71 protein-coding genes and 1 pseudogene (1 of these 72 cut by a window edge) are annotated in these 82,506 nt (G+C 62.4%); 39 read left to right on the top strand and 33 right to left on the bottom strand.

The window, feature by feature from the left end:
- Positions 1–141 precede the first annotated feature (141 nt).
- Positions 142–1,638, top strand: a complete 1,497-nt coding sequence (locus Q8X51_RS09725; RefSeq protein ID WP_407693709.1) for a YifB family Mg chelatase-like AAA ATPase — start codon at positions 142–144, stop codon at positions 1,636–1,638.
- Positions 1,639–1,698: 60 nt separating this feature from the next.
- Here Q8X51_RS09725 and Q8X51_RS09720 read toward each other — a convergent pair whose 3' ends face one another.
- Both Q8X51_RS09720 and Q8X51_RS09715 read right to left on the bottom strand, forming a co-directional pair.
- Positions 1,699–3,675, bottom strand: coding sequence for a methyl-accepting chemotaxis protein (locus tag Q8X51_RS09720; RefSeq protein WP_407693710.1), 1,977 nt, complete (start codon positions 3,673–3,675; stop codon positions 1,699–1,701).
- A 177-nt stretch (positions 3,676–3,852) separates the two neighbouring features.
- Positions 3,853–4,773, bottom strand: coding sequence for a LysR substrate-binding domain-containing protein (locus tag Q8X51_RS09715; protein ID WP_065926692.1), 921 nt, complete (start codon positions 4,771–4,773; stop codon positions 3,853–3,855).
- 152 nt (positions 4,774–4,925) lie between these two features.
- Between Q8X51_RS09715 and Q8X51_RS09710 the strand changes: the two genes are divergently transcribed.
- On the top strand, positions 4,926–6,338 hold the full coding sequence (locus Q8X51_RS09710) for a NorM family multidrug efflux MATE transporter (protein ID WP_065926693.1): 1,413 nt from the start codon (positions 4,926–4,928) through the stop codon (positions 6,336–6,338).
- Here the strand turns inward: Q8X51_RS09710 and Q8X51_RS09705 are convergent.
- Positions 6,335–8,008 (bottom strand): putative bifunctional diguanylate cyclase/phosphodiesterase, encoded by a 1,674-nt coding sequence (locus Q8X51_RS09705; RefSeq protein WP_065926694.1) that lies wholly within the window; start codon positions 8,006–8,008, stop codon positions 6,335–6,337. The two genes, Q8X51_RS09710 and Q8X51_RS09705, sit on opposite strands and share 4 nt — an antisense overlap.
- A gap of 255 nt (positions 8,009–8,263) precedes the next feature.
- Between Q8X51_RS09705 and rep the strand changes: the two genes are divergently transcribed.
- Positions 8,264–10,273 carry a DNA helicase Rep gene (gene rep, locus Q8X51_RS09700; RefSeq protein ID WP_027608306.1) on the top strand — a complete coding sequence of 670 codons (2,010 nt, stop codon included), beginning with the start codon at positions 8,264–8,266 and terminating at the stop codon, positions 10,271–10,273.
- 58 nt (positions 10,274–10,331) lie between these two features.
- Positions 10,332–10,904: a xanthine phosphoribosyltransferase gene (locus Q8X51_RS09695; RefSeq protein ID WP_065938001.1), complete on the top strand. Its 573-nt coding sequence runs from the start codon at positions 10,332–10,334 to the stop codon at positions 10,902–10,904.
- A 131-nt stretch (positions 10,905–11,035) separates the two neighbouring features.
- On the opposite strand, the gene Q8X51_RS09690 is transcribed toward Q8X51_RS09695, so the two are convergent.
- The 6 genes from Q8X51_RS09690 to dadA all read right to left on the bottom strand — a co-directional run bounded on the left by Q8X51_RS09690 (position 11,036) and on the right by dadA (position 17,132).
- A complete protein-coding gene (locus Q8X51_RS09690) occupies positions 11,036–12,958 on the bottom strand; it encodes an acetyl-CoA hydrolase/transferase C-terminal domain-containing protein (protein ID WP_315871132.1) in 1,923 nt (640 codons plus the stop codon).
- Between the two features lie 136 nt (positions 12,959–13,094).
- A complete protein-coding gene (locus Q8X51_RS09685) occupies positions 13,095–13,505 on the bottom strand; it encodes a c-type cytochrome (protein ID WP_043293857.1) in 411 nt (136 codons plus the stop codon).
- A gap of 182 nt (positions 13,506–13,687) precedes the next feature.
- Positions 13,688–14,236, bottom strand: a complete 549-nt coding sequence (locus Q8X51_RS09680) for a cupin domain-containing protein (protein ID WP_003176893.1) — start codon at positions 14,234–14,236, stop codon at positions 13,688–13,690.
- A 116-nt stretch (positions 14,237–14,352) separates the two neighbouring features.
- Positions 14,353–15,426 carry an alanine racemase gene (alr, locus tag Q8X51_RS09675; RefSeq protein WP_065926701.1) on the bottom strand — a complete coding sequence of 358 codons (1,074 nt, stop codon included), beginning with the start codon at positions 15,424–15,426 and terminating at the stop codon, positions 14,353–14,355.
- Between the two features lie 79 nt (positions 15,427–15,505).
- Positions 15,506–15,859, bottom strand: a complete 354-nt coding sequence (locus Q8X51_RS09670) for a RidA family protein (RefSeq protein ID WP_065926702.1) — start codon at positions 15,857–15,859, stop codon at positions 15,506–15,508.
- Complete coding sequence (gene dadA, locus Q8X51_RS09665; protein WP_065926703.1) at positions 15,831–17,132, bottom strand: D-amino acid dehydrogenase; 1,302 nt, start codon at positions 17,130–17,132, stop codon at positions 15,831–15,833. Before dadA ends, Q8X51_RS09670 begins: the two co-directional genes overlap by 29 nt.
- A 156-nt stretch (positions 17,133–17,288) precedes the next feature.
- Here dadA and Q8X51_RS09660 point away from each other — a divergent pair, with 156 nt between their 5' ends.
- A complete protein-coding gene (locus tag Q8X51_RS09660; RefSeq protein ID WP_003176896.1) occupies positions 17,289–17,777 on the top strand; it encodes an Lrp/AsnC ligand binding domain-containing protein in 489 nt (162 codons plus the stop codon).
- Here Q8X51_RS09660 and Q8X51_RS09655 read toward each other — a convergent pair.
- Positions 17,774–18,127, bottom strand: a complete 354-nt coding sequence (locus Q8X51_RS09655) for a YkgJ family cysteine cluster protein (protein WP_065926704.1) — start codon at positions 18,125–18,127, stop codon at positions 17,774–17,776. The genes Q8X51_RS09660 and Q8X51_RS09655 overlap by 4 nt on opposite strands.
- Before the next feature lie 115 nt (positions 18,128–18,242).
- Between Q8X51_RS09655 and Q8X51_RS09650 the strand changes: the two genes are divergently transcribed.
- On the top strand, positions 18,243–19,535 hold the full coding sequence (locus tag Q8X51_RS09650) for an NAD(P)/FAD-dependent oxidoreductase (RefSeq protein ID WP_407693711.1): 1,293 nt from the start codon (positions 18,243–18,245) through the stop codon (positions 19,533–19,535).
- On the opposite strand, the gene Q8X51_RS09645 is transcribed toward Q8X51_RS09650, so the two are convergent.
- Entirely contained in the window at positions 19,536–19,760 is a 225-nt protein-coding gene (locus tag Q8X51_RS09645) for a DUF1127 domain-containing protein (RefSeq protein ID WP_065926706.1), read from the bottom strand. It abuts the gene before it with no gap.
- A gap of 166 nt (positions 19,761–19,926) precedes the next feature.
- Between Q8X51_RS09645 and Q8X51_RS09640 the strand changes: the two genes are divergently transcribed.
- Both Q8X51_RS09640 and Q8X51_RS09635 read left to right on the top strand, forming a co-directional pair.
- Entirely contained in the window at positions 19,927–21,351 is a 1,425-nt protein-coding gene (locus tag Q8X51_RS09640; RefSeq protein ID WP_407693712.1) for an aminotransferase-like domain-containing protein, read from the top strand.
- Between the two features lie 62 nt (positions 21,352–21,413).
- Positions 21,414–22,979 (top strand): phospholipase D family protein, encoded by a 1,566-nt coding sequence (locus tag Q8X51_RS09635; protein WP_065926708.1) that lies wholly within the window; start codon positions 21,414–21,416, stop codon positions 22,977–22,979.
- A 12-nt stretch (positions 22,980–22,991) separates the two neighbouring features.
- Here Q8X51_RS09635 and Q8X51_RS09630 read toward each other — a convergent pair whose 3' ends face one another.
- The gene (locus Q8X51_RS09630; protein WP_323146133.1) at positions 22,992–24,134 is read right to left on the bottom strand and encodes an MFS transporter; all 1,143 of its coding nucleotides are present in this window, start codon (positions 24,132–24,134) and stop codon (positions 22,992–22,994) included.
- A 148-nt stretch (positions 24,135–24,282) separates the two neighbouring features.
- Positions 24,283–25,776: an aldehyde dehydrogenase gene (locus Q8X51_RS09625; protein ID WP_027608295.1), complete on the bottom strand. Its 1,494-nt coding sequence runs from the start codon at positions 25,774–25,776 to the stop codon at positions 24,283–24,285.
- 230 nt (positions 25,777–26,006) lie between these two features.
- Here Q8X51_RS09625 and Q8X51_RS09620 point away from each other — a divergent pair, with 230 nt between their 5' ends.
- Positions 26,007–26,369 (top strand): cupin domain-containing protein, encoded by a 363-nt coding sequence (locus tag Q8X51_RS09620; protein WP_027608294.1) that lies wholly within the window; start codon positions 26,007–26,009, stop codon positions 26,367–26,369.
- Positions 26,370–26,440: 71 nt separating this feature from the next.
- Here the strand turns inward: Q8X51_RS09620 and rpmG are convergent, their stop codons facing one another.
- Positions 26,441–26,596, bottom strand: a complete 156-nt coding sequence (gene rpmG, locus Q8X51_RS09615; RefSeq protein ID WP_003176906.1) for a 50S ribosomal protein L33 — start codon at positions 26,594–26,596, stop codon at positions 26,441–26,443.
- Positions 26,597–26,607: 11 nt separating this feature from the next.
- Positions 26,608–26,841, bottom strand: a complete 234-nt coding sequence (gene rpmB / locus Q8X51_RS09610; RefSeq protein ID WP_003176907.1) for a 50S ribosomal protein L28 — start codon at positions 26,839–26,841, stop codon at positions 26,608–26,610.
- A gap of 458 nt (positions 26,842–27,299) precedes the next feature.
- On the opposite strand from rpmB, the gene Q8X51_RS09605 reads away from it, so the two are divergent.
- Entirely contained in the window at positions 27,300–28,892 is a 1,593-nt protein-coding gene (locus Q8X51_RS09605; protein WP_065926710.1) for an ABC transporter substrate-binding protein, read from the top strand.
- 28 nt (positions 28,893–28,920) lie between these two features.
- On the opposite strand, the gene radC is transcribed toward Q8X51_RS09605, so the two are convergent.
- Positions 28,921–29,595, bottom strand: a complete 675-nt coding sequence (gene radC / locus Q8X51_RS09600) for a RadC family protein (protein WP_407693713.1) — start codon at positions 29,593–29,595, stop codon at positions 28,921–28,923.
- Positions 29,596–29,738: 143 nt separating this feature from the next.
- Here radC and coaBC point away from each other — a divergent pair, with 143 nt between their 5' ends.
- From coaBC to Q8X51_RS09570, 6 genes and pseudogenes are all read left to right on the top strand, one after another.
- Positions 29,739–30,947, top strand: coding sequence for a bifunctional phosphopantothenoylcysteine decarboxylase/phosphopantothenate--cysteine ligase CoaBC (coaBC, locus tag Q8X51_RS09595; RefSeq protein ID WP_027608291.1), 1,209 nt, complete (start codon positions 29,739–29,741; stop codon positions 30,945–30,947).
- 5 nt (positions 30,948–30,952) lie between these two features.
- Complete coding sequence (gene dut, locus Q8X51_RS09590) at positions 30,953–31,408, top strand: dUTP diphosphatase (protein ID WP_065926712.1); 456 nt, start codon at positions 30,953–30,955, stop codon at positions 31,406–31,408.
- A 241-nt stretch (positions 31,409–31,649) separates the two neighbouring features.
- A pseudogene (locus Q8X51_RS09585) lies at positions 31,650–33,071 on the top strand (phosphomannomutase/phosphoglucomutase); the annotation flags it as partial.
- Positions 33,072–33,089: 18 nt separating this feature from the next.
- Positions 33,090–33,995: an acetylglutamate kinase gene (gene argB / locus Q8X51_RS09580; protein WP_015886532.1), complete on the top strand. Its 906-nt coding sequence runs from the start codon at positions 33,090–33,092 to the stop codon at positions 33,993–33,995.
- 268 nt (positions 33,996–34,263) lie between these two features.
- The gene (locus Q8X51_RS09575) at positions 34,264–35,322 is read left to right on the top strand and encodes a type IV toxin-antitoxin system AbiEi family antitoxin (protein ID WP_407693714.1); all 1,059 of its coding nucleotides are present in this window, start codon (positions 34,264–34,266) and stop codon (positions 35,320–35,322) included.
- Positions 35,310–36,179, top strand: a complete 870-nt coding sequence (locus tag Q8X51_RS09570) for a hypothetical protein (protein WP_407693715.1) — start codon at positions 35,310–35,312, stop codon at positions 36,177–36,179. Before Q8X51_RS09575 ends, Q8X51_RS09570 begins: the two co-directional genes overlap by 13 nt.
- A gap of 72 nt (positions 36,180–36,251) precedes the next feature.
- Here the strand turns inward: Q8X51_RS09570 and pyrE are convergent, their stop codons facing one another.
- Entirely contained in the window at positions 36,252–36,899 is a 648-nt protein-coding gene (gene pyrE, locus Q8X51_RS09565; protein ID WP_027608288.1) for an orotate phosphoribosyltransferase, read from the bottom strand.
- 82 nt (positions 36,900–36,981) lie between these two features.
- Between pyrE and Q8X51_RS09560 the strand changes: the two genes are divergently transcribed.
- Positions 36,982–37,761, top strand: coding sequence for an exodeoxyribonuclease III (locus Q8X51_RS09560; protein WP_003195493.1), 780 nt, complete (start codon positions 36,982–36,984; stop codon positions 37,759–37,761).
- A gap of 58 nt (positions 37,762–37,819) precedes the next feature.
- Here Q8X51_RS09560 and Q8X51_RS09555 read toward each other — a convergent pair whose 3' ends face one another.
- The gene (locus Q8X51_RS09555; protein ID WP_027608287.1) at positions 37,820–38,188 is read right to left on the bottom strand and encodes a DUF4870 domain-containing protein; all 369 of its coding nucleotides are present in this window, start codon (positions 38,186–38,188) and stop codon (positions 37,820–37,822) included.
- A 22-nt stretch (positions 38,189–38,210) separates the two neighbouring features.
- Positions 38,211–38,933 (bottom strand): ribonuclease PH, encoded by a 723-nt coding sequence (rph, locus tag Q8X51_RS09550; RefSeq protein WP_027608286.1) that lies wholly within the window; start codon positions 38,931–38,933, stop codon positions 38,211–38,213.
- A 204-nt stretch (positions 38,934–39,137) separates the two neighbouring features.
- Between rph and Q8X51_RS09545 the strand changes: the two genes are divergently transcribed.
- From Q8X51_RS09545 to Q8X51_RS09520, 6 genes are all read left to right on the top strand, one after another.
- Positions 39,138–40,001 carry a YicC/YloC family endoribonuclease gene (locus Q8X51_RS09545; protein ID WP_065926714.1) on the top strand — a complete coding sequence of 288 codons (864 nt, stop codon included), beginning with the start codon at positions 39,138–39,140 and terminating at the stop codon, positions 39,999–40,001.
- A 10-nt stretch (positions 40,002–40,011) separates the two neighbouring features.
- Positions 40,012–40,632: a guanylate kinase gene (gene gmk, locus Q8X51_RS09540; RefSeq protein WP_027608284.1), complete on the top strand. Its 621-nt coding sequence runs from the start codon at positions 40,012–40,014 to the stop codon at positions 40,630–40,632.
- 167 nt (positions 40,633–40,799) lie between these two features.
- Positions 40,800–41,063, top strand: a complete 264-nt coding sequence (rpoZ, locus tag Q8X51_RS09535; protein WP_017735757.1) for a DNA-directed RNA polymerase subunit omega — start codon at positions 40,800–40,802, stop codon at positions 41,061–41,063.
- Positions 41,064–41,123: 60 nt separating this feature from the next.
- The gene (spoT, locus tag Q8X51_RS09530) at positions 41,124–43,229 is read left to right on the top strand and encodes a bifunctional GTP diphosphokinase/guanosine-3',5'-bis pyrophosphate 3'-pyrophosphohydrolase (RefSeq protein WP_005792489.1); all 2,106 of its coding nucleotides are present in this window, start codon (positions 41,124–41,126) and stop codon (positions 43,227–43,229) included.
- A gap of 24 nt (positions 43,230–43,253) precedes the next feature.
- The gene (locus tag Q8X51_RS09525; RefSeq protein WP_003176922.1) at positions 43,254–43,634 is read left to right on the top strand and encodes a RidA family protein; all 381 of its coding nucleotides are present in this window, start codon (positions 43,254–43,256) and stop codon (positions 43,632–43,634) included.
- 56 nt (positions 43,635–43,690) lie between these two features.
- Entirely contained in the window at positions 43,691–44,434 is a 744-nt protein-coding gene (locus tag Q8X51_RS09520) for a hypothetical protein (protein ID WP_065926715.1), read from the top strand.
- A 64-nt stretch (positions 44,435–44,498) separates the two neighbouring features.
- Here the strand turns inward: Q8X51_RS09520 and Q8X51_RS09515 are convergent, their stop codons facing one another.
- On the bottom strand, positions 44,499–45,350 hold the full coding sequence (locus tag Q8X51_RS09515) for an SDR family oxidoreductase (RefSeq protein WP_065926716.1): 852 nt from the start codon (positions 45,348–45,350) through the stop codon (positions 44,499–44,501).
- 189 nt (positions 45,351–45,539) lie between these two features.
- Between Q8X51_RS09515 and exbB the strand changes: the two genes are divergently transcribed.
- The 6 genes from exbB (at position 45,540) to Q8X51_RS09485 (ending at position 52,314) form a co-directional block, all read left to right on the top strand.
- A complete protein-coding gene (gene exbB, locus Q8X51_RS09510) occupies positions 45,540–46,511 on the top strand; it encodes a tonB-system energizer ExbB (protein ID WP_065926717.1) in 972 nt (323 codons plus the stop codon).
- 6 nt (positions 46,512–46,517) lie between these two features.
- Positions 46,518–46,943, top strand: coding sequence for a TonB system transport protein ExbD (gene exbD, locus Q8X51_RS09505; protein WP_407693716.1), 426 nt, complete (start codon positions 46,518–46,520; stop codon positions 46,941–46,943).
- Positions 46,940–47,689, top strand: a complete 750-nt coding sequence (locus tag Q8X51_RS09500; protein ID WP_027608280.1) for a TonB family protein — start codon at positions 46,940–46,942, stop codon at positions 47,687–47,689. Before exbD ends, Q8X51_RS09500 begins: the two co-directional genes overlap by 4 nt.
- Before the next feature lie 142 nt (positions 47,690–47,831).
- Positions 47,832–48,752 (top strand): hydrogen peroxide-inducible genes activator, encoded by a 921-nt coding sequence (locus Q8X51_RS09495; protein ID WP_015886540.1) that lies wholly within the window; start codon positions 47,832–47,834, stop codon positions 48,750–48,752.
- 8 nt (positions 48,753–48,760) lie between these two features.
- On the top strand, positions 48,761–50,836 hold the full coding sequence (gene recG, locus Q8X51_RS09490; RefSeq protein WP_065926719.1) for an ATP-dependent DNA helicase RecG: 2,076 nt from the start codon (positions 48,761–48,763) through the stop codon (positions 50,834–50,836).
- 77 nt (positions 50,837–50,913) lie between these two features.
- On the top strand, positions 50,914–52,314 hold the full coding sequence (locus Q8X51_RS09485; RefSeq protein ID WP_330215383.1) for an aminoacyl-tRNA deacylase and HDOD domain-containing protein: 1,401 nt from the start codon (positions 50,914–50,916) through the stop codon (positions 52,312–52,314).
- 49 nt (positions 52,315–52,363) lie between these two features.
- On the opposite strand, the gene Q8X51_RS09480 is transcribed toward Q8X51_RS09485, so the two are convergent.
- The 13 genes from Q8X51_RS09480 to tagH all read right to left on the bottom strand — a co-directional run bounded on the left by Q8X51_RS09480 (position 52,364) and on the right by tagH (position 69,893).
- Entirely contained in the window at positions 52,364–52,744 is a 381-nt protein-coding gene (locus tag Q8X51_RS09480) for a helicase (RefSeq protein ID WP_065948786.1), read from the bottom strand.
- A 124-nt stretch (positions 52,745–52,868) separates the two neighbouring features.
- Positions 52,869–53,795: a type VI secretion system-associated lipoprotein TagQ gene (gene tagQ, locus Q8X51_RS09475; RefSeq protein WP_027608277.1), complete on the bottom strand. Its 927-nt coding sequence runs from the start codon at positions 53,793–53,795 to the stop codon at positions 52,869–52,871.
- A gap of 84 nt (positions 53,796–53,879) precedes the next feature.
- Entirely contained in the window at positions 53,880–55,589 is a 1,710-nt protein-coding gene (locus Q8X51_RS09470; RefSeq protein WP_407693717.1) for a formylglycine-generating enzyme family protein, read from the bottom strand.
- Complete coding sequence (locus Q8X51_RS09465) at positions 55,582–56,766, bottom strand: FtsX-like permease family protein (protein ID WP_065926722.1); 1,185 nt, start codon at positions 56,764–56,766, stop codon at positions 55,582–55,584. The genes Q8X51_RS09470 and Q8X51_RS09465 overlap by 8 nt, the downstream gene beginning before the upstream one ends.
- Positions 56,766–57,470: an ABC transporter ATP-binding protein gene (locus tag Q8X51_RS09460; protein ID WP_074847988.1), complete on the bottom strand. Its 705-nt coding sequence runs from the start codon at positions 57,468–57,470 to the stop codon at positions 56,766–56,768. The genes Q8X51_RS09465 and Q8X51_RS09460 overlap by 1 nt, the downstream gene beginning before the upstream one ends.
- On the bottom strand, positions 57,470–60,478 hold the full coding sequence (locus Q8X51_RS09455) for a serine/threonine-protein kinase (protein ID WP_407693718.1): 3,009 nt from the start codon (positions 60,476–60,478) through the stop codon (positions 57,470–57,472). Before Q8X51_RS09455 ends, Q8X51_RS09460 begins: the two co-directional genes overlap by 1 nt.
- Entirely contained in the window at positions 60,475–61,194 is a 720-nt protein-coding gene (locus tag Q8X51_RS09450) for a PP2C family protein-serine/threonine phosphatase (RefSeq protein WP_065926725.1), read from the bottom strand. The genes Q8X51_RS09455 and Q8X51_RS09450 overlap by 4 nt, the downstream gene beginning before the upstream one ends.
- A complete protein-coding gene (tagF, locus tag Q8X51_RS09445) occupies positions 61,195–61,848 on the bottom strand; it encodes a type VI secretion system-associated protein TagF (RefSeq protein ID WP_065926726.1) in 654 nt (217 codons plus the stop codon).
- Entirely contained in the window at positions 61,845–65,345 is a 3,501-nt protein-coding gene (gene tssM / locus Q8X51_RS09440) for a type VI secretion system membrane subunit TssM (protein WP_407693719.1), read from the bottom strand. Before tssM ends, tagF begins: the two co-directional genes overlap by 4 nt.
- On the bottom strand, positions 65,342–66,631 hold the full coding sequence (locus Q8X51_RS09435) for a DotU family type VI secretion system protein (protein WP_027608269.1): 1,290 nt from the start codon (positions 66,629–66,631) through the stop codon (positions 65,342–65,344). The genes tssM and Q8X51_RS09435 overlap by 4 nt, the downstream gene beginning before the upstream one ends.
- A gap of 6 nt (positions 66,632–66,637) precedes the next feature.
- The gene (tssK, locus tag Q8X51_RS09430; RefSeq protein WP_065926728.1) at positions 66,638–67,972 is read right to left on the bottom strand and encodes a type VI secretion system baseplate subunit TssK; all 1,335 of its coding nucleotides are present in this window, start codon (positions 67,970–67,972) and stop codon (positions 66,638–66,640) included.
- A gap of 19 nt (positions 67,973–67,991) precedes the next feature.
- A complete protein-coding gene (gene tssJ, locus Q8X51_RS09425) occupies positions 67,992–68,501 on the bottom strand; it encodes a type VI secretion system lipoprotein TssJ (protein ID WP_065926729.1) in 510 nt (169 codons plus the stop codon).
- A 57-nt stretch (positions 68,502–68,558) separates the two neighbouring features.
- Positions 68,559–69,893 carry a type VI secretion system-associated FHA domain protein TagH gene (gene tagH, locus Q8X51_RS09420; protein ID WP_065926730.1) on the bottom strand — a complete coding sequence of 445 codons (1,335 nt, stop codon included), beginning with the start codon at positions 69,891–69,893 and terminating at the stop codon, positions 68,559–68,561.
- Positions 69,894–70,286: 393 nt separating this feature from the next.
- On the opposite strand from tagH, the gene tssA reads away from it, so the two are divergent.
- The 10 genes from tssA to Q8X51_RS09370 form a co-directional block, all read left to right on the top strand.
- The gene (gene tssA, locus Q8X51_RS09415; RefSeq protein WP_065926731.1) at positions 70,287–71,306 is read left to right on the top strand and encodes a type VI secretion system protein TssA; all 1,020 of its coding nucleotides are present in this window, start codon (positions 70,287–70,289) and stop codon (positions 71,304–71,306) included.
- Between the two features lie 54 nt (positions 71,307–71,360).
- Complete coding sequence (gene tssB, locus Q8X51_RS09410) at positions 71,361–71,867, top strand: type VI secretion system contractile sheath small subunit (RefSeq protein WP_065926732.1); 507 nt, start codon at positions 71,361–71,363, stop codon at positions 71,865–71,867.
- A 2-nt stretch (positions 71,868–71,869) separates the two neighbouring features.
- A complete protein-coding gene (tssC, locus tag Q8X51_RS09405) occupies positions 71,870–73,366 on the top strand; it encodes a type VI secretion system contractile sheath large subunit (RefSeq protein ID WP_065926733.1) in 1,497 nt (498 codons plus the stop codon).
- 175 nt (positions 73,367–73,541) lie between these two features.
- The gene (locus tag Q8X51_RS09400; protein WP_015886558.1) at positions 73,542–74,030 is read left to right on the top strand and encodes an Hcp family type VI secretion system effector; all 489 of its coding nucleotides are present in this window, start codon (positions 73,542–73,544) and stop codon (positions 74,028–74,030) included.
- Positions 74,031–74,237: 207 nt separating this feature from the next.
- Positions 74,238–74,753 carry a type VI secretion system baseplate subunit TssE gene (gene tssE / locus Q8X51_RS09395; protein ID WP_027608263.1) on the top strand — a complete coding sequence of 172 codons (516 nt, stop codon included), beginning with the start codon at positions 74,238–74,240 and terminating at the stop codon, positions 74,751–74,753.
- Positions 74,750–76,609, top strand: coding sequence for a type VI secretion system baseplate subunit TssF (tssF, locus tag Q8X51_RS09390; protein ID WP_027608262.1), 1,860 nt, complete (start codon positions 74,750–74,752; stop codon positions 76,607–76,609). Before tssE ends, tssF begins: the two co-directional genes overlap by 4 nt.
- A complete protein-coding gene (gene tssG, locus Q8X51_RS09385; RefSeq protein ID WP_065926735.1) occupies positions 76,573–77,616 on the top strand; it encodes a type VI secretion system baseplate subunit TssG in 1,044 nt (347 codons plus the stop codon). Before tssF ends, tssG begins: the two co-directional genes overlap by 37 nt.
- Positions 77,609–80,272: a type VI secretion system ATPase TssH gene (gene tssH, locus Q8X51_RS09380; protein WP_074847996.1), complete on the top strand. Its 2,664-nt coding sequence runs from the start codon at positions 77,609–77,611 to the stop codon at positions 80,270–80,272. The genes tssG and tssH overlap by 8 nt, the downstream gene beginning before the upstream one ends.
- Positions 80,273–80,369: 97 nt before the next feature.
- Positions 80,370–82,310: a type VI secretion system Vgr family protein gene (locus tag Q8X51_RS09375; RefSeq protein ID WP_065926737.1), complete on the top strand. Its 1,941-nt coding sequence runs from the start codon at positions 80,370–80,372 to the stop codon at positions 82,308–82,310.
- Positions 82,311–82,325: 15 nt separating this feature from the next.
- Positions 82,326–82,506 carry the 5' portion of a DcrB-related protein gene (locus tag Q8X51_RS09370; RefSeq protein WP_065946491.1) on the top strand. It continues 254 nt past the right edge of the window, so only the first 181 of its 435 coding nucleotides appear in the window; the start codon lies at positions 82,326–82,328; its stop codon lies beyond the right edge, outside the window.

Raw genomic sequence — 82,506 nt, 5'->3', positions numbered from 1 at the left:
CTATCGGGAGCAAGCCCCCTCCCACATTCGCTCTACCTTTTGCTCTGGATACGTTCTGTAAAACCTCCCCGCCTCGCTCTTCCCTACCTCGTCTACCCTTGAAAAACCGCAGGAAGCGGCCGCCCATTTCAAGGAACGAGCATGTCCCTCGCCATCGTCCACAGCCGCGCCCAGATCGGCGTCGAAGCCCCTGCCGTCACCGTTGAAGTGCATATGGCCAATGGCTTGCCGTCCCTCACACTGGTGGGTTTGCCCGAAACCGCCGTCAAGGAAAGCAAAGACCGCGTGCGCAGCGCCATCCTCAACTCGGCCCTGCAATACCCCGCGCGCCGCATCACCCTCAACCTCGCGCCCGCCGACCTGCCCAAGGACGGCGGGCGTTTTGACCTGGCGATTGCCCTGGGGATCCTCGCCGCCAGCGTGCAGGTGCCAGCGTTGATGCTCGATGACATTGAATGCCTGGGTGAGTTGGCGTTGTCCGGTGAAGTGCGTGCGGTGAAAGGCGTGCTACCGGCGGCTTTGGCGGCGCGCAAGGCCGGGCGCACCGTGATAGTGCCTCGGGCGAATGCCGAGGAGGCGTGCCTGGCGTCGGGGTTGAAGGTGATTGCGGTAGACCACTTGTTGCAAGTGGTGGCGCACCTCAATGGGCACGTGCCGATTGAGCCCTACAAGTCCGATGGCCTGCTGTACTTGAACAAGCCTTATCCGGACCTGAGTGAAGTTCAGGGCCAGCTCGCGGCCAAGCGAGCGTTGCTGATCGCTGCAGCGGGGGCGCATAACCTCTTGTTTAGCGGGCCGCCCGGCACCGGCAAGACCTTGCTCGCCAGCCGCCTGCCAGGTTTATTACCGCCGTTGAGCGAACAGGAGGCGCTGGAGGTTGCCGCGATTCAATCGGTTGTAAGCCTGGCGCCGCTGAGCCATTGGCCCCATCGACCGTTTCGTCAACCGCATCACTCGGCATCCGGCCCGGCACTGGTGGGCGGCGGCTCGAAACCACAGCCGGGAGAAATCACCCTGGCTCATCATGGGGTGTTGTTCCTGGATGAGTTGCCGGAATTTGATCGCAAGGTGTTGGAAGTGCTGCGTGAACCGCTGGAGTCGGGGCATATCGTGATTTCCCGCGCTCGCGACCGAGTGAGTTTCCCGGCACGCTTTCAACTGGTGGCGGCGATGAACCCCTGCCCTTGCGGCTATATGGGCGAACCCAGCGGGCGCTGTCGTTGTACGCCGGAGCAGATTCAGCGGTATCGCAACAAGCTCTCGGGGCCGCTGCTGGACCGGATTGACTTGCACCTGACCGTGGCGAGGGAAACGACGGCACTGAACCCGATCCAACAGGCGGGCGAGGATACCGCCCATGCCTCAGCGCGGGTCGCCCAGGCTCGCGAGCATCAGCAAAAGCGCCAGGGCTGTGCGAATGCCTTTCTTGATCTGCCGGGGCTGCGCGAGCACTGCAAGCTCACGAAGGTGGATGAAAACTGGCTGGAAACGGCCTGTGAACGACTGACCCTATCGCTGCGCGCGGCCCATCGACTGCTCAAGGTGGCGCGCACCCTGGCGGATCTGGATCAGGTAGAGACCATCACCCGCGACCACCTGAAAGAGGCCCTGCAATACCGCCCGGCGGCGATCACTTAAGCTTGGCGCAGCGCCAAATGTGGAAGGGGGCAAGCCTCCCACATCTTGGAAAACGGTGGCTCAGCGAAAGCGATCCACCTCATGGCGCAGGCTCGCCGCCAACGTCTCCAGTTCCTTGGCAGTAATCGCCAGGTTCGACACCACCTCACGCTGCTCGCTGTTAGCCAGCGCGATGCTCTGCAAGTTGCTGCTGAGCAAGGTCGCGGTGCTGCTCTGCTCTTGGGTGGCGGTGGTGATCGCGGCGAATTGCTGGCCGGCCGAGCGGCTCTGCTCATCAATACGCGCCAGGGCCGAGGCTACGTCGGCGTTGCGCGACAAGCCTTCCTGCATCAGCGTGTTGCCGTGTTCCATAGTGCTGATGGCGTTACCGGTTTCCCGCTGGATGCTCTGGATCATCCCGGAAATTTCATCGGTGGCTTCGCGGGTGCGCGATGCCAGGTTGCGTACTTCATCAGCCACCACGGCAAACCCACGGCCCTGTTCACCAGCGCGTGCAGCCTCGATGGCCGCGTTGAGCGCCAACAGGTTGGTCTGTTCGGCGATGGACGTGATCACACCGACGATGCCGCCGATTTCCTGGGAGCGCTGGCCGAGGGTGTTGATCACCGTGGCCGTGCTGTTCAGGGCGGTGGCAATGTGTTCCAGGGACGACGACGCCTCCTGCATCGAGGTGCGGCCAATGCGGGTCTGCTGGGCGTTTTCCTGGGCCAGGCGTTCGGTATTGCCCATGTTGTCGGCGATATTTAACGACGTCGCGCTGAACTCCTCTACCGCGCCGGCCATGCTGGTGATCTCGCCGGACTGCTGCTCCATGCCCTCATAGGCACCGCCGGACAAACCGGACAACGCCTGGGCGCGGCTGTTGACCTCTTCGGCAGCGTTACGGATATGGGAGACCATCGTCGACAGCGCTTCACCCATCTGATTGAAGCTGCGCGCCAGTTGGCCGATTTCGTCATGGCTGGATACGTTGAGGCGTGCGCTCAAGTCGCCCGCACCCAAGGCTTCGGCCTGGTGTACCAAGTCACTCAGCGGTTGCAGCTTGCTGCGCAGCAGCCAGACCGTGGCGCCCACCGCCAGCAACATCGCCAGCACGCTGCCGATCACCAGGCGAATCCCCACGGCCCAGGTCACCGCGCGGATTTCAGCTTTCGGCATGCTCGCGACCACGGCCCACGGGCCGCCTTCGAACGGTACCGAAACGCTATAGAAATCTTCGTTCTTGTCGCTCCAGAAGCGACCTTTGCCCGGGGTCTTGGCCAGGTCCAGCATCACCGGCACCGATTGATCCAACGCCTGCACACCGGCGGGTGCCACTAGCCAGTGCTTTTGCTCATCCAGCAGTGCAAGGGAGCCGGTCTGGCCAATTCGGAAGCGCTTGAGGTTTTCGAATTGGGCATTCTGCGCATCGGTGTAGTCAAAACCGATGAACAGCACGGCGATAACCTTACCGCCGCTGTCACGCACCGGGCTGTACTGGGTCATGTAGGAACGATCGAACAACACCGCCCTGCCGATGTAGGTCTGCCCACCCACAACGCGCTGGTAGGCCGGGCCCTGACGGTCGAGGACGGTGCCGATGGCGCGGTTGCCATCCTGCTTGGTCAGGGACGTGCTGATACGGATGAAGTCGTCGCCACTGCGCACAAATACGGTGGCCACGCCGCCAGACATTTGCTTGAACTCGTCCACCTCATCAAAGTTGTTGTTCAACACCTCGTTGCCCAGGTACAGGCTGGGCGTCTGAACACCGGCCACGCTCACGGGTTGGTCCACATGCACGCTCAACCCGGCACCGAAACGTTTTTCAAACAGCCCGCTCAAACGCTGGGTGCTCTCGCGCAACGTGCTGTGGAAGGTATTGAGTTGGTCGGCAAGCAAGCGCGCCTCGCTGGCCAGGTGCTCCTCGCGGGTATCGAGGTTGGCGGAATCGAGGGAACGCAAGGCGAAAACAGTACTGCCGCTGATGACGACAGCCAAAATCACGGCTAACGCGAGACCTAACTGGGAGGCAATCCGGGCGCGAGGTTGAGACATGACAGCTCCTGGCCGAGGCCAGGATCATCCTGATCTCATAGCGCTGCTCGGCAAATTATCTGGTGGGAAACGTTGGTGCACGATGGTTCCAACACACCTACTTCGGCGGCGTTTTGCAATACTTGAGCGAATCGCAGGGGTATCACGCAAACGGTTGCGTCGCTGAGTCAAAACCCCTCAATTGAGCCGTTCGACGTCGGGTAAAACCATGGCCTGCACCTCGCTCTGGAGGAAATCCGCCAGACGCCGCAAGCGCTCACCCCCTGGACGGGTTTTCGGCCACACCAAATAGTAATTTTCCCCACTCGCTACCGCAGTCGGCCACGGCAAGCTCAAGCGTCCCTGCGCCACATCCTCGGCCACCATCAGCAGGTCGCCCATCGACACGCCATAACCGCGGGCGGCGGCGATCATGCCCAGCTCCAAGGTATCGAACACCTGCCCGCCTTTGAGCGACACCTGGGACGATAGCCCCATGCGCTCCAGCCAATTGCGCCAGTCTCGGCGGTCGGGTGTGGGGTGCAGTAACTCGGCGCCGGCCAGGCGGGTCACGTCCCAAGGACCGTCGTTCAACAGGTTCGGTGCACCCACCGGTATCAACAGCTCGGGGAACAGATAGCTGGCTTCCCAATCCGCTGGAAAATGCCCGTAGCTCAATAACACCGCGCAATCGAACGGCTCCTGGTTGAAGTCCACCTCGTCCACGCTCATCCAGGCGCTGGTCAGTTGCACCTCATTGCCCGGCTGCAGCGCCCGGAAGCGGCTGAGTCGCGCCAGCAGCCAGCGCATGGTCAATGTGGAGGGGGCCTTCATGCGCAGGATGTCATCTTCGGCATTCAAGGTATGGCAGGCGCGCTCCAGCGCCGCGAACCCTTCGCGCACACCGGGCAACAACAGACGCGCCGCTTCAGTGAGCTGCAAGGTGCGGCCATTGCGCTGGAACAGCCGGCAGGCGAAATGCTCTTCAAGCGTGCGGATATGTCGGCTCACCGCACTTTGGGTGATCGACAACTCCTCGGCCGCGCGGGTGAAAGAGCTGTGTCGGGAGGCCGCTTCAAACGCGCGCAAGGCATAAAGAGGAGGAAGACGACGAGACATGAGGAAAGCTCCGACAGCGCAATACTGAAACCCTACCAGAATCAATCAAGCATGAGTTTTAATCATGCAAACGATCGCATTTATCCCTTTGTGCAATGGGCTGAGAGCGCCGAGAATCAGCACTTCCCCAACCCTCTGACTTTTTGAGCGTGATGATCATGCAGCATCCGGCACGTACCGAACTCTGGGCCATTCTGCGGCTGTCAGGGCCGTTGATTGCCTCGCAGTTGGCGCACATGCTGATGGTGTTGACCGACACCCTGATGATGGCGCGCCTGAGCCCCGAAGCCCTGGCCGGTGGCGGCCTGGGTGCCGCAAGCTATTCGTTCGTCGCGATTTTCTGTATCGGCGTGATTGCCGCCGTGGGCACCTTGGTTGCGATCCGCCACGGCGCGGGCGATATCGAAGGTGCCACCCGCCTGACCCAGGCCGGGCTGTGGCTGGCCTGGCTGATGGCCCTGGCGGCGGCCCTGCTGCTGTGGAACCTCAAGCCGGTGCTGCTGATGTTCGGCCAGACCGAGACCAACGTACATTCGGCCGGGCAATTTCTGACCATGCTGCCGTTTGCCCTGCCCGGCTACCTGAGCTTCATGGCCCTGCGCGGCTTTACCAGCGCCATCGGCAAAGCCACTCCGGTGATGGTGATCAGCCTCGGCGGTACGGTGGTCAACTACCTGCTCAACCACGCACTGATCGAAGGCATGTTCGGCCTGCCCAAGCTCGGCTTGATGGGCATCGGCCTGGTCACGGCGATTGTCGCCAACAGCATGGCGCTGGCGTTGATGTGGTACATCCGCAGCAACCGGGCCTATGCCGCCTACCCGCTGAGTACAGGGCTGCTGCACCTCAACACCCAATATCTGCGCGAGTTGTGGCGCCTGGGCCTGCCGATCGGCGGCACCTATGCGGTGGAGGTCGGGCTGTTTGCCTTTGCAGCCCTGTGCATGGGCACCATGGGCAGCACGCAGTTGGCAGCGCACCAGATCGCCCTGCAAATCGTATCGGTGGCCTTTATGGTGCCGGCGGGGATGTCCTACGCGGTGACCATGCGCATCGGCCAGCATTATGGCGCCGGACAGTTGGTGCACGCACGCATGGCCGGGCGTGTCGGCATAGGCTTTGGCGCGGCGATAATGCTGGGATTCGCGGCGGTGCTGTGGCTGTTTTCCGAGCCGCTCATAGGACTGCTGATCGACCACGACAACCCGGCGTTCCACGACGTGATCGTCCTGGCCGTGAGCCTGCTGGCCGTCGCCGCGTGGTTCGAGCTGTTCGACGGCGTGCAAACCATCGCCATGGGTTGCATTCGCGGGCTCAAGGACGCCAAGACCACGTTCCTGATCGGTGCGGGCTGCTACTGGTTGATTGGCGCACCCTCGGCCTGGCTGATGGCTTTCACGTTGGGCTGGGGGCCAACCGGCGTGTGGTGGGGCCTGGCACTGGGACTGGCCTGCGCCGCGATAAGCCTGACCTGGGCGTTTGAAGCGAAGATGAAGCGGATGATTCGCCGGGAAGGCCCGGCGCCCGAAGCCGACACCGGCTTCCAGGCGGTACAGGCCGACTAGAGACCCTCGCTCACGCGGGTGTGCTTGCCGTCGCCGAAGGTCAGGTATTCCACCAGCTCCGGCAACGGCAGCGGCTTGCTGATCAGGTAACCCTGGGCCTGGTCGCAGCCGAACAGCCGCAATAGCGCCAGTTGCTCGGGGGTTTCCACACCTTCGGCCACCACTTCCAGATTGAGGTTGTGCGCCAGGTTGATCATCGCGTGCACCAGTTTGCGGTTCTCTTCGCGCTCCTCCATGCCGCCGACAAAGCTTTTGTCGATCTTCAACAAGGCAATCGGCAGGCTGTTGAGGTGCACAAACGACGAGAAACCGGTACCGAAGTCATCCAGGGAAAACCGCACACCCAGGCGACCAAGGGCGTCCATGGTCTGCTTGACCAGGTCACTGCGGCGCATCACGGCGGTTTCGGTCAGTTCGAACTCCAACCATTGCGCTTCCACGCCGCGCTCGCTGATCAGCCGGCTCAGTGTAGAAAGCAGCTGGCTGTCCTGGAACTGGCGAAACGACAGGTTGACCGCCATATGCAGCGGCGGCAGGCCGCGTTCGCGCAGGTCTTGCATGTCACGCAGGGCCCGGGAAATCACCCAGTAACCCAACGGTACAATCAGGCCGCTCTGTTCGGCCAGGGGCACGAATTCACTCGGCGGCAACAGGCCGCGCTCGCCGTGGCGCCAGCGCACCAGGGCTTCCAGGCCGACGATATGCCCGTCGTCGAGGTCGAGGCGCGGCTGGTAATGCAGCTCCAGCTCATCACGGCGCAAGGCACGGCGCAGCTCGCTTTCCAGGTCGGCCAGGCTGCGCGCGTTGCGGTTGATGCGTTCGTTGAAGATATGAAAGGTACAGCCCTGGGTGCTCTTGGCTTGCTGCATGGCGATATGGGCGTGCCACATCAGCGGGTCGGCGCCGGCACGGGCGCGGGCATGGGCCACGCCCAGGCTGCAGCCGATCAGCAGGCTTTCGCCATCCACCCAATACGGCTCGGCCATGGCTTCGGTGATGCGCTCGGCCATCCACTCCGCACGCTGGGGCGCGCGGCGCGTATCGATCAGCAGGGCGAATTCGTCGCTGCCCAGGCGCGCCAGTTGATCGCCGGCTTCCAGCTGGCTCTTGAGCCGCGAGACCACTTGCAGGATCAGGCGGTCGCCGGCCTGGTGGCCGAGGGCATCGTTGGCATGGCGGAAATTATCGAGGTCCAGGTGACCGAGGGCCAGGCCGCGACCTTCGTTCTCGGCCAACCGTGCGGCCAGCAGGGTCTGGAAGCCCTGGCGGTTGGCGATGCCGGTGAGCGGGTCCTGCTCGGCCAGGCGTTGCAGGGTGTTTTCCAGCACCCCCCGCTCACGCACATGGCGCAGGCAACGACGCAACGTGTCGGCGTCCAGCGCATTGCGGATCAGCCAGTCACTGACGCCCAGTGGCGGAACCAGCGGCTCCTGCTCCAACAACAACACGCACGGCAAGCTGCAACGGCCAGGGCCGGGTTGCAGGCTGGGCATGGTCAACAGCACTGCGCTGTCGTCGTCATCGAACAGACGACTCACCGAGTCCCAGTTTGGCGCGCTGATCAGCACAGCCCCATCGCCCATCGGCGCCAGGCACTCGCGCAACAACGCTGCCCACTCAGGCGTATCGGCCAGTAGCAGCAAACGCAAGGGTTCGACAGGCGTAGACAAGCTAGCTCCCTAGACTCTGCAAAAATTCGTTGGCGGCGGGCATTATGACGTGCGGCCTGATAATCACCAATGATCGTGGTTATCAAATACGCAGGCTGTAAGCAATTGTCTTAAAAACCCAGACATCCTGCGGCAAAGTAGCAAAACCGGCAAATTTAGATCGAGTGGTACGTCACACCGTCGATCCAGGGCAGCAGAATCTTGCCAGCCTGTTAAAATGCCCGCCCTTTTGAACAACGACTCCCTGAATTCCGTATGTCCCGACTCAATCCCCGGCAGCAAGAAGCCGTGAACTACGTCGGCGGCCCTCTATTGGTGCTCGCCGGCGCAGGCTCCGGCAAGACCAGTGTGATCACCCGCAAGATCGCGCACCTGATCCAGAACTGTGGCATCCGCGCCCAATACATCGTCGCCATGACCTTTACCAACAAGGCAGCGCGGGAAATGAAAGAGCGTGTCGGCACCCTGCTCAAGGGTGGCGAAGGCCGTGGTCTCACGGTATGTACCTTCCACAACCTGGGCCTGAACATCATCCGCAAGGAGCATGTGCGGCTGGGCTACAAGCCGGGCTTCTCGATCTTCGACGAGACCGACGTCAAGGCCCTGATGACCGACATCATGCAGAAGGAATACGCAGGCGACGACGGCGTCGACGAGATCAAGAACATGATCGGCGCCTGGAAAAACGACCTGATCCTGCCGCCTGAAGCCCTGGAAAACGCGCGCAACCCCAAGGAACAGACCGCCGCCATCGTCTACACCCACTACCAGCGCACGCTCAAGGCGTTCAACGCGGTGGACTTCGACGACCTGATCCTGCTGCCGGTGAAGCTGTTCCAGGAACACGCCGACATCCTCGAAAAGTGGCAGAACAAGGTGCGCTACCTGCTGGTGGACGAATACCAGGACACCAACGCCAGCCAATACCTGCTGGTGAAGTTGCTGATCGGTACGCGCAACCAGTTCACCGTAGTGGGCGACGACGACCAGTCGATCTACGCCTGGCGCGGCGCCCGCCCGGAAAACCTGATGCTGCTCAAGGACGACTACCCGTCCCTGAAAGTGGTGATGCTGGAGCAGAACTACCGCTCCACCAGCCGCATCCTGCGTTGCGCCAACGTGCTGATCTCGAACAACCCCCACGAGTTTGAAAAACAACTGTGGAGCGAGATGGGCCACGGCGATGAGATCCGCGTGATCCGCTGCCGCAACGAAGACGCCGAAGCCGAGCGCGTGGCGGTGGAAATCCTCAGCCTGCACCTGCGCACCGACCGCCCCTACAGCGACTTCGCGATCCTGTATCGCGGCAACTACCAGGCCAAGCTGATCGAGCTGAAATTGCAGCACCACCAGGTCCCGTATCGGCTGTCAGGCGGCAACAGCTTTTTCGGACGCCAGGAAGTGAAGGACCTGATGGCCTACTTCCGCCTGATCGTGAACCCGGACGACGACAACGCCTTCCTGCGCGTGATCAACGTGCCGCGCCGCGAGATTGGTTCCACCACCCTGGAAAAGCTCGGCAACTACGCCACCGAACGCAAGATCTCGATGTACGCCGCCACCGATGAAATCGGCCTGGGCGAACACCTGGACACGCGCTTCACCGATCGCCTGTCGCGCTTCAAGCGCTTCATGGACAAGGTACGTGAGCAGTGCGCCGGCGAAGACCCGATCAGCGCCCTGCGCAGCATGGTCATGGACATCGACTATGAAAACTGGCTGCGCACCAACAGTTCCAGCGACAAGGCCGCGGATTACCGCATGGGCAACGTCTGGTTCCTGATCGAAGCGTTGAAGAACACCCTGGAAAAAGACGAAGACGGCGAAATGACTGTCGAGGACGCCATCGGCAAGCTGGTGCTGCGCGACATGCTCGAGCGTCAGCAGGAAGAGGAAGACGGCGCCGAAGGTGTACAGATGATGACCTTGCATGCGTCCAAGGGCCTGGAATTTCCCTACGTGTTCATCATGGGCATGGAAGAGGAAATCCTCCCGCACCGCTCCAGCATCGAAGCCGACACTATTGAGGAAGAACGGCGCCTGGCCTACGTGGGCATTACCCGCGCACGTCAGACACTGGCCTTCACCTTTGCCGCCAAGCGCAAGCAATACGGCGAAATCATCGATTGTGCCCCCAGCCGTTTCCTGGACGAGCTGCCGCCGGATGACCTGGCCTGGGAAGGCAATGACGACACCCCGACCGAGGTGAAGGCCGTTCGCGGCAACACCGCCCTGGCGGATATACGCGCGATGTTAAAGCGCTAGAATCGACTACTTTTCAATCTACTTTCGGCGCACAACCCGCCATTAGAGGAAGCTTTCCGTGGAAGCACTGCACAAGAAAATTCGCGAAGAAGGCATCGTGCTTTCCGATCAGGTACTCAAGGTCGACGCCTTTCTGAATCACCAGATCGACCCGGCCCTGATGAAACTGATCGGCGACGAATTCGCCGCGCGGTTCAAGGACTCGGGCATCACCAAGATCGTCACCATTGAAGCGTCGGGCATCGCACCGGCGATCATGACGGGCCTGAACCTCGGCGTGCCGGTGATTTTCGCCCGCAAGCAGCAGTCCCTGACCCTGACCGAAAACCTGCTGTCGGCGACGGTGTATTCCTTCACCAAGAAAGTCGAAAGCACCGTGGCGATCTCGCCGCGCCACCTGACCAGCAGCGACCGCGTACTGGTGATCGATGACTTCCTGGCCAACGGCAAGGCATCCCAGGCGCTGATTTCGATCATCAAGCAGGCCGGTGCGACCGTTGCCGGCTTGGGGATTGTGATCGAGAAGTCGTTCCAGGGTGGCCGTGCGGAGTTGGATGCGCAGGGTTATCGGGTTGAGTCGCTGGCGCGGGTGAAGTCGCTGGAAGGTGGCGTCGTCACCTTCATCGAATAATCGTTGCCTGCACGCGGTTAAACAGGTGGGAGGGGGCTTGCCCCCGATAGCAGCGGGTCAGCCAACACATTTGGGACTGATACACCGCTATCGGGGCAAGCCCCCTCCCACATTTTGATCTGTGTTGGTTTTTAGTGTGCGGTTGCTTGTAAGCCAGCGAGCAATAGACGCTGATAGAGATCCTCCTTCAAACCCTCCGGCGAATCCAACCCCATCCGCTTCAGATGCTCGGGAAACGCCTGGGGCTCCGGGGCATCCAGCGCCGCCTTGCCCAACTCCAGAATCTCCGTCAGCTTGAATTTGCTCTTGAGCCAGTTCAATGCGCGCAACAGATCCCGCTCTTCATCCGTGAAATCGCTGCCCAGCGGATACTCCGGGAACAAACGTCGATGCCGCGCCTGGATACCCTGGAGCCGCTCCGGCGTGTTGTCGCTGAAGCGCGGATCGAGCTGGAAATCCTTGGGCAACTTGCCGGCCTTTTGCGCCTGCTCGATCAAGTCGGCCTGGAAGCGTGAGTCGGTGATGTTGAGCAACGCCTCGATCACCTTGGCATCCGTCTGCCCACGCAGGTCGGCAATGCCGTACTCAGTGATGACGATGTCCCGCAGGTGCCGAGGAATGGTGCAATGCCCATACTCCCAGACGATAGTGGAACTGACCTCACCCGCCGACTCACGCCAACTGCGCAGGATCAGGATCGAGCGCGCGCCCTCCAGCGCATGCCCCTGAGCCACAAAGTTGTATTGCCCGCCCACGCCGCTGAGCACGCGACCGTCCTCCAACTGGTCGGCCACGCCTGCGCCCAGCAACGTCACCGTGATCGCGCTGTTGATAAACCGTGCATCCTGGCGCTGCAGGCGCTTGAGTTCTTCCTGGCCGTACAGCTCGTTAATGTAGCTGATGCGGGTCATGTTGAATTCCAGGCGCTTGGCGTGGGCCATCTCCTGCAGGCGCTGGTAAAAACTGCGCGGCCCCAGGAAGAAACCGCCGTGGATCGAAACGCCGTCGGGCTGCGCCGCATCGTCCAGCAAACCGGCGTTGGCTTGCTCCTGGGTGGCCACATCCGGATAGACCTTGCGCCGGATAATCCCCGCATCCGCCAGCACCAACAGGCCGTTGACGAACATTTCGCTGCAACCGTAGAGGCCACGGGCGAAGGGCTCGACACCGCCTTCCCGGCTGATCAGCGGGGCCCACTGGTACACATCGATGTCCGTCAGCAGCAGTCGATAGGCTTCGTTGTCCGCCTGGCGCGCCAGCAACGCGGCGGTCAGCGCATCCCCCATGGAGCCGATGCCGATCTGCAAGGTGCCCCCGTCGCGCACCAGGGTGCTGGCATGCAAGCCGATGAAATGGTCCTGGAACCCCACCGGCATGTTCGGTGTGGAGAACAGTGTGGTGCTGTCCTTTGCATCGATCAGGTAGTCGAACGCGTCCATGCCCAACTCCGAGTCGCCCGGCATGTAGGGCAACTCGGTGTGAACCTGGCCAACGATCAAGACGGTTTCGCCCGCTTCACGGCGCTTGGCGATCATGGGCAGCAGGTCGAGGGTGATATCGGGGTTGCAGCTCAGGCTCAGGCGATCCGGGTGTTCGGCGCTGCTCGCGACCAACTGCGCCACCAGGTTCAAGCCGGCGGCGTTGATGTCGCGGGCGGCATGGCTGTAGTTGCTGCTGACATAGTCCTGCTGGGCCGAAGTGCTATGAAGCAGGCTGCCGGGCTGCATGAAGAACTGCTGCACATGGATATTCTTCGGCAGGCTGTCTGAATGCAGCGCGGCGAGAAACTCCAACTCTGGGTAATCACCAAACACCCGCTCGATAAAGGGTTCGAGAAAGCGTTTCTGCAAGCCATCGCCCAAGGTCGGGCGGCCCAGGCTCAACGCGGTGTAAATCGTCAGCGCCCGCTCCGGCAGCTTGGCGATACGCCGGTACAGTGCATTGGCAAACAGGTTGGGCTTGCCCAGCCCCAGGGGCATGCCCATGTGGATATGCGCCGGTAGCCGCGCGAGTACATCGTCAACTGCTTGCTCGATTGAACACAACTGCACCATCCGACCCTCCTGAACATTCCATGATTAGGGGTTGGACAGAGAATGGCGGGTCTTTGCTGCAAAGAACAGCCTCGAAACACACATCACACCCACAAAAAAGCCGCTCGTAAGCGGCATTTTTGACGAAGATCGACGGTTACAGGCCGGACATCTTCTTGATCGCGCCCTTCAGGTCATCATCCGAGCAATCCGCACAGGTGCCTTTAGGCGGCATGGCGTTGATACCGGTAATGGCCTTAGCCAGGATGCCATCAAGGCCGCCCTGGTGGTCGGCGCGTTCTTTCCAGGCAGCGGTGTCGCCGATTTTCGGCGCGCCCAGCAGCCCGGTACCGTGGCATGCGTTGCAGTGCTTGGCGATGATGTCGTCGGGCGTCTTCGCAGCGCCCCCGCCCGCAGCTACCGCCACTTCCATGCCCTTGCACTCCTGGCCCTGGACGCAGACTTGGCCAACCGGCTCCAGGCGCTTGGCAATGTCATCGTTGGTCGCAGCTTGAGCGCTGACAGCCCATAGGGCCAGTACGGTTGCTGGTGCAGCCAGCATTTTCATAATTAGATTCACGCGTTCACCCTCAATGGTGGCTATTCACGCCTGCGGCCACGGTTTCGCAGGCGGCGAAAGTATAACGGTTAGCCCGTCCGGCCGAAACAACCCTATTAAATAAAGGGAGATTAGACCTCGCGGAATGCAGCTGCGGGAGCCTCTGCAACGCTGGCAGGACGCCTCTTTTGTTAAAAGTTCGCGGGTGTGGCTGCGCTGATTAGTCGCGCCGGCACATCGAACGGATTACGGAAACGATGAGGCTTGGTGCTTTCAAAGTAGTAGCTATCGCCGGCTTCGAGCACAAAAGTTTCAAGACCGACCACCAACTCCAGACGGCCTTCCACCAGAATCCCGGTTTCCTCGCCCTCGTGGGTGAGCATTTCTTCGCCTGTATCGGCGCCAGGCGGGTAGATTTCATTGAGAAACGCAATTGCCCGGCTCGGGTGCGCACGGCCCACCAGCTTCATGGTGACGGCGCCGTCGGAGATGTCGATCAGCTCATTGGCTTTATAGACGATCTGCGTCGGTATTTCCTGGAGGATCTCCTCGGAAAAGAACTCGACCATGGACATGGGGATGCCGCCAAGCACCTTGCGCAAGGAACTGATCGAGGGGCTGACGCTGTTTTTTTCGATCATCGAAATGGTGCTGTTGGTGACACCCGCGCGCTTGGCGAGCTCACGCTGGGAAAGACCCTTCAGCTTACGGATGGATTGCAGTCGTTCACCGACGTCCAATGCGGGAGCCTCCTAGGATTCAGGCGTTGTTGTAATTGAGCGTTATCATGGCGACAGCGTTCAGTATTTACAACACTTGGGCCTAAATCCCAGGGAGCTGTGTTCGTCCCTGTCGCTCAAGCGCCGGAATAGAGCCTTGGCACACGACGCAGGTTGCAGAAGATCTGGTACGGGATGGTCTCGGCAGCGGCGGCGACGTCACTGGCGAGGATATTTTTGCCCCACAGCTCCACCGTGGAACCAAGACCCGCCTCGGGGACGTCCGTCAGGTCGATACACAGCATGTCCATGGACACGCGACCCAGCAATTGGCTGCGCTGCCCCGCCACCAGCACCGGCGTGCCGGTGGGCGCATGGCGCGGGTAGCCGTCGGCATAGCCCATGGCAACCACGCCGATACGCATCGGTTTGGGCGTGATGAACCGGGCGCCGTAGCCTACCGGCTCGCCGGCTGGCAGTTCACGCACGCAGATCACTTTCGATTCCAGGGTCATCACCGGCTGCAAACGCGCGGCCAAGGCCTGGTCCTCACCAAACGGTGTGGCGCCATAAAGCATAATGCCAGGACGCACCCAGTCGCTGGATACGCTCGGCCAGCCCAGGACCGACGGCGAGTTGCGCAGGCTGACCTCCGCCACCAGGCCCTGGCGCGCCGCATCGAATACCGCCACTTGCTCGTTGCTGCTGACGCAATCGAGTTCATCGGCACGGGCAAAATGGCTCATCAACACAATCTTTGCGACTTTGCCGCTGGCCAGCAGGCGCTGGTAAGCCTCGTGGTAATCCTTGGGGTGCAGGCCAACGCGGTGCATCCCCGAATCGAGCTTGAGCCAGATGGTCAGCGGCGCGCTCAACCGGGCCTGTTCGATGGCCTCCAGTTGCCACAGCGAATGCACCACGCACCAGAAATCATGCTCGACGATCAGCGGCAACTCGTCGGCTTCGAAAAAGCCTTCCAGCAGCAGCACTGGCGCGCGAATACCAGCGGCGCGCAACTCCAGCGCCTCCTCGATGCACGCCACGGCAAACCCGTCGGCCTCGGCTTCCAGCGCCTGGGCAACGCGTACGGCACCATGGCCGTAGGCGTCGGCCTTGACCACGGCGAGGGCCTTGGCCCCCGTGACTTCACGGGCCAATTGGTAGTTGTGGCGCAAGGCTTGGAGGTCGATCAGGGCACGGGCAGGACGCATGGCGGCAGGCTTCTAGGCGGCAAAGTGAAGAAAAACCGGCGCCGACCAACAGCGTCAGCACCGGGAGAGGGAGCGTTGTTTAAGGCAGCGCGGCCACGACGGACAGCTCTACCAGGATTTCCGGTTCGCACAGCCTGGCTTCAACCGTGGCGCGGGCCGGGGCGACGCCTTTGGGCAGCCACTTGTCCCACACCGCGTTCATACCGGCGAAATCGGCGTCGATGTCCTTCAGGTAGATCGTCACCGACAGCAGCTTGGTTTTGTCGGTGCCGGCCAAGTCCAGCAAACGTTCGATATTGGCCAGGGTTTCACGGGTCTGCTGTTCGATCCCGGCGTTCATGTCGTCACCGACTTGCCCGGCCAGATACACGGTACCGCTGTGAACAACGATCTGGCTCATGCGCTCATTGGTGAGCTGGCGCTGGATTGACATGTTTTGCGGACTCCTGGTGGTTGCCATAACGGGAAATATCGAGGCCTTCGGCGCTGATCTGCGGCGTTTTCTTCGCCATCAGGTCGGCCAACAGGCGACCGGAGCCGCACGCCATGGTCCAACCGAGAGTGCCATGGCCGGTGTTGAGGAACAGGTTCTTGAACGGCGTGGCACCGACAATCGGCGTGCCGTCGGGTGTGGTCGGGCGCAGGCCGGTCCAGAACGTGGCTTCGGCCAGATCGCCGCCCTGAGGATAAAGGTCGTTGACGATCATCTCCAGGGTTTCACGCCGACGCGGGTTAAGCGACAGGTCAAAACCGGCTATTTCAGCCATGCCGCCGACGCGGATGCGGTTGTCGAAACGGGTGATGGCGACCTTGTAGGTCTCGTCGAGAATGGTCGACGTCGGCGCCATCGCCGAGTTGGTAATCGGCACGGTCAGCGAGTAGCCCTTGAGCGGGTACACCGGCGCCTTGATCCCCAGCGGCTTGAGCAGCTTCGGCGAGTAGCTGCCGAGGGCCAGCACGTAGCGGTCGGCGGTTTCCAACTTGCCGTCGATCCATACGCCGTTGATGCGGTCGCCGGCGTAGTCGAGACGCTGGATGTCCTGCTCGAAGCGAAACTCCACACCCAACTGCTTGCACATCTCGGCAAGGCGGGTGGTGAACATCTGGCAGTCGCCGGTCTGGTCGTTGGGCAGGCGCAGGGCACCGGCGAGAATATCGGTGACGCTGGCCAGGGCCGGCTCAACACGGGCGATACCGGCGCGGTCGAGCAGCTCGAACGGCACACCGGACTCTTTCAAAACGGCAATGTCCTTGGCGGCGCCATCCAACTGGGCCTGGGTACGGAACAACTGGGTAGTCCCGAGGCTGCGGCCTTCGTAGGCGATACCGGTTTGCGCACGTAATTCGTCGAGGCAGTCACGGCTGTACTCGGACAGGCGCACCATGCGCTCCTTGTTCACCGCATAACGGCTGGCGGTGCAGTTGCGCAGCATCTGCGCCATCCACAGGTATTGGTCGATATCGGCAGTGGCCTTGATCGCCAGCGGCGCGTGGCGTTGCAGCAGCCACTTGATGGCCTTGAGCGGCACGCCCGGCGCGGCCCATGGCGATGCATAGCCTGGGGACACCTGGCCGGCGTTGGCGAAACTGGTTTCCATGGCAGCCGCAGGCTGACGGTCGACTACAACCACTTCAAAGCCAGCCCGCGCCAAATAGTAGGCACTGGTCACCCCAATGACGCCGCTACCCAAGACCAGAACGCGCATTTTTATACCCTCATCGCGGGCTTGGCCGCTGACGTGTGTTATTCGAGCAATGATGGGCGCAGTATAAAAAGCAATCACCAGTGCATTTCACTATATAAATGCCTATATTTGGCGACAATTCTCGGCAAAAACCCTTTTCACAGAGGCGTATCCCCTATGCGTACCAACACCCAGACCAAGCGGGAGCTGGACAAGATCGACCGCAACATCCTGCGCATCCTGCAAACCGATGGGCGAATTTCGTTCACCGAGCTGGGGGAAAAGGTCGGGCTCTCCACCACGCCGTGTACCGAGCGGGTGCGACGGCTGGAGCGCGAGGGGATCATCATGGGTTACAACGCGCGTCTAAACCCACAGCATTTGAAGGGAAGTTTGCTGGTATTTGTCGAGATCAGCCTCGATTACAAATCCGGCGACACCTTTGAAGAGTTCCGCCGCGCCGTGCTGAAACTGCCCCATGTGCTGGAATGCCACCTGGTCTCGGGGGACTTCGACTACCTGGTGAAAGCGCGGATTTCCGAGATGGCCTCGTACCGCAAATTGCTCGGCGACATCCTGCTCAAGTTGCCCCATGTGCGGGAATCGAAGAGCTATATCGTGATGGAAGAGGTCAAGGAGAGCCTCAACCTGCCTATTCCCGATTAAACCAGCACCTGCCGGGTGCTCGCCATGTATTCATGGATCTGCTTTTCCACCCGTGGATGAATCAGCTCCACCGGCCCCCGCCCATTGGGGCATGGCAAGGTCTTCGTGGTACCGAACAGCCGACAGATCAGCGGCCGCTCGTCATACACGGTGCAGCCGTGGGGGCCCAGGTGCACACAGTTCAGCTCGTCCATTGCGGCGTCCTGCTCGGCAGCGGTCTTGCGTGGCAGGCGCGACATCTCCTCGGGCGAAGTGGTGACCGGCCCACAGCAGTCGTGGCAGCCGGGGACGCACTCGAACGAAGGAATCTGACGGCGCAGCGCGCTGATTTTCTGACTGTTGCAACTCATCGAAACAGGTACCGAACGGCGAATAGAGGTGGATTCTGAAGCAAAACGCCCCGCGCAGACAGCTTCGTCCGACCGCTGTATCCTGCGTCAAATTTTCCAAACAGGGATGCTCCCCATGACCGCCAGCGCCCGGCACACCGCTTCCTACTACGCCGCCAGCAGCGTACCGCAACCCGACTACCCGGCGTTGACGGGCGAGGTGGGCGCTGATGTGTGCGTGATCGGCGGCGGTTTCTCCGGGCTCAACACGGCCCTGGAGCTGGCTGAGCGCGGCTTCAGCGTGGTTCTGCTGGAGGCGCGCAAGATCGCCTGGGGCGCCAGCGGGCGCAATGGCGGCCAGTTGATTCGCGGCGTCGGTCATGGCCTGGAGCAGTTCACCAACGTGATCGGCACCGATGGCGTGCGCCAGATGAAGCTGATGGGCCTGGAAGCCGTGGAGATCGTGCGTGAACGTGTCGAACGCTACCAGATCCCCTGCGACCTGACCTGGGGCTACTGCGACCTGGCCAACAAGCCTCGCGACCTGCAAGGCCTTGCCGAAGACGCCGAAGAACTGCGCAGCCTGGGCTATCGCCACGAAGTACGCTTGCTGCAAGCGAGCGACATGGGCAGCGTCATCGGCTCCGACCGCTATGTGGGCGGCATGATCGACATGGGCTCGGGCCATCTTCACCCGCTGAACCTGGCGCTGGGTGAAGCAGCTGCGGCGCAGCAGTTAGGCGTGCGTTTGTTCGAACAGTCCGAAGTCACGCGTATCGACTACGGCCCCGAGGTCAAGGTGCACACCGCCCAGGGCCATGTGCGCGCCAAGACCCTGGTGCTGGCCTGCAATGCCTACCTGAATGGGCTGAACCCGCAATTGAGCGGCAAGGTGCTGCCCGCCGGCAGCTACATCATCGCCACCGAACCGTTGAGCGAAGCACAAGCCGCCAACCTGCTGCCGCAGAACATGGCGGTGTGTGACCAGCGCGTGACGGTGGATTACTTCCGGCTGTCCGCCGACCGTCGCCTGTTATTCGGCGGCGCCTGTCACTACTCCGGACGCGACCCCAAGGACATCGGCGCCTACATGCGGCCAAAGATGCTGCAGGTGTTCCCACAGCTGGCCGACGTGAAGATCGATTACCAATGGGGCGGCATGATCGGCATCGGCGCCAACCGCCTGCCGCAGATCGGCCGCCTGGCGGATCAGCCCAACGTGTATTACGCCCAGGCCTACGCAGGCCACGGCCTCAACGCCACACACCTGGCGGGCAAACTGCTGGCCGAAGCCATCAGCGGCCAGCAGCAGGGACGTTTCGACCTGTTCGCCCGGGTGCCACACATCACCTTCCCCGGCGGCAAGCACCTGCGCTCGCCGCTGCTGGCCTTGGGAATGCTCTGGCACCGTCTCAAAGAGCTGGTCTGATCAATCGCGCCAGAAGGGTTTCAAGCCTTCCTGGCGGGCTTGCTCCAGGGTCAACCCAACGTCGCGCAATTGCTCGCGAGTCAAGTGCAGCAAGGCCTTGCGCGTATGGCGGCGGTGCCAGAACAAGCTCCAGCGGCTGATCTCGCGCGGCGACGTCGCCCGCTCTTGCCCAGCCTGCAATTCCTGACTGTGTAACGTCAGCCGCACATCACTCATGCCGTTCATTTTGCTGCCCCTCATTTGCCTGTTGCCATGAGTGGCTAGAATGGGCGAGCAGACAAAACCATTACAGATTCAACCCACCTTTATTAAATCCATACAGACACTGCCTATGCGCGGCTGAATCCTGTATTTTCCCCCTATCTGTACTGGTCCCCTGGGAGCGACCGCCATGACGCTTTACGTCAACCTCGCCGAATTGCTGGGCACACGCATCGAACAGGGGTTCTATCGCCCTGGTGATCGACTGCCGTCCGTACGCGCCTTGAGCGTGGAGCACGGGGTCAGCCTGAGCACCGTGCAGCAGGCGTATCGGTTGCTGGAAGACAATGGCCTGGCGACGCCCAAGCCCAAGTCTGGGTACTTTGTACCGGTGGGCCGGGAGTTGCCGGCGCTGCCCGAGGTCGGCCGCCCGGCCCAGCGCCCGGTGGAAATCTCCCAGTGGGATCTGGTGCTGGAACTGATTCGCGCCGTTCCGCGCAAAGACGTCATACAGATGGGCCGCGGCATGCCGGACGTATTGTCACCCACCCTCAAACCCCTGCTGCGCAGCCTGGCCCGCGTCAGCCGGCGCCAGGATCTGCCGGGGCTGTATTACGACAATATTCTCGGCTGTATGGAACTACGCGAGCAAATCGCCCGGCTGTCATTGGATTCCGGCTGCCAACTGACGGCCGAGGACATCGTGATTACCACCGGCTGCCACGAGGCGCTGTCCGCCAGCATCCACGCCATCTGCGAGCCGGGCGATATCGTCGCGGTGGACTCGCCCAGCTTCCACGGGGCCATGCAGACCCTCAAGGGCCTGGGCATGAAAGCCCTGGAAATCCCCACCGACCCGATCACCGGCATCAGCCTCGAAGCCCTGGAACTGGCACTGGAACAGTGGCCGATCAAGGTCATCCAGCTGACCCCCAACTGCAATAACCCGCTGGGCTACATCATGCCGGAAGCGCGCAAACGCGCATTGCTGACCCTGGCCCAGCGCTTTGACGTCGCGATCATCGAAGACGATGTGTATGGCGAACTGGCCTACAGCTACCCACGCCCGCGCACCATCAAATCCTTCGACGAAGACGGTCGTGTGCTGCTGTGCAGTTCGTTCTCCAAGACCCTGGCGCCAGGCCTGCGCATTGGTTGGGTCGCTCCGGGCCGGTACCTGGAGCGGGTACTGCACATGAAGTACATCAGCACCGGCTCCACCGCCACGCAGCCGCAGATCGCAATTGCCGAGCTTCTCAAAGGGGGTCATTTCGAACCGCATTTGCGACGGATGCGCACACAATACCAGCGTAATCGCGACCTGATGCTCGACTGGGTCAGCCGCTACTTCCCTGCCGGCACCCGCGCCAGCCGCCCACAAGGCAGCTTCATGCTGTGGATAGAACTGCCGGAAGGCTTCGACACCCTCAAGCTCAACCGCGCACTGGTGGAACAAGGCGTACAGGTGGCTGTGGGAAGCATCTTTTCCGCGTCGGGCAAGTACCGTAACTGCCTGCGCATGAACTACGCTGCCAAGCCTACCGCCCAGATTGAAGAGGCCGTGCGCAAAGTCGGCGCTGCCGCGATCAAGATGCTGGCCGAAACGGTGGACTGACCTTTCGCAAGAAATCGCCGTCATATGTCGACAACCGCCCTGACCTGGACACGACTCCCTTGATGATTCGACGGCTTTTACCGTTTTTCCTGCTGGGAGCCCTGGCCCTGAGCGGCTGCGCCACGGTGAGTACCCCGCGCATACCCAGCGATGCCCTGCCGGCCGCCCAATCGTCGTTCGGCCGCTCGATCCAGGCCCAGGCCGCGCCTTACCAGGGCCGTTCAGGTTTTCGCCTGCTGCCCAACAGCAGCGAAGCCTTCATGGCCCGCGCCGAGCTGATCCGCAATGCCCAGACCAGCCTTGACCTGCAGTACTACATCGTCCACGACGGCATCAGCACGCGGATGCTGGTGGATGAACTGCTCAAGGCCGCCGACCGTGGCGTGCGCGTGCGCATCCTGCTGGATGACACCACCAGCGACGGCCTCGACCAGATCATCGCCACCCTCGCCGCCCACCCCAAGATCGAGATTCGCCTGTTCAACCCCCTGCACCTGGGACGCAGCACCGGTGTGACGCGCGCCATGGGCCGCCTGTTCAACCTGTCGCTGCAACACCGGCGCATGCACAACAAGCTGTGGCTGGCGGACAACAGCGTGGCCATCGTCGGTGGGCGCAACCTGGGGGATGAGTATTTCGACGCCGAGCCCAACCTGAACTTCACCGATATCGACATGCTCAGCGTGGGGCCGGTGGCCGAGCAACTCGGGCACAGTTTCGATCAGTACTGGAACAGCGCCCTGAGCAAACCCATTGATGATTTCGTCTCCAATACGCCCTCCAAAGGTGACCTGGCCGCCGCGCGCCTGAGCCTGGAGGCGTCGCTGGCCGAATCGCGCCAGCAGAAGCACGCGCTGTACGCGCGCCTGCGCACCTACCAGACCCAGCCGCGCATGGACATCTGGCGCCGCGAACTGATCTGGGCCTGGAACCAGGCGTTGTGGGACGCACCCAGCAAGGTGCTGTCCAAGGCCGACCCGGACCCGCACCTGCTGCTGACCACGCAACTGGCCCCGGAGCTGGAAGGCGTCAACCATGAACTGATGATGATCTCGGCGTACTTCGTGCCGGGACAGCCCGGGCTGGTGTACCTGACGGGGCGCGCCGACGCAGGCGTATCGGTGAGCTTGTTGACCAACTCTCTTGAAGCCACCGACGTGCCTGCCGTACATGGCGGCTATGCACCGTACCGCAAGGCGCTGCTGGAGCACGGGGTAAAACTCTACGAGCTACGCCGCCAACCGGGTGACGGCGGCGGCAGCGGCCCGCACCTGTTTCGTCGAGGCACGTTCCGCGGCTCGGACTCGAGCCTGCACAGCAAGGCGATGATCTTTGATCGGCAAAAATCGTTTGTCGGCTCTTTCAATTTCGACCCGCGCTCCGTGCTGTGGAACACCGAGGTCGGCGTGCTGGTGGACAGCCCCGAACTGGCGGAACACGTGCGCAATCTCGCCCTGCAAGGCATGGCGCCGGCCCTGAGCTACGAGGCGAAACTGCAGGACGGCAACGTGGTATGGGTGACCGAGGACAACGGCCAACTGCACACCCTGACCCGTGAACCGGGCAGTTGGTGGCGACGGTTCAATGCCTGGTTCGCCACCTCGGTCGGCCTGGAACGCATGCTCTAGGAACAGCGAGGATCAAGCCGGCTGAGCAGCACCGAATGCGCCTTGGCGCAGCAACAGCACCACCAAGCCCAATGCCCCGCCCGCCATCAGCCACGGCAGCGCGTGCCCGCTGATCCATTGGCTGCCGGCGCCGGCTACCAGCGGGCCGATCAGGCAACCGATGCCCCACAACTGCGCGATGTGGGCATTGGCACGCACCAGCGCATCGTCACGATAACGCTCGCCGATCAGGATCAGCGACAACGTGAACAACCCGCCGGCACTGGCGCCGAACAGCACCCATATTGGCCAGATCAGCAGCGTGTGCATCAGCAACGGAACCGCCAGGCTCGATGCCAGCAACAGCAGTGCGCAACTCAAAAACAGCGTGCGTCGTGGCAGATAATCCGCCAGCGCACCGATGGGCAGTTGCAGCAGCGCGTCACCGACCACTACCGTGCTGACCATCGCCAGGGCAATTTCGGCAGTGAAGCCCTGTTGCAGGCAATACACCGGCAGCAGCGTCAGGATCATCGCCTCAAACGCGGCGAACAGCGCCACCGCCCAGGCAATCGCCGGCAGGCTCAGGCAGAAGCGCCACAGGTCCGCGAAGGTCACGCTGAACGATTCGGCACTGGGCGCACCAGAGCGACCCAGCAATGCCAACGGAGCCACCACCAGCAGGCCAACGCCGACCCAGAAACCATAGTCATGGTCGGTACCGATCAGGCCCAGCAGCAACGGGCCCGAGAGCTGGCTCAAGGCATAACTGCAGCCATACAGCGCCACCAGCCGGCCACGCCACTGCTCCACCACCAACTGGTTGATCCAGCTTTCACCGAGGATAAACACGATGGTCAGGATCACCCCGATCATCAGGCGCAACGCCAGCCATATCGGGTAGCTGGGCAGAATGGCCAGCAAACCGATGGACACCGCGCCAGCCCACAGGCACAGACGCATGAGATTCGCGGTGCCGAGCCAGGCGGCCAGACGGCTGGAGACCTTGGCGCCGAGCAATACGCCAAAGGCCGGCATGGCGGCCATAACGCCAATAGCGAAACTGCCGTAGCCCCAGCCCTCAAGGCGCAGGGAGACCAGCGGCATGCTGACGCCCAGGGCCAGGCCGACACTGAGCACCGAGGCCAGGACGGCGAAATAGGTCGCCCAACGCATTGCCACGCTCCTGTGGATAATCATGGGTTCACACAAAACAGTGTGGGAGGGGGCTTGCTCCCGATTGCGGTGGATCATTGAGCACTGTTAGTGCCTGACACACTGCTATCGGGGGCAAGCCCCCTCCCACATTTGCCTGCGGTGTTGCTTACAGCTTGATCCAGGTCGCCTTCAGCTCGGTGTACTTGTCGAACGCATGCAGCGACTTGTCGCGACCATTACCCGACTGCTTGAAGCCGCCAAACGGTGCGGTCATGTCGCCGCCGTCGTATTGGTTGACCCACACGCTACCGGCACGCAGAGCCTTGGCGGTGAGGTGCGCCTTGGAAATGTCCGACGTCCACACCGCAGCGGCGAGGCCGTATTGGGTGTCGTTGGCGATCTTGATCGCTTCCTCGGCGCCGTCAAAGGTGATCACCGACAGCACCGGGCCGAAGATCTCTTCCTGGGCGATTCTCATGGCGTTGGTTACACCGTCGAAAATCGTCGGCTCGACGTAGGTGCCGCCCGTCTCTTCCAGGATGCGCTTGCCACCCGCCACCAACTTGGCGCCGTCAGTGTGGCCGGCTTCGATGTACGACAGCACGGTGTTCATCTGCTGGGTGTCCACCAGGGCACCGACGTTGGTCGCCGGGTCCAGCGGGTTGCCGGGCTTCCAGCCCTTGAGGGCCTCTATCACCAGCGGCAGGAAGGTGTCCTTGATCGAACGTTCCACCAGCAGGCGCGAACCGGCAGTGCAGACTTCACCCTGGTTGAAGGCGATGGCGCTGGCAGCGGATTCGGCAGCGGCTTGCAGGTTCGGAGCATCGGCAAAAACGATGTTCGGGCTCTTGCCGCCGGCTTCCAGCCATACACGCTTCATGTTCGATTCGCCGGAGCGGATCAACAGTTGCTTGGCGATCTTGGTCGAACCGGTGAACACCAGTGTGTCGACGTCCATGTGCAGCGCCAGCGCATTGCCGACGGTGTGGCCGTAGCCCGGCAGCACGTTGAACACGCCTTTCGGAATACCGGCTTCAACGGCCAGGGCCGCGATGCGGATGGCGGTGAGTGGAGATTTTTCGGACGGCTTGAGGATCACCGAGTTACCGGTGGACAGCGCCGGGCCGAGTTTCCAGCAGGCCATCATCAGCGGGAAGTTCCACGGCACGATGGCACCCACCACGCCGACCGGCTCGCGGGTCACCAGACCCAACTGATCGTGCGGGGTGGCTGCGACTTCGTCGTAGATCTTGTCGATTGCCTCGCCGCTCCAGCTCAGGGCATTTGCCGCGCCGGGTACGTCAATGTTCAGGGAGTCACTGATCGGCTTGCCCATGTCCAGGGTTTCGAGCAGCGCCAGTTCTTCGGCATTGGCCTTGAGCAGCGCGGCGAAACGGATCATGGTGGCTTTGCGTTTGGCCGGCGCGAGGCGCGACCAGACACCGGAATTGAAGGTGGCGCGGGCATTTTCTACGGCGCGCTGGGCATCGGCGGCGTCACAACTGGCAACACTGGTCAGCAGGCGACCATCGACCGGGCTGATGCATTCGAAGGTGTCGCCGGAAACAGCAGCGGTGTATTCGCCATTGATGTAGGCGCGGCCTTCGATCTTCAGATCCTTGGCGCGTTGTTCCCAGTCGGCACGGGTCAGGGTGGTCATGCGAGTGTCCTCCTCTTATTGAATACAAGGGCCAGGCGATGTCCCCCGGCAGCCTCAAAGAATGCTTGCCCGCCAGCCAGCTGTTCGGCTCAAAGGCAGCTGCCACCCTAAACCAGCGGCCAGGGATGTTTCAATATATTTGACATAACCGCGGTAAACGCCCTTGCGATGTTCATTTTAATAAACATAGACTTTGGGCTCTCCAACCGCAGGCCAGACGGGACACGCACATGAGCATCCAGGACATCGTCGACTTCAGCCAGGCCAACACCGCCCCAGACCGCTACCGCCCTGCCGCAGAAAAAATCCTCAAGGGCGATCCCGAACAAACGGTGTACAACCATTACAACAGCCCGTGCGGCCAGATGAACGCCGGTGTCTGGGAAGGTGAGGTCGGGCAGTGGCAGGTCAACTACAGCGAGCATGAGTATTGCGAGATCGTGCAGGGCGTCTCTGTATTGCGCGACGCCGAGGGCAATGCGAAGACCTTGCGTGCCGGCGACCGCTTCGTGATCCCCGCCGGCTTTAGCGGCACCTGGGAAGTGCTGGAGCCGTGCCGCAAGATCTATGTGGTGTTCGAGCAGAAGGCCTGATCAGTAAATCCGACGCAAAAAAAAGCCCGTATCGTGAGATACGGGCTTTTTTTCACAAGGAGGAAAATCAATTACTTGATTTTGCCTTCTTTGTAGATCACGTGCTTGCGAACGCGCGGGTCGAACATTTTCTTTTCGAGCTTGTCCGGGGTAGTACGCTTGTTCTTGTCGGTAGTGTAGAAGTGACCAGTACCGGCGCTAGAGATCATTCGAATCAATTCACGCATGATAGAGCTCCTTAGATCTTGCCAGCGGCGCGGATTTCGGCCAGCACGACAGTGATGCCACGCTTGTCGATAATACGCATGCCTTTGGCAGATACACGCAGGCGAACAAAACGTTTCTCTTCTTCAACCCAGAAGCGGTGATGCTGCAGGTTCGGCAGGAAACGACGACGGGTTTTGTTATTTGCGTGGGAAATGTTATTCCCAGTCACCGGACCCTTACCGGTAACTTGACAGACTCTCGACATGCCTCAGCCCTCTAAAACCACATGCCCAACCCGGCATGGGTTGGCCGCTTAATCTCTCAGTCATTTGGCGCCAGGCGCCGCGTTTCTTTAGGGTCTTACCGGCTACACCTACAAGCGAAGGAACCGGGCCCCTAGAAAAGAGCGCTGCTTTATACCAGAAAGACCCATGTGCAACAACAGCCCGTGTATTTTTACCGGCGTAAATCTCGGCGACAGACGCCCGAACCGTTGCCAGGAGGGGCCGCTGTAACAACCGACCGCTCGTCGCACAGAATGATTTACAGCACTCGCGCGCGCAATAAAGCGCACAGCGAAACGCGCTGGGGTGCCATCAAAACAGTATTTGAAGCAAAAGCACAGGCAAAAATGGGCTAGTCATTTATCAACCAGACCACTACGGTAGGGCTTTTCCAGACTGCACTCGCAGATGGGCCTTCGATCTGCAAAGGAAACCGAACATGCGCCTCGCTGCCCTACCGCTATTGCTAGCCCCTCTATTTATCGCGCCGCTGGCCTCTGCCGCCAGCAACTTGAGCGTCTGCACCGAGGCCAGCCCCGAAGGGTTCGATGTGGTGCAATACAACTCGCTGACCACCACCAACGCCTCGGCCGATGTGCTGATGAACCGCCTGGTGGACTACGACGCGGCCAGCGGCAAACTGGTGCCCAGCCTGGCTGACAGCTGGGACGTCTCGCCGGATGGCCTGACCTATACCTTCAAGCTGCACCCGGACGTGAAATTCCATCGCACCGAGTATTTCACCCCAAGCCGCACCCTGACCGCCGAAGACGTGCGCTTCAGCTTCGAACGCATGCTCGACCCGGCCAACCCGTGGCACAAGATCGCCCAGAGCGGCTTCCCCCACGCCCAGTCCCTGCAATTGCCAACGCTGGTCAAGAAGATCGATGCCCTCGACCCGCTGACCGTGCGCTTTACCCTCGATCACGCCGACTCCACCTTCCTCGCAGCCCTGAGCATGGGCTTTGCCTCGATCTACCCGGCGGAATACGCCGACAAACTGCTCAAGGCCGGCACGCCGGAGAAGCTCAACAGCCAGCCGATCGGCACCGGGCCGTTCATCTTCAGCCGTTTCCAGAAAGATGCCGTGGTGCGCTACAAGGCCAACCCGGACTATTTTGCCGGCAAACCGGCTGTGGATAACTTGATCTTCGCCATTACCCCGGACGCCAACGTGCGCCTGCAGAAACTGCATCGCAACGAATGCCAGATCGCCCTGTCGCCCAAGCCCCTGGATGTGGGCGAGGCCGAAAAGGACCCCGCACTCAAGGTAGAAAAAACCGCAGCATTCATGACCGCATTCGTGGCCATCAACAGCCAGCACCCACCGTTGGACAAGCCCGAGGTGCGCCAGGCCATTAACCTGGCCTTCGACAAGGGCAGCTACCTCAAGGCGGTGTTTGAAGGCACCGCCGAAGCCGCCAACGGCCCGTACCCGCCCAATACCTGGAGCTACGCCAAAGACTTGCCGGGTTATCCACAGGACCTCGCCAAGGCCAAGGCCTTGCTGGACCGTGCCGGCCTCAAGGACGGCTTCAAGACCACCCTCTGGACGCGCCCCACCGGCAGCCTGCTGAACCCTAACCCGAACCTCGGCGCGCAACTGCTGCAGGCGGACCTGGCCAAGGTGGGCATCCAGGCCGAGATCCGCGTGATCGAATGGGGCGAGCTGATTCGCCGCGCCAAAGCGGGTGAACACGACCTGCTGTTCATGGGCTGGGCCGGCGACAACGGCGACCCGGATAACTTCCTGACCCCACAGTTTTCCTGCGCGGCGGTTAAATCCGGCACCAACTTCGCCCGCTACTGTGACCCGACGCTGGACAAGCTGATCAGCGCCGGCAAGACCACCAGCGAACAAGGTGTACGCAGCAAGCTGTACCAGCAGGCCCAGGCGCAGATCCAGCAACAGGCGCTGTGGTTGCCGCTGGCGCACCCGACAGCGTTCGCCCTGGCGCGCAAGAGCGTCGAGGGCTACCAGGTGAGCCCGTTCGGGCGCCAGGATTTCTCGAAGGTCAGCGTCAAGCCCTGAGAACCAGGCCCGCCCCCAGGGGGCGGGCTTACATCCAGCCATATTCCGCCATCGACAACGGATCACCGTCCCCCACGATGATGTGATCCAGTACCCGCACATCCACCACTTCCAGGGCCTTTTGCAGCAGCTTGGTCAATTTTCGATCAGCCGCGCTGGGCTCCACGCTCCCGGAAGGATGGTTGTGACACAGAATCAACGCCGCCGCGTTATAGGCCAGGGCGCGCTTGACCACTTGCCGCGGGTAGACCACGGCAGCGTCGATGGTCCCCTCGGACAACACTTCGAACCCCAGCACCCGATGCTTTGAATCGAGAAACAGGCAGCCGAAAACTTCATGGGGCTCATGGCGCAACAGCGACTTGAGGTAATTGCGCACGGCCACCGGGCTTTCCAGCACCGAATCGCTGCGCAGGCGTTCGGCCATATGGCGCCGGGAGATTTCCAGTACCGCCTGCAACTGCGCAAACTTCGCCGGCCCCAAGCCCAATTGCTGGCTGAACACCGCCTGGCTGGCTTCCAGCAGCGGGCGCAAACCGCCAAATTGCGCCAGCAGATGGCGCGCCAGGTCCACCGCGCTCCTGCCGGTTACCCCGGTGCGCAGGAAGATCGCCAGCAATTCAGCATCGGACAGACTCGCAGCACCCCACTCCAAAAGCTTCTCTCGCGGCCGCTCTGCCGCCGGCCAATCACGAATACTCATTCCACCTCCCTGTGCATGTGCGCCGCTGTTGCGGGGCGGGCGCTGTGTTATCGTAGGCCCTCTTTTTTGCGTGCGATTTCACCTGGGGAGGGGGCATCGCAGGCGTCACTGAACTGGCTTCACTGAACTGGAAAGGCAAACCAATGCAGCGTCTGTATCGGAAACGCATCGTTCTCGGCGTCGGCGGCGGCATTGCCGCCTACAAGAGCGCAGAGCTGGTCCGCAGGCTTCTCGACCAGGGCGCTGAAGTGCGCGTGGTCATGACCCGCGGCGGCAGTGAGTTCATTACTCCGCTGACCATGCAGGCCTTGTCCGGACACCCGGTTCACCTGGACCTGCTGGACCCGGCAGCCGAAGCCGCCATGGGTCATATCGAACTTGCCAAGTGGGCCGACCTGGTACTGATCGCCCCAGCCACCGCCGACCTGATTGCGCGCCTGGCGCAAGGCATTGCCGATGACCTGCTGACCACCCTGGTACTGGCCACCGACGCCACCGTCGCCATCGCCCCGGCCATGAATCAGGCCATGTGGCGCGACCCGGCGACCCAGGCCAACACCCAGCTCCTGCAAAGTCGTGGCCTCAAGGTGTTCGGCCCGGCCTCCGGCAGCCAGGCCTGCGGCGATGTCGGCATGGGCCGCATGCTCGAAGCCACCGACCTGGCATTGTGCGCCGCCGAATGCTTCCAGCACCTGGCCCTGACCGGCCGGCACGTGCTGATTACGGCCGGCCCGACCCAGGAAAACATCGACCCGGTACGCTACATCACCAACCATAGCTCAGGAAAAATGGGCTTTGCCTTGGCGGAAGCCGCGGTCGAGGCAGGCGCACGCGTTACCCTGATCACCGGTCCGGTGCACTTGCCGACCCCCGATCGCGTCACGCGAATCGACGTAGTCAGCGCCCGGGACATGCTGGCCGCCTGTGAGGCCGCCATTCCCTGTGACCTGTTTATCGCTTCGGCAGCGGTTGCAGACTACCGCCCTGAAGTCGTCGCCCCGCAAAAGCTCAAGAAAGACCCTACGAGCGGTGACGGGCTGCTCCTGCAAATGGTGCGCAACCCGGACATCCTGGCCACAATCGCCACGCGTCCGGACCGCCCGTTCAGTGTCGGCTTTGCCGCCGAGACCGAGCACCTGCTGGACTACGCCGCACGCAAACTGAAAGACAAAAACCTCGACCTGATCGTTGCCAATGATGTCGCCAACCCGAGCATCGGCTTCAACAGCGAGGAAAACGCCTGCAGCGTGATCGACCGCGAGCTGCACGCCACTCTTTTCGCCCAGACCAGCAAAGGCAAGATTGCCCGCCAACTGATCTCTTTTATCGCCCAACGGCTGAACCAGGTTTAATTTCCATGCACGCTTTGCAAGCCAAGATCCTCGACCCCCGCATCGGCACCGAATTCCCGCTGCCGGCCTACGCCACCCCAGGTTCCGCCGGCCTGGACCTGCGCGCCATGCTCAAGCAAGACACCGTCCTTGAACCGGGCCAGACCGTCCTGATTCCCACCGGCCTGTCGATCTACGTCGGCGACCCGGGCCTGGCCGCGCTGATCCTGCCGCGCTCCGGCCTGGGCCACAAACACGGTATCGTGCTGGGTAACCTGGTAGGCCTGATCGACTCGGACTACCAAGGCGAGTTGATGGTGTCGTGCTGGAATCGTGGCCAGACGGCGTTCAACATCGTTGTCGGCGAGCGCATTGCCCAGCTTGTACTGGTGCCGGTGGTGCAGGCGCGCTTCGAACTGGTGCAGGATTTCGACGAAACCCAACGCGGCGCAGGCGGTTTTGGGCATTCCGGCAGTCACTGACTACGCTGAACCTGGCCGGGCGCTTTTGCCCGGCTCGATGCCCCCGCAAGGCTTTTCAGGATGAAGAATGCGCGGACTTTATCAGCGAGATTTCCCATTTGAAATCAATGCATTACGCAGGAATAAAGACAGGGGCCAAGCTCCGATGGCACTTTTGCACCACGAACTCTCTGCCGAAAACACCGTCATACCCTTCAGTTTGAGCCTGCCGGTCAGCCACATTAAGGCCAGCCTTGCCCCCCTTGAGATGGAGTTTCCCCCCGCGATGAGTACCGCAGCCCGAGTAGCCCCGACATTCCCCGACAGCATCTTTCGCGCCTATGACATTCGTGGCGTAGTCCCCAAGACCCTGACCGCCGAAACCGCCTACTGGATTGGCCGCGCCATTGGTTCCCAGAGCCTGGCCCAGGACGAGCCGAACGTCTCGGTCGGTCGTGACGGTCGCCTGTCCGGTCCGGAACTGGTGGAACAACTGATCCAGGGCCTGGCCGACAGCGGCTGCCATGTCAGCGATGTGGGCCTGGTGCCCACTCCCGCGCTGTACTACGCCGCCAATGTACTGGCCGGCAAATCCGGGGTAATGCTGACCGGCAGCCATAACCCGTCGGACTACAACGGCTTCAAGATCGTCATCGCCGGCGACACCCTGGCCAACGAACAGATCCAGGCCCTGCACACCCGCCTGAAGACCAACGACCTGACCAGCGGCAAAGGCAGCATCACCAAAGTTGACATCCTGCAGCGCTACTCTGATGAAATCACCGGCGACGTCAAACTCGCACGCCGCCTCAAAGTGGTGGTGGACTGCGGCAACGGCGCGGCCGGCGTGATCGCCCCGCAGCTGCTCGAAGCCTTGAACTGCGAAGTGATCCCGCTGTTCTGCGAAGTCGACGGCAACTTCCCCAACCACCACCCGGACCCAGGCAAACCGGAAAACCTGGTGGACCTGATCGCCAAGGTCAAGGAAACCGGTGCTGACGTCGGCCTGGCCTTTGACGGCGACGGCGACCGTGTAGGCGTAGTGACCGAAACCGGCGAGATCGTATTCCCGGACCGCCTGCTGATGCTGTTCGCCCGCGATGTGGTGGCGCGCAACCCGGGTGCCGAGATCATTTTCGACGTGAAGTGCACCCGCCGCCTCACCCCGCTGATCAAGGAATATGGTGGCCGTCCGCTAATGTGGAAGACCGGTCACTCGTTGATCAAAAAGAAAATGAAGGAAACCGGCGCGCTGTTGGCCGGCGAAATGAGCGGCCACGTGTTCTTCAAGGAGCGCTGGTTCGGGTTTGACGACGGCATTTACAGCGCCGCCCGTCTGCTGGAGATCCTCAGCAAGGAAAAATCCACCTGCGATTCGCTGTTTCAGACCTTCCCGAATGATATTTCTACGCCAGAGATCAATATCCATGTGACCGAGGAGAGCAAATTCAGCATCATTGACGCACTGCACGATGCGCAATGGGGTGAAGGCGCCCACCTGACCACCATTGATGGTGTGCGAGTCGATTACGCCAAGGGCTGGGGCCTGGTTCGCGCGTCCAACACCACACCGGTGCTGGTGCTGCGTTTCGAGGCGGATACCGAGGCTGAGTTGCAGCGCATCAAGGACGTGTTCCACGCCCAGTTGAAACGTGTTGCCCCTGATCTCCAATTACCGTTCTGATTTTTACCGGAGCCCTGAATGACCCTCGAACGCGAAGCCGCTGCCAACACCGCCAAGGTCCTGTCCGAAGCGTTGCCTTATATTCGACGCTACGTCGGCAAGACGCTGGTGATCAAGTACGGCGGCAATGCCATGGAAAGCGACGAGCTGAAAACCGGCTTTGCCCGCGACATCGTGTTGATGAAAGCCGTGGGAATCAACCCCGTGGTGGTCCACGGCGGCGGCCCGCAGATCGGCGACCTGCTCAAGCGCTTGTCGATCGAGAGTCACTTCATCGATGGCATGCGCGTCACTGACGCGCAGACCATGGACGTGGTGGAGATGGTCCTCGGCGGCCAGGTGAACAAAGACATCGTCAACCTGATCAACCGTCATGGCGGCAGCGCCATTGGCCTGACCGGCAAGGACGCCGAGCTGATCCGCGCGAAAAAACTGACCGTTACCCGTCAGACGCCGGAAATGACCCAGCCGGAAATCATCGATATCGGCCAGGTAGGCGAAGTGATCGGCATCAACACCGACCTGCTGAACCTGCTGGTCAAGGGCGACTTCATCCCGGTGATCGCGCCGATCGGCGTGGGTGCCAACGGTGAGTCCTACAACATCAACGCCGACCTGGTGGCGGGCAAGGTGGCCGAAGCATTGAAGGCTGAAAAGCTGATGCTGCTGACCAACATTGCCGGCCTGATGGACAAGGAAGGCAAGGTGCTGACCGGTTTGACCACTCAACAAGTGGACGAACTGATCGCCGACGGCACCATCTACGGCGGCATGCTGCCGAAGATCCGTTGCGCGCTGGAAGCGGTGCAAGGCGGCGTCGGCAGCTCGCTGATCCTGGATGGTCGTGTACCGAATGCAATCCTGCTGGAAATCTTCACCGATACGGGTGTGGGCACGCTGATCAGTAACCGCAAGCGTCCCTGATTTACAAAGCACCAAAAAACCGCAGTTTCTTACGGCGCCTACGACAATACGTACCCATGTACGGAATATTCGTCAGGCAAAGTAGAATCTGCGGTTTTTTATGCACAATGGAAACACAGCCTACAACGATGATCACGAAAACGCCGCTGAAGTCTTTCAGTATTAATGGGTATTTCAACACTCACTGAAAACATCACAAAGGGTGAAATGCCTCGACTTTTTTCACCGTAATAGCTATTTTCAACATTCGCTGAAAAGGGCTAAATTAATGAAAGAACTCGAAATTCACTCCAGAGACGCGCTGCGAAGCCTCCTGAGCAAGGTACCGATTCTCGAGATTAAAAGCCTCAAAACTATGCCTCCTTCCAAAGGCTGGACTCCCGACTTCATTATCGAGATTGACGCATCGGGCAAATCACGCCCTCTGGTATGCGAGGTAAAAGCAAACGGCCAGCCCCGATTCATAAACGCGGCCATACTTCAGCTTCGCGACTATGTGAGCGAGCAAAGGCCGGAGGCGACGCCTATTGTGGTAGCCCCCTATCTTTCACCCGTAGCAAGACAACTGTGTCGGGAAAAGGGTGTGGGATATCTGGACCTGGAAGGTAATGCCTGGATCTCGTTCGATGGTGTATTCATTGATCACCAAGTAGCTGACAAGCCGCTCTCGGAGCACAGGGAGCTTAAGTCTTTCTTCAAACCGAAATCAGCGCAGATCATACGCACGATGCTTCGGGATCCGGGCCGAGCCTGGCGGGTGGTAGAACTGTGCGAAGCCGCCGGGGTGAGCCTGGGACAGGTCAGTAATGTCCGCACAGCACTACTGAATCGAGAATGGGCAAGAGCGACAAACGACGGCGTATGTCTATCCGATCCTCAAGCGCTCCTGGATGCATGGACCGAAGCATACGAGCCTCCATCAGGAGAGCGTAAGGGCTTCTATACCACCTTACATGGCAGCGCATTGGAAAATGCCGCGCGCATCGCTATTGGAGAAAGGAGCGACGGACACGCACTTTTTTCCTCCTTTTCTGCCGCTCAATGGCTCGCACCCTATGCTCGCATCAGCACGAATTACTTTTATGCCGACATTGAAGGGCTAGAGAGACTGGTTAAAGCACTACAGTTGGTTCCTGCATCAAAGGGAGAGAACGTTGTCATCACTTTACCCAACGACGAAGGACTCCTACTGGACACCGTTGAACCCGCACCGGGCGCCCTGTGCACCAGCCCAGTTCAGACATATTTGGATCTATCGGTTGCGGGAGAGCGCGGAAAGGAAGCCGCCGAATATCTACGGCAGGAAAAACTGACATGGTCTCGTTAATCCCTCAAGAACCTCAATCGGCCTCAGATTATGACGACAGAACGACAGCTGCCGTGAAGGCGGTATTAGTCGAGATCGGTCAGATCCTTGGTTCCTTCAAAGGCAAGTTTGCAGTGATCGGTGGAGCGGTGCCTTGGCTCCTACTGGCGAACGACGATATGCAGCACGTTGGAACCCTCGATGTCGATTTGAGCTTGGACGCAGAGGCTCTCGGTGATGGCGAATACGCGACGTTGATTGAAGCACTGATGGGTAATGGGTACGAACAAAGAGGAGAACTGCGGCGATTCCAGCTCGTTCGCCAGGTTCCCGTGCAAGACGGTGGATCGGCGATAGATGTGATCGTGGACTTCTTGATGCCGCGCGACGCCGAAATCATCCAGAACAAACCTCCCATTCTTAACGACTTTGCAGTTCAACGTGCTGACGGTGCCGACTTGGCGATGCGCTTCTATCAAATGGTTGCCATTGAAGGCTCCATGCCTACGGGCGGCAAAAATCGTGTCGAGGTCGCGGTGTGCTCGATCCCCGCCCTGCTGGCGATGAAGGGATACGCCCTGAACGGAAGGCACAAACAGAAGGACGCATATGACATCTACTACTGCGTCCGTAATTTCCCCGGTGGCATGCAAGCGCTTGCAGGAGAATGTCGATCAGTACTGGAAACCGGGAGTGGAAAACAGGGATTTCAGTTCATCGGCGAAAAGTTTGATATCGCCGAAGGCTATGGCCCAACTGCCGTAAGGCGATTCGTCGAAGACAGCCAAATACTCGGAGATCGCACACCGGAGCAATGGCAACAAGACGCTTTCGGGCAGGTTGACGCTTTATTGCGCGCCTTGCGACTGCGGGAGTAGCAACACCCCGAAACCCGAGCCGAAAAAAGGCCCCGATCAATTGAATGGAACGGGGCCTTTTTATTGTGGCGATTACTGAACGCCGAACTGCTCGCGATACGCCTTAACTGCCGGCAAATGCTGCTTGAGCTGCGGGTCGTCTTCCAGGAACTGCAGCACCTGGTTCAATGACACGATACTGACCACTGGAATACCGAAATCACGCTCCACTTCCTGGATCGCCGACAACTCACCGTTGCCACGCTCCTGGCGGTTCAGCGCGATCAGCACACCGGCGGCCTTGGCGCCGTCCTGGGAAGCGATGATCTGCATCACTTCACGGATAGCCGTGCCGGCCGTGATCACGTCATCGATGATCAATACATCGCCGGTAAGCGGCGCGCCCACCAGGCTGCCGCCTTCGCCATGGGCCTTGGCTTCCTTGCGGTTGAAGCACCATGGCAGATCGCGCCCATGATGTTCCGCCAGGGCCACGGCTGTTGCAGCGGCCAGGGGGATGCCCTTGTAGGCCGGGCCAAACAGCACGTCGAAGGAAATACCGCTTTCAACGATGGCTGCCGCGTAGAAGCGCCCCAACTGAGCCAGGGCCGAGCCCGAGTTGAACAAGCCTGCATTGAAGAAATACGGGCTGGTGCGCCCGGACTTGAGGGTGAACTCACCGAAGCGCAAAACCCCGCGATCGATGGCAAAACGAATGAAATCGCGTTGATACGCCTGCATGAAAAAAGCCTCAGATACCACGGATTTAGCTAATTAGGTAGACGGCGTGTATCATACACGCACGCGATTTTTGGGGCCATTTATGCGGATCATCAGTGTGAACGTTAATGGTATTCAGGCTGCAGTCGAGCGTGGTTTGCTCAGTTGGCTGCAAGCTCAGAATGCCGACGTCATCTGCCTGCAGGACACCCGCGCCTCCGCCTTTGAACTGGACGACCCAGCCTTCCAACTGGATGGCTACTTCCTTTATGCCTGCGATGCCGAAGTGCCCACCCAAGGTGGCGTGGCTTTGTACTCGCGGTTGCAACCCAAGGCGGTCATCAGCGGCCTCGGCTTCGAGACAGCCGACCGCTACGGGCGCTACCTGCAAGCCGATTTCGACAAGGTCAGCATCGCGACCTTGCTGCTTCCTTCGGGGCAGAACGGCGATGAAGACTTGAACCAGAAGTTCAAGCTAATGGACGATTTCGCCCGTTACCTGGATAAACAGCGACGCAAACGTCGCGAGTACATTTACTGTGGCTCGCTGTACGTGGCGCAACAGAAGCTGGATATCAAGAACTGGCGTGACAGCCAGCAATCCCCGGGCTTCCTGGCGCCGGAACGGGCCTGGATGGACGAGATTGTCGGCAACATGGGCTATGTGGATGCGCTGCGCGAAGTCAGCCGCGAAGGCGACCAGTACAGCTGGTGGCCAGACAATGAACAGGCTGAGATGCTCAACCTGGGCTGGCGCTTCGACTACCAGTTGCTGACCCCGGGTCTGCGCCGGTTCGTTCGCAGTGCACGCCTGCCGCGCCAGCCGCGCTTCTCGCAGCACGCGCCGCTGATCGTGGACTACGACTGGACACTGACCATCTAGGGTCTTTATCCAGGCACAAAAAAACCGACATCGCTGTCGGTTTTTTTGTGGGTGTCGATTATTTGACCAGGCGCCAGGTCAAGGGATAGCGATAGGCGATCCCTTTGTTGGCTTTGATTGCGCCGATGATCGTCAGCACCACGCTTGCGATGACCAAGGCCGTCATCAGGAAAAACCCAATGACCGCGAAGGCCAGCACGATGCAAATGATCCAGGCGATGGCTACGGTGATCTGGAAATTCAGTGCCTCCTTGCCCTGGTCGTCAATGAACGGATCCACTTCTTTTTTCATCTGCCACAGGATCAGCGGCCCCACGACGCTGCCGAAGGGGAATACAAACCCCAGGAACGCAGCAAGATGGCACAACATTGCCCCCTGACGCACCTCGTAGGAAGGCGTAGGCACCGGCATTTGGCTGTCATTCATGGCGCTTCTCCTTGAGGCGTACTCAGTCAGCCAGTGCGGCGTTCTGCAGTTCGAAGATCTCAGTCATGCCTTTCTGGGCCAGGGCCAGCATGGCGTTCAGCTCGGCCGGCTGGAATGGCGCACCTTCGGCGGTGCCCTGCACTTCGATGAAACCACCGGTGCTGGTCATCACTACGTTCAGATCGGTCTCGGCAGCCGAGTCTTCCAGGTAATCCAGGTCCAGCACCGGCTCGCCCTGGTACATGCCCACCGATACGGCGGCGATCATCTGCTTCAGTGGGTCGCCGCCTTTCAGGCCGCCGCGCTTCTTGATGACTTTAAGCGCGTCGACCAGCGCCACCATGGCGCCGGTGATGGAGGCGGTGCGCGTACCGCCATCGGCCTGGATCACGTCGCAGTCGACGTAGAGAGTCACGTCGCCCAGCTTGGTCATATCCAGGGCCGCGCGCAGGGAGCGCCCGATCAGGCGCTGGATTTCCAGGGTACGGCCGCCTTGCTTGCCACGGCTGGCTTCACGCTGGTTACGCTCGCCGGTGGCGCGTGGCAGCATGCCATATTCGGCGGTCAGCCAACCCTGGCCCTGGCCCTTGAGGAAGCGCGGCACGCCATTTTCAACGCTGACGGTGCAGATAACCTTGGTATCGCCAAACTCGACCAGTACGGATCCCTCGGCGTGTTTGGTGTAGTTGCGGGTGATGCGGATCGAGCGGAGCTGATCGGCAACGCGACCACTTGGACGTTTCATAGGGGATACCTGTACTGAGGACGAAAAACTGCCGAGCATTATAGAGCCGCGAGCCGATTCGGGGCACTGCTAAAAATCTGGTTACGAATGCCCAGGGTTTGGGCGCGCCCGCCCCACTGCGCTACAATCCCGCGCCTTCGCAGCCTGTCGGCTTCAATTTACCCATCAGCCCGCTTTCGCGGGACTGCATCGCGAGGTACCTCCATGGTGCACAGCATGACCGCCTTTGCCCGCGTCGAAAAAGCCGGCGCCCAAGGCACCCTGAGCTGGGAACTGCGCTCGGTCAACAGCCGCTACCTGGAGCCGCACCTGCGCCTGCCGGAATCCTTCCGCGACCTCGAAGGCGCCGTGCGTGAGGCACTGCGCCAGGGCATCTCCCGCGGCAAGCTGGAATGCACCCTGCGCTTTACCGAAGAAACCACCGGCAAGCCGCTGCAGGTAGACCGCGAGCGCGCTGCGCAACTGGTCGCCGCGGCCGAAACCGTCGCCGGCCTGATCAAGCAGCCCGCCGCACTGAACCCTCTGGAAGTGCTGGCCTGGCCCGGCGTGCTGGTGGCCGACGCCTCCGACCCGCAAGCCCTCAACGCCGAAGCCCTCGCCCTGTTCACCCAGGGATTGAAGGAACTCAAGGCTGGCCGCGAGCGTGAAGGCGCCGAACTGGCCCGACTGATCAACGAGCGCCTGACGTCGATCGAAGCAGACGTGGTCACCTTGCGCGAGCTGGTACCGCAGATGCTCGCCACCCAACGCCAGAAGGTCCTCGACCGCTTCACCGACATGAAGGCCGACCTCGACCCCGTGCGCCTGGAGCAGGAAATGGTGCTGCTCGCGCAGAAGAGCGATGTCGCCGAAGAACTGGATCGCCTGAGCACCCACATCCTCGAAGTGCGCCGCGTGCTCAAGTCCGGCGGCGCCGCTGGTCGGCGCCTGGACTTCCTGATGCAGGAACTCAACCGCGAAGCCAATACACTGGGCTCCAAGGCTTTCGATCCGCGCAGCACCACGGCGGCGGTCAACCTCAAGGTGTTGATCGAGCAGATGCGCGAACAAGTACAGAATATTGAGTAAGGCAACCTCCATGACCCATAGCACCGGCACCCTGTACATCATTTCCGCCCCTTCGGGCGCGGGCAAGAGCAGCCTGGTCAAGGCCCTGACCGACGCTGACGAGCAGATTCGCATCTCGATCTCCCACACCACCCGCGCCATGCGTCCGGGCGAGGTGAACGGCGTGCACTATCACTTCGTCGAGCGCACCGAGTTCGTCAAGATGATCGAGCATGGCGACTTCCTCGAGCGCGCCGAGGTGTTCGGCAACCTCTACGGCACCTCGCAGAGCCACCTGCAGCAGACCCTGGACGAAGGCCACGACCTGATCCTGGAAATCGACTGGCAGGGCGCCGAGCAAGTGCGCCAGCTGATGCCCAAGGCACGCTCGATCTTTATCCTGCCGCCGTCGCTCGAAGCCTTGCACCAGCGCCTGACCAACCGTGGCCAGGACAGCGACGAGATCATCGAAGGCCGCATGCGGGAAGCTGTCAGCGAAATGAGCCACTATGTCGACTACGACTACCTGATCATTAACGACGATTTTTCCCACGCGCTGGATGACCTGAAGGCGATTTTCCGCGCCAATCAGCTCCAGCAAAAGCGTCAACAGCAGCGTTTCGGCAAATTACTAGCCGAACTGCTCGGCTGATTGGCCCTTCCCAAAACCGCTGCAAGGGCTTTACATTGGCGCTTGCAGCGGTTTTGCGAGAGCCTGCGAAAAATCAGCGCTTCCCTAAACGCTGGTGATTTTTTAAACTGCTCAGTCCGCTCGCCCAACCGGGCAGCGCGCATCTTGCATTCGCTCCGAGGAATATCATGGCCCGCGTAACCGTTGAAGACTGCCTAGACCACGTGGCAAACCGCTTTGAGCTGGTCATGCTCTCTACCAAGCGTGCCCGTCAACTGGCCACTGGCGGCAAAGAGCCCCTGGTCCAGTGGGAAAACGACAAGCCTACCGTTGTAGCCCTGCGTGAAATCGCTGAAGGCCTGATGAGCTACGAGTTCATCGCCAACGCTGAAATCGTTGAAGACGAACCGTTGTTTGCAGCGTTCGAGGACGAGTCCAACGAGGCCGTCTAAGCCTATGCCTGGTCGACGTAGCACGGCGCGGGGTCACAGCCTTCGGCAGGAGTTCACACTTTGCCGAGCATAGACGCCCTCGCCGATCGCTTATCGGCCTACCTCGGCCCCGACCAGGTCAACCTGGTCCGCCGAGCGTATTTCTACGCCGAACAGGCCCACGACGGGCAACGCCGCCGAAGCGGTGAGGCGTACGTCACCCATCCTCTTGCGGTGGCGAATATCCTGGCCGACATGCACATGGACCATCAGAGCCTGATGGCCGCGATGCTGCATGACGTGATCGAAGACACCGGCATTGCCAAGGAAGCGCTCAGTGCGCAATTTGGCGAAACCGTGGCCGAACTGGTCGACGGGGTCAGCAAACTGACCCAGATGAACTTCGAGACCAAGGCCGAAGCCCAGGCGGAAAACTTCCAGAAAATGGCCATGGCCATGGCCCGGGACATCCGGGTGATCCTGGTCAAGCTGGCCGACCGGCTGCACAACATGCGCACGCTGGAAGTGCTGTCCGGCGAAAAACGCCGGCGCATCGCCAAGGAAACCCTGGAAATCTACGCGCCCATTGCCAACCGGCTGGGTATGCACGCCATTCGTATCGAGTTCGAAGACCTCGGCTTCAAGGCCATGCACCCGATGCGTTCGGCGCGCATCTACCAGGCCGTCAAGCGCGCCCGGGGCAACCGCAAGGAAATCGTCAACAAGATCGAAGAATCCCTGAGCCATTGCCTGGCGATCGACGAGATCGAGGGCGAGGTCAGCGGCCGGCAGAAGCACATCTATGGCATCTACAAGAAGATGCGCGGCAAGCGCCGGGCCTTCAACGAGATCATGGACGTGTACGCGTTCCGCATCATCGTGGACAAGGTCGATACCTGCTACCGCGTCCTCGGTGCTGTACATAATTTGTACAAACCCCTGCCGGGGCGCTTCAAGGACTACATCGCCATTCCCAAGGCCAACGGCTATCAATCGCTGCATACCACACTGTTCGGTATGCACGGGGTGCCGATCGAGATCCAGATCCGCACCCGCGAAATGGAAGAGATGGCCAACAACGGCATCGCCGCCCATTGGCTGTACAAATCCAGCGGCGACGAGCAGCCCAAAGGCACCCATGCCCGCGCCCGCCAGTGGGTCAAGGGCGTGCTGGAAATGCAGCAACGTGCCGGCAACTCCCTGGAATTTATCGAAAGCGTGAAGATCGACCTGTTCCCGGACGAGGTCTACGTATTCACGCCCAAAGGCCGCATCATGGAGCTGCCCAAAGGCTCCACTGCGGTCGACTTTGCCTACGCGGTGCACACCGACGTCGGCAACAGCTGCATTGCCTGCCGGATCAACCGCCGTCTCGCGCCGCTGTCCGAACCGCTGCAAAGCGGCTCCACGGTCGAGATCGTCAGTGCACCCGGAGCCCGCCCGAATCCGGCGTGGCTCAACTTCGTGGTCACCGGCAAGGCCCGCACACACATCCGCCACGCGCTGAAACTGCAGCGCCGCTCCGAGTCCATCAGCCTGGGCGAACGCCTGCTGAACAAAGTGCTCAACGGCTTCGACAGCGCCTTGGACAAGATTGCGCAGGAGCGCGTGCAAGCGATGCTCCACGAGTACCGCCAGGAAACCATCGAAGACCTGCTGGAAGATATCGGCCTGGGCAACCGCATGGCCTACGTGGTCGCACGCCGCCTGCTGGGCGAAGGCGAACAGTTGCCAAGCCCCGAAGGCCCGCTGGCGATTCGCGGCACAGAGGGCCTGGTGCTCAGCTACGCCAAATGCTGCACGCCGATCCCTGGCGACCCGATTGTCGGCCACCTGTCGGCTGGCAAGGGCATGGTTGTTCACCTCGACAACTGCCGCAACATCACCGAGATCCGTCACAACCCGGAAAAATGCATCCAGCTCTCGTGGGCCAAGGATGTCACCGGCGAATTCAACGTCGAGCTGCGCGTGGAGCTGGAACACCAGCGCGGCCTGATCGCCCTGCTGGCCAGCAGCGTCAACGCGGCCGACGGCAATATCGAGAAAATCAGCATGGACGAGCGCGATGGTCGCATCAGCGTGGTCCAGCTGGTGGTCAGCGTGCATGACCGCGTGCACCTGGCCCGCGTGATCAAGAAACTGCGCGCCTTGACCGGTGTGATCCGCATCACCCGCATGCGTGCGTAGCCCATCCATTACAAGGAGTCATTCATGACCAAGACCGTTATCACCAGCGACAAGGCCCCAGCCGCCATCGGTACTTACTCCCAGGCCATCAAGGCGGGCAACACCGTCTACATGTCCGGCCAGATCCCGCTGGACCCAAAGACCATGGAACTGGTGGAAGGCTTCGAAGCCCAGACCGTACAGGTCTTCGAAAACCTAAAGTCCGTGGCCGAAGCTGCCGGCGGCTCGTTCAAGGACATCGTCAAGCTGAACATCTTCCTCACCGACCTGAGCCACTTCGCCAAGGTCAACGAGATCATGGGCAAGTACTTCGAACAACCTTACCCAGCCCGCGCCGCCATTGGTGTTGCCGCCCTGCCAAAGGGCGCACAGGTTGAGATGGACGCAATTCTGGTCATCGAGTAAAACACCCGGCGCAGCCTCCATAGGCTGCGCCGACTTCGTTTTAAAAGGATTTCATGATGCGCAAAGCGCTTGTAGCCTCTTCGTTGCTCGCCCTGTTGCTCGGCGGCTGCGCCAGCAACCCTGCCAACCAGGATGTGAGCGGCACCTGGATCAACCAGGTCGCCATCGATGCGGCAGCCAAGGGCGGCCCTTTGCGTGAAGCGCTGCAAAGCTATGGCCCGAACCTCGAATGGGAGGTCAACCCCAAGGCTTCGCAGGCACGTTACTACAACGGTTTTGAAGTCGCGGAAGGCAAGTTGCTCGGCGAACAGTCCGGCGCCTGGAGCGTCGACTTCTACGGCAGCTCCGCCACTGAACTCAAGCGCAAAGGCAGGCAACTGCTGCAAGTGGCCAACGACAACGAGCCCGAGCAGCTCTTTGCCCGCGCCAAGGAACCTGCACCGGAAGGTGCGCCGCTGGGTGCCAACTTCGAACGCGCCCTGTACGCAGCCTATATGGGCGGCGACTGGAAGATCACCGACGGCTTCGGCAACGGTGCCACTGTCCAGTTCCAGCCTGACGGCAAGGTCGCCGGTTTGCCCAATGTTGATCGGTACTCTCTGTGCCTGGCCGGTGACTGTGCCTCCATGAGCGGCGGCTACGACAGCATGTGGCTGCAGCTCAACGGCGTGGGTAACCCGTGGATCTTCGTGCGCAAGGGCAAGCAGTTGGAGATCTTCCAGGCGGTCAACACCGCTCAAGCGGATGAAGTGCCTCAGTTCACTCCCGGGCCGCGCCAATGGCTGCTTGAAAAACAATAGCAGTCATCACCCAGCTCCAAATGTGGGAGAGGGGCTTACCCCCTCCCACATCTTTAACCGCATTTCAGCCTTTAAGAATGGCTGCGTACCCTTCGCGGTAGCTCGCATACGTGGGCGTCCACCCCAGCGCCTTTATCCGGGCATTGCTGCATTGCTTGCTGCCCGCACGCCGCACACTCGCGTCCTCGGACCACTCAGTGACGCCCAGGTAGTCACGCAGCCAGGCCACCACCTCGGCCAAGGGCGCCGGTGCATCGTCGACGCCGATATAGACCTTATCCAGCGAACCGCCCTGCTCCACGTGGCGTAGCAAAAATGCCAGCAAGCCCGCCGCATCATCGGCGTGTATACGGTTGCCGTATAAAGGCGGATCAAGCGCTACACGGTACCCCTGGCGCACCTGGGTCAGCAGCCATTCGCGACCAGGACCGTAAATGCCGGTCAACCGCACGACGCTCGCAGGAATGCCACTGTTAAGTGCCACCTGCTCGGCCTCCAGCATGACTTGCCCGGAATAACCCTTGGCCTGGGTTTCGGAGGTTTCGTCGACCCACTCGCCATTCTGCTGCCCGTATACGCTGCTGCTGGACACAAACAGCAGGTGCCTGGGCTCCTGGCCATAATCCTTCAGCCACTCCAGCACATGCTGCAACCCTTGCACGTAAGCGGCGCGATAACCGGCCTCATCGTGGTCGGTGGCGGCGGCGCAGTACACCAGGTAATCCACCCCGCCGATCGGCCAGGTGTCAGGGCAATCCTTGTTGAACAGGTCGCCGGCAATGCCGATCACCCCGTCGGGCAGGCGTGAAATATCGCGCCGCAGGCCATGAACCTCCCATTCCGAGGCCAGCAATTGGCTAGCCAGCCGACTACCCACATCGCCACATCCGGCAATCACAACCGAAGGCACAGACATCATAAAACTCCGTTCTTAAAGGTCTAGATTAGCCCTCGCAGCAGACCGGCGGCCAGAAAAAGGGCAAATAAAGTTACTGTATTACTTCTGTTAACAAGAATTACTTGCAATAATAACCGCCCATTTGTCCTCGACCCCTTTGGGTCTGGAAGGACGATCAGTCATTTTCTTCTCTCAGGTCCGGCCAGCATGACACGTAATACAACCCCCGCTTCGCCAACCAAGCTTCACAGCCCATCCCGCGCCTGGCGTGCGATTGCTGCGATGCTGTTCAGCGTACTGCTGGCGCCGACCGCCGCATTCGCTGATGCCACCGCCCCGGCTACCCCGGCCGCCGCCGAGCACAATGCTGCGGCTCCAACCGCACCCGCTGCGGCCACCGACCCGGCCCAGGCTGCAGTCCCAGCCGCCGCCGACGAAACCGGTGTCGTGCTGGAAGAAGACAACACCCTGGGCATGGCCCACGACCTGTCGCCATGGGGCATGTACCAGAATGCTGACGTGGTGGTGAAAGCCGTGATGATCGGCCTGGCCATCGCGTCGATCATTACCTGGACCATCTGGATCGCCAAAGGCTTCGAGCTGCTGGGTGCCAAGCGCCGTCTGCGCACTGAAATCGTCCACCTGAAGAAGGCCACCACCCTCAAGGAAGCCAGCGAAAGCGCGACCAAGAAAGGCACCCTGGCCAACACCCTGGTGCACGACGCACTGGAAGAAATGCGCCTGTCGGCCAACACCCGTGAAAAAGAAGGCATCAAGGAGCGCGTGGCGTTCCGCCTGGAACGCCTGGTTGCAGCCTGCGGCCGTAACATGAGCAGCGGCACCGGCGTGCTCGCGACCATCGGCTCCACCGCGCCGTTCGTCGGCCTGTTCGGTACCGTCTGGGGCATCATGAACAGCTTCATCGGCATCGCCAAAACCCAGACCACCAACCTCGCCGTCGTCGCCCCCGGCATCGCCGAAGCCCTGCTGGCAACCGCCCTGGGCCTGGTCGCCGCGATTCCTGCGGTAGTGATCTACAACGTCTTCGCCCGTTCGATTGCCGGCTACAAGGCCCAGGTATCGGACGCGTCGGCAGAAGTCCTGCTGCTGGTCAGCCGCGACCTCGATCACCTGCCTACCGAGCGCAGCTCGCAACCGCACATGGTGAAAGTGGGGTAATCGGCCATGGGCCTGCATTTGAATCAAGGCGACGACGAACTCGTCGAGAACCACGAAATCAACGTCACGCCGTTTATCGACGTGATGCTCGTGCTGCTGATCATCTTCATGGTGGCCGCTCCATTGGCCACCGTGGACATCAAGGTTGACCTGCCCGCCTCCAGCGCCAAGCCTGCGCCGCGGCCGGAGAAACCGATCTTCCTCAGCGTCAAGACGGACCAACGCCTGTTCCTGGGCGAAGAAGAGGTCAAGACCGAAACCCTGGGGCCGGTGCTCGATGCCAAGACCCAAGGCAAGAAGGACACGACGATCTTCTTCCAGGCCGACAAGGGCGTGGACTACGGCGACCTGATGAGCGTGATGGATGCCCTGCGGGCAGCCGGCTACCTCAAGGTAGGCCTGGTCGGACTTGAGACGGCAGCCAAGAAATGATCACGACGCGCCACAAACTGACGCGTTATGGCACCAGCCTCGCCGTCGTGCTGGGCGTGCATGCCGTCGCGATTGCCATCGCGCTCCACTGGTCAGCGCCGCGCACGGTGCAGTTGCCGCCGGCAGCCATGGTCATCGACCTGGCCCCGATGCCAGCACCGCCGCCGCCGGCGCCGCCGAAAGTGGTAACGCCGCCGCAACCGCCTGCACCGGTGGAAGAGCTGCCCCTGCCGAAACTGGCCGAGGCTCCCAAGCCAACGATCCAGGTGCCCAAGCCGGTCAAGCCAAAACCTAAACCGCAGCCGCCCAAGCCGGTGGAGAAAAAGATCGAGCCGCCCAAGGAGAAACCCTCCGAGGACCCGCCTAGCGACGCTCCGCCCACCAAGGCACCGGCTGAAAAATCGGCCCAGCCCGTACCTGGCCCGTCGCCGCAACAGATCGCCGCCAAAGCGTCCTGGGAAGGCACCCTGCTGGCACACTTGCAGAAGTACAAGAAGTACCCGCCAGGTGCCCAGGCCCGTGGCAAGGAAGGCCTGAACCGCCTGAAGTTCGTGGTGGATGGCGACGGTAACGTGCTGTCCTACGAGTTGGTGGGGCGTTCCGGCAACGCCGACCTGGACCGCGCCACCCTGGACATGATCCGTCGTGCCCAGCCGCTGCCCAAGCCGCCAGCCGATATGCTCAAGGGCGGCAGCATCGAGATCGTTGCACCGTTCGTGTACAACATCGAGAAGCGTCGTCGCTGAAAATGATGATGGCGAGGGACACCCCTCGCCACTCTCAGCAAAATCCCGCGCATTCCCCCCTCAATCCCCAGCAAAGTTCTGATAACGTGCGTCTATCGATTGCAGCCGGTATGCTTGGCCCGCAACCTCATGGACGCCCGCTATGACTCTTACAGAATTACGCTACATCGTCACCCTCGCCCAAGAGCAACACTTTGGCCACGCGGCCGAGCGTTGCCACGTCAGCCAGCCGACGCTGTCGGTGGGCGTGAAGAAGCTTGAAGACGAACTCGGTGTGCTGATTTTCGAGCGCAGCAAAAGCGCCGTGCGCCTCACCCCGGTGGGCGAAGGCATCGTGGCCCAGGCCCAGAAGGTGCTGGAACAGGCGCAAAGCATTCGCGAACTGGCCCAGGCCGGCAAGAACCAGCTGACCGCACCGCTGAAAGTCGGCGCCATCTATACCGTCGGCCCGTACCTGTTCCCGCACCTGATCCCGCAACTGCACCGCGTCGCGCCGCAGATGCCGCTGTATATCGAAGAAAACTTTACCCACGTGCTGCGCGACAAACTGCGCAACGGCGAGCTGGACGCGATCATCATCGCGCTGCCGTTCAACGAAGCGGATGTGTTGACCCTGCCGCTCTACGACGAGCCGTTCTACGTGCTGATGCCCGCCTCCCATCCGTGGACGCAAAAAGACACCATCGACGCCGGCCTGCTCAACGACAAGAGCCTGCTGCTGCTCGGCGAAGGCCACTGCTTCCGCGACCAGGTGCTGGAAGCCTGCCCGACCCTGACCAAAGGCAACGACGGCGCCAAGCACACCACTGTGGAATCCAGCTCCCTGGAAACCATCCGGCATATGGTCGCGTCCGGCCTGGGCATCTCGATCCTGCCGCTGTCGGCAGTGGACAGCCATCACTACGCCCCCGGCGTGATCGAAGTGCGCCCACTCACGCCACCGGTGCCGTTCCGTACCGTGGCGATTGCCTGGCGCGCCAGCTTCCCACGGCCCAAAGCCATTGAGATCCTCGCCGACTCGATCCGCCTGTGTTCGGTGGCCAAGCCGCCTGCTGCGAGCTAAGTAAACGTATGACTGAGCTGTCGCAGGTGTCGGTGACGGCACTCAAGGGTGTCGGCGAGGCCATGGCCGAGAAGCTGGCCAAGGTCGGCCTGGAAAACCTCCAGGACGTGCTGTTCCACCTGCCCCTGCGCTATCAGGATCGCACTCGCGTGGTGCCCATCGGCCAACTGCGTCCTGGGCAGGATGCGGTGGTCGAAGGCACCGTCAGCGGTGCCGACGTGGTGATGGGCAAGCGCCGCAGTCTGGTGGTGCGCCTGCAGGATGGCACCGGCGGCCTGAGCCTGCGCTTCTACCATTTCAGTAACGCACAGAAAGAAGGCCTCAAGCGCGGCACCCGCGTGCGCTGCTACGGCGAAGCGCGCCCCGGCGCCTCCGGCCTGGAGATCTACCACCCGGAATACCGCGCCATTACCGGTGACGAACCGCCGCCGGTGGACACCACCCTCACGCCGATCTACCCGCTCACCGAAGGCCTGACCCAACAGCGCCTGCGCCAATTGTGCATGCAGACCCTGAGCATGCTTGGCCCGCAGAGCCTGCCCGACTGGCTGCCCCTGGAACTGGCCCGCGACTACCAACTGGCGCCACTGGCCGATGCGATCCGCTACCTGCATCACCCCCCTGCGGACGCCGATGTCGACGAACTGGCCCTCGGTCATCACTGGGCCCAGCACCGCCTGGCGTTCGAAGAACTGCTGACTCACCAACTGTCCCAGCAACGCCTGCGCGAAAGCATGCGCTCCCTGCGTGCGCCGGCCATGCCCAAGGCCACGCGCTTGCCTGCGCAATACCTGGCCAACCTCGGCTTTGCGCCGACCGGCGCCCAGCAGCGCGTGGGCAATGAAATCGCCTACGACCTCAGCCAGCACGAGCCGATGCTGCGCCTGATCCAGGGCGACGTGGGCGCGGGCAAGACCGTGGTCGCCGCCCTCGCCGCCCTGCAAGCCCTGGAAGCCGGTTACCAGGTGGCGCTGATGGCGCCCACCGAGATCCTCGCCGAGCAGCACTTCATCACGTTCAAGCGCTGGCTCGAGCCCCTGGGCCTGGAAGTCGCGTGGCTGGCCGGCAAGCTCAAGGGCAAGACGCGCGCGGCCGCGCTGGAACAGATCGCCGGCGGCGCACCGATGGTGGTGGGTACCCATGCGCTGTTCCAGGACGAAGTGCAGTTCAAGAACCTGGCCCTGGTGATCATCGACGAACAGCACCGCTTCGGCGTGCAACAGCGCCTGGCCCTGCGCCAGAAAGGCGTGGGCGGGCGCATGAACCCGCACCAGTTGATCATGACCGCCACCCCGATCCCGCGCACCCTGGCCATGAGCGCCTACGCCGACCTCGACACTTCGATCCTCGACGAACTGCCCCCCGGCCGCACACCGGTCAACACCGTGCTGGTCACCGACACCCGGCGCGTCGAAGTGATCGAACGTGTGCGCGGCGCCTGTGCCGAAGGCCGCCAGGCGTACTGGGTGTGCACACTGATCGAAGAGTCCGAGGAGCTGACCTGCCAGGCCGCCGAGACCACCTATGAAGACCTCACCAGCGCCCTGGGCGAACTCAAGGTCGGGCTGATCCATGGGCGCATGAAGCCCGCGGAAAAGGCCGCGGTGATGGCTGAATTCAAGGCCGGTAACCTGCAGCTGCTGGTCGCTACCACCGTGATTGAAGTGGGCGTGGACGTGCCCAACGCCAGCCTGATGATCATCGAAAACCCCGAGCGCCTGGGCCTGGCGCAACTGCACCAATTGCGCGGCCGTGTGGGCCGAGGCAGCGCCGCAAGTCACTGCGTGCTGCTCTACCACCCGCCGTTGTCGCAGATCGGCCGCCAGCGCCTGGGCATCATGCGCGAGACCAACGACGGTTTTGTCATCGCCGAGAAAGACCTCGAACTGCGCGGCCCCGGCGAAATGCTCGGCACCCGCCAGACCGGCCTGCTGCAGTTCAAGGTCGCCGACCTGATGCGCGACGCCGACCTGTTGCCCGCCGTGCGCGATGCAGCGCAGGCGTTGCTGGAGCGCTGGCCGGATCACGTCAGCCCGCTGCTGGATCGCTGGCTGCGCCATGGGCAGCAATACGGCCAAGTGTGACGCCTGACGCACTTATCCGACCTACAGGTGTATCAAGCTGGTTATACTTCGGTGACTGTAAGAAATTGGATCAGGCCATGTCAGAAGTTGCCCACGCCACAGCCCCACTGACCGCCCCACCGGTCATTCGGGCTTTGCTCGCAAAACTCGCCATCAGCTACACGGAAGTCACCGAACATCCGGGCCTGAATCCTGCGCAAAAAGTCCAGGCCGTCTTGCTGGAAGACGCGGTGGGCGCCCTGATGGTGCTGTTCCCGCAGAACCAGCTGCTGGACCTCAACCGCCTTACCGAACTCACGGGTCGCCGCCTTACGGCCGTGTCGCCGGACCGCGTCGCGCGCATGCTGGGCAAGCACGACCTGAGCCTGCTGCCGGGCCTGCCGGCACTCACCAGTTCGCCGTGCCTGTACGAAGGCAGCCTGCTCGACGAGCCGAGCCTGCTGGTGCATTCGGGCGAAGCCGGGCTGCTGCTGGAAATCGCCAGCGACGCTTTCAAGACCATGCTCACCAAGGCCAGCGCGGCCCAGTTCGGTGAACCGCTGAGCAACATCCGCCCGAACCTCGACCGCCCCAATGATGACCGTGAGGAAATCACCCAGGCGATGCAGGCGTTTACCGCCCGTCGCATCCAGCAACGCCTGGAAGCGACCATCGAGATTCCACCGCTGGCCGACACCGCCCAGAAGATCATCAAGCTGCGCGTCGACCCCAATGCCACCATCGACGACATCACCGGCGTGGTCGAAACCGACCCGGCACTGGCCGCCCAAGTGGTGAGCTGGGCCGCATCGCCGTACTACGCATCGCCGGGCAAGATCCGCTCGGTGGAAGACGCCATCGTGCGCGTGCTGGGTTTTGACCTGGTGATCAACCTCGCCTTGGGCCTGGCCCTGGGCAAGACCTTGAGCCTGCCCAAGGACCACCCGCACCAGGCCACACCGTACTGGCACCAGTCCATCTACACCGCCGCCGTGATCGAAGGCCTGACCCGCGCCATGCCCCGCGCTCAGCGCCCGGAAGCCGGCCTGACCTACCTCGCCGGCCTGCTGCACAACTTCGGCTACCTGTTGCTGGCCCATGTGTTCCCGCCGCACTTCTCGCTGATCTGCCGCCACCTGGAGGTCAACCCGCACCTGTGCCACAGCTATGTGGAGCAACACCTGCTGGGCATCAGCCGCGAGCAGATCGGCGCCTGGCTGATGCGCTACTGGGACATGCCGGACGAGCTGTCCACTGCCCTGCGCTTCCAGCACGACCCGACCTACGATGGGCAATACGCCGAATACCCGAACCTGGTGTGCCTGGCCGTGCGCCTGCTGCGCAGCCGGGGGATTGGGTCCGGGCCGGACGAGACCATCCCGGACGAACTGCTTGAGCGTTTGGGCTTGAGCCGTGACAAAGCGGATGACGTCGTGGCCAAGGTGCTGGATGCCGAGGTGCTGCTGCGCGAATTGGCCTCGCAGTTCAGCCAGGCTTAACAGCAGCTGCAAGCTTCAAGTAGTCAGCTTCAAGCTTGCAGCTTGTGGCTCATCGCTTGGAGCTGCGCTTACGCCCCAAATACTTGGTCAACCCCTGGAACCAGATCACCAGCGCCGGGTTGCCCTTGATCTGGATCGACTTGTCCTGAATCCCCGTCATGAACGCCAGTTGCTTGTTCTTCGCCTGCATCGTGGCGAAGCCGTAGGCGGCATCCTTGAACGCGATGGCGAACGCCGGCGCCGGGTGAACGCCCGAGCGGCTGGTGATGCGTTGGTCTTTGACGATGAAGTGACGGGCAACCTTGCCGTCGAGGGTCTGCAACTGGAATGCGAGGTCTTTGTCACCCAGCTGTTGCTGGAAGGCAGGATTGGTGCGGCTGGCTTTGCCCATCATCAGGCCCAGCACCCACAGGAGAAGACGAAATTTCATGCACACGGCCTCGGTGTAATTATTGAGTGGCCGCAGCAGTTTAACCAATTGCAAAAAGAACGCTACCGATCTTGCGCATTAGCGGAAGATCGGCTGGCGTTTGACGCTTATAGCAGCATGTTACTTAAACGTTAGGGCAAGGCACCGGTGCCCAGTCGACCAGGTTAGGATCGCGGCAAGTGCCTTCGATCTGCGCTTTACCGGCGCTGGCGACCTTCTTGCTTTCATCCTGCTTGGTCTGGGCGGTCTGGAAGGTTTTCTCGGTGCTCACGGCTTCTGTTGGTACGGTTGGAAGCGGTGGCTTTTTCGGTGGCTTGGTGCCGGTACCTTTCTTCTTGCCCGGCGTCACAACGGGCGTTACATCGGCCTTGGCCACGGTGACCACGTCGGCACGCTGTACGCCGACCTGCTGCAGGTCTTTCTCGTAGGCCTGGGTGTAGTTGTTCAGGTCTTCGGCGGCTTTGCCGTTGACCGCCACGATCAGGTCATTGGATTCCTTCAGGCCCGAAACGATTTCCGCCAGGCGCTTGCGGCCTTCGGTGTCGTTGACGGTCTTGGCTTTGCGATCAGCCACCAACTTGGTGAATGCGCTCTGGTAGCACTGCTGGGACGCCCTGGCGTACGCGGTGCTGCGGTCGATGTCGGAGGCGCTTTTGTTCACGTCAGCCGCATACGAGGCAATGCGCTGGTTGTCGTCGGCGATCTGCTTCTGACGCTCGGTGTAGTACCCCGCTGCGCCGCCGGCCAGGGCCCCGCCCGCTGCGCCGATGGCGGCGTTACGGCCACGTTTTTCCTTGTCGCCGGTCAGGGCGCCGAGCAGGGCACCGCCGGCCGCGCCGATGGCCGCACCGGTCACCACCGACTTGGTCATGTTCGAATCGGTGGCGCGCAAGTGCTGCACCGGCTCGTAGCAGTTGGGGTAGTACTCGACCTTGGTGCTCGACGCGACCTTGGAGGCCGGCGACGTGGCGCAGCCGGTCAGCACAGTGCTGAAACCGGCCGCGATCAGCAGCAAGTGACGCTTGGAAACCGCCTTACGGGAAAAAAGCATAGGTTGTGTTCTCTTCTAAGTTTGACTTGCCCAGTGCGGCCACTGCCGCCTGAGTCCCTTCCAAGCTCGCCATACAGCCAGCGATCAGCGCTGACCGCTCGCTGCGAGCAATTCCTTCAAGATCGTCGCCGGGTCGGCCCGCTGTTGCTTGCGGTAGTTGCCGACATGGCGAACGAACAGTGTTGCGCGCGTCACCAGGCTCTTGCCGAGCACGGGCTTGCGATCCAACTCTTCCTTGATCCGTTGAAACTGCGCCTGGATCACCGCATCGGTGTAACGCGTGCCGGTGGCCAGGTTGTCGATATAGATCGCCACCGCGCCATCGAGGGCGCTGCGTCCGTTCTCGATAGCCGTGGCAAACAGTGCCGCGCTGGCCTCTTCCTTGTTGTCCAGAGCCTGCTGGCGACTCTTCTGCAGGTTGGCCAGGCGGATGTTGTAGTTGCTGATGGTCTCGGCCACCAGCGCGGCCGACTGAATCAGGTTGCCCGCCGCTTCTTCGCGTTGCTGGGCGATCAGCGAGACATTGCGCTTGAGTTCTTCATTGACCAGCCCCAACTCGGCCTGCAGCTTGGGGTCGGCGCTGGCGGCGATGATGCTGTCCAGGCGCTTGGTCGGGTCCTGGGCGTCGTCGATGGCGTCGGTCAGCGAGGCCAGGCGGCCTTCTTTCTGCCACTGCGCAAACAACTCCTTGTAACGCGAGCGCGGCGCCGACAACGCCCCGATTGCCACGCGGAATCCCGTGGTCTCGTTGCTTTGCTCGGTGCCGTCGGCGGCGAACAGCGGGTATTCGCGGCGCATGCCGGTAAACAGCGTGCCCTCGCCTTCGAGGTAGTTGCCGCCCTTGACCACAAAGCCGCCGTAGGTGCCCTGGCGACGACCGGCGTGCACCAGCTGGAAGGACTCCTGGACCATTTCCGCGGCGTTGCCGATCACGTCGAACATGCCGATGGGGTTGGGCAGCTTGGTACCGATAGGCATCAAGCGTGCGGCCTGGCCAGTACCGCCGGCGACCTGGTTGAACACCGCGTAATCACCCAGCGGGCCATCGCTTTCACTGCCTTCGGTGCGGCGTGGAAACAGGCGCCCTTCCAAGTCCTGGCGACTCACAGCCTGGCCACCGCGTGCGGCGAACTCCCACTCCACTTCAGTGGGCAGGCGCACGAAACCCAGGCCGCCGTCTTCCGCCGACGACCCACGACCGCTCACCGGCAGCAAATCGCGGTGGTATTTCATCAGCCAGGCGCTGTACACCGCCGAGAAGCGCTCAGCCTCAAAGCGCGACAGCTTCACCTTGGGCAAACGCCCGGCCATGCCGGTGGGCGCATCGCACGCCGGTGCCGGTTCGCCACTGGCCAGGGATTGCGCCTGGGCCATCACCTGGGCGTACTGGCGGGCGGTCACTTCGTACTTGCCGATGAAGTACAGCATGGGCTTGAGCGGGGTCTTGGCGTCGGTCTTCGGCATCAACGGCGCGATGACTTTGCTCCAGTCTTTCGGCAAGTCCTTGAGGGTGAACTGGCCGTTGATAAAGTCGCGGCGGTAGCCGGAGATAAATGACTGCTGGTAACCCGCCTCGCCTTCGGCGAAGGGGTAGCCGAGACTGATCTCGCGGTCATCCAAGGTCCCTTGGGCCAGCACGTAGGCATAGCGGAACACCATAGTGCCTTCGCACGGCAGCGGCAGGCTGACGTCGTCGGGCAACGGCTTGGGGTTGTCGAGCTTGTCGCTCGCTTCATCGGCCATGGCCAGCGAGGCCAGGCTCAGCGCCAGAACGGCGCCCAGTAACTTATACATCTCTGATTCCTTCAGAAGCCTGGATACGCGCCACTCGCCAACCACCACAGGCTGCCGCCACGGCGCTGACGCCAAGGACTGCAACCAGGGCCAGGCCATAGTGACGCGCCAGCAGGTGGCTGGCGTGTTCGCCCGGCACCTGCACGAATAACTTGTTCAACGCGGCCTCGGCCAGGCCATACAGCCCAACGCTGAGTAAAGCGGCAAACCCTGCGCTGTACAGCGCCTGCAGCACCACAAACAGCAACAGCGCGCCGGTGGAAAACCCCAACAGACGCAACACCGACAATTCCCGGCGCTTGCGTGCCACAGCGGCCAACGCCCCGGCGAAGATCGCCGCAAACGCGCCCGCCAAGGCCAGCCCGGCGATGATCCAGAAGACGATCGACAGGTTGCGGCTCAGCGACTGCACCTGGGCGATCGTCTGTGCCTGGGTCGATACCAACAGATTCTGCCCGGCGAAAAATACCCGCAGCGGCTCCACATCGGCCAGGCTGCGCGCATACAAGCGAAACGCCGGATACACCCGCTGCTCGCTCACACCCACCTCGTCACCGGCCCAACCCAACGCCGGTACCGCACGGCCATCGCGGTAATCTTCCGCCGCTTCCAGCAATCTCAAATCGGCAAACAACCCATCCCGGGCGAAGGCTTCCAGCGGCAGCACCGCCAGTACCTGCAAGCGCGTGCGCTGGGCTTCTACACGCCCCGCCACTTGCCGCGCAAAGCTGGTCTCCAGCCAATCCCCAGGCCGCGCCGCAAGCTTCTCGGCAGCGGTGTGGCTCAGCACGATCCGGTCCAGGCCCCTGGGCATCGGCAGGCCGTTCAGCAGCGGATCACCCGCAGCGGTCGGCAGCATTTCCAGGGTCAGCGTGCCCACCTGCGCCGTCGCCGCAATCTGCCGCGTGCGCGGTAAGGCGAACGCCACATCGCTGCGCTGGCCGAGCTGTTCGACAAATGCGCTGCTGAATCGACCACCGCCCAGCGGAATAATTTCACGGGTGGCCGGATCGGTCTCCAAACGTTCGGTCAAACTGCTAACCAGTCCAAATTTCAGGCCGAACAACACCAGCAACGGCGCAATCACCGCCACCAGCGCCAACACCGAACAGGCCGACAGCCAGGCATCGTTGCGGTAATCCTGAAAGGCCAGGGACGCCACCAAAGGGATGCGCATCAGCACGCCTCCCCAAGGGTCGCGGTGACGCCGCCATCGGTATCGCGACGGCAACTGATGCGCCGCACCTGCAAGCCACTGGCACGGGCCAAGGGTTCGTCATGGGTGGCGATCACACAGGCGGCGCGGTGCTCGCGGGCCTGGGCCAGCAGGGCCTGCATTACGCGCTCGGCATTCAGCGGGTCAAGGGACGCCGTCGGTTCATCGGCCAGCACCAGTTGCGGTGCATGGGCCAGGGCGCGGGCGCAGCTCACACGCTGGCGCTGGCCCACCGACAACGCAGCCGGCTTCTTGGCCAACTGGTCGCTGATCTCCAGCTGTTCCGCCAGGCGCGTCACGCTGCCATCGTCTTTCAACCCCAGCAGTTGCCGGGACAGCGCGATATTGCTGCGCACATCCAGAAAGCCCAGCAGCCCGCCGGTTTGCAGCACATAGCCCAAGTGCTGGCTGCGCAGCCCGGCCAGGGTGGATTGCTGATCGGCGCGCCACAGTCCACCAATGTCCTGCCGGTTGAATTCGAACCGGCCCACCTGATCCGGCGCCAGTACCAGCGCCAACAGATCCAGCAAGGTGCTCTTGCCGCACCCGCTCGGCCCGACAATTGCCAATTGCTCGCCGGCACGCAGGTGCAGCGCCGGGATCACCAGGCTGTAACGCTGGCTGCCGACACCCCGGCTTTTGTGCACCGCGCTCAAGTTCAGCATTACGGCAGTGTCGACAACGGCACGCGGTACAACGCATCACCCGGTTCGGCATCGCCGAAACGGACCCAGTTGGCCAGGTCATTGTGGAAGGTTTCGTAGAGGCGGATTTTCGAATCCAGCTCGTCGATAAAGTCTTCCTGCTCGGCCACGCTCAACGACAACCACAGGTCCTGGGTCATGTTCAGCGACTTGCTGCGGTACGGCAGGCCTTCCAGGTATTCGCCGAGAATGCCGCCGTCGGCCAGGTTGCCGCCCTTGCGCAGGGCTTGGGGGTCGCGGCTCATATAGGCCGAGGCGCTGGCGATTTCCTGGAAGAAATCCTTGGGCGAGGTCTGGGTCTTGCGCGCCGCATCGACGATCAGTTTCAGCGACTGTTGCAGGTCGTTGAGCTGCAATTTGGTCAGCATCACGCACACCTGGAACGCCGGCAGCGCGGGATTGGTCAGGTCGCGGTCGGCGGTCCAGGCACTGACCAGTTGCGGCGCCTGGCTGGCGTTCCGGCGACCGAGGAAGTCCATGTGCATGGCATAGCCGACCGCGGCGGATTTGTCCGCCAGGCTCGGCGCGGCACTCAGCAGCGGCACCGCTTGCGGCGTATTGCTGCGCACCTGGTGCACGAGGTTGGCGAACACGCTGCCGATCTCGTCGACACGCTCGCCCAGCTTGCGCACATCGCCACCCGGCACCGGCGTGTACAGGTCGCCGATCTGCGGGTTGGCGTCGGCGGTGAGGGTGCGGTATTGGCTCTCGGCGCCGGCGTGGGTTTTCTTGCCGGCGTCGGTGCGCAGGTGCAGCGCGTAGATCTTGATCTGCTTGCCCAGTGCGGCCTGGCGCACTTCGGCTTCGTTCATCTGGGTGGCGGCAAACGGGTCGTTCTTGCGCAGCGCGCCCGCATCGGTGACCAGCAGGATGATCCGACCGCCGTAGCCGGACCAGTCCATGCCGTCCACGGCCTGCATCACCCCGGCAAACGCGTCCTCGTTGAAGGAGTGGCTGGACACGGTGGACGCCTTGACCTGGCGCGCCATGTCGAGGAAGCGTTGCGGGTCGCGGCCCTGGTCGAGGCTGATCAGGGTCTTGGCCACGTATTCCAGGCCTGGGGTTTTCTTGATGCTGCTCCGGAAACCGACCATGCCGAAGCTGACACTGTCCAGCTCGCCACGCTCGGCGATACGGGTTTGCAGCTCGTGCACCACATCGCGGATCTGGTCGATGTAGGGCTGCATGGAAACCGTGGTGTCCACCACCAGCACCACGGCAGTGCGGAAGGCGTCGGCATTGGCGTTGATCACCGGGGTCGATGGCTTGGCCGTCGCGTTACTGCCTGGGTCGATGGAGGCAACGTTAAGCAACTGCACCGGCTGGCCGTTTTCGTCGAAGCTCTCCTTGGCGTCGAAGATCGGCAACAGGTAGAACTGGTTCTGCGGCACCGCGCTGGCGGCCGGCTCCAGGGCCAGGACCTGGCCGTTGTCGTCGCTGTTCTTCTGCGCCTTGGCCAGCACGCCTTTGGCGGCGGCTGGATCGGCGAGCAACTTTTCCACTTCGCCGGATTGGCGCAGGAACATCACCGGCGCCCGGCCGGAGCGTTCGGTGAACTTGAGCACGAGGCTTTGCTTCCAGTCGCTGACCTGGGCGGCCGGCAACCAGCCGTCGCTGCGGCCATCGGTGGCGGCACCGACGCGCACCCACGGGCTGCCGTCGACGTCTTTGCGCTGGTACACATACAGCACGGAGAACGCCGGCAGGGCCTTGCCCGGCGCGCCGCCGGCGTCATCCGACAGCTTGGCGCCGGGCTTGCTGAGCACGCGCTGGAACAAAGTCTTCTTACCGGCCATCAACAACGGCCGTTGGCCGCCGTCCACTTCGGCGGCCGCAGTGGGCGTTGCCGGGGGCACGTCGGCGACCGCCGCTGGAGGCTTGGCCTGAGGCACGACGGCAGCCGGCGGCTTGGCCGGCTCATCACTGCCGCTCAACCACCAGTAACTGCCGCCACCAATGGCCAATGCGACGGCCACCGCCACGGCGGCCAGTGCCAGCACCGGCCCACGACGCTGCTCGGACACGGCGTTATGCTGGGTCGGCGTCACCACCGGCTGGCGCACCGGTTGCGGCTGGGGTCTGTCGGTCGGGATGTCGATGGTGACCGGGGTCATGCCCGCCAGATCAAAACTCAGCGGGATCGGCAACGGCCGCACCAGCGTGGCCTCCGGCGACTCCGCAGGCAGGTTATCCAGCGCCTGCAGCAACGCCGCCGCATCCGGGAAACGCTCTGCCGGGTCCTTGGCCAACAGCTTGCGCAACACACCCTGATAACGCCCGTGGTGCACCGGCAATTCCGGCAAGGGTTCGGTCAGGTGCGCCAGCGCGGTGGACAGCGCATCGTTGCCGTTGTACGGCAGCTTGCCGACGAGGATTTCATACAGCACCACGCCCAGCGCGTAGAGGTCGGCACGGCCATCGATCTCCTGTCCCCGCGCCTGCTCCGGGCTCATGTAGCTCGGCGTGCCCACGGCAAAACCGGCCTGGGTGAATTGGGTGCGGTCGTCCAGGGACTTGGCAATGCCAAAGTCCGACAGCACCGCCGTGCCATCGGCGCGGAACAGGATGTTTGCCGGCTTGACGTCGCGGTGCACCAGCCCCTGGGCATGGGCATAGCCCAGCGCCGAGGCGATCTGGCGGATCAGCGTAATGCCCTGCTCCGGCGTCAGGCCGGCGGCGATGCGCTCCTTGAGCGTGCCGTTGGGCAGGTATTCCATGGCCATGTAGTACAGCTCACCGACATTGCCGATGTCATGGATGGTCACCGTGTGCGGGTGAGACAGCCGCGCCAGGGTCTTGCCCTCGCGCAGGAAACGTTCGCAGAAGCTCGGGTCGGCCGCCAGCGCCGCCGCCATCACCTTCAGCGCCACCTTGCGCTCCAGGGAGCGCTGGGTCGCCAGGTACACGCTGGCCATGGCGCCTTCGCCGATCTCGCCGTCGATGTCATAGCCCGGAATCACAATGTTCATGCCGATACCTTCACGACGATGGCGGTGATGTTGTCCGGCGCGCCACGGTTGAGCCCCAGGTGCACCAGGCTGCGCACGATTTCATCCGGCGCGTCGTGGCTGAGCACTTCGCGGATCTCATGGTCGTCGACGGTCTTGTTCAGGCCATCGCTGCACAGCAGGTAGCTGTCGCCGGGGGCGATCAGCAGGTCGACCACCGCCAGTTCCAGCTGGGCTTCCACGCCAATGGCGCGGGTGACGATGTTGGCGCGCGGGTGCACGCGGGCATCGGCTTCGCTGAGCAGGCCGCTGTCCTGCAAGTCCTGGACGTAGCTGTGGTCGCGGGAGATGCCTTCGAGCACGCCGTCGCGCAGGCGGTACAGGCGGCTGTCGCCGGCCCACAGGCACACACCGCGCAAACCGCGCGCGGCGAGCACCACCACCGTGCTGCCCATCATGGTCACACCACGGTTGGCGGTTTCTTCACGCACGGCGGCGTTGATGCGGGTCAGGTCATTGCGCAGGGCTGCCGAGTACTCGTCGAGGGAACGGCCCATCGGCACGCTGCGCAGGCTGTCGACGATCAGGCTGCTGACATAATCCCCCGCCGCGTGCCCGCCCATGCCGTCGGCCACCACCCACAGGCGGTTTTCCGGCAGGTCCAGGCACGCGTCTTCGTTGACCTGGCGAACCATGCCCACATGGCTTTTGCTCGCGGATTTGTACGTCGACCCCATCTACACCACACCTTCTTGTCCGAGCAGAAACTGCGCAAAATCGCCGGCGGCAGGCAGGCCCTGACACCGCAATAAACCAGGGGAAATCGTCTGCGAACCACGCCCCCACCACAGGCTCGCACCGTCGCAGGCCTGTTCGGCGAGCGCGGTCATGCGCTGGTGCGGCACGCTGGCCGCCACGCGCTGCAGGCCGGCGAAACGGCTGTCCACCGCACGCGGCTCGGTCGCCGGTAAGCCCAGGTCATCGAGGCCAGCGTTGAAGCGTTCAAACGTGGCGCCGGCATCCAGGGTGCTGAGCAACAGCTCTTCGGCCTGCTCAAACCAGCTGTCCGGCCCGCCCACCAGGGACGCCGGGTTGATGTCGTGATCGAGCAAGGTGACCACCGCCAACGGGAAATAGCGCCCGACCCGGTCAATGCTCGGCATCACCACGCCCGCCGCCGCGTCCGGCCCGCACACGCCGGGCGCCAGCACAAAGCGCCATAGAGGGCTGACCAGGTACGCATTGAGCCAGTCGGCGCCGAGGCTGTTCTGGCTGGCGAGCAACCCCGCCGCCAGCCAGCTGTCCCAAGGGCCGATAAAGCTCTGGGGCAAGGCACGGCTGACGAAGTCTCCGCGACTGGCCAGCTTGCCGTAGAAACCCAGCGTCGTCATAGCCGCTCCGGCAGGCTGAAGCCACTGAGCACACGGCTCTTGAACGGGTTGAAGGCGCTGTTGGCACGCAACTCGTAGGCGATGCTCGCACCGTCGACCCGCAGGCGCAGGTTGAAGCGGTCCGGCGAGTTGCCGGCGGTGAGGTCCGATTGCTCCAGCAGGCGGAACCAGGCCCACGGCCCGTCGAGGGTCACGCCCGAGCGACCACTGGCCGACGGCGGCATGATCGAGATACGCACCACGCCAATGCTGCCGGGGTTCGGCCATTGCATCGCCACCGGGCGGCTGGGGCCGTGGTCGTAGCTCAATTGCTGGCCGTCGAGGTCGAGCAGGAACTGGGTGATCGTCGGGTCCATCGACACCGGTTTGAGTTCAAAACGCACGATCGGTTGGGTGCCACCGGAGCGGAAAAACGCATCGCGGATCGTCGCCGCGCGCTGGAAGGTTTGCAGCACGCCCGGCGCAATCCCGAGTTTCTGTGCCGCGCCCGGCTGCCAGCGCCAGGTCTGTGCCGAGGTGTCCACGTACGGCTGCAGGTATTTGCGGAAGTAGTTGTCCATCACCCCGCCCACGCCGAAGAACTGGCCGAAGTCATCCAGGGTCGCATCCCGCGCACTGCCCGGCGACATCGGGTAACGACCGGCCAGGGACTGGCGGTACACGTTGACCACTTCGCTGACCCACGCCGCGTTCAGTTGGTTACGCACCCCGCCCATCATGCTGTTGGTGGTGGAGTTGACCACCGACTTGACCATGCCCTGCACCAGCGGAGGTTGGCGCTCGGCGTTCAGGCTGACCCGTGTGGCCGCAGCCGCCGCCTGGTTCTTCGCCTCGCCAAGCAAGGCATCGCCGCTGGCCCCGACCATGGCGCTGACCTGCACATACAGCGCGTTCATGTCCGACAACAGGCCGTCGATGGCCGCCGGTTCGCCTTCGTTCTTGCTGACGATACTGTTGAGTTCGGCAAAGTGCGCGGTCACCGGATCATCCGCTGCAGCCGGCGCATTGGCCGTCGGTTGCTCCTGGCCGAGCAGGCTGCCGAGGCGCTCCTTGAGCTTGTCGACACCACCTTCCACCGGCACGCCTTTAGCGGCCAATTGGCGCTCTTCGGCTTGCAGATCGGTTTCCTTGGCCACTGCCACCAGCAGTTTTTTCAGCGGCGAACTCGGGCCGGAAATCACCCGCAGCACATCGGCTGCCTGGGCCACGCTGGTGATGGGCACAAAGTCGATATCGGCGAGCAACGCATCCCATTGGCGCTGATAGTCCTGGAAATACAGGCGACGCACATCGGCGGCCAGGCTGACCACGTTCTGCTGATCGGCCTGCTCATGGCCCAGCACCCATTGCTCTTCAGCCAGGGTGCCGGTCTGGTTCAGGCTGCTGAGCAAAAACGCCTGGCGATAGCCCTTGGCGGTGAAAAAGCCACTCAACGGCTCGCCCAGCGGCTTGCCGCTTTTACGGCTGAACACCAGCGCGGCATCGCGGCCAGCGGCTTCGTTGATACGGAAGTCCGGGATACCTTCAGGCAGTTTCTGGCGTTTGACCCGGTCGTAGACACGCTGGGCCACCGGCAGCTGTTGCAACTGGCGACGCAGATCGTCGATCAAGCGCGGGTCAAGGCGCGCATTCGGCGGATGGCGCTCGAACAGCGCCTGCAAGTGCCCGGTCAACGCCTGGCGCTGATCGGCCGGCAGATCGCGCGGCAGGTTGCGGTCCCAGTCGAGGGCGATCCAGGCCTTGATGAAGTCCGGATCGTAATGCTCGCTGTCGGCGAGCATCAGGTAGGCCTTGAGGCCTTCGTAGAGGAAGTCGGAGTTGCCGCCGCCGTGCAGTTGCTCCTCGATGCGCGTCACCAGGCGCGGCGCGAACACGGCGATCAACAGCTTGCGATAGACGCTGGCGGACTCGGCTTCGAGCATATCGCCCTGATACAGCCCCAGGCCTTCGGACCAGCTCGGCGAATCGCCCGCGAGGTTCTTCACCGCATTGAGCAGCGGCAGCACCGCGAGCACTTCACGCTGCGCCGGGCTGAGGTTCTGGACGGTCTGGCCCAGTGGCGCGACCTTTTGGTCGACCTGGGCGATATACGCCTGGTTGGCGCGATAACTCACCCACCACAGGCTGCTGACCACGATCACCAAGGCCACGGTGGCCGCGAGTACACCGCGTGCGATCCACGTGCGCCGACGCTCGACTTTCGGGTTAACGCCCACCAGTCCTCGTTCGGCAAAGGCCACGGCGGTGAAGAGTTTTTCGATGAAGTAACTGCGCCCGGTGCCGCTCTGGCGCGCCAGGTGCTGGCGGTCCAGGTTCATGCTCTGGGCCATGGCGCCGATCAGGCGATCGATCGGGCTGCCTTCCTGGGTGCCGCTGGTGAAGTACACGCCGCGCAGCAACACGCGCTCTTCAAAGGCATTGGGCTTGAACACGCCTTCGAGGAAGCTTTGCAGGCAGTCCTTCAATGCGCCGAACTGCTGCGGAAAACCGTAGATCAGGTCGCGCCGCGCCGGGTCGCGCTCCTGTTGCAGGCGCTCCACCAGGCGTTCGTTGAGGCGCTGCTCGAGGCCGGCGAATTCGCTTTGCAGGTGCGCCAGGGGGCTGTCGCTGTTCTTGCCGTCGTCCAAGGCAAAGGTCATGCCCCAGACCTGGGCGCGTTCTTCCTTGCTCAGGTTGTCGAAGAACTCCATGAAGCCCGGCACCAGGTCGAGCTTGGTCAGCATCAGGTAGATCGGGAAACGCACGCCCAATTGGGTGTACAGCTCCTGGATACGCAGGCGGATCGCCGCCGCGTGGGCCGCGCGTTCGGCATCGGTGCCCAGCAGCAGGTCCGACAGGCTGATGGCGATAAAGGCGCCATCGATCGGGCGGCGCGAGCGCTGCTTTTTCAGCAGGTCGAGAAAGCCCAGCCAGGCGGCTTTGTCCACCGTGGAATTGCTGTCTTGGGTGGTGTAGCGGCCGGCGGTGTCGAGCAATACCGCCTGGTCGGTAAACCACCAGTCACAGTGACGCGTACCGCCAACACCGCGCACCGCCCCGGCGCCCAACTGGGCCGCCAGCGGAAAGTGCAGCCCGGAGTTGACCAGCGCCGTGGTCTTGCCCGAACCCGGCGGGCCGATGATCACGTACCACGGCAGCTCGTAGAGGTTGCGGCGTTCGTCGCCACCGAGCTTGGCCTTTTTCAGCAGCGCCAGGGCTTCGTCCATGCGCTGGCGCAGGGTGGTGAGCTCTTCGGCGGTCGCCACGCTGTTGGGGTCGGCCGGGGTTTCGGCCGCCAGGCTGCGCATCACTTCGGCCGCTTGGCGCCGCGCCTGGATGATGCGGAACACGCGGTAGGCGATCCACACCGCAAACACCAGGATGATCAGCGCCCAACGGCGCCCTTCCGGCACCAGCACGTCGAGCAACGGCCCCACAAACCAGATGATCAGGCTCAGGGCGATCAGGCCCAGCACGGGGATCACCCAGCGAATCATGAAACTGAAAAACGCCTTCACTCGACGCCCTCCGCCAATACGGTGATTTCAACCCGACGATTGCGGGCACGGCCTTCGGCAGTTGCGTTGGTCGCCAACGGCTCGGTGTCGCTGCGGCCCTCGGCACTGAAGCGATCAGCCTGGCCGGTCTTGGCCGCGAGGATCTCCAATACCGACTTGGCCCGCGCTTCGGACAGCGCCCAGTTGGATGGGAAACGCAGCGTGGCAATCGGGCGGTTGTCGCTGTGCCCGGTGACGCGCACCTGGCCCTTGACCTTGCGGATGGCGTCGGCGATGCGCAGCATCAGCGGCTGGTAGTCATCGACGATGCTGGAACTGGCGGACGCAAACAGCTCATCGCCACGAATGGTGACCACGGAGCGGTCGACCTTGTCTTCCACCGCGACGCGACCGGCCTTGATGTCTTCCGCCAGGAAGCCGGCCAGACGCGGACGCTCGATCACTTTTGGTTGCGCCACGGGACGGTCGATGGCCTGCACCGGGATCTCGCCCAGGGCATGGATGTTCTTGAACACCGGTTCAGCCTGCGCCGCGAGCAGCAGGCGCAAGGTGAACAGCAAGGCCAGCAACAACGCCAGGCCAATCGCCACGGCGATCCACGGCGGCATGAACTGCGCCAGCCGATCACGCGCGACGGTGACGCCGCGCCAATGGGGCGACAGCTCGCGCTCGTGGTCACCGCGAGCACTGCGAATCGCCGCCGCCGTGCGCTCACGCAAGGCTTCCAATTGGCTGCGACCGTCGTTCATCACGCGGTAACGGCCTTCGAACCCCAGGCACATGCACAGGTACAACAGCTCCAGCAGGTACAGGCGCTCCCGTGGACTTTGCAGGCAGTGGTCGAGCAACTGGAAGACTTTTTCGCCCCCCCAGGCTTCGTTGTGCACCGTGATCAACAGGCTCTGCTTGCCCCAATCGCTGGTGCTGCCCCACGGCGTGCTCAACACCGCTTCATCGAGGGCGGTGCACAGCGCGTAGCGCGCCAGCAGCACCTCGTTGCGGGCCACGCCAGCGGCTTCGGCGCGTTCTTCGAACTGGCGCAGGTACGCCAGCAACTGCGCGCGCAGGCTGGCCGGCGCCGGGTGCGCGATGGTGTTGCGCAGGCGCGTCAACAGCGCCAACAGCGGGCCGGCGGCGCTTTCCAGCGGGTTCAGGCCCTGGCTTTTGCCGGTGAGGATCGGCGCGGCCGGCATCGACAGCGGGGCCGGCTCGGCACGCGCGGGTTCCGGCGCGCGGCCACCCGGGCGCGGCATGAACTGGGTGCGGTCGTCATCATTGGGATGCATCGCGGATTATCCTCGGATCGCCCAGAAGGCCAGGTTCAAGCCCGGGAACTGCCCGGCGATATGGAAGGCAAAACCACCGGAATTGCCCAGTTGCTGCCAATGCTCGCTGCCACGGTCCAGCTCGTAGTAGGTCGAGCCTGCGTGGTACGGCAGTTGGCGCGGCGCCACCGGCAACGGCAGCAAGGTGATGCCCGGCAGTTGCAGGTTGACCAGGTCGCGGATGTGCTCCACCGAGCCGACCTTGCTCTGCTGGCCGAAGCGCGCACGCAGGGTTTCGCCGGGCACATCGGCACGGACCACGAGGATGAAGCTGGCGCTGTCGAGCAAGGTTTTGTCGGCCAGCATGGCCACGTGGACGCCGTAGGCTTTCTCGACAATCGGGATCGGCGTGGCCTTGCTGTCGATCAGCATCGACAGGGCTTCGCGCAGGGCCGCCATGACTGGGGCGAAGCTCAGGGCCAGGTCGTCGTGCTGGTATTGCGGGTATTCCTGGGGACGACGGCCTGAAGTGGAAAAGGTCGAGAACTCACCGGCCAGGCTGACCAGTGCGCTGAAAAAGCGCTCCGGGTGCAGCGGGCTCAACTGGCTGAAATGCTGGATCAGCGGCTGGGCGCGGTTGACCAGTTGCAGCAGCATGAAGTCGGCGATCTCCGACGCACCGCCTGCCCCCGAGGCAACCACGCGGCCCGCCAGGGCTTCGCCGCGCTGGTGCAACAGGCCCAGCAGTTCGCTGCGAAACGCGCTCAATGGCTTGCTCGCGGCCACGTCCAGCACGGGCGGGATGTAGCTGTCGTCGAGGACCAGCGCACGGTCGGCGCGTTTTTCCTTGATGCGCACCAGGCCCACGGCGGCGTAGTCACTGATGCCGTCCTGGGCGGTCAGCAAGCGCAGGGCCCGGGAACCCACGGCCACCGGCGCGCGGTTTTCGAACGGCGCGTTGTCATCGCGCACTTCGCGCACCTGGCTCACGTAGCGCGCGGCTTCCAGGGCTTCGCCCTCATCCACGGTGTCGCGGGCACCCGCACGCTTGAGTGGCAAGGCCAGGTAGACCAGGCCATCGCGCAGGTTGTCGTCGATATTCAGCGGGCTGGGCGCCAGGTCATCCTGGGGAATGTTGAACGGCGTGCCGTCGGGCAACAGGCCGCGCGCCGAGACGATGGCCAGCTTGCCCTGGGCCAGCAGGCCCTGGTCGATCAGCAATTCGGAAAACCCCCAGGCGCCGGCGGACAACGGGCGGCTGCGGGCGTCGATCAGGTTTTCCAGGTAACGGTCATGCTGCTGGAAGTGCTGCGTTCCGATGAACATGCCTTCCGACCAGACCACGCGATTGTTCCAGGACATGGGGAGCTCCGATTGCTTCTTATTGGGCAGGGCTGGATGGGGTGACCACGACGTCGGCGCGCACGGCACGCACATCGAGGCTGATCTGATATTCGGTGTATTGGCGCGCCGGTACGTTGATCACCGTGCGCCATTGCGCGCGGTCCAACTCGCGATAACCCACCAGCAAGCCGATCTGGCGCGTGGAGGGGTCGAGGTCGCGCTGGATGCTCAGTTGCTGGCCGGGTTGCACCATGACTTCGTCCTGGTCCAGCAGGTCCAGGCCGAGGGTCGATTGCGCACGGTCGGCCAGGGCGAAGTAATCGGAGCGGGCGAAGGTGGCGGCGTTCTTCAGTTCGAAAATGCGCACCCGCACCGGCGCGGCCTGGCCGTTGGCGCCGGGGTTAAGCCCGGCAATCGCGTGGAAGTGCAGCTCGACGGCGGCGGTGTTCACTTCAGCCTCAGCAGCCGTTTCGGGTTTGACCGCATCCTTGCTACACGCGGTCAGCAGCAGCGCGGTGGCGACTGCGAGTAAAAACCTGGGAATCATCCTGCGTCCTCAATGACGTACTTAGCTATCCGTTAATCCGTAGGTTGCGGCGCGGTTTTACCGACGCTGTCGCGCGCTGTGTTCTTCGTAGGCCCGGCTGAATTCACGGCCGAACAGGTCCTGGAAATCTTCCTGGGCCTCGCGGGAAATATTGCTGTAGAGCTCGGTGAACTGCTGCCAGTACTGGGCCTGGCGCGAGCCGGCGAACAGGTTCGACAGCCCGCCGGGCTTGCCCATGCGCTCTTCCAGTTGCGCCGGTTCAAAGCGCGTGAGCAAGTGCTTGATCGCTGCTTCCACCCCGGCCATCACCGCCAGTTGGTGGGCGCGCAGGTCATCAAAACTGTCGCGCACGGCAATGTCCGGCGCCATAAACGCCTGGTTGCCGTGGCGAAGCAAAAGCAGTAAAGCTTCGTCGGCATTCGGTGCGAATTTCAACGGATTGTTTTCGGCAGGCTGGATCATGGTCTGCTGCATGCGGAACTCGCCCTTGAGGCTGGCGCGGGCACGCAATACGTCGATCAGGCCTTCGACCATCAGGCGGTAGCTGCGGCCGATGTTTTCCATCTGCGCCTCCGCCTGGGCCTTGTCCAGGCGCAACTGGTCCAGGCCGGCACCGCGCAGGAAGGCTTGCAAGAGATCGGGCGGCTGGGTGGCGGCCACGGGGAGCACTGGCTCGACCACGGGTGGCGGCTGGATGATCGGTGTGGGTGGCGGTGGCGGAGGTGGCGGCGCACTGGCCGACGGCGCCGGCGTGTCGCCAAACAGGTCCCAGTCTTCGGGAATCACCGAGCCCGAGACCACAGGCGTCTCGACCACGGGTACCGCCACCGGGGTCGGCGGGCGGAAGTCGTGTTGTTCGCTGGGAACATGGTCGGCCACGGTGGGCGGCGGCACGGCGGTGGGGCTGAGGAAGTCGAACAGGTCCGGCAGCGTGTCCATCGACGAAGCGCCCTGAAATTGCGGGGCAATCACCGGCGTCGGCGCGGGCTTGTTCGCCACGGCGCCCATCAGGGCCTCAAAGCTGTTCGGCGAATCACCGGCGAATGGCTGGCTGTCGATGGCCTGCACGTTGAAGTCGATCCGCGCCTGGATCTCGTAATCGCCGATGCGGATCAACTCGCCATCCTGCAACAGCTCGCTGTTACCCCTGCGCAAACGGATGCCGGCGTTAACCAACTCCACACCGTTTGTACTGTTATCGGTTAAATAATAACGACCATCTTTGTATTGAATAACGCAGTGCTGCGAAGACACCAGGCGCTCGGGATCAGGCAATACCCAGTCATTATCCGAGCTGCGGCCGATAGCCATCGAGCCCTGGTTCATGGACTTTTCCGAGCATTGCCCGGGGGTAATCTTGTGATAACTAGTGATAGTCAAACACAGCGACATCTTGCCTCCTTGCTGATACTTCGCGCGCAGTAGACCCCAGGGACAGCGACGCCCGGGAGATCCCCATCAGGTCGTGCAATCGACCGTTCAAAACCTGCTGATGCCAGCATGATCGCTGATCTTAACTGGGGTCCATGACAAAAATCCTATGCCGGTGCGTCGTTCGACCCACCAGTCGCGCAGGTTGTTAAGCACCGCACATCTGTCACAGAGGGCGAATAGCTTACCTTGACAAGGCATAAGTACTACACCAAAAATGCACAACTTCTTGAATACCGGTGATGGCACATTAGTGGCATCTTCTTATATGACCAAGAAAACATGCAAAGTTCCTTGCGCAACTAATGCATGCATTGCCCGCTATGTAACGGGCTGATAGGGAGATCAATTTCAGTGGATGTGCCGTTGCTGCTCACCGCCGTTTCCGCGACTTCGCCCTGTGGCGAAGACATGGAATATGACGCGGATTTTCTCCAGCTGGAGCGTGATGCCAAAGGCCAACCCGAGCGCAGCATGGGCGATTCGATCCTGCCCGCCGAGCCGCCGGAATGGCGCAGCATCCAGCAGCAGAGCCTCGACTTGCTGCAGCGCAGCAAAGACCTGCGCATCACCCATTTCCTGTTGCAAAGCTCCCTCGCCCTCCAGGGTGCGGCCGGGCTGGCTGAAGTCCTCACGTTGATCAATGCGCTGCTGCGCGAATACTGGGCCGACCTGCACCCGCGCCTGGATGCCGACGACGATAACGACCCCACCGTACGCATCAACGCCCTCTCCGGCCTGACCAGCGACGCAACCATTCGTCTGCTGCGCGAGAGCATTCTCACGCGCTCGCGCACCTTCGGTCCGGTGAGCCTGCGCGCCGCGTTGAATGCCAGCGGCCTGATGAGTTTCCCCGACGAACAGCTCGGCGCCCAGCAGCTCAACGCCGCGTTTCTCGACAGCGACCCCGAACACCTGCAAGCCACCCGCGACGCCTTGAGCACCGCACGCGCCGCCTGCGAAGCCATCGAGCAGCAGGTCAGCGACCAGGTGGGTTCCGCCCAAGGCGTGGACCTCAGCCTGTTGAAGCAACCGCTCAAGCAGGCGCTGCAGGTCCTTAACCAGTTTGTTCCGAACGGCGCTGCCAGCAGCGAGCCCGAGGCCGTCAGTGACGACAATGCCCCCTCGGTGGACTTCGCCGCTGCCCCCGCCGCACCTCGCCCCAGCGGCGACATCAGCAACCGTGATGACGTGCTGCGCAGCCTCGACAAGATCCTTGCGTATTACACCCGGCACGAGCCTTCGAGCCCGTTGCCAGTGTTGCTGAACCGGGCCAAGCACCTTGTGCACGCCGACTTCGCGGCCATCGTGCGCAATCTGATTCCCGATGGGATGTCCCAATTTGAAAACCTGCGCGGCCCGGACGGCGAGTAAGCCGCTCGACTGCGCAGTAACAACACCGTCGCTCAAGCGACCAGGAGCAGCAACGTGGCGAAGCAAAGTTCTCAGAAATTCATCGCGCGCAACCGCGCGCCTCGAGTGCAGATCGAGTACGACGTCGAGCTCTACGGCGCCGAGAAAAAGGTCCAGCTGCCCTTCGTGATGGGTGTGATGGCCGACCTCGCCGGCAAGCCTGCCGAGCCTCTTCTGCCTGTGGCCGACCGCAAGTTCCTTGAAGTGGACGTCGACAACTTCGACTCGCGCCTCAAGGCCATGCAGCCGCGCGTGGCGTTCCACGTACCCAACGAGCTGACCGGCGAAGGCAACCTGAGCCTGGACATCACCTTCGAAAGCATGGACGACTTCAGCCCGGCCGCCGTGGCCCGCAAGGTCGACTCGCTCAAGCAACTGCTCGAAGCCCGCACCCAACTGGCCAACCTGCTGACCTACATGGACGGCAAGACTGGCGCTGAAGAAATCATCATGAAGGCGATCAAGGACCCGGCACTGCTCCAGGCACTTGCCAGTGCGCCTAAGCCTGCAGGGGACCAGTAATCATGACTGACAATACCGCCCGCGAAGGCGCCCAGAGCCTGGGTGCAACCGAGGAAACCAGCGAGTTCGCATCCTTGCTGATGCAGGAATTCAAGCCCAAGACCGAGCGTGCCCGCGAAGCCGTGGAAACCGCCGTGCGCACCCTGGCCGAACAGGCCCTGGCGCAAACCGACCTGGTGTCCAACGACGCGATCAAATCGATCGAATCGATCATCGCCGCCATCGACGCCAAGCTCACCGCCCAGGTCAACCAGATCATCCACCACCAGGATTTCCAGCAGCTGGAAAGCGCCTGGCGTGGCCTTCACTACCTGGTCAATAACACCGAGAGCGATGAGCAACTGAAGATTCGCGTGCTCAACATCTCCAAGCCGGACCTGCACAAGACCCTGAAGAAATTCAAGGGCACCGCGTGGGACCAGAGCCCGCTCTTCAAGAAGATGTACGAAGAAGAGTACGGCCAGTTCGGCGGCGAACCGTACGGCTGCCTGGTAGGCGACTACTACTTCGACCAGTCGCCACCGGACGTGGAACTGCTGGGCGAGCTGTCGAAAGTCTGCGCCGCCATGCACGCCCCGTTCATTGCTGCGGCATCGCCGACCGTGATGGGCATGGGCTCGTGGCAGGAACTGTCGAACCCGCGCGACCTGACCAAGATCTTCACCACCCCGGAATACGCCGGCTGGCGCTCGCTGCGTGAATCGGAAGACTCGCGCTACATCGGCCTGACCATGCCGCGCTTCCTGGCGCGCCTGCCCTATGGCGCCAAGACCGACCCGGTGGAAGCCTTCGCCTTCGAAGAAAACACCGACGGCGCCGACAGCTCCAAGTACACCTGGGCCAACGCCGCCTACGCGATGGCGGTGAACATCAACCGTTCGTTCAAGCACTACGGCTGGTGCTCGCGCATCCGTGGCGTGGAGTCCGGCGGTGAAGTGGAAAACCTGCCGGCCCACACGTTCCCTACCGATGACGGTGGCGTGGACATGAAGTGCCCGACCGAAATCGCCATCAGCGACCGCCGTGAAGCGGAACTGGCGAAGAACGGTTTCATGCCGCTGCTGCACAAGAAAAACACCGACTTCGCCGCGTTCATCGGCGCCCAGTCGCTGCAGAAACCGGCCGAATACGACGACCCCGACGCCACCGCCAACGCCAACCTGGCCGCGCGCCTGCCGTACCTTTTCGCCACTTGCCGTTTCGCGCACTACTTGAAGTGCATCGTGCGCGACAAGATCGGTTCCTTCAAAGAGAAGGACGAGATGCAGCGCTGGTTGCAGGACTGGATCCTCAACTACGTCGACGGTGACCCGGCGCACTCCACCGAGACCACCAAGGCCCAGCACCCGCTGGCCGCCGCCGAGGTGATCGTGGAAGACGTCGAGGGCAACCCGGGGTACTACAACTCCAAGTTCTACCTGCGCCCGCACTACCAGCTCGAAGGGCTGACCGTGTCGTTGCGCCTGGTATCGAAGCTGCCTTCGGCGAAAAGCGCGTAAAAAATCGGGACTGGCTCGCTCCCTGTAGGAGCGAGCTTGCTCGCGAAAAACTTGAAGGCGCTGCGTTCATCCAGAATGCCCGCGTCACCGTTGACGACCTTCGCGAGCAAGCTCGCTCCTACAGGGTTCGGCGGCGTTAACAAATACAGTGGCTGAGGCCACACAGGGAGAAAACATGGCTGTTGATATTTTCATCAAGATCGGCGACATCAAGGGCGAGTCCATGGACAAGGCCCACAAGGACGAAATCGACGTGCTGAACTGGAGCTGGGGCATGGCCCAGTCCGGCAACATGCACGTTGGCGGTGGCGGCGGTGCGGGCAAGGTGAACATCCAGGACCTGTCGCTGACCAAGTACGTCGACAAGGCCTCGCCGAACCTGATGATGCACTGCGCCAGCGGCAAGCACATCGACAAGGTCAAGCTGACCGTGCGCAAGGCCGGTGGCGAAAGCCAGGTCGAGTACATGGTGATCAATCTGGAAGAAGTGCTGGTAACGTCCCTGAGCACCGGCGGCTCGGGCGGCGATGACCGCCTGACTGAAAACGTCACCTTGAACTTCGCCCAAGTGATGGTCGACTACCAGCCGCAGAAAGCCGACGGCACCAAAGACGGCGGCGCGATCAAGTTTGGCTGGAACATCCGTTCCAACACCAAGCGCTGATACGCCTACCTCGCTCCGCCGTAGCAGCTGCCGAGCGAAGCGAGGCTGCGTTCGAGGACGAAGTCCTCGCACACCAGGCACTGAGGTTTACCTGATGAAACTCAGTGCCTGCTCTACGACTGCTTCGCAGTCGGACGCAGCCTTGCTTCGCTCGGCAGCTGCTACGGCGGGTCTTTCATTTTCGATATTGTCCGTGGAGCTGCTTTGGTGGTAACTGAAATCGCTTCCCGCGACCGTCTGCAACCGTCCCTGCTGGACCGGTTGACCGACGACGACCCAACCAATCCCAAGGAAAGCGCCGATAAACGCGTGCTGTCCCTGACCCAACTGAAAGCCTCGGTGCTGCGCGACCTGGCGTGGCTGCTCAATACCACGTCGTTGCTCGATGCCGATGCCACGCTGCACACACAGGCAGGCACCTCGGTGGTCAATTACGGCCTGCCGGCGCTGGCGGGCAACAGCGTTTCCAGCGTCGACATCAAGGCCCTGGAAGCCCTGATCTACCAGGCGATTGCCACCTTTGAACCGCGCATCCTGCGCCATACGCTGCGCGTCAAAGCCCGCGTCGGCCATGGCGAGATGAATCACAACGCCCTGAGTTTCGAGATCGAAGGCGACCTGTGGGCGCAGCCGGTGCCCTTGCGCCTGTTGCTGCAAACCGACCTCGACCTGGAATCCGGCCATGTGCGCGTGGTGAATGCCGACCAGCGGAGGCGCCCATGAACCCGCGCCTGCTGGAGCTGTACAACCAGGAACTGCACCACGTGCGCGAAAGCGCGGCGGAGTTCGCCAAGGAATACCCGAAGATCGCCAGTCGGCTGACCTTGTCCGGTATGGACTGCGCCGACCCGTACGTCGAACGCCTGCTTGAGGGCTTTGCCTACCTCACTGCCCGCGTACAGCTCAAACTCGACGCCGAGTACCCGACCTTCACCCACAACCTGCTGGAAATCGCCTACCCGCACTACCTGGCGCCGACACCATCGATGACCGTGGTGCAATTGCACACCGACCCCGATGAAGGCTCCCTGGCCAGCGGCTTCCCGCTGCCGCGCGACACCGTGTTGCGCGCCGCCCTGGGCCGCGAAACCCAGACCTGCTGCGAGTACCGCACCGCGCATCCGGTGACGTTGTGGCCGTTGCAGGTCAGCAGCGCCGAGTACTTCGGCAACCCCGCCGCCGTACTCGGGCGCCTGGCCGCCAGCGAGCCGAAAGCCAAGGCCGGCTTGCGCCTGACCCTGCGCACCGGCGCCGAATTGCCGTTCAACAGCCTCGACCTGGACAACCTGCCGCTGTACCTCAGCGGTGCCGACGAGCAACCGTTCCGCCTTTATGAACAACTGCTGGGCAATGCCTGCGCAGTGTTTGCACGCAAGCCCGGTGGCGATTGGGTCGAGCGCCTGCCCCAGGACGCGCTGCGCTCGCGGGGTTTCGACGACGCCGATGCGGCCATGCCGGTCGTCGCGCGCGCATTCCAGGGCTATCGCCTGTTGCAGGAATACTTCGCCCTGCCCCACCGCTTCCTGTTCGTCGAATTCGCCGAGCTGAGCCGCGCGGTCAAGCGTTGCGACGGCCAGGAGCTGGAACTGATCGTGCTGTTCGACCGTCACGAGCCAAGCCTGGAAGGCAGCGTCGGCGCGGCGCAGTTCCTGCCGTTCTGCACCCCGGCGATCAACCTGTTCCCGAAACGCGTGGACCGCATCCACTTGTCCGACCGAGTCAACGAGCACCACGTGATCGCCGACCGCACACGGCCGATGGATTTCGAGATTCATTCGTTGAGCGGCATCACCGGCCACGGCACCGGGCCAGAGCAGCCCTTTTTACCGTTCTATGCGGTCCGCGATCCATCCCGTTATGGCCGCGACCAGGCGTACTACACCGTGCGCCGCGAGCCACGGGTGTTGTCCAGCGACCAGCGCCGCAACGGCCCGCGCTCCACCTATGTGGGCAGCGAAACCTTTGTCAGCCTGGTCGACAGCCGCCAGGCGCCGTATCGCCACGACCTGCGCCAACTCGGCGTGACCGCGCTGTGCACCAACCGCGACCTGCCGTTGTTCATGAGCGTGGGCAACGGCAAGACCGACTTCACCCTGGCCGACAGCGCGCCGGTGTTATCCGTGCGTTGCGTCGCCGGGCCAAGCCGTCCACGCGCCAGCCATGCCCATGACGCCAAGGCCTGGCGCCTGATCAGCCAGTTGTCGCTCAACTATTTGTCCCTGAGCGAGCAAGGCCAGGGCGCGGCGGCGTTGCGCGAACTGCTGCGCCTGTATGGCGACAGCAACGACGCGGCGCTGCAATTGCAGATCGAAGGCTTGCGCGACGTCAGCAGCAAGGCCGTCACCCGGCGCCTGCCGATGCCCGGCCCGATTGTGTTTGGTCGCGGCCTGGAAATTACCTTGGAGTTCGATGAAAACGCGTTTCGCGGCACCGGCGTGTTCCTGCTCGGTGCGGTGCTGGAACGCTTCCTGGCACGCTACGTGTCGATCAACAGTTTTACCGAGACGGTGATCCGTACCACCGAACGCGGCGAGATCATGCGATGGAAAGCCAAGCCCGGGCGTCGTCCGACCCTGTGAGTACGTTGGATGCGATGCATCAGGAGCCCTGGGAATACGATTTCTTCCAGGCGTTGCGGCGTATCGAGTGCGAATCGCCCGAGCTGCCGCGCCTGGGCCATTCCCTGCGCCTGGCGGATGACCCGTTGCGCCTGGGGCAACAGGCCGATTGCACCTTCGCCCCGGCCACCCTGGCCTCGGTCGATCCCGGCGGCGACGGCAAGCCGGCGCGGCTGGAACAGTTCTTCTTCGGCCTTGGTGGCCCCAACGGCCCGTTGCCGCTGCATATCACCGAGTACGTACGCGAGCGCCAGCGCAACAACGCCGACAGCACCAGCAAGCAGTTCCTGGACGTCTTCCACCACCGCCTGCTGAGCCTGTTTTACCGGGCCTGGGCCGAGGCGCGGCCGACGGTCAGCCACGACCGCCCGGACGATGACTACTGGTCTGCACGCCTCGCCGCCTTGAGTGGCCGGGGCATGCCGAGCTTGCTTAACCAGGGGTTGATCCCCGACACAGCGAAGCTGCATTACAGCGGCCACCTGTCGGCACAAACCCGCTACCCGGACGGTTTGAAGGCGATTCTCGGCGAATATTTCGGCCTGCCGGTGGAGATCGAAGAATACGTCGGCCAATGGCTGGAACTGCCCGAGCGCAGCCGCGTGGGCGTGAGCGCCAACCAGCTCGGCGTGGACTTCTGCCTGGGCAGCCACGTGTGGGACCGCCAGCATAAATTCCGCATCCGCCTGGGCCCGCTCAAGTTGGACGACTACATGGGCATGCTGCCCGGCAGCCAGCCGTTCAACGAGCTGGTGGCGTGGGTGGCCGAGTACCTGGGCCATGAATTGGACTGGGACTTGAACCTGATTCTGCAACAACCCGAAGTACCGGCGCTGCAACTCAATGGCCAGTTCCGCCTGGGCTTCAACACCTGGCTCGGCTGCCCTGCGGTTGATGCCAACGACCTAATCCTGGCCCGGCATTACGCCGATCAAGCCACCACCTCAAGGAATCCAGAGCATGGGTGAAATCAGTCGCGCCGCACTGTTCGGCAAACTCAACAGCGTGGCCTACAAGGCCATCGAAGCCGCCACCGTGTTCTGCAAGCTGCGGGGCAACCCGTACGTGGAACTGGCCCACTGGTTCCACCAGTTGCTGCAACTGCAGGACTCGGACCTGCACCGCATCATCCGCCAGTTCAACCTCGAGCCGGCGCGCCTGGCCCGTGACCTCACCGAAGCCCTGGACCGCCTGCCGCGTGGCTCGACGTCGATCACCGACTTGTCGTCCCACGTGGAAGAGGCGGTGGAACGCGGCTGGGTGTACGGCAGCCTGATGTTCGGCGAAAGCCAGGTGCGCACCGGCTACCTGGTGCTGGGCATCCTCAAGACGCCAAGCCTGCGCCATGCGCTGCTGGGCTTGTCCTCGGAGTTCGACAAGATCAAGGCCGAAGCCCTGAGCGAGCGTTTTGACGAATACGTCGGTGATTCGCCGGAAAACGCCCTGACTGCCAGCGACGGTTTCAATGCCGGCGCCGTGCCGGGCGAGGCCAGCGGCGCCATGGCACCGAGTGCGATGGGCAAGCAGGAAGCCCTCAAGCGCTTCACCGTTGACCTCACCGAACAAGCGCGCAGCGGCAAGCTCGATCCGATCGTGGGCCGTGACGAAGAGATCCGCCAACTGGTGGACATCCTCATGCGCCGCCGCCAGAACAACCCGATCCTCACCGGTGAAGCCGGCGTCGGCAAGACCGCTGTGGTCGAAGGTTTTGCCCTGCGCATCGTCGCCGGTGACGTGCCGCCCGCCTTGAAAGACGTGGAACTGCGCAGCCTCGACGTCGGCCTGCTGCAAGCCGGCGCGAGCATGAAAGGCGAGTTCGAACAGCGCCTGCGCCAGGTCATCGAAGACGTCCAGGCCTCGCCGAAACCGATCATTCTGTTTATCGACGAAGCCCACACCCTGGTGGGTGCCGGTGGCGCTGCCGGAACCGGTGATGCGGCCAACCTGCTCAAACCCGCCCTGGCCCGTGGCACCCTGCGCACCGTGGCCGCGACGACCTGGGCCGAGTACAAGAAGCACATCGAGAAAGACCCGGCCCTGACCCGCCGCTTCCAGGTGGTACAAGTGGCCGAGCCGTCGGAAGACAAGGCGCTGCTGATGATGCGCGGCGTGGCCTCGACCATGGAGAAACACCACCAGGTGCAGATCCTCGACGAAGCCCTGGAAGCCTCGGTGAAGCTGTCCCATCGCTATATCCCGGCGCGCCAGTTGCCGGATAAATCCGTGAGCCTGCTGGACACCGCCTGTGCCCGCGTCGCCATCAGCCTGCACGCGGTGCCGGCCGAAGTGGACGACAGCCGCCGCCGCATCGAAGCCCTGGAAACCGAGCTGCAAATCATCGCCCGCGAGCATGCCATCGGCATTGCCATTGGTGCGCGCCAGAGCAACAGCGAAGCCCTGTTAAGCGCCGAGCGTGAGCGCCTGGCGACCCTGGAAAGCCGCTGGGCCGAAGAAAAAACCCTGGTGGATGAGCTGCTCGCCACCCGTGCAACCCTGCGCGAAAAGGCCGGCGTCGTGGACAGCGGCAACGATGAATTGCGTGCGCAACTGGTCGACCTGCAACAGCGCCTCACCGCGCTGCAAGGCGAAACCCCGTTGATCCTGCCGACCGTGGATTACCAGGCCGTGGCCTCGGTGGTCGCCGACTGGACCGGTATCCCGGTGGGCCGCATGGCCCGCAACGAACTGGAAACCGTGCTCAACCTCGACCAGCACCTGAAAAAACGCATCATCGGCCAGGACCACGCCCTGCAGATGATCGCCAAGCGCATCCAGACCTCCCGCGCCGGCCTCGACAACCCGAGCAAGCCGATTGGCGTGTTCATGCTGGCCGGCACCTCCGGCGTGGGCAAGACCGAAACCGCCCTGGCCCTGGCCGAAGCCATGTACGGCGGCGAGCAGAACGTGATCACCATCAACATGAGCGAGTTCCAGGAAGCCCACACGGTGTCCACCCTCAAGGGCGCACCACCGGGCTATATCGGCTACGGCGAAGGCGGCGTGCTGACCGAAGCGGTGCGGCGCAAGCCCTACAGCGTGGTGCTGCTGGACGAGGTGGAAAAAGCCCACCCGGACGTGCATGAGATCTTCTTCCAGGTGTTCGACAAGGGCGTGATGGAAGACGGCGAAGGCCGGGTGATCGACTTCAAGAACACCCTGATCCTGCTGACCACCAACGCCGGTACCGAGCTGATTTCCCAGGTCTGCAAGGACCCGGCGAACATCCCCGAGCCGGAAGAAATCGCCAAGGCCCTGCGCCAGCCGCTGCTGGAGATCTTCCCGCCCGCCCTGCTCGGCCGCCTGGTGACGATCCCGTACTACCCGCTGAGCGACGAGATGCTCAAGGCGATCACCCGCCTGCAACTCAACCGCATCAAGAAGCGCGTGGAGACGACCCACAAGGTCGCCTTCGACTACGACGACGCGGTGGTCGACCTGATCGTCTCGCGCTGCACCGAGACCGAAAGCGGCGGGCGCATGATCGACACCATCCTCACCAACAGCCTGCTGCCGGACATGAGCCGTGAATTCCTCACGCGCATGCTCGAAGGCAAGGCATTGGCGGGTGTGCGCATCAGCAGCCGGGATAACGAGCTGCATTACGACTTCAGCGACGCCGAATAACGACTGTTGGAATGCAATGCAAATATGGGAGGGGGCTTGCCCCCTCCCATATTTCGAACCGGTTCCGTCAGTTATTTAGTCATTTACAGGTTAACCGATGCTATTCAACCAAGCCTCACGCCTGGCCAAGATCACCAGCCCCCTCGGGCCGGATGTGCTGCTGCTCAATGAAATGGGCGGCGGCGAAGAGCTGGGCCGCCTGTTCAACTATGAACTGCAACTGACGTCCCTGGACGCCAACATCGACCTCAACCAGTTGCTCGGCAAGCCCATGAGCGTGGGCGTGCAACTGGCGGACGGCGGTGAGCGGCACTTCCACGGCATCGTCGCGCGCTGCAGCCAGAACATCGACCAGGGCCAGTTCGCCAGTTACCAGGTGACGCTGCGCCCGTGGTTCTGGCTGCTGACTCGCACCTCGGACTGCCGGATTTTCCAGAACCTGAGCATCCCGCAGATCATCAAGCAGGTGTTCCGCGACCTGGGGTTTTCCGACTTCGAAGACGCCCTGAGCCGGCCGTACCGCGAGTGGGAATACTGCGTGCAGTACCGCGAGACCAGCTTCGATTTCGTCAGCCGCCTGATGGAACAGGAAGGCATCTACTACTTCTTCCGCCATGAACAGGACCGCCATGTGCTGGTGCTGGCCGACGCCTATGGCGCCCACACCACGGTACCGGGCTACGCGTCGATCCCGTATTACCCCAAGGACGAGCAGCAGCGCGAACGCGACCACATGCACAACTGGCACCTGGCCCAGGAGGTTCAGCCGGGCTCGCTGGAGCTCAACGACTACGACTTCCAACGCCCCAGCGCCAGCATCGACGTGCGTTCGGCCATGCCGCGCCCGCATACCGCCGGCGACTATCCGCTGTACGACTACCCCGGCACCTACGTGCAAAGCGCCGACGGCGAACACTACGCGCGCACCCGCATCGAAGCCCTGCAAACCCTGCATGAACAGGTCGAGTTCGCCGGCAATGCCCGTGGCCTGGGTTCCGGCCACCTGTTCAGCCTCACCGGCTTCAGCCGCCAGGACCAGAACCGCGAATACCTGATCGTCGGCTGCCGCTACTACATCGTCCAGGAAAGCCTGGAAAGCGGCGGCGGTTCGGGTTCGGCGCAGTTCGAAAGCAGCCTGACCTGCATCGACGCCCAGCAAAGCTTCCGCCCGCTGGCCACCACCCACCGCCCCATCGTCAAAGGCCCGCAGACGGCATTGGTGGTTGGCCCCAAAGGCGAGGAAATCTGGACCGACCAGTACGGCCGCGTGAAGGTGCACTTCTACTGGGACCGCCACGACCAATCCAACGAAAACAGCTCGTGCTGGATCCGCGTGTCGCAGTCCTGGGCCGGCAAGAACTGGGGCTCGATGCAGATTCCACGGATCGGCCAGGAAGTGATTGTCAGCTTTCTCGAAGGTGATCCGGACCGCCCGATCATCACCGGGCGGGTATACAACGCCGAGCAGACCGTGCCCTACGACCTGCCGGAGAACGCGACCCAGAGCGGCATGAAGAGTCGCTCGAGCAAGGGCGGCACGCCGGCCAATTTCAATGAAATCCGCATGGAGGACAAGAAGGGGTTGGAGCAGTTGTATATCCATGCAGAGCGTAACCAGGACATTGTTGTCGAGGTGGACGAGAGTCATTCCGTCGGGCACGACCGCAATAAAAGTATCGGCCATAACGAGACGGTGACCATCGGCAACAACCGCCTGCGCATCGTCAAGCAGGAAGACATCCTCTCGGTGGGCCAGAGAAAGACCGACAGCATCAGCCAGAGCTACGTCATCGAAGTGGGCGAAAACCTGCGCCTGGTCTGCGGTGAAAGCATCCTGGAGCTCAACGCCAGTGGGCAGATCAACCTGACCGGCGTGAACATCAGCTTCTATGCCAGCGGCGATGCCGAGTTCAATACCGGCGGCGTGCTGCACCTGAACAACGGCGGCGGCCCTGGCGCCACGCCCGACGGCCAGGGCCAGAAAGGCGCCATCGACGCCAATATCAAAGCCGCCTTCCCCGCGCCTAAAAGCTCCTGACGAGACCCGTTTGCCATGACGTACCGAATCAACGAATTCCAGTTTCAATTGCCCGCCAGTGAGTTGCAGGACGCGACGATCAATATCCTCAAGTTCCCGGAGTTGGGCACATCCCTGATCGTCAGCCGCAGCCTGTTGGCCGACGGCGAAACCCTGCACAGCAACTTCAACGACCAGCTCCAGCGCCTGGAAAAAC

This window comes from Pseudomonas sp. Yb2C2 (assembly GCF_052112325.1).
GTDB classification, from domain to species: domain Bacteria; phylum Pseudomonadota; class Gammaproteobacteria; order Pseudomonadales; family Pseudomonadaceae; genus Aquipseudomonas; species Aquipseudomonas marginalis.
The sequence above is the reverse complement of the archived record's forward strand: the minus strand, read 5'-3'. Positions and strand labels throughout refer to the sequence as shown.

What these genes read in the sequence shown, in the direction of transcription:
- dut (WP_065926712.1), top strand. Translation starts at nt 30,953, where the DNA reads ATGCACGCTTTGCAAGCCAAGATCCTCGACCCCCGCATCGGCACCGAA.
- recG (WP_065926719.1), top strand. Translation starts at nt 48,761, where the DNA reads ATGACTGAGCTGTCGCAGGTGTCGGTGACGGCACTCAAGGGTGTCGGC.
- Q8X51_RS09655 (WP_065926704.1), bottom strand. Translation starts at nt 18,127, where the DNA reads ATGAGTTGCAACAGTCAGAAAATCAGCGCGCTGCGCCGTCAGATTCCT.
- rep (WP_027608306.1), top strand. Translation starts at nt 8,264, where the DNA reads ATGTCCCGACTCAATCCCCGGCAGCAAGAAGCCGTGAACTACGTCGGC.
- Q8X51_RS09575 (WP_407693714.1), top strand. Translation starts at nt 34,264, where the DNA reads ATGAAAGAACTCGAAATTCACTCCAGAGACGCGCTGCGAAGCCTCCTG.
- Q8X51_RS09715 (WP_065926692.1), bottom strand. Translation starts at nt 4,773, where the DNA reads ATGTCTCGTCGTCTTCCTCCTCTTTATGCCTTGCGCGCGTTTGAAGCG.
- coaBC (WP_027608291.1), top strand. Translation starts at nt 29,739, where the DNA reads ATGCAGCGTCTGTATCGGAAACGCATCGTTCTCGGCGTCGGCGGCGGC.
- radC (WP_407693713.1), bottom strand. Translation starts at nt 29,595, where the DNA reads ATGAGTATTCGTGATTGGCCGGCGGCAGAGCGGCCGCGAGAGAAGCTT.
- tssF (WP_027608262.1), top strand. Translation starts at nt 74,750, where the DNA reads ATGAACCCGCGCCTGCTGGAGCTGTACAACCAGGAACTGCACCACGTG.
- dadA (WP_065926703.1), bottom strand. Translation starts at nt 17,132, where the DNA reads ATGCGCGTTCTGGTCTTGGGTAGCGGCGTCATTGGGGTGACCAGTGCC.
- Q8X51_RS09570 (WP_407693715.1), top strand. Translation starts at nt 35,310, where the DNA reads ATGGTCTCGTTAATCCCTCAAGAACCTCAATCGGCCTCAGATTATGAC.
- Q8X51_RS09555 (WP_027608287.1), bottom strand. Translation starts at nt 38,188, where the DNA reads ATGAATGACAGCCAAATGCCGGTGCCTACGCCTTCCTACGAGGTGCGT.
- argB (WP_015886532.1), top strand. Translation starts at nt 33,090, where the DNA reads ATGACCCTCGAACGCGAAGCCGCTGCCAACACCGCCAAGGTCCTGTCC.
- Q8X51_RS09625 (WP_027608295.1), bottom strand. Translation starts at nt 25,776, where the DNA reads ATGACCACCCTGACCCGTGCCGACTGGGAACAACGCGCCAAGGATCTG.
- Q8X51_RS09690 (WP_315871132.1), bottom strand. Translation starts at nt 12,958, where the DNA reads ATGGTGCAGTTGTGTTCAATCGAGCAAGCAGTTGACGATGTACTCGCG.
- pyrE (WP_027608288.1), bottom strand. Translation starts at nt 36,899, where the DNA reads ATGCAGGCGTATCAACGCGATTTCATTCGTTTTGCCATCGATCGCGGG.
- Q8X51_RS09480 (WP_065948786.1), bottom strand. Translation starts at nt 52,744, where the DNA reads ATGAAATTTCGTCTTCTCCTGTGGGTGCTGGGCCTGATGATGGGCAAA.
- Q8X51_RS09620 (WP_027608294.1), top strand. Translation starts at nt 26,007, where the DNA reads ATGAGCATCCAGGACATCGTCGACTTCAGCCAGGCCAACACCGCCCCA.
- tssK (WP_065926728.1), bottom strand. Translation starts at nt 67,972, where the DNA reads ATGTCCTGGAACAATCGCGTGGTCTGGTCGGAAGGCATGTTCATCGGA.
- Q8X51_RS09710 (WP_065926693.1), top strand. Translation starts at nt 4,926, where the DNA reads ATGATCATGCAGCATCCGGCACGTACCGAACTCTGGGCCATTCTGCGG.
- Q8X51_RS09485 (WP_330215383.1), top strand. Translation starts at nt 50,914, where the DNA reads ATGTCAGAAGTTGCCCACGCCACAGCCCCACTGACCGCCCCACCGGTC.
- Q8X51_RS09630 (WP_323146133.1), bottom strand. Translation starts at nt 24,134, where the DNA reads ATGCGTTGGGCGACCTATTTCGCCGTCCTGGCCTCGGTGCTCAGTGTC.
- rpmG (WP_003176906.1), bottom strand. Translation starts at nt 26,596, where the DNA reads ATGCGTGAATTGATTCGAATGATCTCTAGCGCCGGTACTGGTCACTTC.
- Q8X51_RS09650 (WP_407693711.1), top strand. Translation starts at nt 18,243, where the DNA reads ATGACCGCCAGCGCCCGGCACACCGCTTCCTACTACGCCGCCAGCAGC.
- Q8X51_RS09500 (WP_027608280.1), top strand. Translation starts at nt 46,940, where the DNA reads ATGATCACGACGCGCCACAAACTGACGCGTTATGGCACCAGCCTCGCC.
- Q8X51_RS09435 (WP_027608269.1), bottom strand. Translation starts at nt 66,631, where the DNA reads ATGCATCCCAATGATGACGACCGCACCCAGTTCATGCCGCGCCCGGGT.
- Q8X51_RS09640 (WP_407693712.1), top strand. Translation starts at nt 19,927, where the DNA reads ATGACGCTTTACGTCAACCTCGCCGAATTGCTGGGCACACGCATCGAA.
- Q8X51_RS09545 (WP_065926714.1), top strand. Translation starts at nt 39,138, where the DNA reads ATGGTGCACAGCATGACCGCCTTTGCCCGCGTCGAAAAAGCCGGCGCC.
- Q8X51_RS09725 (WP_407693709.1), top strand. Translation starts at nt 142, where the DNA reads ATGTCCCTCGCCATCGTCCACAGCCGCGCCCAGATCGGCGTCGAAGCC.
- Q8X51_RS09400 (WP_015886558.1), top strand. Translation starts at nt 73,542, where the DNA reads ATGGCTGTTGATATTTTCATCAAGATCGGCGACATCAAGGGCGAGTCC.
- Q8X51_RS09635 (WP_065926708.1), top strand. Translation starts at nt 21,414, where the DNA reads ATGATTCGACGGCTTTTACCGTTTTTCCTGCTGGGAGCCCTGGCCCTG.
- Q8X51_RS09605 (WP_065926710.1), top strand. Translation starts at nt 27,300, where the DNA reads ATGCGCCTCGCTGCCCTACCGCTATTGCTAGCCCCTCTATTTATCGCG.
- tssC (WP_065926733.1), top strand. Translation starts at nt 71,870, where the DNA reads ATGACTGACAATACCGCCCGCGAAGGCGCCCAGAGCCTGGGTGCAACC.
- exbD (WP_407693716.1), top strand. Translation starts at nt 46,518, where the DNA reads ATGGGCCTGCATTTGAATCAAGGCGACGACGAACTCGTCGAGAACCAC.
- rpoZ (WP_017735757.1), top strand. Translation starts at nt 40,800, where the DNA reads ATGGCCCGCGTAACCGTTGAAGACTGCCTAGACCACGTGGCAAACCGC.
- alr (WP_065926701.1), bottom strand. Translation starts at nt 15,426, where the DNA reads ATGCGTCCTGCCCGTGCCCTGATCGACCTCCAAGCCTTGCGCCACAAC.
- Q8X51_RS09520 (WP_065926715.1), top strand. Translation starts at nt 43,691, where the DNA reads ATGCGCAAAGCGCTTGTAGCCTCTTCGTTGCTCGCCCTGTTGCTCGGC.
- tssG (WP_065926735.1), top strand. Translation starts at nt 76,573, where the DNA reads ATGGAAAGCCAAGCCCGGGCGTCGTCCGACCCTGTGAGTACGTTGGAT.
- Q8X51_RS09465 (WP_065926722.1), bottom strand. Translation starts at nt 56,766, where the DNA reads ATGCGCATCCCTTTGGTGGCGTCCCTGGCCTTTCAGGATTACCGCAAC.
- Q8X51_RS09515 (WP_065926716.1), bottom strand. Translation starts at nt 45,350, where the DNA reads ATGTCTGTGCCTTCGGTTGTGATTGCCGGATGTGGCGATGTGGGTAGT.
- tagF (WP_065926726.1), bottom strand. Translation starts at nt 61,848, where the DNA reads ATGACGACGCTGGGTTTCTACGGCAAGCTGGCCAGTCGCGGAGACTTC.
- Q8X51_RS09450 (WP_065926725.1), bottom strand. Translation starts at nt 61,194, where the DNA reads ATGGGGTCGACGTACAAATCCGCGAGCAAAAGCCATGTGGGCATGGTT.
- Q8X51_RS09460 (WP_074847988.1), bottom strand. Translation starts at nt 57,470, where the DNA reads ATGCTGAACTTGAGCGCGGTGCACAAAAGCCGGGGTGTCGGCAGCCAG.
- Q8X51_RS09375 (WP_065926737.1), top strand. Translation starts at nt 80,370, where the DNA reads ATGCTATTCAACCAAGCCTCACGCCTGGCCAAGATCACCAGCCCCCTC.
- Q8X51_RS09670 (WP_065926702.1), bottom strand. Translation starts at nt 15,859, where the DNA reads ATGTCAATCCAGCGCCAGCTCACCAATGAGCGCATGAGCCAGATCGTT.
- gmk (WP_027608284.1), top strand. Translation starts at nt 40,012, where the DNA reads ATGACCCATAGCACCGGCACCCTGTACATCATTTCCGCCCCTTCGGGC.
- Q8X51_RS09495 (WP_015886540.1), top strand. Translation starts at nt 47,832, where the DNA reads ATGACTCTTACAGAATTACGCTACATCGTCACCCTCGCCCAAGAGCAA.
- Q8X51_RS09645 (WP_065926706.1), bottom strand. Translation starts at nt 19,760, where the DNA reads ATGAACGGCATGAGTGATGTGCGGCTGACGTTACACAGTCAGGAATTG.
- tssJ (WP_065926729.1), bottom strand. Translation starts at nt 68,501, where the DNA reads ATGATTCCCAGGTTTTTACTCGCAGTCGCCACCGCGCTGCTGCTGACC.
- rph (WP_027608286.1), bottom strand. Translation starts at nt 38,933, where the DNA reads ATGAAACGTCCAAGTGGTCGCGTTGCCGATCAGCTCCGCTCGATCCGC.
- Q8X51_RS09660 (WP_003176896.1), top strand. Translation starts at nt 17,289, where the DNA reads ATGCGTACCAACACCCAGACCAAGCGGGAGCTGGACAAGATCGACCGC.
- tagQ (WP_027608277.1), bottom strand. Translation starts at nt 53,795, where the DNA reads ATGCTTTTTTCCCGTAAGGCGGTTTCCAAGCGTCACTTGCTGCTGATC.
- Q8X51_RS09720 (WP_407693710.1), bottom strand. Translation starts at nt 3,675, where the DNA reads ATGTCTCAACCTCGCGCCCGGATTGCCTCCCAGTTAGGTCTCGCGTTA.
- Q8X51_RS09470 (WP_407693717.1), bottom strand. Translation starts at nt 55,589, where the DNA reads ATGTATAAGTTACTGGGCGCCGTTCTGGCGCTGAGCCTGGCCTCGCTG.
- exbB (WP_065926717.1), top strand. Translation starts at nt 45,540, where the DNA reads ATGACACGTAATACAACCCCCGCTTCGCCAACCAAGCTTCACAGCCCA.
- Q8X51_RS09560 (WP_003195493.1), top strand. Translation starts at nt 36,982, where the DNA reads ATGCGGATCATCAGTGTGAACGTTAATGGTATTCAGGCTGCAGTCGAG.
- tssH (WP_074847996.1), top strand. Translation starts at nt 77,609, where the DNA reads ATGGGTGAAATCAGTCGCGCCGCACTGTTCGGCAAACTCAACAGCGTG.
- Q8X51_RS09455 (WP_407693718.1), bottom strand. Translation starts at nt 60,478, where the DNA reads ATGAACATTGTGATTCCGGGCTATGACATCGACGGCGAGATCGGCGAA.
- tagH (WP_065926730.1), bottom strand. Translation starts at nt 69,893, where the DNA reads ATGTCGCTGTGTTTGACTATCACTAGTTATCACAAGATTACCCCCGGG.
- Q8X51_RS09525 (WP_003176922.1), top strand. Translation starts at nt 43,254, where the DNA reads ATGACCAAGACCGTTATCACCAGCGACAAGGCCCCAGCCGCCATCGGT.
- rpmB (WP_003176907.1), bottom strand. Translation starts at nt 26,841, where the DNA reads ATGTCGAGAGTCTGTCAAGTTACCGGTAAGGGTCCGGTGACTGGGAAT.
- Q8X51_RS09685 (WP_043293857.1), bottom strand. Translation starts at nt 13,505, where the DNA reads ATGAAAATGCTGGCTGCACCAGCAACCGTACTGGCCCTATGGGCTGTC.